The following is a 115343-nucleotide window of genomic DNA, read 5'->3' as shown; positions in this document are numbered from 1 at the left end:
TAACAAACCTGTTGTTGCCAATAGACAAATCGGCAGGGAAATTGCGATTAATAATGTAGAACGGACCTTACGAAAGAAAAGAAAAACACAAATCATTGAGAACAAGCAGCCTAATAAACCCTCTTTAATAAGGCCCTTTAACGAGGAATTAACCTGTTCACCCTGATCAAAAAGAATCGAAAGTTTTACATCTTTATTTTTCACGGCAGGTATTTCCTTCATGACGATTTTTAAACGATTGGAAACATCCGTTATATTGGATGAAGGTGTCTTTAAAATATCTAAGAGAACACTTGGTTTTCCGTCCGTTCTGGAAACCGTCTGCAGGTTGACAATCGAGTTGGAAATATCCGCTACAGATGAAAGCGGGATTGTCTTTCCGTCTTTAGTGCGAACAGGAAGCTTTGACAGGTCCTGATGATTTAATCCCCAGCCGGAAACTTGAACGGGTAAGGAAATCTGGTTGTTTGTCACCTTCCCCTCGATTCCCGTTGTATAGTTTTCTGCTAGCGACTTTTTAACATCTTCCACAGTTACCCCGGCTTTTTTTAAGTCCTCTGTGCGAAGGTTAACAGCATATCCGGCACTCCCGCCACCTGATACTCGTACATCGTTTACTCCAGGAACAGTTTTCAACTGCTTAACAACATCCTCCTGAATGGCCGTACGGAGTGTATTTTCCGTTATATTATCAGTTGCACTCATAAGACTAATTCTCATGATTGGAAGAGAATTTGTACTAAGACGTGTTACGAGAGGTTTATCTACATCAGTTGGAAGTGAAAGTCCTTCGAGGGCTTTTCCTACCTGATCCTCGGCCTTTTTCATGTCATAATTCATCGGAAAATTAAGACTTACCAGCGATCCGCCATTAAAGGAATTCGTCTCCACATCCTGCAAACCATCAACAACCCTTACTGCCTGCTGGATTGGATCGGTTACCAATGATTTGATATCACTCGCTTGATAATTTTCTGCATGTACTGTGATCATCAAGGTCGGATTGTTAATTTCCGGTAAATAGTCGCGTTGAATGTTGAGAGCCGACATTGTTCCCCAAACAAGGATTAGTACAATCAAGGTTACAATCAAAATGGCACGTTTCATTGTTTCATCAATTAATCTCTTCATGTCATTTAATCCAGGCTTTGGAAAACCCGAACTTTCTCCCTCCTCATGAATAAACAATCTAAATACGAGCAGCTACCTCGAGAGGTAGCCGCTTGTTTGATTCTGGCTTTTTTCCATGAATATTAGTTATCAGCAGGATTCGGTGCACTGCTTTCAGGCTGTGCCTGCACTTCATCCGGTGTTAGAGCTTTATTATCACCTGGGTATGGTTTATCAAAGCCTTTTGTTGCATACCAAACGGAGTGATTTAACATGTTGGCATTGACAGCATCCGGTTTAGCGTGCTTTCCGCTAAATTCATCTTTGTGTGCGTTCGACCATTCGGTCCATTTTTTCGCTAAGTCCTTGGCCTCTGGTGTTACATTCGTTGTGTTTGCAAGTGCTGCCGTATTGGATCCAGGCTGGCCGTTTAATGTATCAAGTGGAATTTGGTTTGGTACAAAGTTGTACGGAGTGAAGTCTGGCTTATTTGTAAAGAGTTCACTCATTGGTTCAGCCGCTGAATCGTTTTGGTTCATGGCAGGAAGTCCGAGAATTTGTTCGATACTTCGAACCATGTTGATAACCGTATAGTAATGGCTATCCGTAATTCCTCTCTTCACCCAAGGGCTGATAACATAAGCTGGCTCACGATGTCCGTCCACATGGTCTAAACCGTTTTGTGAGTCATCTTCAGTGACAAAAATAACTGAATCCTTCCAATATTTACTGTGTGAAATCAAGTCAACAATCTTACCTACAGCAAGGTCATTGTCTGCCACCATTGCCTGCGGTGTTGGATTGCTTGTTGAATTTCCTGCAGTGTGGTCATCCATTACCCACATGGTGTTCAATGCTGGTAAATCGTTATTTTTCACGTGTTCTTCAAATCGCTGTTTGAAAATTTCAAAACGGTACTGATCAGGAATATTCGTATCAAATTGCGGGAAAGGCTTGTACGTAATCGGGTTCAGAGATGGAATATCAGATGTTGCTGAATAATTCCCAATCGGTACATGAAGCTGGCCTTGTTGTTGTCCGGAAAGAATTTGGTAATCTTTCCACCAGTCTGTCCAATTACCATATGGCGCTGTTCCAGAGAAGCCAGTCGTATCTTCCCCAAAGTTCTCTACAGTTTGTCCATTTTTAAGTGCCTGATCCCATAAATGTCCTGTAGGTGCATAGGCCATTGCATCTCCTGCTCCACCAGGATAGCTACGAACGTTTGCTGCATCAGTTTCTTTATCCTCATAATCATTATTTGTTGCTTGCATTACCCATTGATGTCCGCTGGCCGACTGAATACCGGAATTATACGTGTTATCCAAAAGCGGGAAGGTGTTTGCCAGTTTATGCAAGTTAGGAGTAACCTGCTGTGGGAACTGTGTTAAAGCAGGTTCACTGTTTCCTTTTCCAATGTCACCGAGTACTTGGTCATACGTTCTGTTTTCTTTAACAATATAGAACACGTGCTTAATCGTTGAAGGCTCACCCACGCGCTCAGGCATAGCAACAGGCTTCTTATTTTCACGTGCTGGTGCATTCAGATCCTTTAAGCCGTACCAGTTATTGTTTTTGTACACTTGGTCTGTTCCCTTTGCTAAATCAGTAGCAGTTGGGATTGGGATTAATGAAAGTGATCCTTCTTGTGCATATGATTGGTGGCCATTTACGGTAATACCTTGGATCGTTAAGTTACGTGATGGTCCGCGTGATCCAATACCATCCGCATTCGCAACTACCAGTTGTTTATTGGCAGAATCTAATGCGATATCGACTGGGAACCATGCAGTTGGTAAAAGTCCTTGCAATTCAGGTGTCTGATCTGGACTCTGCCAGTTGTATACTGCAATGGCGTTGTCACGGCCAAGGCTTACCATTAACTTGCCATCTACAACTTTTACAGCGTTTGGCGCTGCTCCTTTTGGAGAATTAGGATATGGCTTAATGTTGATGGTTTGAACGACTTTATTTGTTTTAGAATCTATAACAGAAACAGAATCGCTGTTTGTGTTGGCTACGAATATGTACTGGCCAGACTGTGTCATGCGCGTTGGCTGTACACCCACTGGAATGTTATTAACGACAGTATTTGTTGAAAGGTCAACTACAGAAACACTTCCTGTTGTCGTAGCACCTGTTTTATCTGTAACAACTGAAGTACCGGAAGAATCAACTGTTGTATCACCAGCTTGGGCTTTGCGGCCACCTTGGTTTGTTACGTATGCATAGTTACCACTTACTAAAACACTTGTTGGAGCATTTTCAACTGCAACCTTCGTTAATGCACCTGTTGCTGGGTCAATTACGCCAAGGCTGTTGTCACGGTTTAAAGAAACTAGAAGTTTTCCGTCTGGTGCAACCGTGATGTCATTCGGGTTGATATTGCCGCCAACTGATGCTAAAGGCAGATTGATAGATTTTAGAACTGAAGGGGTACCATCTTGTCCCACATTCATAACTACAACTTTACCAGTCGAGCCTGATGAACCAGTTGCATAAAGCTGGCTGCCATCTTTTGAATAGGCTAAGCCCCACATATGAGAAAGACTTAAGTTGATATCCTGGGATTTCATTACTCCTGTTGCAAGATCAACTACGTTAATTCCTTTACCGCCGTAATCACTGCGGCCGACGATTGTTACGGCAGTTTTTCCATTTGGATTTACAGCAACAGTAAGTGGGTTGCCGCCAAATTCAATTTGCTTTCCAGCAGGTGTGATCAATTGGTTTACAGGAGTCTGAACAGAACCATCTGCTTGTTCTCCTACAAGATTACTTCCAAAAGGACCGTCTTGTGCAGCGTAGACACCTGCGGAACTAAGAAGTAAAGTACCTATGGCTAACCCAGCGAGAAGCCTTTTCTTTTTTCTAAACTTCTTTAACATCCTTACCACGTCCTATCTATTTTTTAATTACAAAAATAGAATACTCCCTATTTATTAATCTCTTTTGCAGTAATTGTAAATTACAATTAAAGAATTATCAGACCATTAAACTATTTCGAAATACCTATTTGTTAAGTTCCAGTATATAATGTTACAAATAAGTTTCATCTTCAAAACGGATTTCATACAAAAAGAACCGGATTTCATTTTCCGGTCCCTTAATTTTTATGGAAAGACATTGGAACCAGCCAATCATACATACTTGCTAAAGTAAATGTAACTGAATATAATTCTATCAAAGCAATTGATCAATTATAGAAAGGAAGAATCATTTTGAGTATCTATTATGAAGAGATATCGGAAGATGATATTAGTTGTCTTAAGGATTTATGCAACGAATTAATGGCCTTTCAAAAATCTAAAACCACTATTTATCCAGAGTTATTTGATACCATGAATTTTGAAACAAGAATGATTCCCTCTGTTAAAAGTGCGAAAGCTAACTATTTTGTGGTCGCAAAAGATGGCGATGAAATTGTTGCCTACGTATATTGCAATATTTCAGCAAAAGAGACTTACTCAAATGAATTTGCTACTTTTTTTGATCTTGATTCTGTAAAAAATGAGGATGTTGGTTGTCTGTCCCAGTTTTATATCAAAGACGGTTATCGCAGTATGGGAATTGGATCTGTATTATTCAAAAAGTCAATGGATTGGCTGAACTCCTTTCCGTCCATTCATGATTTATTTATTTTCGTCTCGAATGGAAATGAAGATGCATTAAAATTCTATCAGCATAAAGGCTTCAAAATCAGCCACCAGATTCTCGATGGGTTTATTACGGTTTTGAGAAATACATAAGTTTTTGCAAAAAAATCCCTGAATTCATTTCAGTGAATTCAGGGATTTTCGTCAATTAATTTTTACTTTTTTCTTCTATATATTGTCGTTCCCCTGTCTTGGGATTGATATAGACACGTGTGACAGCATTAGAAATCGGGTCAATTGACACTTCATCTGTGGGCTCAAATCCTTCTTTTAGATTCCCGCCATTTGTTTTATAGCGTTTGTCTTTTCGTTTGGAAATCATCCAGAAGACGAGTGCCACAATGAATTGAAATAACAAATATAATAAAAACCATTTCATTCCTATTCAGCCTTTTCGACAACCACTGCCGTTCCGTAAGCAACAATTTCACTCATGTTTTGGCCAATTTCCCCTGAATCAAAACGAAACATGACCACGGCATTAGCACCCATGGCATGCGCATTTTGTATTAAACGGTCCAATGCCTGTTTTCTTGCATCCTCGAGCATTTCAGTATATTCTTTAATTTCCCCGCCAGCCAAAGAGCGGAGACCCGCCATAACCTGACCGGCAAATCCACGGCTTCTCACCACAAGGCCAAAGGCTGCACCCTTTACTTCCTTAATTTCATACCCTGCAATTTGTTCGGTCGTGACAATCAGCATTTTTAACCCCTTCTCCCTTATACAAGATATATAAAATCTGATGTATCTCTGGAAACATGATGTGAATTTTACGTTTAGTATAAAGCTACGAATTAAAAATGTCAGTAAAAATTTTACAAAATATCTTTTATTTTTTCTATGAAAAATTCCTGATAAGTATCAACCCAAGTGCGGCTGTTGAATTTCCTCTTTTTTGTAATAAAACAAAAAGTTGCCCATTTATTATAGGCAGCTTTATTTTGAAATATAGGAAATGATTCGCTCAAAAACATCTAATTGATCGGTCACAATGAAAGCAGGAAGAATCATCAAAGCTAGCAAAACACCTAGATTAGTACCAACCATTATTTTAATAAAACTATAAAAATACTTCATGATATTCCCTTCTTAGTTATAGTAATATTACATACTATGCCAATTTATCGAAGGGGATTGGACAACATGTTAATAAAATAATGATAATGAAGAAAATTTCCCTCCACTAAATCAGACTGGTCTAATTTAATAGAAGAATTCCACCTATTATGCAACAATAAATTAAGGAGTAATATCTAAAGCCTGGCGAAAACTAAAATTGTAACAAGAAGGAGGGATTGACGTGTACCATCGGATTTGGACAGTTGCCAATATTTTTCTTATTGTCGGCTCGATTATTTATATTTGGTTTTTTCGCCCACATGACAGCACCCTGATCGTTATCAGCCAGTTTTTGGCTCAAATATCCATGATATTATTTATCTTCAATGTGAATATGTATTTTATTTTCTTAATCATTCGAAAAACAAAGCAAAGAAAAGTGAAGATTCGGCTTGCAACCTTCTCCAGGTATTTTATGAAGTGGCATATTAAAATAGCCATGACCGCTACCCTCCTCATTATCGGGCACGCTGGGATTAACCTTTTTAAAATTGGGCCTGTCATTGGATATCGTCATATCAAGATGTTAATGGGTTATACATCCTTTGTTTTTCTTTTGGTTACTTTGATTGCCGGATATATGCGCCACAAGAAAGCATCAGGTTTTCGAAAAAAATTTCACCGCATCGCAGCTATGATTTTTACCGTTTCCTTTTTAATACATATGGTTATTCCAATTTAATATTGATGCGATGAGTGAGTTTATTTACTGAGAAGATTGTCATTTAACTATATTAAGAATTACCCGTTTAAGATGATATTCTTCCAGTAATCCCACGCTTTTAGATATTCCTTAAATATCCATAATTCTCCCACCTTCTATTTGTTCAACCTGGCCTATAGAGCTGCGGTCGTAATTCTGTTTCTGGTAATTTAATTCAACTTAAAAGAGCTTTGCTCCTTCATATAACTCAAAAGCGATTCCCAAGTTTATCAGGGTCATTAAATTAAAAAAGCGCCTAGAATGAGGCGTTTCTTGCTTTAAATCATTCTTAATCACTTTAAAATAAGCGGAAATTTTTCGGTTAAATTCTGAATGGAGCTCTTTTCGGGGGAAATAAGGGGAGGATTTCCGGTTATGCAAATAAAAATCCCCCATTTTCATGTTTTTCAAGTCAATAGGCGGAATTTCTCCGTCTATTTATGCTATTTTCAGTGATAATTCCTATTTAAGAGAAATTTCTCCGCTTATTTATCAAACTCGCTTATTCAAAAAAAGACTTAAAGAATTTTGCATCTCTAAGCCTTTTTGACTGTTAAATATACTGTGAAGTTTATGTGATTTGCTATTTGATTTGGTCTGCGATTTACCATTTTGCACATCACACGTAAACCCGTTAGATGTTTTCCGATTAGTTTTTACGATGGAGTTGTTTATACCATTGTGCTGCAGCCTCTACTTCTTCAAGTGTTAATTGATGTCCTCTATTCTCCCAATGAAGTGCCACATTCGCACTCGCGCTTTCTAATAAGGATTGAAGTTCAGCTGATTCCAACGGCGAGCAAATCGGGTCATTTGTGCCAGCAGCAATAAACACTGACTTCCCTGACAAGTCTGGAAGATCCATTCCTTTTCTCGGCACCATTGGATGATGAAGAATTGCGCCTTTTAAAGCATTTTGATAGTGAAATAATAGACTGGCAGCTATATTCGCTCCATTTGAGTATCCAATTGCGATAATATTATTTCGGTCAAAGCCATACTTTTCCGCTGCTTCGTCAAGAAACTCATTTAATTCTTTTGTTCGGAAAATAAGATCCTCTTCATCAAATACTCCCTCAGCCAATCTTCGGAAGAATCGAGGCATTCCATTTTCTAATACATTCCCTCGAACGCTTAAAACAGAAGCCTCATCATCAATTCTTCCCGCAAGAGGCAACAGATCTAATTCATTGCCACCCGTACCATGAAGCAATAATAATGTTGGTTTTGTTGGATCTTGACCTTTATTAAATATATGTTTCATTATTTATCTCCCTTAAAACTATTTTGGCCTTTCTATTTCAAATATCTCACCAATTTTGGCATAATCATTTCCAGCCAAACGACTTACAGCAGCTAAGCCCCTTGGGTCGATTCTTCCATTTTCATATATGTCTCGTTCAATATGAAATTGAACAACTTTTCCTATAATCAGGTCACAACCCGGGGTATCCGCGCCTCCCAATTCTAACGCATGCTCCAATGAACATTCCATACGAATTTTCGCTTCTTTTACACCTGGTACAGATATCTTTACACTGTCTACAGGAGTTAGGTTCGCTAACTCAATCTCGCTTTGATCAGGAGGAAGGCTTGCAGCTGTTTGATTAATCTTTTCAACATTTAGTTCGTCAACGATATGGACCACAAATTGCTTGGACTCGATGATATTTCTCGCTGTATCCTTCTGCCTTCCCGCTGACCGTTGAATCGATAGTGAAATCATCGGGGGATTGGAGGACACGATATTGAAATAACTGAATGGAGCACCGTTCAAAACGCCATCTTTCGAAATCGTAGTGACGAAGGCAATGGGCCTTGGGATAATGCTTCCTATTAAAAATTTATAATTTTCCTTTTCAGACATTGTGGCCGGATCAAGCGAAAGCAAAGAAATCATCCCCTTTTTGTAAAATCAGTCTAGTTCTCTTACCTTAAATGGCAGCAAACCTCGTTACTATTTCAAATAGTATTTCACCATATTCCCTAAAATAACTTGATGCCTTATTTTGTTTCTAATTTCGGAATTAAAGTCTCAGTAAACCTGAATCACATTATCTTGAATTCGAGATAATAGTAATACTTATAAACTTCATTGTCAATATCCTTTTTTATTTTAGGTAAGAGCTATAGCAGGTTTCATTCCTTGTCCACACTCCTTTATTGCTAGTTGAATAAAATGGACTAAGTTCATTAGAAGGAGCTGAAGAAGATTTGCCAATAAGAAAGAAAAATAGTTCCAGCAGTAAATACAGCAATTCACGCAAAGAACAAAGGAGACGTGATAAGAGTTGTATTAGAACTGACCCAGACAATGGATGTTCCGTTGCAGAAGGAAGTAATACTGCTGCGAATGGATTTGCCTCGCATGCCGAGGGAGAAAACACAACGGCAATTGGGAGTGGATCGCATGTCGAAGGAAATGGTACCACTACAACCATCAACGGAGCCTTTTCTCATGCCGAAGGGTCTTCTACCACCGCCGATGGCACAGCAGCACACGCGGAAGGCTTTGAAACCATTGCCAGTGACTTTACCGCCCACGCGGAAGGTTTTCAAACGAAAGCCGGATTTATCTGTCATGCGGAGGGGCGACAGACCAATGCCAGTGGGGATGTTTCTCATGCAGAAGGGTCAAACACAATTGCCAGCGGTTTTTTTTCACATTCTGAAGGGTTTGGTACCACAGCTAGTGGGATATCATCCCATGCTGAAGGGACTGGCACCACAGCTAGCGGTGATTTTTCCCATGCCGAAGGGTCAAATACAACGGCTAGCGGCAATTTTTCTCATGCTGAAGGGGGCACCTCGACGGCTAGCGGACTTTTTTCTCATGCCGAAGGGCGGCTTACTAATGCAATTGCAATATCCTCCCATGCCGAAGGCGCATTTTCTATAGCCAGTGGCATAACTTCACATGCAGAAGGAACAGGGACAAAAGCAACAGGTGTGAGTTCCCACAGCGAAGGTGAAGGCACAACAGCGAACGGCATTGCTTCTCATGCTGAAGGAAGCAATACCATTGCCAGCGGAGTAGCATCACATGCGGAAGGTAACTCCACTAATGCAACTGGACCCGTTACCCATACAGAAGGAAGTGGTACTACAGCCAGTGGGCAATTTTCCCATGTCGAGGGTGTACTAACCTGCGATAACAGTAAAACTGGTGTTCACGTAATGGGTCAATTGGGCAGTCCTGCAAAGAATGACCCTGATTATTCATGGTATTTAGTAAATGGAAAGGTACCGTGCGATCCAACAGGGGTAGTGGCCAAAATTCTCAAAGATGGTTCCGCATGTTTTGATGGAAAGGTTACGACGGCGGGAATCATAACGGCACCGGGCGCATGCGACTATGCAGAAATGTTTGAAACTTCCCAGGATCATCTTATTGATGTGGGGTTTTTTGTCACCTTCTCTGCCGATGGTGAGAAAATACGTAAAGCAAATAGCGATGATAAATATATTTTAGGAATTACTAGTTCAAATCCGGGAATGTTGGCTGATTCTGAGGAGCCAGACTGCAGTAAATACTTGATGGACGAATGGAATCGAACCATTTATGAAGAGGTTACTATACCAGGGGTTAAAGATTCCGAAGGAAATACTGTTGTTGAAGAGCGCACTGAGATTAGAAAGAAAATAAATCCTGCTTGGATTCCTGATCAGATATGCAGCTCACGACTTGAAAAGCCGGAATGGGTTGCGGTGGGGTTAATTGGAAAATTACTTGTACGTGATGATGGAACTTGTAATCCTGGAAACTATTGCTTGCCAAATGACCAGGGAATCGCGACAGCTTCAGAAAATGGATACTGGGTGATGAAACGCACTGGACCGAATCAGATTTTAGTCATGTTCAAATGAGATAAAACTGATAGGATCATAAAAAAAGACTACCAAATCAATTTACAATTTGATAGTCTTTTTCAATACATATCTAATGTTGGGGTGAAAAGGAATGGAACCAGTTATAAAACAGGACCTCCCTTCGTGAAATTGATAAATTAATTACAATAAGAAAAAAGTGCCTAAATCCTGAAGGATCCAAGCACTCGTTATTGGTATAATCTAAGCATTGATGGAATCACCTATAATAGCAAGGCGAACAGTAAATGTACTCCCTTTACCCTTCTCGCTCGTCACTTTAATCGTTCCTTTATGCGTCTCAACGATCCATTTTGCAATGGAAAGTCCTAATCCGTGTCCACCCATTTGCCGCGCCCTCGATTTATCAGCTCGATAGAATCGTTCAAATATATTGGGAAGGTCCTTTGAATCAATTCCGATGCCATTATCCTGGACTTTCATGATCAACGAATTCCCTTCCTGTGAAAGCTGCAGCTTAACGTCCCCTCCATTTGGAGTGTACTTTATTGCATTATCCAAAAGAATGTATAATAGCTGTGATAATCTTTGAGGGTCTCCCACCACAAACAATGCAGCTGGAGCATTAAAATTAAGGGAGATGTCCTTTGATTCGGCAAGAGGACGAATCGACTCCACCGTTTTTTCCCCCATCTCGCAAAAATCAAATCGTTCCGCTTTTAGGTCCATTGAATCGGAATCCGAACGGGCCAGTGTTAATAGATCGCTTACCAGATTGGTCATTCTCTTTACTTCCTGCCTCATATTCGAAATAAGCTTGCCAATAAAATCGTCCTTTTCTGACTCGATGGTCATTTCCATTGCATCAATAGAAGATAATAAAACACTTAATGGTGTTCGCAGCTCGTGCGAGGCGTCACCGACAAATTCACGCTGCCTTCTAAATGCCGCACTGATGGGGACCATCGCTCTTTTTGACATAAAAAAACTAAAAGAGAGAGCGACTCCAAAGAATACAAGACCGATTGCTATTAAAATCACCAACAGCCAATGTAATAACTGGTAGAAGTAGGAGATGTCTTTTCCAATAAAAAGCTGACCAATATATTGATTCTTAACATAAATTGGCTTGCTGGTCATGAGGATACGGATATCGTGAGGTTCCTCCCGAGGATGAAACTCCCCCTTATTCCCCCGCGGATTATGATCTCTTCCAACATGAATGGTTTGTTTACTAATCTGCTGATGGTTGGAAATATTATTCATGATAAGGTTATTTAACTCGGAATGTAATCGGGGATCTGCTTCATTGCCCAACATGATTTGCCCTTGGGAATTCACAACATAATAGAAAAGCTGATTTGCTCCGGTGAAAACTATCTGCTGATCCTGTACATCTTGGATGCTGCTGTTCGCATTTTTCAGTAAATAGTTCTCTATAAATTTTGCTTCCTGATCTGCCAATGATTGAAGTTCACTTTCCTGATTCCGGAGGATGACAACATAAAGAACCGAGTAAACAATGATGATAAAAAGAATAAGAAATAGCATGACAAGACCGCTATAAATACGGGTCAATCGTCCTTGGGTTTTTTTAAAAACATCCTTCTCATCCAAGTTGGTTATCGTGCGAAGGAATAAGAACAGCTTATTATTCAAATCGATATCCCACCCCTCTAACACTTTGAAGTAAATCCTGTTTCCCGAGAGACCCCAGCTTTTTGCGAATCAATTTCACAGTCGCATCAATCGTTTTGGGCGCCACCTCTGAATCCCCGCCCCAAACACGGTCCAGAATAATTTCCCTTGGCAATACCTGTCCTTTATTCTGAATAAATAAATCCAGAAGCTGAAATTCACGAGGACTTAACTGGATGGTTGCCTCTCCACTGCCAACAATATAGCTCGTTCGATTCAAAATCAAATCATGTACTTTGACTTCCTCTTCAATGATTGGTGCATAGTTACGGCGGCCAAGGGCCCGTAATCGTGCCAGTAGCTCGTCTATTTCAAATGGTTTTACTAGATAATCATCTGCTCCGGAATCCAAACCCTCGATCCGATCCTGGACAGCATCTTTAGCTGTTAACATAAGGATCGCTCCCGAGTATCCTTGTTTTCGTAAGCGACTGCAGATTTCCACTCCAGTTCCGTTTGGCATCATCCAATCCATGATAATGACATCATAGTGGGCCGATGTGGCATAATAATAGGCATCTTCCCCCTCCGTCACCCATTCGATGTTATAACTGCCTTTTTTCTTTAGCATATATACAATTAATTCCCCTAGACGGACATCATCTTCGGCTAATAAAATATTCATCTCCATGTGCTCCTTAAAAATTCACGTTTCATTGATTTAACCATTCTTAATCTTAACGAAACAATATGCGAAAAGGAAGCACTACCCACTGGGGTGCTTCCTTTCAATTGCAGCAATTACTTAGATAAGATGACTTCTTTTTCATTCTTAAGCTTTTCAAGCTCGGAATTTATTTCATCATCATTGATAGAATTTGTGTATTCCAGATTATACTGAGCTACTGGAGCTGAAAATTGATTTCCAGCCTGCACCTCAGCTTCCATAAGCAAAATGCGCTCCTCTGCCTTGGCTACTCCTCTAGCAATCGTGTCTGTTTGAAAAGAAACCGTCGCTTTTTGGATCTGTTTAATTGATTGTGCCACATTGGCCCTTGAAGCTAAAAGAATTTTCTTTTGTTGCATTTGGTTATAGGTTTCTTTAAGCTGCTCCAATTTTTCCAATAGTATTTGAGTTTGTCCTTTAACTGCCTCCAGCTGTTCCTGGTAAAGTTTCAACTGCTTTTCGTGGGTGAGTTTTTCCTGGATGGCCATTTTGGCGATGGCTTCTTCACCATGGTCTATCGCAAGCTTTGCCTGGCGTGTTCTCTTTTCCACTAGATCTTTTGTTTCAGCAATAAGTGCCTCTTGCTTTTTTTCTACAAAAATTTGTCTGGCTAATGCATTTTGCCCTTTTACAATTTCCTGCTCCATTTCTCTTGAATATTCATTTAGCATAGCAATTGGATCTTCAATCTTATCCAATAATCCATTAATTTCTGCCATTGTGATCGTTTTTAATCTTTTAAAAATACCCATTTTATTCATTCTCCTTTTTAGTCGTCATATTTTTTTCCCACTGGTCTAAGATTCTTGCATTTTGTGTACTAACCTGTGTATGAGAGCTGAGCAAAGCTGTATCAATAAATTCATTCATAGAAGAAGTTTTTGCTCTATTTCTATACCATCTTACGAAAAGAACTAAAACCGCTAGTCCAATAAGAAGGGCCACCCAATGGAAACCTCCTCCATGGTGAGAAACGTTCATGAACCGGTGATGACCCGCAAAACCTCCTTGTGATCCATAACTGCCGGCTTGTCCCATTTCAGCCTGTCCCCAGCCATGTCCACCACGCTGTCCATCAAATTCACGGTGACCACCCAGAATTTCATGAAGAAAATTGATTACGATAATGATTGAAGAAACGATAACGCCCCAAATGATTACCTTTTTCTTTTTCAATCTGTTTTCCTCCTTTCGTACTTGATAGTTAGTAGTTTAGAAGAGAACGGTGAAAACTTGGTGAAAAGAAATAGTTTTTATCATAGAAACGAAAGTTTACTAGAAAACAAAAAAGAAACCCTCCGTTCCAACCGGAACGAAGGGTCACTAAAGTTTAAAAACTTAACACTTATTCATTTTAATAAACATCACGCTGATAACGCCCTTGCTGCTGCATTTCTTTTAAATATGCTTCTGCTGCCTCACGAGCCATCGCGCCTTCTTTTTCAATTACATTAATAAGCGCCTCATTGACGTCCTTCGCCATACGTTCCTTATCTCCACATACATAGAAATAAGCTCCTTTTTCAAGCCACTCAAACAATTCTTTGCCATGTTCAAGCATTTTATGCTGGACATAGACTTTTTGAGCCGTATCACGAGAGAATGCAGCCTCTAGTTTTGTCAGTATTCCGTCCTGTTGATATTGCTCCAGCTCATTTTGATAAAGAAAATCCGTGGCAGCATGCTGGTCTCCAAAAAATAACCATGAACGTCCAGTAGCTTTATTTACTGCTCGTTCCTGGATAAATGAGCGGAATGGTGCAATGCCTGTCCCAGGACCAACCATAATAATATCCTTATCTTCGGACTCTGGTAAGTGGAAGTGTTTATTTGCCTGAACAAAGACCGGAAGAGTATCTCCATCATGAACACGTTCCGCACATAAAACAGAACAAACGCCTTTTCGTTCGCGTCCGTGAGATGTGTAGCGTACAGCACCGATCGTTAGGTGAACTTCATTCGGATTCGCGGCAATACTACTTGAAATCGAATAAAGGCGCGGCGTCATTTTTCTTAATAAAGAAACGATTTCCTGGGCAGTCGCTTTCCATGGACCGAATTCACGGAACATATCAAGTAAATCGCGGCCATAGCAATATTCTTTTAGTTGAACGGCATTTTCAACCAACACAAGCTTTTGCAGCTCTTGGTTTTCTGTAAAAACGGCAGCTTGCTGAACAATCTTTTTTGTCAACAGGGTAATTTCAAAATAGTTTGTCAGCGCTTCCTTAAGCGGCAGCGTTTCTCCCTGCTTATTAATGGTTACAGCCGTTTCTTCGTCCCAATTCATTTCCTTAAGTAAAGCAGCCACAAGGTCCGGATCATTTGAAGGGACAACGCCAAGGGCATCACCTGGTACATATGATAGGCCTGACCCCTCTAGTGATAACTCAATATGCCTCGTTTCTTTACTAGAGCCTGCCCCATTTAAATTAATATTCTTAAGAACCTTTGCTGGAAACGGATTTGTTCTTGAAAATGGTGTTTGAGCATCCTTAGGGTTTTCCACAGTAAGTTGCATATTTCTTAACCTCCAAAAGTTATATATAGATAGAATAACACTGGGACGGAAATCAAATGTGTATTTTTACTTACAATTTCAATATTTTTAATCCCAACATTACCTATAATACCTAGAAGGCTAATTTTTTTCCACAACTTTGAAGCAAACTGCTTTCCTTTTAATTTGGATGCTTATTACATCTTAACTGGTTGACCTGTTTCTGGGTCTAGAAATAGTTTATTATTATTACTATGTTTAAAATCAAACATATTGTTAATGGAACCTGCAATGGAATCGTAAGAATGGTCGCCAATTCTTCCTAATTGCCAGTTGTCCTCAATAAACTTCAGGATTGAGGTTTGGTCCGTTAATGTATGATCAACAAAGTTTCCTTTTGCATAAGGAGAGATAACCATTAATGGAAGACGTGGACCATACCCTGCCCGATTCAAATAGTTTCCAAGAACAGGCTTTCCAGCATTACCAGGTCCAAATAAGGCGTCATATTCCGGATCATTGGATCCATTAACCGGTGCATGGTATGCATGGTCATACCAGCCGTCCGAATCATCATAGGCCAGAATAATTGCAGTGTCCCGCCATTCTGGTGTTTTTTGTAAACGATTGATTGTATCAACCAGGAAATGCTGTTCATCTACTGGATCTGAATAACCAGCATGTGCATCCTGAAAGTTTGCCGCTTTTAAAAAGCTGACTGCAGGCATATTATGAGCATTTACCGCATCCCAAAAATCTGTTAAATCATATTGGTGATTTGCCTGATCGCCTTTGTGTCCGATTAATTCAACAGAAGAAGGACGCAAGTGATTTTTATTGGATGTTGATTGATAATATTGGAATGGCTCGTGGTGCGGGTTATAATCAATGGATTGAACACCGCCAATATTCTTATGCTGTGCGGTTACATCACGGAATCCTCCTTGGAACCAGCCCCATGTAACTCCTTTCTGATTTAATAAATCCCCTACGTTTTTACCGGACAGAGCAGCCTGTGCGCGTTTTGGATTAGATGCCATATCGAAATACGGATCCGGATCACCAATTACCGTTCCATTTGCAACATTATCTTCGATGTCTCCTACTGCAGCTCCATTTTGATAACCTGTTGCACCATGTGTCTGTCCGGAAATAAGGTTGAGTGCCCCTGGTGTGGAAGGCCCATACACTGTACCAAAGGAGTTATCGCTCATCGCAAAATGCTGTGCATAGTTCCACAATGCTGTAACTGTATTGCCATCAAAATAGTTCATGACTAATGTTTTTTCATTTCCCCCAGCTGTATATTCCACGAACTTATCCATCTTTCCGCCATTAAATGCTTGTTGTTCCGCTTTATATTCATGATCCATGTCAGCTGTCCAGGCTTGGGACCTTGCGAGTCGCTTTGGATTTGCAGAATTGGGATTATGGTTTAACAAGTCCTGTTGGCCATTTCGTGCATTGGGTTCTAACCCGTTTATTTGAGGCGTATTCCGCTTTGCAACAAACTTAGACTCTCCGGGTGAATTTGCTGCATGCGGGTATGTCCCAAAATAATGGTCAAAGGAAACATTTTCACCAAAAATGACAACGACATGCTTAATCGGCGTAGTGGTTCTAGGTGATAGATTATTCCTTTCTTTGGTATTACCATTTCCGGGATTATATTCCATCCTTTTAACATTCACCCTGTCACCAGTGTTACGAACATTTAGGGCATTTTTATCATTGCCGCCATTTAGAGCATTTTGATTATTGTTTGCGGTACAGCCAAACAGTGAAAAGACTACCAGGAAAACAATGAGCAAGATTATTGGCTTTTTCATATGAAACCTCCCTTATATAATTCATTTATAAAATGAACAAAAGGGAATTGATTATTCGATTGTAGAAAAAAAGGGTGCCAAATTTTTATACAAGTATATTCATAACATGCAAAGCAAAAAATACGATTGGTTTATTAGTAAACAAATTGGAGGAATATTATGAAATGGTTTAAAGCTTTTATTTACTTTGCCATTTTTGGTTTAGTAGGTATGGGATTTACAGATGTAGCACCAAACATGGTTTCCGCACAGACCGGGGATGCTCAAGGGTTATCAAAGGGATACCATGGTCATATCTCAAACCGGCCGGAAGCAAAGCAAAAAGGGAAACCACCGGCTGCAGATAATCGATATATCCAGGTTCAGTTATTAGGGATTAATGATTTACACGGACAATTAGATGTGACCCGTAATGTAAACGGAAAGCCCGTTGGTCGGGTAGACTACCTGGCTGCCTATTTAAAACAGCGGGCTGCCCAAAATAAAAACACGATTATGGTACATGCAGGAGATATGGTGGGAGCAAGTCCGCCCATTTCTGCCCTTTTACAGGATGAGCCAACTATTGAGATACTGAACAAATTAAATTATGGGATAGGAACAGTTGGAAACCATGAATTTGATGAAGGAGTAAAGGAACTTCTTCGTCTGATCAATGGCGGATATAACGAAAAAACTGGAAATTTTGCTGGTGCTAATTTTCCCAATATTGTCGCCAATGTTATTGATGTAAAAACAGGCAAACCGATCTTATCCCCTTATAAGGTTTTGAAAGTAAATGGAGTAAATATCGGGTTTATCGGAGTGGTAACAACTGACACACCAAACATCGTCATACCAAGCGGTATTGCCGGAGTGAAATTTATTGATGAAGTAGAAGCGATTAACAAGTATGTACCAGCATTGAAAAAAAGAGGAGTAAAATCGATTGTTGTCTTAGCCCATGATCCGGGTACATCAGGAATTAATGGGGAAAATCCAACCGGTAAGCTGGTAGATATGGCTAATGGAGTGGATGATGAAGTCGATGTGATTTTTGGCGGACATAACCATGCTTATATGAATGCAACCATTAAGAATAAGCTCGTTGTTCAGGCTTATTCCTATGGGACAGCTTTCTCAGATGTATATCTGCAAATTGATCCTAAAACAAAGGATATTGTATCAAAGAAAGCTGAAATTGTGACGACATTTCAGGAGGGGATGACACCTGATCCCGAAATTAAGAAAATGGTTGAGGGTTATGCGGCAAAGGTGGCACCACTTGTAAACCGTATTATCGGCACGACCTCCACTAGTCTAACGGCACTTCAAAATGCTAATGGAGAATCCGTACTGGGTAATTTAATTGCTGATTCCCAAAGAAATGCGATGAATGCGGATATTGCATTAATGAATCCTGGAGGTATAAGGGCAGATATTGATCCGGGAGATATTACCTGGGGACAGGCTTATACTGTCCAGCCATTTAATAATGCTCTAAATAAAATGACCATGACCGGACAGCAGATCATAGACGTTCTTAATCAGCAGTGGGGAGCGTCATCTACCAATATGCTTCAAATTTCCGGTTTCACTTATACTTGGGATGCCAATCATCCTATTGGCCAAAAGGTTACCAGCGTCACGCTTAAAGATGGGACGCCCCTAGATCTAAATAAAACTTATACGGTTGTAGCCAATGCCTTCCTTGCAGGCGGCGGAGACGGATTTACAGTATTTAAGCAAATACAAAATAAAGAAACCGGTCCGATTGATCTCGATGCCTTTGTTGATTATTTAAAAACGCTGCCGAAGCCTTTTACCTATAATATTGATAACAGAATTCAAAAGGTTCAATATTAAAAGGAATGAGAAAAGGGCACCACACATTTGTTAAGTGTGGTGCCCTTCTCTATTTTCACCATGCTATACTAAAGTTTTGTTATCAAGGATCTTTTCCATAATCATTACATCTACAAAGCGCCCATCCAATTTACCTTGGTTTTTGAATACTCCAACTTCTCTATAAGCATTCTTCCTATAAAGCCCCTGACCAAGTGTATTAAAAGGAAATGTAAATAAAACAATCTTATTAAAATCATTCTTTAATGCAATACGTTCAATTTCATTCAGTAATAGGGCACCAACCCCTTTTCCTCGAAAATCCCGTCTAATATAGATTGATAAATCTGCGACGCCGGCATAGGCACTTCGGGTGGAATAGGTGTTTAATGAAGCCCATCCAATTACCTCTTTCTCCTTTTCCACAATGGTGACAGCAAATCGTTCTGAATGATTGTTAAACCAATCTCTCATATATTCAATATCTTTCTGGTCTTCCTCCAATGTGGCAATCCGATCTTCAATCCCTTGGTTATAGATGAATAAAATCGATTCCAAGTCATTCATAGTGGCAAGCCTTGTAGTATACTCCTGTTTCATTGCTAATCCCCCAATTGATATTCCGAATTAAACTTTTGATATTCTAAATATTAAGCTCTACTCTTCCGATTTTAAATACTTCCTAGTACAAAAAAAACAACCCTCATACTTTTTTATTTGTATGGGGTTGCCTATTTTGATAGATATTATTGAATTTCAATCAAAGGAAGCCATTGTTTGTAATTCTTCAGTTATCTTATCCGGATGGCACTCCAAATATGTACAGCCAGCTAAATTTCAAGCTTTTTTAACAGGGACTTGAATTTCAAACATCACTTCATTCGGATTATCCGTTACTGTAATATCTACTATCATGACCTGCAGTGCGTCACCAGTTATCTGATAGCCTTTTTCATTAAGGTACTTAAATAATTTATTTAAGCTTTTACTCCGATTCCTTAATAATTCCCCATTATACCGGATACATGCAAATAACCCTCCAGGAATAATTTTCTGATACGTTTTTTGTATTTTTTCATCGTTTTTCGCTACAACAAATATTACTGAGGGCTCTTCGAACCTTTTATCCCTAAGGTCAGATTCTTCGATGATAATTCCCAAACGATTACTGGCGAGAATGGGGGCCTTCTCCGTTAGCATGGTCTCCAATCTTATAATACTGTAACAAAGTTCCAAATTACTATTGATTTTTTCATTTAACGTAATTAACTTTCTACTTTTTATTTCTCGAAAGATAATTTCATGAAATGCTTCTTTTCTTGAAATATTGTCCAAATAGGCTATTTTTTCTTTGATATTTACTTCTAGGTCAGTTAATTCCTTTAGTCTCGAAACAAGTTCAGCATGTTTGGCTTTAAGAAACTCACTTGATTTCTTAAAATTTCGTTGATTGAAGTACTGTTTAATTTCATCGATGCTCATCCCAATTTGACGAAGCTCTTTGATGGTCCCGAGTATCTCGTACTGAAAAATGGAGTAGTATCGGTATCCTGTTTGGGGATCAACATATTTAGGTTTAAATAAATCAATTCGATCATAATGTCGCAAAGTCTCTGTCGTCATTCCTCTTAACTTAGCCATCTCGCTTATCGTTAACCTTTCTTTCAAAAAACCACCGCCGTTTCAGAGATTCAAAATAGAAGAAAAAATGCTATTATAAATGCTGTTGACATCTGTGTAGCACAAAGCTTTACTATTATTATACACAATATTCAGATTCATCTGAAATAGGAAATGTGGGTGGTGATGAAGTAGAAGGTCTGTTTGTTTAGTAGAGAGCTTCACGAAAATGTAATTTTTACCTCATTGGCTTTTGAAAGATAGTAAAGGAACAATGTTTAAAGCTAAAAGACCCTATAAAATTCGCAAAGGAGAATGCAATTTGACTGAAACCGTAACGCTTAGAAGGTCACTTACATTGTTTCAAGTTGTTTTTTTAGGTTTAGCATGGAATAACCCGATGGTATTTTTTAACACTTATGGAATTGCCGCGAATAGTTCCAAGGGAGTGCTTGCGGGCGCGTATGTTATTGCATTTATGGCGATTCTTTTTACTGCATTAAGCTATGGAAAGATGGCAAAGGCTCACCCGGTTGCAGGCTCAGCTTATACCTATACTCAAAGATCGATGAATTCAGAAACGGGTTTCATGATTGGCTGGACGATTTTATTAGATTATTTACTGACACCTATGATTACCTGTCTCATGTCTGCTGTATTTTTAACCGCACAATTTCCACATGTTCCATTTTGGTTTTGGATTGTCATCTTAAATATTGGCATTACGATCATTAGTTATATTGGGATAAACCTTTCAGCAAATACAAGCAAGATTTTTGTTATCGCCCAAATCCTTTTTATTATCGTATTTGCTTTCTTAACGATAAAAAGCGTCTTAAACGGAATGGGTACAGGTACACTTTTAGCAGTTGAACCTTTCTTTAAATCAAATGTTTCTACTTCTATTCTCCTCGCCGGAGCTTCTATTCTCTGTTTCAGCTTTCTGGGTTTTGATTCTGTTACAACATTGTCTGAGGAAACCATTAATCCTGAAAAAACGATACCAAAAGCAATCTTTATCATGATGTTGATTATGGGTTTGATTTATATCGGTTCCTCCTATCTGGCTCAGATTGTCTTACCGGGATATGCCTTCAAAAATACTGATTCTGCAGCACTAGAGCTCGTCAAAATGGTTGGTGGCAATTTATTTAGCTCTTTATTCATAACTGTTATGATTATTGGTAACTTTACTTCAGGTGTTTCCTCTGTAACAAGCGTATCTCGAGTGTTATATGTAATGGGACGTGATTCTGTTTTACCTAAAAAAATATTTGGATATATCCATCCACGATTTAGAACACCAACAACTAGTATTCTATTTGTTAGTATCATTTCCATGTTAGGTATTGTCCTAAGCCTTGATACAGCGATTACTTTTATCAATTTCGGAGCTCTTATTGCATTTACTTTTGTCAATCTTTCTGTAATCGCACACTATTATATTAGGAATTGTAAGCGCTCTCTTAACGAGACTATTCAGTACTTAATTTTTCCTTTAATTGGGGCAGGATTCATTATGTGGCTATGGTCCTATTTGAATATCAATGCGCTAATTTTAGGGATCAGCTGGATGGCAGTTGGGTTTATATACCTGGCTTTCTTGACAAAATTCTTCCGTCAGCGTCTTCGAAAGCTACATTTTGATGATGTGAATGATGAATTTATGTTAATGGAAAACGAGGAGGAAACTATTTCAGTCCAATCATAATATTATGAAAAGAATATGATATTTTACCATCTAGTAGAAGGTACTTTTCCTCTGATCCTGAGTATGTATTTATTTAGTCAAATAAAAACTGCACCTCCAATTGTTATTGTTGTCTATCAATTGGAGGTGCAGTTCATTTTGTGAATCGACCTTTCTTATTATTCTTGTTCAAGCACCCGTTTAAAATAAAAAGAAATTTGTCGGACCCCTTCTTAGCCGAATGTTAAGACTCTCCTCCCCATAAATTCAAATTCATTACGAAACGGTTTCTCCTCCATCTCTATATAATTACTGAATTCTACAAGAATTTCTAATCGGTAAGGACTGTATGCTGCAGGAACAATTACCGGTTCCTTTTCGCTTAAGTCTACCAACCCGTATAACAAGTAGCTTCGTGGCATCTTTTCGTAAAGACACTTGCGAAAATCGCCTACAAACTTAGTAAATGCCCTTTATTAAACTCAACAGAGACGCTAAAAGACGACATACCATAGACCGTCATCAAAAATAGTTAGATCATTTTATTGTAATCCCATTCCTACTCTCCTGATAACGATTCAAACTATCCCAATATGTGCCATGCTTGGAATCTCTCTCTTAATCACATAGATTCCCATTTCAAAAAAACGATAGAAATACTGCCTATTTTGTACGCAAAAAAGGACTGGGAAGGATAACGCTACTACCCTTCTCTGTCCTTTTATCTGAAAGTTTTGTCCCCTTTATGTAGGAAACCTTCCCCTTTGGCGGCAAAACCAATCCCAGTTAAGAAAGCATTTCTTCTTTTTCTTTTCCGAATTTTTTATTCCCTTTTTTCTCTTTTTCTTTTAAAACATAGCTGAGTAAATCTAGTGCAATACGGGCTGCTACTTGTCCGGTCATGCCCGTTGGATCATATGGCGGGGCAACTTCTACTAAATCAAACCCGATGACTTCTCCTCTTTTGGAAATCCCTTCAAGTAATTCATTAACCTCATCGTAGTGGAGGCCGCCCGGAGAAGGTGTACCTGTTCCAGGGACAATGGACGGATCGATTCCGTCAATATCAATCGTTACATAATATTTTTCGCCCGCAGGAATAAGCTCCAGTACTTCCTTAAGTCCCATTTTTCTCAACTGACGTGGTGATAGGATCACGCTGCCATACGCTCTTGCTGCTTCGACGTCTTCTTTTTTGCTGCTGCTGATCCCGCGAATGCCAAACTGAAATATTTTCTGTACATGATCCAGCTCAGATAAGCGGCGAATGCAATTTCCGTGACCATAGCGCATACCCGAGCGATGATCTGCCCAGTCTAAATGGGCATCAATTTGAATCACATGAAACGGACCAATGTCTTCAAGTCCTTTTCCGACTGCTGCTGTGATGGAATGATCGCCGCCTAAAACAACCGGCATAGCACCTTTGGAAATAATTTTTCGGATGGCTATTTCTGTATTCTCATGGCACTGCATTAGATCACCGTGTACCATGTCTACATCACCACAATCGACGACTTTCCATTCTGGACCAAGGTACATAATATCATTTTCAATATCATAAGCACCCTCCAGACCGAAACTATATAATGTAGAGCCTTCGCGGATTCCTCTAGGACCCATTCTTGCTCCTGATTTCCATTGCGTACCCATGTCGTTAGGCACCCCGATGACCGCCACATCTGCGTCAAGCTGGTTTAGGTCCGCACAGATTGGGTATTTCCCAAACGTACAAATTCCTGTAAATGGTAAATTCAAAAACTGCTTTTCATCACGCTTAGACATTCATGCTGCCTCCTTCTCCTCGCTATTCCTAATGCATTGTTTTCTGCTGGATAGCCATTTCTTAACCGAGGATTTTTTCTTCTATATTTTTACAAAATTATTTTTCAATTAAAGTGTTTGTTGTCACATCATAAGTCTTTTGAAATAAATTCAGATAGTCTTCTCTTGTCAAATCTCTTGAATTCGCCTGAGTACACAAATGTTTAAAGGCTCCTTCCGCTAGAAATGGGAAGTCTTCGGGATTTACATTACCTAAATCACGGAAACTAGGAATGCCGATTTTATTTGCCAACTCTTTTAACAATCCAACACCTTCATAAGCCGTTTCTTCCATTGTTTTTCCTTCAGGATTTACCCCAAGCTTGATTGCTACCCTGGCGTGCTTTTCTGGATTCGAAGGAATATTATATTCAAATACATGTGGAAGAAAAATAGAATTCGCCACTCCATGCGGAGTATCATAGAGTCCTCCAAGTGGTTCAGCCATCGCATGTACAGCCCCAAGATCCGTGTTATCAAAGGCGATACCGGCAACTAAACTGCCCAAAAGCATATTTTTCCTAGCCTCTAAATCGCAACCATTTTCTACTGCTAATGGAAGGTACTTTGCTATTAATTCAATGGCATATAGTCCCAAAGCATCTGAAAGTGGCTGAGCTACTTTGCAGGTATAAGCTTCGATTGCATGTGTGAGTGCATCCATACCTGTAGCTGCCGTAATCGATTTTGGCAATGTTAACGTCAATTCAGGATCGACGATTGCCAGTTTAGGAGAGATTTTCAAATCTAGTATCGCCTCCTTCTGTTTCGTCACGGTATCGGTAATGACAGAACCTCTTGTAACCTCACTACCGGTACCTGAAGTTGTCGGAATACAAATTAGTGGTGGGATTTCCCGTTCCAGTAAATTTACACCGTACCGTTCTCTTAACTCTCCTCCATGTGTAAAAAGTGTCCCAATGGCTTTGGCTGTATCCATTGAACTTCCGCCACCGAGACCAATTAAAAGGTCGATGTTCTCGTTTTTAAACTGTTGATAAGCACTCTCACAATCTACATCTTTTGGATTAGGTGAGATTTTGTCATAAACAATATAATTGATACCTTCTTGATGTAATGACTGGGTGATTTTTTCCAAGATTCCTGTTTGAGCAAGCCCTTTATCAGTAATAATAAGGGCTTTATTTCCACCTAATTCTTTGGCCCTTTTCCCAATATTCTTTACTTTTCCATTCCCAAACTCAATTGAAGTAGGCAAATTAAAATGAAAATCCCATAACATAATGAATTTCCTCCCCTATATTTCGAATATTATGAATTTAAGTTTTATATTTTTAGTTATTTGCTAAACCATTCAGTTGGCTTAACCTCTAAATTAATATTAATTTGTTTTACCTCAGTAAACGTATCTAAACCAAAGGTTCCTAACCCGCGACCAATCCCGCTCTGCTTGTAACCTCCCCATGGTGCTTCATTATAGGCGAGATTATAAGCATTAACATAGGTAATTCCGGCTCTTATTTTTTTAATAACCCTCAAAGCTTTGGCGCCATCTTGTGAAAAAACACCTGCAGCAAGGCCGTATGAAGTATCATTTGCCAACTGGATTGCTTCCGCTTCATCTTTAAACTTTTGAACGACAAGAACTGGACCAAAAATTTCTTCCTGAACAATTCTCATGTTAGGATTGGTGTCAACAAATATGGTTGGCTCAAAGAAATAACCATTTTCAAGCCCATTGCTTTTGATACGGCGGCCACCGCAAGCTAATGTAGCTCCTTCGTCTACCCCAATTTGAATATATTCAAGGATCTTCTTCAGATGGTCTTCACTTACAAGCGGACCCATTTCGGTAGACGAATCTTCCCCAGGGCCTACCTGAATCTTTTTCGCTCTTTCTACCAATCTAGCAATAAACTGATCATGAATGCTCTCTTCTAACAGTAACCGGGACCCCGCATTGCATACTTGGCCGGCATTGGTAAAAATCCCATTCAATGCATAATCGATGGCAGTCTCAAAATCTGCATTAGCGAAAACAATATTTGGCGACTTGCCGCCGAGTTCGAGAGAAATGTTTTTAATATTTCCTGTTGCTGAATTCATGATACTTCTACCCGTTTGTGTACTACCTGTAAAAGAGATCAAATCTACCTTTTGGCTTTCCGCTAATTCACTTCCAACTGTTGAACCACCTCCCAAAACCAGGTTTGCAACACCAGCCGGTATCCCCACTTCTTCCATGATCTCAAATAATTTGTAAGTGGTGACCGGAGTGATTTCAGCTGGTTTAAATACAAGTGTATTTCCCGCAGCAAGCGCAGGGGCTATTTTCCAAGCTCCAGTCAACAATGGAAAATTCCATGGAGCAATAAGTCCGCATACACCGACAGGTTCCCGAATAGCCATGGCTTGCACAGGGTCGGCAACCGAATACGTTTGACCATTTGGCTTTGTCACTAGCCCAGCATAGTATCGAAAGCAATTCACAGTATCAGCTATATCAAACTCTGATTCTTTAAGAGGCTTTCCCATATTCTCTGTTTCAAATTTGCTTAGCTCTTCTGCCTTTTCTTCAATCTTATCCGCTATTTTAAATAAGTAGGCTGCACGTTCAGATGCCGGTAAGTCAGACCAAATTCCCGAGTCAAAAGCTGTACGTGCTGCATTAATCGCCATTTTGGCTTCTTCCCTGCTTCCCTTTGGAACCTCAGCCATGATTTTACCGTTTGCAGGATTCACAGCATGACTCTTTTCTCCGCTTAATGAATCCATCCATTCACCATTAATAAACATTTTCAACTTTAACATTATGACAGACCTCCAATATGATATTTTTACTTTACCTGTTGCGGGAAAACCTATTGATCGATGACTATTTGTGTGATTAATAGATTTTTGCTTTAACCCCTAAAAAAAACCTATGTGTTTTTGCAAGCGCTTTCTATTTTGGATTTAGCTCCCTCCTTGATTTTAAATTCAATTCTTAAATCATTTAGAAGATTTAGTACTTTTAGTGTAAACCTTGTCGTTACACAAAGGTCAATAAGTGTTTTATATATTTTTAAGGGGTGATTCTACTGAAAATAAAGGGAAAATTAACCATTAGTGAATTGTCGAGGTTACGAGGGTTAACATGGGAGTCCTAACATCTCTATAATCGGATTAAAGAGACTTCGGGGTTTACCCGAAGCCTCAATTTTTTAACTGTCTATTCTCATAGTTGCCTATTCAAAATTACTCAGCAAGGTTTAATACCGTTACTTTTTCACGCGTCATTGATTCAATACTTTTGCGGATACCCTGTGCTCCCATTCCGGATCCTTTTACACCGATAAACGGAAAATGATCAGGACCACGTTCCGTTCGTCCGTTAATTTGAACAGAGCCTGTTTCGATTTTATTAGCAATCGCAAATGCTTTATTAATATCTTTTGTAAAGACACTTGCCTGTAGGCCGAATTCAGACTTATTGGCAATATTCACCGCTTCATCATCAGATGATACGCGGATTATTGGCAGCACTGGCCCAAAAGGTTCTTCCCAAGCTACAGCCATATCCTCTGTCACATGATCAAGAAGAGTAGGATAAATTAAATTACCTTCACGCTTATTTCCTGTTAAAAGGGTTGCACCCTTTTCGATTGCATCCTCAATTAGCCCTTGAACAAAGTCAGCTGATTGTTCATCAATTAACGGAACAACTGTGCTGCCATCTTCTGGGGAACCTACAACCAATTTTTCAATTTCTTCTTTCAAGATCACGGCGAGCTCGTCAGCAACATTTTCATGCACTAATACGCGTTTAATCGCAGTACAGCGCTGACCGGAATAGGAAAACGCACCGCTGATAATATGCTTGGCAGCTTCGTGTAAATCCGCATCTTCTCTCACAATGCCAGGGTCTTTACCTCCAAGCTCAAGTACAAGAGGAATCATCCCTGCCTTTTTTGCTAAGCGCATACCAGTGGTTGTCCCGCCTGTAAAGGAAATCATATTAATTCCTTTATGCTCAACTAAGTAATCCCCAATCACAGAGCCACGGCCTGTCACAATATTAACAAGCCCTTTCGGTAAATTTGCTTTATTTAGTGCCTCAATCATTTTAATTCCGGAAATAGCTCCTTGAGTGGCCGGTTTAAAGATGACAGCATTCCCTGAAATAAGTGCCGGCGCTAATTTTGCGGCAGCTAAATTTACCGGATAGTTAAAAGGAGGAATGGCAAGGACTACTCCCAGTGGGACACGATTAACGATGGCAATCTTTGATTTAGATCCGCCCGGGAAACTGTCTCCCTTTAAACTCTCGCCATTCATATGCATTGCTTCTTCGATTGTGTAACGAATGAAATCTGCGGTACGCACCACTTCATTCCTCGCATCTTTCAAACTTTTTCCTACTTCTTTCATAATAACTTCAGCAATTTCAGCTTGCATGTTAACTAATTCATCTGCCCATTTATATAAAAACTTTGCACGTTCTTGAAGGGAAGTTTCAGCCCATCTCTTTTGTGCCTTACTAGCAAAATCAATTGCCTGGTCAACCTCTTCAGTGGTAACTGCCTGCACTTCTCCTATTACTTCATTTAGATATGGTGAAGAAATTTTAATCGTTTCTCCAGACTTACTTTTTCTCCACTCTCCGTTGATATAAAAAGGATATGCTTTCAAATCTAGTACAGTTGTTGACATCTCCATTCTCCCTCCAATTGTTAAAATATTAAACTTATTTTAAATAAGTAAAATTTTCCGATTTTTTATTTTAAAAAAATTTCAAAATCAGATATGTTTCTTGAAGACGGTTCTTCAAAATATAAGAACCGTCTCAGTTAAAAATTATTTACAAAAGTCGTCCCTATTTAACAACTTCCTTTACGGCTTCGATTACTTCATTTGTGGTTGTCATTTGCAGGGCTTTTTCAGCTAAGTTCTTCATTTCTGTTTTAGAAAGACGAAGAATTTGGGAACGTGCTTTTAGGATGGATGTTGCACTCATTGAGAACTCATCAAGCCCCAGGCCTAAGAGAAGTGGAATGGCGGTTTCGTCTCCTGCCATTTCACCACACATTCCTGCCCATTTGCCTTCAGCATGCGCAGCATCAATGACCATTTTAACCAATCTTAAAATCGACGGGCTGTATGGCTGATATAAATAAGAAACACGTTGGTTCATACGATCTGCAGCCATTGTATATTGAATTAAATCATTGGTACCAATACTGAAAAAATCCACTTCTTTAGCAAATTGATCCGCTAAAACAGCCGTTGAAGGAATTTCCACCATGATCCCCAACTCGATTTTTTCTGCTACCTGTTGGCCTTCAGACAAAAGCTTTCTCTTTTCTTCTTCAAGAAGTGCTTTTGCCGACCGGAACTCATCAAGTGTGGCAATCATCGGAAACATAATTTTCAAATTACCATAAACGCTGGCACGAAGCAGGGCACGAAGCTGGACCCGGAACATATCCTGCATTTCTAAGCATAATCGAATCGCCCGAAATCCAAGGAACGGATTCATTTCCTTTGGCAGGTCTAAATACGGGAGTTCTTTATCTCCGCCGATATCAAGGGTCCGTATGACTACAGGCTTTCCTTCCATCCCCTCTAATACCGTTTTAAATGCAGCAAATTGCTCCTCTTCTGTTGGAAGCTGGGTGCGCCCCATATATAAAAACTCTGTGCGGTATAAACCAACGCCTTCGCCGCCATTTTCGAGCACTCCCTTGAGGTCCTCCGGTTTACCGATATTTGCCGCAAGTTCAACATGCTCCCCATCTTTTGTTACGGTCTTCTCATTGATCAGCTTGGCCCACTCCGCTTTTTGCCCTTCGTAAGCAGCCTTTTTCTCGTTATACTCTTTGATTTCTTCTTCTGTTGGATTGACAATTACCCTTCCATCTAAACCATCAAGAATAACAACATCACCATTTTCAATGTCAGCCATGACGGTTTTTGTTCCGACAACTGCTGGAATTTCCATGGAACGAGCCATGATCGCCGAATGGGAGGTGCGGCCGCCGATATTTGTTGTAAAGCCTTTAACAAACTGGCGGTTTAATTGAGCAGTATCAGAAGGTGTTAAATCCTCTGCAATCATAATAACCTCTTCAGAAATCAAACTTGGGTTTGGGATTGTCACCCCTAAAAGATGCGATAAGATTCGCTTGGCCACATCACGAATGTCGGCAGCACGTTCTTTCATATATTCATTATCTAATGCTTCAAACATAGACACGAACATATCTACCACTTCTTGTAACGCAAACTCTGCATTGAAGTGTTGGGCTTGTATTTTATCTTTAATTTGATTAATTAGTTCAGGATCATTTAGAACAAGCAGATGGGCTTCAAAAATTTCAGCTTTGTCGTCGCCAATTGTCTTAGAAGCATGTTCCTTGATTTTCTCAAGCTCTCCCTTAGACGACTCTAGCGCTTGTTCAAAGCGTTTCACTTCGTGTTCAACATCTGTTACCGTGTTTTTTTCTACTTTTAACTCTGGATTTTCTAAGCGGAAGGCTTTTGCGATCGCAATCCCGCTTGATGCAGCAATTCCTGAAATTCTTTTTGTTAAAACTTCTTTTGTAATCATTCTGCAAGACCTGCACTTATTAGAGTATTTTCTAATACACTTAATGCTTCTTTTTCATCAGCGCCTTCAGCCGATACTTTGATTACTGCATCTTTTGGAATCCCTAAAGACATAACACCCATAATGGATTGTAAGTTTACTGATTTGCCGTTGTATTCTAATGTGAGATGAGAATTAAATTTGCTTGCTGCTGATACAAGAATTGTTGCTGGGCGGGCATGGATCCCTGTTTCATCTATAATTGTGAATGTTTTGTTTACCATATTAAAATAAGCTCCTTTATTTTTAATTTATGAATTATTTATTTTAGCAATCTGCTTCTTGCACAGGAACGATAGTTCAGTCAATTGTGGAGTTTTGCTTAAAGAAGGATCTGATTTCGTCAATCGACTCTAATTCCTTTAAAATTTCAAGGTTGTTTTTTTCACTGAGTAGTTCTGTCAACTGCGAAAGTGCCTTAAGATGGGTTGTATTATCTGTCGCCGCAATACAAAACATCAATCGAACGGGATAATCATTGTTATTTAAAAAGTAAACCGGTTTTTTTAGATTTAAAAAGCTCATCCCTATCCGATTAACTCCCTGTTCAGGACGGGCATGCGGGATGGCTACTTCCGGACCAATGACGACATATGGACCTAATGTGTCAATATTTTCAATCATCGCCTCAATATAGGATGCTTCAATCGTCCCGTTTATCAAAAGGGGATTTGCAGCTGCTTTTATCGCCTCTTTCCAATCAAAAACCTCATCCATCACCTGAATGGTTTCTGCTTGTAATAGATCCTCTAATAATGGCTGTTTCCCCTTATTTACATTTCCTTTTCTATAAAATGAAAAATGACCTAATTCCTGTTTTAATCCTTCTTCATCATCAATCGTAGTGAACTTCCCAATGATATGAATCAATTCTTTCAGCGAAATATCGTGATATTGAATCCCAAAAAGCAGTTGATAAACTTCGTTGACTAAAATATGCTTTTCATTTGGTGTCATAATTGGCTTCACGTAAAAACAAGGAAGTTTTGTCTCCAGCCTTACGGTCGAAAACACAAGATCATAATGGTCAAATTCTCTCTCCTGAAATTCCCGTAATGATAAGGTTTTTTCAACCATAATCTCAGAGAAAAGGGATTCCAGCTGGTGTTTAACCATTAAGGACGAACTAATGCCGCTTGGACAAACCACGATTGCTTTCTTTTTTTCCGGCATTTCCTGCTTTGGTCTTTCCAACAAAGCTCCAAAGTGGATTGTGATAAAACCTATTTCCTCTTCAGGGATGGTGATTTTCAACAATGTTCCGATCGGATGAAGCATTTCCTTCACAATCATGTATAACTCTTTATGCTCAGTCTTAATTTGATTAAGAAGGGGATTTTCCACAGGAATCCGATATTTCATACGATAATAGGCGGGCTTAAAATGCTGGTACAACGTATGGACAACGTCGTCCTTTTTTTCAAAAACAATGCATGCCTTTGTCTCAAAATCAAAGACAAGCTGTTCGCAAAGCTTAAATAGTAGATCCTGATCACTACCCAATACAGAACTTTTTCCAAAAGACAAACCAAGAAATTGGATTGTTAAGTAACATAACTCTGATTCCTCAACCTCAATTCGGAGAAGTTGACTTAACATAATAGACACTTTATGCATCGGATCTTTTTTTAATAAAGTCATTTCATCTGAATGAAATTGGACAAGCCTTTTTCCCTGCTGCCGGTAATAATAAAAAATCAAAAAAATGGCTAATTGATTTAAACGTTCTTCTACAAAATTAAGAGAAAACTGCATTTCAATTTGTTTAAGAATGTTCAGGTTTTCTTGAAAATCAATTTTTTCAGTTTCTTCTTTTAATAGATAATCCAACAGCTTTTCAAAGTAAGGAACCTGAATCAGACGGGATATGTAGTGCATGGCAAGAGCTCTTTTATCAAACTCTGTTCCGATTAGATGGTAACCAGATTTGCGTGAATACCGAATTTCCACCAAGAAAGGTTGAATAATCTTATTTGCCTTTTTCAAATCGGAAATAACCGTGTTCTTACTAACTTGTAAAAGTTGCGTTAGATGAAAGGATGAAATTGTATCATTTCGCTTAAATAAATAAAGGTAGATAACCGCCAGGCGTTCTTCTTCGGTAAAAACGAAATCCTGCTCATGCTGATTTGTCTCCTTATTGCGAAAGTATTCCACTACAGCATCAGGCACTACAATATAATGGGTACCTTTGTATGGGATTGTGGGAAGTTCTCTCTCTTTTAGCCATTGATTCACTTTATCAAAGTCATAGGATACTTGACGTTTGGTTAATTGAGTTGCTTCCATAATCTGATTCATTTTGACACTCTTCACCTTTAAAAGATAATCCAATAAAAGAGAAGGGCGTTTATCAATCATCATTGGTTTGTCCTCCTATTACCATCATAATATCAACCGCTTACATATAGTTTATCGATTGGGAACAAATGATGTATGGATAAACGTACAAAATTGCGCTGAACTCCCAATAAGACAAATCTTTATTTTAATATAGACAATTCAAATAATAATATGAACTACAAGAAACGTAAAAAGGCAACGCCCGAGCTTGGGTTAGTTGCCTTTAAAATGAGTTGCGATACACGCTCAACTTGCGCTTTTGCTTACTTTAATATTCTCCTTTAATTACAAAAAACGAGCCTCGAATGGTTCCAGCTAGTTTAGACCTCTGCTTAGCAAACTTAAACTTCCCTTCTAACTCCTTTGGTACCTCCATCCCCTCAGAGAGCTTAAGACCAACGGCCCGTTTCGGCTTAGGGCCATCAACTGTATACATGACGTTGACCTCAAGACCATCCTCATAAAAGACGTAGGCCATTTTGATATTTTCCACTTGAAAACGCGACGTTTCTAAAGGTTTGGCCGCAAACTCAATATCACGTTCTTTCAAAATCCGGTTCACATAATCAAGGGTCTCTTGGCTTTCGCTAGCTGGTACTACCGTAAATTCATGCTTGTATTTGTTCATAAAGTAACGGGCTTCATTTGCACGTAAACCAGCAAGGGCTTCTGCTACAGGCGAAGACTCCAAACCGGCCGTAGACACATTTTTAAAATCAACGATATTGGACATTTCCAACTCTCCTTTTATCTCTTTATTTCCTAACTACAGGAATCCACATTTCACCATAAACTAAGCCGTCCCGCTGCCCCATCTCAACCGATGTATTTGGCCCACCGACATAGGCAAAATTCTTTACTTCTGGCAAGACTTGACCGAAGGCAACCCCAGCTAGTTTGTTATGCAATTCATCAGCCGTCTCCCCTTCCCCTTTAACAACCAGGTATTCCCCCTTAGGAAATTGGATTACTCTGTCTACTTCTAGTGCCGATGCCTTTGACATGACGCCGGCATAATGCATCATCTTGTTATTCACCGCTTCGTTCACAGCAAAAACGTAGTCATTTGTGGCTTTTGTCTTTAAGGTGTCTAGCCTTCCATCTTGCTTGACGTCCTGCCAAAAGTTTGACTTTTCCTTGTTTATGCCAGCAAAGTCAGTGTAATGGCTCTTAAGCTCAGTTCCAAAACCTAAAACGGTAAAGCTGTCTTTTTCTTCTATAGTATAATCTGCCATATTCAAAACCTTCCTTTTTGTTAAATTAATCAAATGATTTGTCTTCTTCACTTGATAATTATATGATAAGGTTAAATCATGTCAAAAAATGATACTGTTTGGGAGCCACGATGAAAAAAGTTGAACGGATTAATATCATCATGCGGTATATTAACAATCGCGCCTACTTTACAATTTCTGAAATCATGCAAGAATTTAACATCTCTCGTTCGACAGCTATTAGAGATATCAGAGAAATTGAGAGCATGGGAATGCCGCTTGTTTCTGAAGTTGGAAGGGACGGGGGTTATTTTGTCATGAACAACTCTGTCCTGCCCGATGTTCACTTTACCGATAATGAGGTCAAAGCGCTTTTTATTGCCTTTATGGCCACAAGAAATCAACAACTCCCTTATCTAAAGAGCCGTAATTCTTTAGCTGAAAAATTACTTGGCCTTATCTCAGAAAACCAGCAAGATGACCTTGTTCTTTTAAATCAAATCCTACTTTTTGAAGGGACAAACCCCAACAATCCCGACCTGCTTGATCTTTCAGACCTACCCCATCCCATGGTAGAAAACCTTATCCAGATCCTGCTTTTGGATCGCTATTTATTGATTACCATCAAAGAGTCGACTCATCCAATATATCTCTTGCACCTTTATCATGAAAAAAGCCTTTGGCTCATTGAAGGCTTTGATTTAAAGGAAGAAAAGAAGCAGATTTTTCCTGTCGATCATCTCACCGATGTCAAACCCTTCCCGACGAACAAAAGATTAAGCAAGAAAAAGATTTTAGAAATAATAAGTAAGCAGGAAGAAGTAAGCAACCTTGTCCTGGAACTTGGTCCAAAAGCGATTGCCCAGTTCAAAAAATACCATCCTTTAAATATTTCAATTTCCTATACGAATCCTTTCCAAACCACAGCCATTCTAAAAGCTTTTATCAATGTTAATAAGCCCGAAGAATTGACCGAAATAACTAATTGGCTGCTTTTTCTAGGTGAGGATATCAAGGTTAGGGAAGTGCCAGAAGAAGTCTTAAAAGGTTTACAAGGGAGGTTAAGCTTATTCTGCCCATAAGCAGTTCAAGTTAAAACACACAATTGTCAGTCCCCCCTTATTTCCGCACACAAGGGGGAACCTTTTTACTTGCTGCCGCTGCTTTAATTGTTACTGCATCTTGATCAAGAGTATCCGCACTTATCGGTTTGGGGGATCAAGCTAAGCATCCAAGCTGATAAATAGACGGAAAAATTTCGCTTAATTCGCAATTATTATTAAAAATGGCTTAAATAGACGGAGAGATTCCGCCTATTAACTCGAAAAACGTGAAAATGGGGCTATTTTGCTTTGCATAATCGGAAAACCTTCCCTTATTTACCCCGAAACGTGCTCCATTCGGCATCTAACCGGAAAATTTCCGCTTATTTTACTTTTGCTAGTCACGCGATTAAGGACAAGACATCTTATTTAAAGGGAGTGAGTTTTATATAAATAAGGTTTTCTATTCCTAATAAAGAAACTCGCCAATTACTATGGCGAGTTTTACTTTTTATTATAAGAACAAGTTGCTGGCATATGTAGTTAATTAATCTTTATGAAAAAATAAGCATAGAAATGATGTCTAATAGATTGAAAAAAATGAACGCCTGTGGTAAATTTATATAGATAGACATTGTATAATTAATTTGGAATATATTATCCCTATTTTAATTATACATCATAAATTTTCGGTAGTCAACCCCTTATCATTATTTTTTTTAAAAGGAGTGTTTGCTATGAATTTAGAATTTCAGCAGGAGCAAAAACGTGTGGACGGTGTTATGGAGACAATTAAGGAGCAAATCAGCAGATTGGAGAATGAAACTTCCCAGCGTCGAAACGAAGTGATCCAAATCCGCAAACACTTTTGGGACGAAATCAAGGTGAATATTGATACTTTCGATGATTTTCTCGAGACCATTATCGGCTTGAGACAAGAAGCTCAGGCTCTTTCTGTAAGCCAAAGCACCCATAGACATACATCAAAGAGATTGACCGCGCTGCGCCGGATGGAGGAGAACCCCTATTTCGGCCGAATCTCTTTTCTTGAAGAAGGAACATCGACTCAGGAACAGATCTATATTGGAATCTCCACACTTACCGATACAAGTGGCGATAATTTCCTTATCTACGACTGGAGGGCGCCGGTCTCGAGTGTCTACTACGATTATCAGCCTGGTCCGGCGAAGTATGTAACGCCTGGAGGGAAAATCAAAGGTGTATTGGAGAAAAAGTGGCAATTTCTTATCCGCGGCGGCGTTCTCCAATCCATGTTCGATACGAGTCTCACCATCGGAGACGAGATTTTACAGAAGGTGCTGGGCAAAGGTACTGACAAACATATGCACAATATAGTCGCTACCATTCAACAGGAGCAAAACAGGATCATCCGACATGACCGGAAGCGGCTGCTCATTGTACACGGCGCGGCTGGGAGCGGAAAGACATCAGCCGCCCTGCAACGAATTGCTTATTTGCTCTACAAGTATCGAGATAGTCTGAATGCTGATCAAATTATTCTTTTTTCGCCTAATTCGATGTTTAACAGTTATGTGTCCAATGTGCTGCCGGAACTTGGCGAAGAGAATATGCAGCAGGTTACATTCCAGGAATACTTGGACCATCGTTTGGGCAAAGAGTTTCAAGTTGAAAATCCCTACGAGCAATTGGAATATGTTTTAACTGCAGGAAATACTCCCTCATACAGATCAAGGATAGCTGGTATCCAATTCAAGGCATCAACACGTTTTTTTGAGGCAATCAAATCATACAGGCAATCACTAGAATTGTCCGGAATGCTCTTCAAAGATATTACCTTCAGAGGAATGCCACTTGTTACCGTGGGGAAAATTGCAGAAAGGTTTTATAGCAGCGACACCTCCCTTCGCTTCCATAACAGACTTGAGAAGTTGAAGGATTGGTTAATGAAGCAAATAGATGATGCCGAAAAGGTCGAACGGACTAAGCCATGGGTACAGGAGGAAATCGAGCTGCTCAGCAACGAGGATTACCATAAGGCCTACACCTACTTGGCGGAAAAACAGGGCCTTAAAGGTGAAGCGATTGCCGATTATGAAATCGAACCAAAAGCACTGGCTCGATTGATTGTTCGCCGTAAGTTGAAACCGTTGCGGAATCGGATCAGGGCGTTTCGTTTCGTAGACATTAAGGGGATGTACAAACAGCTTTATACCGCCACCCTGCAAATCAATCAGTGGATGGAGGGGGAAACACCCGTGGAGTGGGCGGATATTTGCCGAATAACACTAGAAACGCTGGACGAAGATAAATTATTTTATGAAGATGCTACTCCTTTTTTACTTTTGAAAGAGCTTATTCAAGGCTTTCAGACGAACAGTTCAATTAAACACATTGTTATTGATGAGGCACAGGATTATTCACCTTTTCAATTTGAGTTTTTAAAGCGTTTGTTTCCTTCAGCAAGGATGACCGTGCTCGGAGACTTTAATCAGGCGATATTTGCCCATGCACGCGAAATGGTTGATTTCCACACACTTACTTGTCTTTATGGACCGGAAGAAACGGAAGTGATCAACATGGCAAGGAGTTACCGCTCCACAAAACCGATCATCGAATTTACACGCAGCCTCATACCTAACGGCGACCGGATCATCCCTTTCGATCGTGATGGCGAGTTACCTGTGCTGACACAATTGTCCGATCGCGCTGAACACCACCGCTGCATTGCATCCAAAGTCGCTGATTTGCGAAGTCTAGGGCTTAATAGTATTGCGATAATATGCAAATCAGCTGAGGAAAGTACAAAGGCATATAAAGCTCTATCCAGCATTGATGAAATTAAGCTCTTGAAGACCAGCTCCATTGAATATGAACAAGGAGTGGTTGTCATACCGTCGTATTTGGCAAAAGGCATCGAATTTGATGCCGTCATCATTTATGATGCATCGAAACAAGTATACGGTGATGAGAGCCTGCGTAGAGTTTTCTACACAGCCTGCACCAGGGCTATGCATTATTTACAGGTTTATAGTGTAGGCGAACCAAGCCCATTTTTGGAAAACGTCTTCCAGGAAGGTTTGATCCGAGCTTGACTTAGTAGTAGCTGATAGTGGCTGGACCTGTACTTTTAAATAAAGAAAGAAAAAGCTGACTTTACGGATGAGTCAGCTTTTTTTCTAAACCTTAAATTATAACGAAGAAGGAGCTTGAAACCCCTTTTTCTTATTACTTTCCACTTTTTACATTATGTTCTGTATGCAATGTTGCAATCATGCCATAAAAAGCATAGTAGAAGGATTCTGGCGCTTTCAAACGGAAATGTCCCACTTCATCTGCGCTGAAATTAAAGGTCTTTTCTAACAACCGATAAGTAGAATAGGCATAAAAGCAAAAATACGTAAAATCAAACCCTGGCATTTTTTGATAAATAACGGCAATTTCCTCTTTATATAAATCAATATTAGCTGTTGCTTCATCAATAATGGTTTTTAAATCATCTAAGCCAACTTCAAGAAATAATTCATTTTTTTCTATTTTAATATTAGCCATTTACCTAACCTCCAATTTATTGCCTCTAAAACCATTAGACCACCTTTTTAAATCCTTTGGTATGTTTTACATCACATATATAGTGGTAATTAAATCAATACAATAGAATACCATCCATTCAATGGCCAAAGTTAGGAATTTCAAAAAAAAATCTCTTCCAAAATAATCTGGAGAGATTTTTGAAATGAAAAACTATTAAACATGCAAACTTGCTTTTTGGTATGAAATCGACTTGCTCTTTGCTTCGGCCCAATTATAGGCTAAATACCGCCAAGCATTTGCCATTGCCTGAAGAATGATCAAACTGATGAAAGCACCCCAAGCACCCGTCTGCCCAAAATGAAATACTTGAGTTAACAAAATCGTACAAGGGATAAATAAAAGCCAGTTGAGCAATAAGGCAGCCCGCGACAAAAAGGTAGTGTCCCCCGCGCCTCTAAGCCCCCCGGCAAAAATAATGCTTGCTCCACTAAACAATTGAATGAAAGAAGCCAAATGAATCAGCCCGATTGCAGTCATGAAAACGGCAGAGTCAGAAGTATACATTTTCGCAACTGGCAGGGCAAATAGAAACAAATAAATCGAAAACAAACCCATAAATCCTAAGCCTAGATAGGCTGTTACCAGACCAAATCTCCTTGCTTGCAGCGGCTGACGCTTTCCAATTTCCTGGCCGATCCCAATCGTAGCTGCAGAACCAAATCCATTTGCAGGCATAAATCCGAACGAAAGAATATTGAGAGCAATTTCATTTGCAGCAATGGCCACTGTTCCAAGTCTTGTAATACAGCTTGTAAACACTAACATTCCTATACTATTGGAAAGTTCAGTAATTCCAAGCTTCAAACTTTCAAATAAAAGAAGACGTACTTGCTGGATTTCAATCGGTACCCAGGAACGGGTGGAATATTTCTTATGAAGGTGATGGAAGTACACAATAAAATTTAATAGAAAGGCAATCCCTTCTGCACCTACCATACTCCAAGCTGCACCCTGTAATCCCAAATCAGGAAAACCCATCTTCCCATAAGCAAGAGCATAAGTTAGAAAGACCACCAATGCACTGTTGATAATCGAAATAATCATCGGCGTTCTTGTATCACCCGTTGCTCGTAAATAAGCATAAAAGACAATGTTAAAAACGGTAAACATCATGGCATACATCCGGATTTGAACGTAAGGTGTTCCAAGCGTTAAGATGGTCGCATTGGATCCCATCAATTTCAAAATAAAATGCGGGAAAACAAAGGTTCCAACCAATAGCAACAACGCTTGCAATCCTGAACCGATTAACGCAATTTGCATGCGTTGATTCCCCTGTACCATATCTTTTGACCCGAAGTTTTGTGCTACCAAATAGTTAATGGCCCCTTGGTTTCCTGAAAACAACGCCCATAGATTGTACATGAGAATATTTGAGATACCTACCACAGCAATCGACGCTGCCCCCAATTTCCCCACGATCATCAAAATAAGCAGCCCCGTAACTGTCATCGATGAGAAGGTTGCGATCGATGGAATAGCCAATCGAAGAATTTCCTTAATTAATTTCATGTCGAATACCACCGGTCTCTTTAAAATATAAAATGATAAATAATATGTGCATCATTTAAAACGTATGTATGTGAATATTCAAGATGATACTTTACCTCTTACAATGACATCTTTGATATTTTAGTTTAATTTAAATTTTAGGTAAATAGACGGTTTGCACAAAAAACTGAGAATTTTTTATGCACATTTGCAATTGGTGCCTGGCACGCACCGATTTTTCTTGTTTCACAATTGTTCCACAAAGCCTATCCTTTCATCCTTATTAGGTTAGAGCTCTAAAAAGCAGTCTTCAATTAAACCTTCTTTTTGTTTTAAAAAAAGGGTAAATTAGACATTAATAAAGAAAGGCAAAAAATCCGCCTTTCTTCGCATTTCATATTTTTTACTATCACGCTCTCCGATAGGGAGTTAAAAAAAGGAACACCTAAGGGTTGGTTGCCTTTCGTTAAAATGAGTTGCCAAATACACTCCACGTGTGTGGTGTGTATTTGGCAACTCAACACATGGGATGTTGGTGAATTTTACTCTTTCCTCCCTCTAAGGTTTTTTTGTTAGGATAATTCGAACTGATGACCTTGTTACAGCAGATAGTTTGTTCCTTGTTGGAACACTTACTTTTAAACTTGCTTTTCTAAAAGCTGATCAGGCTTATATTCACAAAATTCAGGATTTTCTCCGGAGATCATGATGCCTTGTCCCCAATTGACATGAACTTTTTTAATTGGTGGATCTGAAGGGTCACGATATTGGAAAAGAACATTTCTCCTCGTTCTTTCACTAAGGTTTGGACCCGAGCCATGAATGGTTAAATAGTTAAAAAATAATACATCACCAGCTTGTGCCGGACAAGGAGTCCCAAATTTAATAGGATATTCTTTTTGATTCAAGTAGTGTTGTCCAATATGCGGTAATGGCCCAAGCTTATGGGATTTTGGGATCACATACAGGCAGCCATTTTCCTCATCCGCATCATCCATGTGGACACTTGCCGCAAGCATTGTATGGTTTTCATGTGGAAAATAAGGATAATCTTGATGCATTGGAAATGCAGCTCCATTTTCAGGGGGCTTTACTAACATTTTTGAATGATGCAGCTGAACATTTGGGCCAATCAGTTTCTTTAGAATAGAAACCATATTTGGATGGGCCATTGCTCTTGTAAAAGTGGCATCATGGTATTGAACATCATGAAATCCTTTTAAAACAAGGCGCTTTAATTCCTCTTTAGGGAGATATTCTCCTTGCCAAGTATGGTTTCTATCAAACCTCGAGTCTGCAGCACGGCGAATAATCCGATCAATAGCTTCACGCATCTCCGCAACTTCAATTGCATCAAAGACGCCTTTTACAAGTATATAACCATTTTCTTTATAAAACTCTGCTTCTTTTATTGAAATCATGCCTGTTCCTCCTTTGTGTTTAGGTCTGCCTCTTGCTAATTCTCTTTATAACCTACCTGTAATCTTTCATTTTCGAGAAATTTAACTTCCCCTGTCAATGATGGCGGCCACCAGTTAATTGCTTTTTTCGGCGGCGGAGTTAATCCGTCTCCAGGCTGTGGCAGGTCCTTCCAAAGGGGACACCAAAAGGTAATTCCCTCTAAAACTATTTATGCTGCCAAGATTTTTTGAATTAAAACCATACCTTAAATGTCTTAATTTCATATGGAGAAACAGAGAATGAGAGGGTTTGGCCCTGATAGTCGGCTGCCTTTTCTTCCTCTTCCAGCAGATTGCACTCAACGGCTTTTTTGATTGGTTTCGCAAATGTTACATTTGTTTTATTTCTGAATTGTTTATATTCATAGAAACGGACAACAATGGCTTCATCTGCTTCAGCTTTCTTCACGGTCTCCAGCAAAACATGATCCTGATCAATTTTTGCAAATTGATAGGATGCCGGTAAATTTCCCATTGGATTGGCATTTAGTTCAGCCGCCAATAAAGAAACATTCAAATCATAGGCCTCTTTGACAACATTCCCCTCACGCCAATCTCCCTTATGCGGAACCAGGCTATAGGTAAATTCATGCAGGCCGCGGTCCGCTGTTTCATCCGGCTCGATCGCTGATTTAATTAATGTCAAACGAATCACATTTTCTTTGACATCATGGCCATATTTGCAGTCATTTAACAAACTGACACCAAAATTTCCTTCCGAAAGGTCAACCCACTTATGTCCGACCACCTCAAACTTGGCATAATCCCAGCTTGTATTCCAATGCGTCGGTCGTTCAATATTTCCAAACTGAATATCATAAGTTGCCTTGGTAGACCGGACATTTACAGGGAAAGCAACCTTTAATAATGTTTGTTTTTCCTGCCAGTTGACTTGAGTGCGGAAATCAATTCTTGGTGAATGTTTATAAATCGTTACATATTGTGTAATGGTAGAATCATAGAAATCCCAAGTCAGTTTAAGGCTCGCCCGGACCGGCCCTCCCTCATGAACCTCGATTTCCCTTAAACAGTCAACCTCTCGCATTTTTTCCTGGTAATACAGGTCAATGTCCCAGGCGTCAAAACGAATTGGCTTGTCTTCGAATACCTGCAGAACATTCCCTTTTGCCCCCTCGGCGAGAACCTCTCGTTCTGATCGCTTGTCAAACAAAGAAACAATCTGTCCTTTTTCATTCAGGCGAATTTGGTAAAAATCATTTTCCAAATAATTGTGTTTCACGATTAGTTCAGTTTTTGCAGTTTTGCCCTGTTTAGCCAGTTTAAATGTTTTATATCCTAATGCCGGTACATTTTTTGTTTGCAGTAACACCTTTTTACCAACCTCATTTTCAATCAACTGGGCTGGCAGCGGGTATCCCTGTTCATCCACAATGGTTGCTGTCTCCGTTACCACATGGGATACAGGCAGCTCAATTACAGCATCCCGGTCATAAGAAAGAGAATTATAGACTACGATGCTGTCTTCTTCCACTTTAATATTGTGTTCAATCGTGCCTTGTGCTTCTCTTAAAACATTATCTCCAATCGCCTGTACTGTCTGAAAATCTTTTCGTGCATCTTCATTTACCTGCCGGATTGATGAACCTGGCAAAATATCATGGAATTGATTCGTTAGCAGCATTTCCCAGCCTTCATTTAAGGCACCATGAGGGTAATTTTTCTGATTGGTCAAATCATCAGAAAGTGCGCTTAACCATTCCGCATTATGATAGATTATTTCCGCTTTGCGGTTTGCTCTTTTAATTGCTCCCTGTGATGTATAAGTTCCCCGGTGATATTCTAAATACAATTCGCCATCCCATACCGGCAATGTTGTATCTTTTACGCGATCCCTTAACCGTTCAAAATAGGCTTCAGCTGTATCCATTTGAACTTTGGGCAGCCCCGGAAGATTTTTCATCACTTTTGCGGATTCAATCATTTCTTTTGTCGGACCGCCTCCGCCATCGCCCCAGCCGAACGCAAGCAGCAGCTCATCATTTACTTCCTTCTGCTGATAGGCATCCCAAATTCCTTTCACCGTCGCTGGTTCCACCATGCCATTATAGGTATAGAACCATGTGCCGTTTTCAGGTGTTGTGATAAAATGGGTCAGCAATTCGGTGCCGTCAATGCCCCTCCAGAAAAATGTATCAAACGGGAAGCGGTTATATTGACTCCAGCTGATTTTTGTGGTCATGAAAGTTTCAATCCCGCACTTTTTCATGATTTGCGGCAATGCCCATGAATAGCCAAACACGTCCGGGAGCCACACGATTTTTGAATCAACGCCAAACTCTTCCTTCATAAATCGTTTCCCGAACTGGATTTGCCGGATCAAGGACTCGCCACTGGGAAGATTGGTGTCAGGTTCCACCCACATTCCGCCTGTGATTTCCCATTCACCAGAAGCAATCTTTTCCTTCACTTGTGCAAAAATTTCCGGATAGTCTTCTTTTAGATATTTATATAATTGCGGCGATGTATGGATATAGCGATAGTCAGGATATTGACGCATTAAATGCAATACGGTTGAAAAGGTCCGTGATGCTTTTTCGCGTGAATGAACAAGGCGCCATAGCCAGGCCATATCGATATGGGAATGCCCGAGTGCTGTCACTAACGGCTTCAATTCTTCCATTTCACTTAATTGATCCGCTTTTAATTTTAAAAACTCATAAGCTTCTTTGATAGATTGATAGAAGAATTCTGAACCCGGTTTTAGGAAATCAACCTTTAACATGGATTCATTGATCAATTGAAGCATTTTCGTCCGTCTTAAATCCCCTTCATCTAGAACCTTGACGGTATTGATTAGGGTATGCAGCAGGTAGAAATATCTTTCTGTCGGAACATCGACACAGGCAAGTCTCGCCATTTTAAATCTTCGGCGTTCAGGCGGGTTTAAAACACCGCTCCATGCTTTTAACGCAATGTGAATCACATCATTTTGCACAAACTCCAGCGGCAGCCAGGCCTCTTCATGCCATACATCAATTCCTTGCAATGGGGTGCCGTTTACGTACAACAATGTTTCAGCCGTTGATCCCCCGCCATCACGCGGTCCGACTAAGAAGTGCAGCACCAGCCGTTCATTTTTCCATCCTTCCGGGATTGGAACTGTCGTGCGGAACCATGCATTTTTGTCATATCCTCCCCAATATTCACCCACTTGGAAGCTTTGCCAGTCATGGTCATTAAAATCGGGCCGGAATGCTTCTCGGTCTTCTTCGCCAAATTCCCACTCTTTATAACGGAATACCGGAATATCCATGGTTTTCTTATAAATGTAATTCTTCAGCTCTCCTAGATGCTTCTCAATTTTTTCAACTGTAAAATACATGGTATTCTCTCCTTCTATCCTTTCTTTGAAGCAAACGTCAATGGTTTTCCCTGATTAATGTCATGAATAAGAGTAATGTCTACCTTTGGCTTTCTGTCATATGTCAAGAGACCATTGATTTCCTGTTCTACATCTGTAAGCTGGGTATAACAAAATCCCTGAACAAGCGGTGATTCCAATAGACTTGAAACAACATGGTAATATCGCTCAATAAAATCATTTTCGTTTGATGCGGACGTATAGCCCCAGCCATGCCAATCACTTTTTTGATAGGCGATACCGCCAAACTCCGATACAAAAATTGGCTCCCCGCCATAATGAAACCCCGGAACATATAAAAAGCGGTCTGCAGGAGTGTATTGCAAGGCATTTTCAAGCATGGAATACCGTTCCTTTAAAGTTTCTTTTTCCCCCGTATAGTCATGAATCGATAAGACATCGGAAACAGTGTGCTCCCATCCATCATTTGAAATAACTAAACGGGAGGAATCCAGTGATTTGGTTAAATAGTACATACTCAGTAAATGATTGGATTGACGAGGATCTCTCTTTAACCTCGGTACACCCCAGCTTTCATTAATAGGGACCCATGCTACAATGGCAGGGTGATTATAATCGCGTGCTACAGCTTCCTGCCACTCTGATGAAATCCGTTTAACAGCCTGATCAGTAAATGTATGGCTATTTGCCATTTCACCCCAGACAAGAATGCCTAAATGGTCCGCCCAGTATAAATAACGTGATTCCTCCACTTTTTGGTGTTTTCTAACCCCGTTAAAGCCCATTTCTTTTGTTAAGATAATATCATTCTTCAAATCTTCATCCGTTGGAGCTGTCAATAGACTTTCAGGATAATAGCCTTGGTCGAGAACCAACTTCATATAATAAGGGGTATTATTCAGTTCAATTCTTCCATCTCTAATAGCTATTTTTCTCATCCCAAAATAGCTATCCACTTGATCCAAAATTTCATTTCCTTCTTTTAAACAAAACTTTATGGTATAGAGGTACGGATGTTCCGGGCTCCAGAGCTTTCCTTGACCCTTTTTGAAATCCTCTAACGCTATCGACTGTTTATTCTTGCGTTGAATCAGATCGACTTTTACACATTCCTTAGCCACAGCCTGATTGAGATTATAGACTTCTATTTCAATTTCTTGGTTTTCCGATCGATTATGAACAAAGTATTCAACAGTGACTTCACCTAAATCAATATCGGGTGTCAATTTCACTCTTTCAATGTAAGAAGTGTTTACCGGCTCAAGCCAGACCGTTTGCCAAATACCAGTTGTTCTTGTATAGAAAATCCCCTTGGATTCGACTTCCCAGAATTGTTTCCCACGCGGCTGCTCCAAGTCGACCGATAGATCTTCAACTCTCACAGCCAATTTATTTATGCCGCTTATTAAAGCATCCGAGATATCAGCATGAAAAGGGGTGTGCCCTCCTTCATGGGAAATGACAAACCTCCCATTTACCCATACGGACGCCCGGTAATCGACTGCACCGAAATGGAGATGAACTCGCTTCCCTTGCCATCTTGCCGGAACCTCAAAGGTTCTTTCATACCAGACAATGTCATGAAACTCTCTTGATTCGATGCCGCTTAGTTTTGTTTGGAAGGCAAATGGAACATTAATTTCTTGGGAATAATCATAATTGACATACCATTCTTCTTTTAATCCTTTGTTATCATCATCAAAATCAAATTTCCATTGTCCATTCAGGTTTAACCAGTCAAAGCGAACGAAGTCAGGTCTGGGATATTCCAGCCTGGGGATGATGTTTTTCATCGAACAGCTGCCTCCTGAATCAAATGTTTAAGATTCCTAACGTTAATTCCAAGACTTTCATATGGGTCGCGTTCAAATTCTTCCTGCTCTACCGTAAACCATTCCACACCAAATTCTTGGCCAGTCTTAATAAGGGACTTAAACTCAAGCAGACCATTGCCCACCTCTGTTCCAGTTTTTTCGCCATTCACAATTTTCATATCTTTAATATGCAGCGATACGACTCGGTTTTTGTGTTTTCGAATCAATTCTAATGGATCATGACCTGCAAAACTGGCCCAGTAGCAGTCCAGCTCCATTTTCACCAATGACGGATCCGTGTTATCAAACAACAGCTCAAGCCCGGTCTTTTCTCCAAATCTTTCAAATTCAAAATCATGGTTGTGATAGCCAAAAACAAAATCGGCTTTTTGGCATATTTCGCCGATTCGATTTAACAGTTCCGCTGTTTTTTTATAATCATCAGCAGTTTGCCGCATTTCCTTCGGTAGAGAAGGGCAAATGATGAGTTTGTTTTGAATCGTACGATGATATTCAAGCGTTTTTTCCAATTCGTCTGTTAAAAGCTGCTGGATGCCAACGTGTGCACCGGCTGCTAATGTTTGATTCTCTTCCAGTAAATTCTTAACCTCATTGGCAGGGGTACCGAAAAAGCCGGCGAATTGTATTCCCTGATAACCAAGATCAATCACCTTTTGGAGCGTCCCCAAAAAATCCTTTTGGGCATCCTTCCAAACAGAAAACAACTGCAATCCAACTTTACTCATTAACACTCACTCCTTTGTTATCAAAGTTAAGGGGGTGCTAAAAAAATCAAGCAACCCCTCTATTTTCAATTCACTGGAACGTTCTCACTAATTTTAATGGCCTCACCTTTTAACGCGGATTCATATAGTCCATTGATAATTCGCTGAAGGTAAACGCCTTGTTTCGCAGTACTTAATAGCGCGGTCCCATCTAAACATGCTTCTACAAATTTCTTAAGTTCCAATTCATGATAATTTCTTTTTGGTAAAAATGTTGGAGTGATATCGATTAACGATTCATGCTTTTCCTGATAAATTTTAAGCGGGAAGACATCCGCTCCGCCCTTGTCGCCCATTAAGGCAACGTTCATTTCATCTGCCTTTTCAACATTGGCAGCAAATGCTGCTTCCAATAGAATCGAAGCCCCATTTTTAAACGTAATCATTCCGCGTGACATATCTTCAACCGAGAAGTTTTCCCAGTCCCATGCACCCATGAGACCTACTCCTTTTCGACTGCCAAGCTTTTGGTAGGTTACCCCCAGGACTGTGTCGGGTTCAGGGTAATCCATTAAATAAAGGGCAGTATCCAACATGTGAACCCCAATATCAATAAGCGGCCCCCCGCCTTGAAGTTCCTTGTTTGTAAACACGCCCCATCCCGGAATTCCCCGTCTTCTCATAGCAGTTACGCGTGCGGCATAGATTTCGCCAAGTTCCCCGCCATCAATAAAGCGTTTCAGAACTTCTACTTGCGGGGCATGCCGATAATGAAAACCATATGTCAGGATTTTTCCGGCCATATCGGCTGCTTCTGCCATTTCTTCTGCTTCCTTAGCCGTCATCGCAGGCGGCTTTTCACATAACACATGACAACCAGCGTTTAAAGCTGCGATTGCTGCGGGGTGATGAAGTTTATTGGGTGTACAAACACTTACTGCATCAATTTGAACCTTTTCAAACATTTCCTCATAGCTTGAAAAAACATGAGGAATATTAAATTCCAGCGCAAGTTTTTCAGCCTTTTCTTTTTCTATATCGCAAATGGCCACAATCTCGACCATATCTCCGCATTTTAAATAATTGGGAATATGAGCGCCTTTTGCTATACCGCCAGCACCGATAATACCTACTTTTAATGTTTTTTCCATCTTTCTCCTCCATCCTTCCTATTTACTTAAGAATTTCAGTTAATTCTACTCTTCGTTGTTTTTCATGAGATAATAGGGCAGCCTGGTTGATCATCGTTAATCCAAGAACGTCATTTTCTGTAATCGTTGGTGCTGTACCCTGCAATATCGATTCAACCCATTGTTCCATTGGCATAGGCAATGGTTCCGGCATAGTCTCAGGCGCATTCCAGCTGTTATCTGTTCGTCTGCATTTCAAGCGAAACTTATTATCTTCTATTAATAGAGTTCCCTCTGTTCCATAAAGCTCAAGCTGGAAAGGACTTCCGTCTGACAGAAATCCCGTTTCAATCGTTCCTAAAGCCCCACCTTCATACTCAATAATAACAACTGAATTTACATCCACTTCGTCGCCGGGACGCTGCTGTAATCTCGCTGTCACCGCTTTTGCGGGACCAGCCAGGCGATTGGTCAAATAAATCGGGTGTGCCCCAAGGTCGATGAGGGCCCCGCCGCCGCATTCCTCTTTGTTGAAAAAGTGTTTAGGAAGCCATCCATTGGGATTTCCTTCTAATGGGACAGCACCATTATGTGCTAGGCGGCACCGAATAAAAGTAAGATCGCCCAATAACCCTTCATCTATGACGTGTTGGGCATTTAAATAGGAGATTTCCGTTAATCTTGGTAATGAAACCATTAACTGGACATTATTCATTTTTACAGCTTCATAAATCTCTTGGCTATCTTTTACTGTAAAAGCAAGGACTTTTTCCGTGAATATATGCTTTTTATGTTTGGCTGCAAGGGTAATAATCTCCTTATGAAGATTTGTCGGGGTATCGACAATGACAGCATCAATTTTGGGATTAGTTAAAATATTCTGTAAATTACATTCAAAAGGAACCCCTAGTTCCCTTGCCCAAGATTTACCGCGTTCCTGATTTTCATCCCAGACCATTTTGATCTCCATATAGTTATTTTTCTTCGCTTGACGTGCATAATCGTCCGCATGGACATGCCATTTGCTTAACATAGCGACATTTAACATTGAATCACCCTTCCTCAGATATTGGTGCGACAATCACTTCAACACCCCTTTTTTCAATTTCTTTAAGAATTTGTTTATCGGCCAGATCACTTGTAATAAAAATATCTGTTTCTTCAAAACTGCAAAATGATGTAAGTCCGGCTTTTTCCAGTTTGCTATGGTCAGCCACAACTACTATTTTTTTCCCAGACAAAACCATTTCCCGCTTTATCTCTGCTTCGTATAAATCAGAACTTGTAAAGCCTTGTCTTAACGAAATACCTGATGACCCGAGAAAAACAAAATCGGCACTGTATTTTTTTAGTTCTTCTTCTGCCTGAGGTCCTACAAGACTCATTGAATTTCTGGATAGTTTTCCTCCTAGTAAATAAATAGACGCTGTTTCATCTTTACTGCATTCTTCAGCAACATTCATAGCATTTGTTATGACTGTAAGGCTTCTATTGGCAGGCATGTTCTTTGCAACATACCAAGTGGTAGAACCTGCATCTAAAATAATAATCTGCCCCTTATCGACTAATTGGGCAGCCGCCTTGCCAATTAAATCTTTTTCAAGCGAGTATTGCAGCTTCCTTTCATCTACAGGAAGAATCTCAGGCTGATAAAGGGAATCTTCGAGCAAAATGGCGCCTCCATAGTTCTTTTCAGCTATTCCTTCCTTTTCTAGCTGGAATAAATCCCGCCGGATGGTCTCCTCCGAAACATGGAGCAGTTCTACGAGATCAGAAACTTTTACACTTTTATTTTTTATTAGCAAATCTTTGATTATCTTACGTCGTTCGGCAACGATCATATATCATTTCCTCCACAGACAAGCATTGTTCCTTAGATGAAGTAAGCTTGCTCAATATAATTGCTATTAATTATACCATGCCTTTATGCCCAGGCTTTTGTTTAACTGACAATCTCTTCATCATTGGATGTATGCGCCAACTGCATTTTTTCCTTAATCTACTAGCCTGGGAGGAGTTGAGAGAAGTTGAGACTCTAAACCTGATTCTTAATCTTCCCATTCAAGTAAATTCGTTTCCACAATTGGTTCGAGGTAATCCTTAGGAATACGGAATGTTTTAATTTCTGATGATTTAAACTCTGCCTTAATAGTTCGATTCCATATTGGCAGATCAATTACCGCTGTTGTTCCGGTATTTGATGATTCATATGCCCGGATAATCAGATCATCATTATCCTCCGCTTTCTTAACCACACTAACAATGACATTATCCACATCTACCGACAGGAACGAATTCGTTTGCGGCAGTGAACCTTTATGGTACGTTTCAATGATGCTGATTGGTTTTTGATTTAATTCTGCTGCACGTTTTACTGTGCCAGCTGTTTCCCAATTACCTTTGTGCGGCAGCATGGAGTATGTGAACTTTTGAATTCCCTGGTCAATGAAAGCATAGTGTCTATCTTCTGCAGGAACGGCCGGGTCATGATGTGCGTAAATTGGACTGCGCAATACGGTCATGCTCATTTCTTTATTATGGATATCGAAGCTGTATTTTCCATCATTTAATAAGCTTAAACCGTACATTTCTCCTGCTGCGGGGTGTGTGCCGGAGATATCAATCCAGCTTTGGCCAGGTTCTTCCTCCCCGTTACACTCGCGGACAATATGTCCATATGGAATTTCATATGTTGCTTTCCTAAAGATTAGGTTGACCGGAAATTTAAGTTTTAATAGTTTAAATTGCTCTTGCCAATTCAGCGTACAATGAACATCAATTTGGTCCAGCTCTTTGTACATTGTAAAATCCTGAACAAGTGTGGAATGGCCATAAGCGCTTACAACACGAATAACCGATTTTACCAAACCGTGTTCGACCAGTTTCACACTTTTCGCTTTAAATGTTCCCACTTCGTTTTTGTATTGAAGAACATTATGGGACCACGTATCACTGTGATCATCAATTACTACCGGTCTGGCTGCAGGTGCATCAAGTAATTCCAGATTCTTGGATTTATCAAATAAACTTGTGAAAAAACCAGTTACTGGATCAATCTCAACCCGGAATGTTTCATTTTCTAAAACATTGTCACTGGCTTTAATTGTTGAAAATTCTATAGGAGTTTCGGGCCGGGTAATTTTATAAACGCGGTATCCCATGGAAGGAAGGTCGGCAATAAAGCTGATCCTGAAACGTCCGCCAGCGGTTGCATGGGATTGCACCCTCTGCATCGGAACCTGAATTCCGTTTTGGTCAACCAGGATGTCCCCCGCTTTTAATCCTCCCACTTCCAGTTCAATATTTACTTTACTGTTCCATGAATGGGGGTTAAAGACAACAATTGGTTTCATTCCTGCTACTTCTTCAATATCTATCCTCCAAGATAGGGATTGGATAGCATAATTCATTCCTCTGCTTGCGATGGACATTGCTTCTCCATGCATATTACGCGCATCTTCATAGGCAGCTTCCAAACTGGTTCCGGCTAAAATATCATGGAATTGATTAAACAACACATTTTTCCATGCCCTGTCGAATTCTGCAATTGGATATTTTTGCCCCGTTGTCCAATTTGCAAGAGCTGAAAATTTTTCTGCTTTCATTATTGTATTTTCCACCTCGCGATTCCATCTTTTAATTCCTGAATGAACGGCATAGCAACCGCTGGCATGATGCTGCAGATCATCATGTACAACCGGGAACGGAAGATTTTTTTTCATCAGATCCTCAAAAAATTTATTTGGAGTACTGAATATTAATGAAGGGAATTCCGGATGATCATTCAACCGTTCAATGCTTTCAATATTTTCTTTTGTTGGGCCTCCGCCATGATTCCCAACGCCGTAAAAGCACATTAAATCATTAAAAGGTGCTTTTATTTCACCGGAGTTACGGCGGACATGTTTCTCTACATCTTTTCCCCATGTGCAGTATTCAAACGGTATACGGAAAGCCAATACCCTTGAACTGTCATCAGACTCCCACCAAAACAATCTCCCGGGAAGACCTTTTTCTTGTGGACTGGGGCGCATAAAAATGTAATAGTCCATACCGCTTTTCTTTAAAATTTGCGGCAGCATGCCATGATGTCCAAAGCTATCCACATTGTAACCAACATTGGCCGTTACCCCAAACTTCTCATTAAAATATCTCTGCCCGTAAAGCCCCTGGCGCACAAATGATTCCCCGCCTGGAATATTGCAATCAGGCTGAATCCACCAACCACCAACAATTTCCCAACGCCCTTCTTTAATGCGCTGTTTAATTTCTTCAAACATTTCGGGTTCGTTATTTTCAATCCATTCATAGTTTGCAGCAGAACTGTTTGTAAAGACAAAGTCCGGGAATTCCTTCATACGGTCCAGTGCCGAACGGAAGGTTGCTTTTGTTTCTTGAAATCCTTCCTGCCATTGCCACAGCCAAACCGGATCCAAGTGGGCATTCCCAATCATATGTAATGTCTTTTCTTTGATTTTGGATTTTTGTTTTTCTTTTACTGCCATTGGTTTTTCACTCAACATCTTCCCCTCCAATTGTCCCCACATCTATAATCGAAACAAGTGCCTCCCCATGTTGTCCAAAACGATGGTTTCCAACCGTCAAATCAACGGCGATACGTTCTCTGTAACCCTTGTATCCTTTCGGAACTGTAATTTCGGCTGTAAATTGTACGGATTCTTTTTCTTTCAGGATCTTTCGAAACTCATTGCTATCTACATGCCAGCTTGCAGGGGTAATTATTTTTGCAGAAGCCTCTTTTTCTTCATTAAAAGGGTTTTTAATTTCGACTGTAACCACGAAGGTCTCTCCATCACGAATGCTAGTCTGATAGGGGTGGATTGCCGCCCCAAAACCTTCAGCACCCAGATCAGGAATATCCGGCAATAACTCACGATGAAGTTGTTCCAACCTTTTACCTTTTTCTTCAATTTGTTGGAGATACTCATTTGTAACATATACAGGGTCCCAATGGCCTGAAATGAGAAAATCAGGCTTCAAATCCTTGTAAAGTGTTGCGCTATCCATATAATCTCTTATGCGGAATTTATTATGATAAACATAGTTGTAATCGTCTTTTTCCTGATATTGATCACCTATGGCCAAGACCTTTTTATCATCTACTGAAAAATAGATTGCTGAAGCATATAATGTATGGCCCGGTTGCTCATATATAGTAAATTCATACTCTTCCCAGCTGATTTTTTTCTTTAATGGCAAAACACGGTCTACTTTAATTGGGTCATACCAGAGACAAGGCAAATTGTATTTTTTTGGTTCCTCTAAAACATCTGAAAAATTCTCCGGGCACCATATTTCAGTCCCTTCAATTTCTCTTAATAAATTAAGCCCGACGACATGGTCGTCGTGAAAATGGGTTGGAATGGCCACATCAATTTTCTCAACATTAAATTGTTTTTTTAATGCCGGAATCGTATATAACCAGGGCCTCCTGGAAGCACGGTCGCTTCCGGCTGCAATGCCACCAATAAAATCGTAGCCAAAATCAATGAATAACGCCTTTCCGCTTTCAGAAAGGAGGATATATGAATTTGCCATACTTGTACGGTTCTTTAATAGATGCGGTGTAATGGCTTCATATGGCTGTTCGCGAAGCTGATGAAGTCTTGGATTCTGTCTCCGTTGTTCCATAAGACTTGTCAAACGTCCTGCCAACAGATTGATCGCTTTTATTGGCTTATCCATGATCCGTCCGTGTGAAGGAAGCAGTATGTCTGGATTTCTTTCTTTTATATCCAATAGAGAGAGGACACTTAATGCCAGACCTTCCCCACCGTTATAGGACCATTGGGTTGCGGCAAGGGACCAAACTTTTCCCGGGGCGTAAATCAAATCCCCCGAAAAGGCTAATTTCTTTCCATCTACTTCAGCCAAAATCGAAATAGATCCGGTTGTATGCCCTGGTGACGGAACAATCGTAAAATTTAATCCATTTAGGTTGATCGTTGTGTAATCTTTCAATGTTTTATAGATTGGAACAGATTGCAGCATGGAAAAGCGGTCCTGCCTCATGTTATAGTTATTATCCAGTTCTCTCGCCTTCCAATGTTCATCTACTTTACTAAATAAATCCTGTTCCGTGTGAGGAACCCAAATCCGAATTCCCTTTTGTTTAGCAATGGCTAACCCTTGAGCTTGATCGCGATGGTGATGGGTCATAAGAATATCCGTTACACTTTCAATCCCAATCGAGAGTAATTTATCCAGGATTTCCCCGTTCCCAAAGTCAATTAAAACGGCCTTCTTTCCGGTTTTTATCACATAAACATTACAAGTATTTTTAAATAGGAAGAGATTTGTAGAAATCGTCCTCATAATAACGCTCCGCTTCCCCAATTGTTATTCCGATTAAAGATAGGTAACTGCCCTATTTCCACGGCATTTTCCGCAAAAATATACATGGCCATTGACCAGGATTGGCCGCCATATCCCATTGGCCGCCCTGACGTACCATGGAACCATTCATTGAATTCCCATGCACCGTTTTTACCGATTTGATTCATTTTTGCCAGATTTCCGAGCTGGGTTCTTGCTTCATCCAAGCGGCCAGCTTGGACCAGCGCCGCGACATAAAACCCGCCAATAAAAGGCCAGGCACCGCCATTATGGTAATGATGAGGCTGATTCAAGTTGCGCACCCGATAGTACTCCTGCCAATCTTTTTCCCCCGGGCGAATCACCGGATATAAGGATTTCACAGGGAATGGCTCGTTTAAACCGCAACCGTGAATATAATTTAAAATCCTATCCGCTTTTTTCTGGTCAGCTACACCAAAAACAATCGCTAAAAGATTTGCTAAAGTATCAAACCGATCCGCAAAGTCGCGAAACCCCATATAGGGTAAATAGAAAGGGCGTTCGACAAGTTCCGTCTCTACCCTTTTCATCGGGTAGAGCCATTCCTTCCGTTCATTTGCGACCCAATCATAATCATTTGGTTCCTCGGGTCCCACCCATAGCAGCGCATTTATTTTTTGATGTACATCCTTCGCGTTCCTTTCGTAAAACTTATACTCATGCCCCAGTTCTCTCACCATTGCTGCCATGCATTTCCAGGCCGCATAGTACAGAACATTATCAAACAAAACATTGTAGCGATTTCCAAATAAATCTGCCCAGTCCATCGCTTCATGCACTTCGAGCAGCCCGCATTCATTCGAGTCCTGATACCTTAACCATAGCAACGCCCTTTCCAAACTGCCCCAGGCATTTTTTAAAAAATCACGATCCTTCGTCATAGAAAAATTGTAATAATGGCCAATAATATACCAGAGATTCCCATCAACACATCCGGCATGGATAGTGTCCTCAATGGCAGTCCCATCTTTCCCGGAAACATTAAGCTTTCCTCCATGGGCAATTAATGCCGGGTCGTCAACATTTGTAAATCCGACATTATGCGGGATTTTTCCAAGCTCGCTTTGAAATTTTTGCAGCGTTTCCAAAGATCTCCGATGAATTTCTTTGCCTTCCGAATTTCGGCAGAGCAATAGCCCCAGCCCGCAAATCATACTGTCTCTTGCCCATACCTGCTGATAGGCCTGTTTTGACCCCAGCAATCCCAAATCCCCGCCGTTTGCGATTAAAAGCTCTTCCGCTTTATCCCGGCCCTCTTTAATTAAACTGTGTTTTAGCTCCTGGTTTGTCATACCATTGACTCCTTATACGCTTTCACTTTCAATTTGGTGTATTCTATTAACGGTGATAGAATCTTTCCGGCAAAACGCTTTGGATGCCTATCCACTTCTTCCATTGATTCGTGCAGCCAGTTAAGCTGGCCTTCTGCTTCATCATTATTTTCCAATGCTATTAATATGGCAATCGCTCTTCTGCCGGCCCAGGCCCAGCTTTCCATTAATTGAATCCATGGTAATAGGCTGTTTCTTAATGCGTAATTGGTCATTCTGAATTTCAAATGATAACCGGATTCATCGAGCAGATCCAAATAGCTGTACAGGTCTTGAATGGCCTGGCTCGAAGCTGCTTTTTCCCCGGATTTAAGAGAATGTAAAGCGTTCGCAGTAAGAATTTCCAGCTTTTCTGCTTCCGGTAAACCCAGGCAGGAGTATAACGAATTTTCGGCAAACGTTTTTAATGCCGGATAGTTTTCCTCACCTCCGACCGTTTTTAATGCCTTCTCCCACGATTTCCAAGGATCGTAGCTTTGCGGACTTACAAAGTAATCGGCAAAAGTGAGTAACGGAATCTTTGATGCCTCTGCCTGAATCATTGTATTGACAATAAATCCTTTGCTCACATTTGAAAGAGAAGCATCCCGTCCACAGATTGGACCAATATGCATTTCGCCGGTCATCGCCAAATCATTGACAGGATAGTTATCCCAAATAATCGGCATGCGATGGATAGCTTCTTTGAATTCAGCAATATCCTGCTCCGTAATCGTTTTTGAACAAATTTCATGTCCTGAATAACAGATATCGATGTCTGGATGAAGCCCCTTGCCGATTTCGCAAATATAGTCGCTGAACGGTGCTTTACCATGGTAATCCGTGGGACAAAGGAGCAATTTACACGCTGTGTCCAACGATTTTAGCCAATGGTAGAGCTTGTTCGTTATAAAAATATGTGCTTCACCATAACTATTATAAAGTTCCCGTTCTTCCGTAAATTGGAATTCGGCCTTGATATCATCCAGCATGATCATAAATGTCCTTACACCGATATCATAAAAGGCTTTGAATTTAGATGTAATATGCTGAAAATCAGCTTCTGATGCATAATTAATAGAAACACCTGGTCCAATGGAATAGCAAAAATCGACTTCCTCCCTTTTGGAATGCGCTACGGTTACAGCGAAATGCTCCATGATAAAATCAGGATATGGCTCTCTCCATCGTGCCCGATGCTGCCTGTCATTCTTTGGTCCGTAAATATATAAGTTATAACCACATTTGGAAAGAAACGATATCAAATCATTTCGTTCAGGAGCCGTATAAAATGCCCCATAAAACCCTTCCACAACTCCCCTGACAGGAAAAGGTGAATTTTCCATAGTCCAGCCTCTCCTTTATTGCTCGAATGTTCTTGCTTGATCGGCACTGCCCAAATGGTCATGAATTTTTTCAATGACAACAGCCTCAACCGCATTTTGAGCAAGCTCCAGCTGTTCGGGTGACAAGGTCTTACATTCTTGATTTGTCATTCGTTCTTCCCGGGATAATGCCTGAAGTAATGAAAGTTCCAAATCAGTTGCAATATTTACTTTACTGATTCCGCCTCTTGGAAGTTTGATTGCTTCTTCAATCATTTTTGAAGGGACACCCGATCCGCCGTGAAGGACTAAATGGACAGGAGTAAGCTCACGTATGGCGATTAGCCGCTTTACATCCACTTTTGGCTGTCTAACATTATAAACACCATGTGCAGTACCGACAGAAACAGCTAAAGCATCACATTTTGTTTCATTCACAAACTGTAATGCTTCTTCCGGGTCGGTATAAAGTTCCTCATCTTTATCTGTTTCCACAAAATCAGTCGTACCGATTTTCCCTAACTCCGCTTCCACAGATACTCCTTTTGCATGGGCATATTCGGCAATTTCCTTACTGATCGTGATATTTTCCTTCAGTTCTTTTTCTGATGCGTCAATCATGACAGAAGTAAATCCGGCTTCTATGGCCTGTTGAATGACCGAAAATTGTTTTGTATGGTCAAGGTGAAGAACGACTGGTACTGTTATGTTCTCTTCATCCATCACGGTGTAAAACTCTGATGCGAATTCCGCAGGAGTAATCCCATATCGCTCCAGTTCCTTTTGGGAAATTTGCACAATTAACGGGGACTGTGTTTTTTGCCCTGCCCGTAAAACAGGACGAATCATTGGAGTATACCGCGGTGAAAAGGACCCTATCGCATATCCATTTTCTTCAGCCCTCACTAATGCTTCCTTCAATGTAAATACATTTTTCGACTTTATTTGTTTTGACATTATTTCATCTTCCCCTTCATTAGATTTCCCTTACTGTTTTTGAATGACTTCTGAACGATTTAATTGATTAATATATTGAGAGACTACATGATTTACATACATATGCACATCTTCAACAACACCATAATTGTCTGAGGGGATCACAAGGGAGAAATCCGAATAAGCTTTCATCGTTCCCTGGCGATTGCCGATTAAAGATATGACTGTGCCTCCATTTTCTTTTGCGTATTGAAAAGCGCGGACAATATTTTCAGAACTGCCTGAAACGGATAAACCAATGACTACATCCTCGGGATTCAAAAAGCTTTTTAACTGTTCAACAAAAATATCATCAAAATCAATATCGTTCCCATATGCGGTGATTAATGGATTATTATCGGTTAAGGCAATGAACCGGTAGCGGATGCTTTCTCCAACATTGATTCCTTTGACAAAATCGCATGCCCAATGTGATGCGCTGGCCGCACTGCCTCCATTGCCAATAACAAATACTTGTTTACCCTTCTCCCGTGCCTCTTCGAGCGCTTCGTAGATTTTGTGAATCATTTCAAAATCCAAAGAATCAATCGTTTCCATAAACTCTCTTTTATAGTTACTGTAAAAAGCATAAAACATGACTGCTCCCCCCTAACTATTAGTAATGACAGATGGTTCTTTCCAGAAAACTAAGCTCGCCGCTCCAATTAACCCGGCATCATAACCAAGTCCCGATGTCACAATCGGGATTTGTTTATTACTTTCATTGATCACGGATGCCTTAACAACATGACGAATGGACGGTTCCAGTAAATCAAAGGAAAGACTGACCCCTCCGCCAACAATAATCGCCCCGGGATTTAATAAATTAATCGCATACGAAAATGCTCTTCCAAGGTAAATTCCTGCTTGGTGATAAATTTCGGCTGCGAATCTCACACCCTCATATGCTGCGATGGCCAACTGTTCGGCAGAAACGCTCAAGCTTCTTCTATTAAAATAAGCAGAGATTTCTCCCCTTCGATCACTCTCAATAATTCTTTTTGCCTGTTCTGCCATGGCAGTACCAGAGCTATGTGCCTCTAGACATCCTATATTTCCACAGGAACATCGATAACCGTTTTCCCATTCGACGACCATGTGTCCTATCTCGCCGGCAATTGATGTATGACCCTCGGCCAGCTGCCGGTTGACGATCACTCCGCCCCCAATTCCTGTGCTAACGGTGACCCAAAGAAAATCATTTAAATTTTTCCCTTTGCCGAACAATAGCTCGCCAATGGCACATGCATTCACATCATTGGCGAGCTGAACCGGTTTATTGGGCCAACGCCGCCGGATGAATTCCCGTACCTTTACATCTCTCCACTTAGCATATGGGGCATGAATCAGAATGCCTTCCTTGGAATCTGCTAACCCTGGAACATTAACACCGATGCCTAAAAGGGAATGTTCGGATACACCGTTTTCTGTTAAAAGCTGTTCGGCAGCTTTGACGCATTTCAATAAATGTTCCTCAGGCTGACAATAAATATTTGTAGGGAATCGATATTTGGCGATAACGGTTCCTTGGGGATTCACGAGGCCAATCAGTGTTTTCGTACCGCCAATATCCATTCCAATACTTACTAGTTCCATTCCGAGCATCCCCTGCCATTCGTATATATGAATCTACTTTTCTATTATGGTACTGTTATCCCTTTGTCCCAGAGGAGATATTCATTCCTTCAATAAAGTACCTTTGGAAGATAAAGAAAAGAATGATGACCGGAAGCAAGATTAGCAATGAGCCTGCCATTAAATAGTTCCATTGGGTTTCAAGCTGGCCTTTAAACACCTGAAGACCCAACTGTAACGTATAAAGAGAATCATCATTGATATAGAGCAATGGCCCTAAAAAGTCGTTCCATGCCCCATTGAATGAGAAAATGGCGACAGTCGCAATTGCCGGTTTTGAAAGGGGCATCATGATCCTTGCCCATATATAAAAATGACTGGCGCCATCAATTTTCGCGGCTTCGATTAAATCATTCGGTATCCCCAAATAAAATTGACGGATTAAAAAGATAAAAAAGGCGCTTCCGAAAAATGAAGGTATAATTAATGGAAGATAAGTATTGAGCCAGCCTAATTTTGAATACATGACATAATGCGGAATCATGGTAACAAAGCCTGGAATCATCATCGTGGCCAATACAACAGCGAAAAACAGATTACGTCCTTTAAAACGGATTTTTGCAAACCCATAGGCAATAAAAGAGTTTGATAACACACTTCCAATGACAACACAAACTGTTATAAGTAATGTATTGAATAAATAGCGAGTAAATGGAGCGGCTTTCCACGTTTCAATATAATTCTCAAAATGCCATTGCTTTGGGATAAAGGTAGGAGGGAACTGCATTATTTCTTGCATGCTTTTCACCGATGTGGCAAACATCCACCACACTGGGGACAGGATTAATACACTTCCCAGTACAAGAACAAACGAGATAATCGTTTTTGACATTTTTTTTCGCACTTTAACACTTTGAAAGTATGAGCTTTTATTATTTGATGCTGCACTCATTTTGGAACATCCCCTTCATAGTGAACCCACCGCGGAGCCAGTTTTAAATTGATAATGGTAAATATCATGACAATGATAAAGAGAATCCAGGACATAGCCATCGCATATCCCATATCAAACGCCTTAAAGGCCTTATTAAACATTTGAAAGTTAAAGAAAAGAAGGGAATTAGCCGGTCCGCCAGGAGAGCTCCCAGGATTGCTGGTCATAACGTAAGCTTCCTGGAAAACCTGGAAACCGCCAATTATGCCTGTAACTAATTCAAAGAAAATAACGGGTGTAATCATCGGCAATGTAATATGTCTAAATCGTTGGAATGCATTTGCGCCATCAATTTCGGCAGCTTCATAAAGCGGCTTAGGAACTCCCTGTAAACTTGCAAGATACAAAAGCATGCCGCCGCCAACGCTCCATAGCTTCATAAAGATCAATGCCGGCTTCGTCCAATTCGGATCCATTAACCAAGCAGGGCCCTCAATTCCAAACCACGACAGGACAGTATTGATAAGACCGGAATCGGGGTTTAATAATTGCATCCAAAGCAGGTACACGCCTACGCCTGACAATACGGCGGGAAGATAAAAAATGGTCCGATATATCCTCATCCCAGGTACTCCTTGATTTAACAACAGTGCGAGCAGCACTGCTCCCAATACCGTCAAAGGAACGGAAATCGCTACATAATAAAGGGTGTTCCACATTGACACCCAGAATAAGTCATCTTGGGTGAACATCCGAATATAGTTTTTTAGACCAATAAAATCCATCCTTGAAGTAATGTCATAATTCGTAAAGCTGGCATAAAGGGAGAACAACAATGGGCCGAGCGTTAAGAGGAGGAATCCAATTAACCAGGGTGATAAGAAAATATACCCGTATAACCCTTCCCTTTGCTCAAGAGTTATTTTTTTACGGGTCTTCTTTATTTTTACTTCTACATCTACTTTATCTTTGCTGCTTGATTTGGCAGTAATCTCAGTTTCCATGTATCGATCCTCCTTTTTTTTCGAATAAATTATGTATACAGGGAGCGAAATTCACTTCACTCCCTGATGGAAAAAATCAATTATTTCGTACTTTTAACCAGACTTTCAACCGCTTTTTGGGCATTATCCAATGCCTGTTGAGGAGATTGTTTTCCTAACATTACCTTGTCAATCTCAGGGTTAATCAAATTAAGATAATCAGGCGCCTGAACTGGGATTGGAGTCAAAATGGTATTCTTCATATTATCAACCGCTGCGTTGTATACGCGTTTATCGTTGGCAGATAGATCAGGACTTTCCCCAGCATCTTTTGCGCCTTGAACATTGGCAACATTATCAAAGTTTTTAACTGCCCAGTATGCTTGTTCTTTTGCACTTGTAAGGAATTTAATAAACTCATAGGAAGCTTCCGGATGTTTTGCTCCTTTCGGGATCTCCGCTACGAATCCGCCGCCCCATGAAGTATGGCCATTTCCAGGTGTAAGTTCAGGGATTGGCGCAACACCAAAATTCATTCCTTTTCCGTAATCACGGATTTTCGTGTAATCGGTTGCTGTTTGAATAATCATTCCCAATTTGCCAGAAACAAATGGATCTGCCTGGTTATCGCCAAATTGGCCCATAAATCTATTGATTGCTTTACTTCCATATTGCTTCTCATAATCAGCTACCCATTGAAGGGCCTGTACAGCCTTAGGGTCGTTAATATTGGGCTGATTTTTTTGATAATCCCAATATCCGTGGCCTGAAGCGTTATCCATCCAAATATCTGGAGCAATGCTTTGTCTTGGCAGGAACCCCATGCGTACATAACGGTCACCATTTTTCTGGTCGATTTTTTTGGCATCCTGCTCTAATTCAGCCCAAGTTTGCGGCGGTTGGTCAGGATTTAAACCGGCTTGTTTGAAAAGATCCTTGTTCCAGAACAACAGGCGAGTATCCGTGTTGAATGGCAATGCATACGGAACGCCATCCTTTGTAACTGCATTCCAAAGTTCTGGAAAATATTGATCCTTAAGACTAGCATCGTTTTTGATATATGGTGCTAAACTTTGAACTTGGTTCTTGTCTGCACGCTGTCGAACAGTGTTAATATCATTGATGATGACATCCGGCGGATTACCGGCCGCAACCGCTGCCAACTCTTTCGTCCAAACATCCCCAAATGGAAGATATGTATATTTTACGTGGATTTTATTTTGAGATTTATTGAAGTCATCAACAATTTTTTCAATAACCGGTTTACGAATCGCAGATCCCCAGAAGGACCAAAAATCCAGTTCAATTACTTTTGAATTGCCGTTTTTAGCAGAAGCAGCTGTGTTTTGGCTTGAACCCGAACAACCCGTTAAAAATGTGACTGTACTCATGACTAAAACTAATACCAGTGCTGCAAACTTTTTAAAGCTTCTCATACATTTTCCCCCTTTAAATTTAAAATAGCTAAGCCTCTTAATCTCACAGACACTTTAGCATTTTCCAGAAATAAAGTTACACAGGTTAAATCAGTGTGGTTTTTTGAAGAAACTTTACTTCAGGGAACGTTCCCGTTTTTTGGGATAATGACGTTTTCTGCGGGATTTTGTTGACTTGTTTTCATTATCTATGAACACGCTTTCAATGTCAATAATATTTTGTAAATTTAAAAAATTCATAAAAAAATAGATTGGGAATGTTCCCAACCTATTTTTCACCCTTCACTTCTTATAACGGATAATGCACCTTTCGTAGCAAATAACGCACACAAACTCCCAAAAAGCAAAATTCCTATTCCTGTTAAAAATAAAAATAAACACAAAACCCCCAAAATCCCACAAATGACAAAAAGGATGTAATGAGGCTTTTTCATCGCCAAAACAAATGCCATTAGCATTGCTTTATACCAAGGAACCTCAAATTCTATAAAAACGGGAATGCTATAGCAAATAATCGGAATGAACAAAAGCGCAAGAAAGAGAATGGCATAACGTAAAATGAGCAAGGTACTGCCAGTTTGTTCTTTCAAAATCATCAAGTCCGTATATAAAAATAAGCTGATTAGGACTAATGCAATGCCAAGAGGGAAACTCTTAATCAAATATTTTTTGAATGCGTTGATAAAAATAGGGAAAATGCTGCTATCATCATCTTCTTTTGCGAGTTTATTAATAACCGTATACATTGCAAATGTTGATGGAATGATCGTAATTAGCGGGATTGAAAATAGAATCCATAAAAGATTTATCCACAAAAGCCGCCAAAGCCATTCCATAATAAAAATGACTGTCTTTTTAGCCACAAAGATCCTCTCCTACAGAATGATAGTTACTGGTATTCTATTAAATTGAATACCCAATTGTCCCTCTTCTATTAATTTGAGGTTTCTTAACTCTTTAGTTCTGTTTTCCGAAAATCGCGTGGGGACTGGCCGGTATATTTCTTGAACTGTTTATTAAAAGTACTTAATGACTGAAATCCGCTTGAATAGGCTAAATCGAGCATGCTTTGGTTAGACGAGCGAAGCAAATCCATGGCATATTGCACCCTTAATCTGGTGACGAACTCATTTGGCGTAACGCCTGTAAGGTTGTGGAATTGTATAAAAAAATTCGTTCTTCCCATTCCTGAGCGCCTTAATAATGTCTCTAGATTCAAAGGGTCCTGAAAGTGATCAAGCAAGTATCCTACTACTTCAGCTATTTCAGAGGACGGTATTTTCATATTGGGTGCTTGCACGAACTCCCTCACATACTGATTGACCTGCAGCAAAATATCAATCAGGTGCATGTACTGACAGGTCACCCAGGAAGCAGCGTTTTGCTCCTGTGCTTCCACCGCTTTAATGGCGGCCTTCCTAATAGCTTCTGCAAAAATAGAACCCGCCGGAATGATGGGCGGTAACCCTTCTTGCGTATAAAAAGGAGCCAGCAGCTGTTTACCGTCCGGTATTTTACTTACAGATGAGGGGTTAAACAGGACAAGAATGCATTCAAAAGGCATGCCCGGTTTTGAAAAGCTCCAGTGCGGCTCAAACGGGCGGCATAGAAACACGTCTCCCGGCCTGCCAACATAAGTTTGATTTTGAAACCTGTATTCCAACTCATTTTCGAGTACAATTCCAATTTCCAGGCAATCATGAACATGGAGATCATGGTCCTCATGTGAGCCCCATACCCGGCAAAAAGCAAACGAACGACGTAAATGCAAATGTTCTACATACATGTTTCTTCCCCCGAACAATTTTCTTCTTTGTACAAAATGATTAGTTTTCAATCAGATTTTAGGAGAATTAAATTTTTTAAATGTGATAGAGTGTAATCACAGTTTTAGAACAGAGGTGAACGAAATGAGACTTTATATAATAGGTGCAGGCGTCATAGGCCGTACGCACGCGGAAGCGGCGAATAAGCTGAATGAACCGATAAAACTGCGGGTGGCTGACACCAACCCTTTGGCCATTACTGCGTTTTGTCAACAGTTTCCAGATGCCATTGGGTTTACCAATGTTCAAGAAATGCTTTATTCCGAGCCTGCTGAAGATGATGATATCGTTATTATCTGTACTCCCCCATTGGCCCATTTTGATCCTGCAAAATCGGCACTTGAATCCGGCCGTCACGTCCTTTGTGAGAAGCCTCTTGCAATGAATGATGATCAGGCACAGGAGATGATCCAGACTGCAGAAAACCATAACCGGTTTATAGGATGCTGCAGTGTACGCTTTAAAGGCATGCCTCACATGGAGACTGTCAAAAAAATCATCGATTCCGGTACTCTTGGAGAGATCTATCATGTGACGTTTGTAAACAAATGGGCACGAAGCCGTTCAGGAATCGAATATCAGCCTGAAAGCCACTGGTTTCTAGATTCTACAAGAAGCGGCGGCGGTGTTGTCATGGATTGGGGACCGTACGACTTTGCCACATTAAACGACATACTCAATCCTGACAGGATTGAAATAAATGCCGCATGGCTGGCTAAACCATTAACAGAAATAGATCCTTCCGATACTCCATTTGACGTGGAAACACATGCTGGTGCCCATATGACTTACAGCCGGGATAAGCGCAACATTCATGTCCATTACGAGCGGGCCTCATGTGCCCATGGCGAAGAGTATGTAAGGGCTGAAATCGAAGGCACCCTGGGCTCTCTTGGCTGGACTCCTTTTGATTCACGACAGCCTGTGTTCCGACGTTATGATAATCAAGGACAGATTGTTGAAGAACAAGTCGAAACCGGCCCCAGAAGCATGTACACCATTTTTGATAATCCTCTCCTTCACTTTTATCGGAAAGTCAAAGGACTGGAGTCACACGCTAACGTAAATCAACAAGCGCTAAAAAACTTTCAATGCTTAACATCCCTCTATACTGTTGCGAAAACAAGACAGAATAGAACAATTGAAATGGCTCGGAAAGGAGTATCGATTTGAATATAAAAGGATTTTCATCTAATATGTACGGCTGGACTGAACGCTGGAAACGGGACGGAAAAAAAACCGTTTGGGAAGAGTTATTCCAGGCTTGTGCAGAAGCGGGCCTGAATGCCATAGAGATTGATGCCGATACTGAAAAACTTAAATTTGCCCATTCCTTTGGATTGGCAGTCTCCGCCTCTTATATCGGCCTTCCTTTACATGTTCCTTACAGTCAACTGGAAGTGGAGCGTACGATATTGCCATATGCGGATCGCCTGGCAACAGCAAGAGGCTCTGATTTGCTCCTAAATTCAGATCCGATAAACTGGAAAAAACCAGTCGTCAAGTCAGAAGATGAGTTAATGCTGCAAGGCGAAAACTTGTCACGCATATCTGAGCTTGTAGCCCCAATTGGATTAAAGGTTTGCTTACATAATCACGCTGCTGACAACTTAAATGCAACAGGGGATTTAAGGTCTGTCATCCACTATGCAGATAAAAGTGTAGGGCTATGTGTAGATACAGGCTGGGCCCATGTTGCCGGCTGCAATCCTATTGAGTGGGTTAATACGTACCCTGATCGCATTTTCGCCTTTCATTTGCGCAACCAAAATGGGAGCGTACCGGCAGAAGACGTACTTGAGGGCGATATCAATTTCGCAGCCTTACTGGAATCTGCAGCAACTGCAAGATATAACGGCTGGCTGGCACTTGAACTTTGGCATCCTGAAAGCATACATCCTGTTCGTACAATGACGGAGGATGTACAACGTTCAATTGATTATTTAAAAAACCAGCTCGTCCATGTATGATTGCAATACTTTTATAGTAGGGCATGAACCCATCGATTAGGTTCATGCCTTTTTAGCCCCTTCTAAAACCAACCAAAAACTAAGGATGGCTATAAACGATTCTACCGTTTACAATGGTCTGCATAATCTCGAAGCGGTCGTTCATAAGCACTAGGTCAGCATCAGCTCCAGGCTCCACTCTTCCTTTATTGGTGAGACCCAGTACATCGGCTGGTGTCTTTGTAGCCATTCTAACAGCATCCGCTAAAGAAATTCCCGATTTTACCGTCTTCTCAAGCGCCTCATTCATGGTCACAGTACTCGATGCCAGTGTCCCGTCCCTTAACCTTGCCACCCTATCAACGACCTTTACCTCGTGCCCTCCGAATAAATAAGTCCCATCGCCCATCCCCATCGCTTGTAGAGCATCTGTAATCAGGACCATTTTGTCCGGTCCTTTTTCACGATAAATCAACCGGACAATGGCGGGGTGAAGATGAATATGATCGACAATAGCCTGTACACTCACGCTGCTTTCTTCAAACGCAGCAATAACCACCCCCGGGTCGCGATGATGAATCGGCCGCATCTGATTAAAACAATGAGTCACATGGCTTGCACCACATTGAAATGCCTGTTTCGCTTCTTCGTATGTTGCATCGGAATGGGCAATGGCGGCAATGATTCCCTGATCCTTTAGAAAACGAATCATTTCCAGACCACCGGGCAGCTCTGGTGCCAATGTGACCATTCGCAACAAAGAGCCAGTGTGCTCGATAATCATTTTCATTTCCTGCAAATCAGGATGCCGCAAGTAACGCTCATTTTGCATCCCTTTACGTTTAACATTCAGATAAGGTCCTTCAATGTGCATCCCGGCAATTTGTGCCCCCGGTTCTCTGCCTGCCACTTCTTTTACATTGGTAATCATGTTTAGCAGGTCCTCCAAGGAAGACGATACGGAAGTTGCCAGAAAGGAGGTACAGCCTGTTCGGGCACATGCTTTCGAAACCTCCTCCACACTCCGGGTGGTACCGTCCATCATGTCAAACCCTTCTGCTCCATGAATATGCACATCAATCATTCCGGGGATAAGGAAGCAGCCTTTTCCATCGATTTCAGTATCTGCCGTCAGTCTTGAATATGTGTAATCCGAATCGATGGAGGCTATTTGGCCGTTTCGAATAAGGACACGTGACGGCTTTGGCTCATTTCCACCTATTAAACGTACGTTATTAATTAAGGTAGTGCTCATATTTTAACGTCCTCCACATTTTGGCCAGGATTATTCAAAGTTTCAAAAATTCCTGATTAAACCCTTACTTTTTCACCGGTTTCAAGAGCCTCCACCGCTTTTAATGCGACTGATAGCGATTGAATGCTATCTTTATAGGTTGAAAGAACGAGTTTTTGATCATTTTCTGCTATCGCCTTAGCGAATGCCTCCAATTCAAGCCGGTATAGTGCATCATTCTTTGATTCAAAAAAGATTTCCTGATCATCCACCTTCCCGCTGACACTGCCTTTTGCAAGATCAAGGACTAAGTGAAGTTCATCAGATATTAGCTCAATTTGGGTGAAAACTCCTGGATATGACCAGGTATGTGTATGATTTTGCAAGATACCGTTGGTATATTTCATGGTTAGACTAAAGCTGTCCTCTACAGTGAAGTCATCCCCCTTAGATACAACGAGGTTATCCTGATAACCAGCAACTTGCCCCACTTCACCAAGGAGGTAACGTGAGAGGTCAAACATATGGATAGCCTGATCAAAGGCTGGGCCTCCGGAACGCTCTTTATTAAAAAACCACCGCGGCCAGTTCTCTCTAAGCGCAAGACCATCGAGCATGGCACTTCGTACTAATGCCACTCTTTTACCAGCGATTAACTCCTTGGTTTTCTTTACGGCACGGCTATATCGGTACATGAAGCCAACACTATTAATCACACCTGTACGATCTAAAATTTCTTCTACCTGTTTGGCCATCTCCAGATTTTTAGCCGGCGGTTTTTCAATAAAGCAATGGATTCCACGTTCCGCGGCTTCACGTACGAGAAATTCCCGAACCTCTGGCGGGGTGCAGATGATGACTCCATCTGGCTTGGCTTCCTCTAACATTTCAACATAATCAGTAAAACCTTTTACACCAAATTTGTTAGAGGCCTTATTTAGCATTACCTCATTTAAATCAGAAACACCAACTGTCTGAATCTCTTTAATATCTCTCATTGTTGTTAAATGACCTTGCCCCTGCCAGCCTGTACCTACTACCGCTAAAGGTACCATTTTATCTTCTCCTTATCATAACGATTAAGTTTTGTTAATTTTTTATAGATAAGTTGTCTTTAATTCTGGTCCAAGCATTCCTTTAATCCATATAAGAGCTTCAGCGCAGTCATTTGTCGGATCATGGTCTCCCGACTCTTGCTCAATTGACGCTGTCTTATTGTAATTCATTTCTTTTAATGCCTGTACACATTCTCCAATATTCACAATACCTGTACCCAGTGAAACAGGATGATGTTCTCCTGCCTCTCTAACATCCTTTAAATGAACATTGAAAAGATAATCTTTTAATTGCCAAAGGGCTTCGGGTGCAGAAAATCCTTGTGTGCCAAACCAGCCAGTATCAACAGCAGCACCAATTAAATCGCCATAATCCCCGATTACCTCTTTAATTTCATCAGGGTGCTTTTCCGGATGGTTTTCAACTGCCACTTTTAATCCATATTCATTACACAGTCCATATATATTGGGGGCTGCCTCTTTCGAAATACCACTGGTAATCATGTCTATCCCCAGCATTTTGGCTGTTTCAAAACAAAGGCGGGTCCACCTTGGATACCGTACTGGATCGCCAAGGGAGCATGAATAAGAATAAACACTCAATTCATGCTGCCGCCAAATCTCCTTTAGTTCATCGGCAAAGTATGGAGTCATAAACTTTGGAAAAGCATGGCCCATCCAAAGCTCGATATGTTGAAACCCGGCATTTTTAATATCACGGCAAATTCGATCAAATTCAGCAATGCTAAAATTTTCAATAACTTTCCGTTCGGCAGCTCCCCATTCATCCATACTAGTTTGATAGTTCATCGAACGGGCAAAATAGTTTGCTGTTTGAAATCCAATTATCATATATGGCACCTCTTATTTCATTTAATTAGGTCTCGCGCGCATCGATTCTGCCGCTTTATAAACAACTATACATAGTTAAACCCTTCCGGAAATGGCAGCGGGATTGGAAAAATATCATTTAAATACGAATCTATATTTGAATTGCCCAAAAGCAGCAATTCTTCTAAAGAAGCATTTTCAAGAATCACTGCGTTATTTTTATATAGCAATCTTTTATGATTTTTATCAACGTTTATAATTTCTATTTTTCCCTGCAAAAATGGCTCCAATTGTTCCAATAACAAGTCCAAGTCTATAATTTTTGCCGTACCTGGGAATGGCGAATCTCCCATTTTTAATGGTGCCAGCAGATGATTCAGTCCACTTTCATATGCGGGTATGGAAAATTTAATCGTTTTGATCCCATCCTGAAAAGATTTTGCCAGAATGTCATGAATGGCGTGCGGGTCCCCTCCCCATTCGATTATCCGGGCAGTTGCAACGCTCGCAGAAGATTCAGGAATCCCCAAAACTAAAAACGCTTCTATCTCATTTTCCTTCTCCGCAACAAGGATTTTATGCTTCATTTTGAGAATGCTGGCAAATCCTCTGGCATGATTAAGAATCGAAAGGTCCAAAATGCTTTGTTCAAAATGCACAAATCGTGAACGGGCCAATTTTCTTAAATGGAACCAGTCAATCGGGAGAAATTCCCTGACAAGATAGTTTCCATTTTTTAATAGACTTCCATCCTGAATTTCGTATTTTTTAAGTTTTCCATAGAATGAACAACCTGCTTTTAAATACATCAGCAAATTTCCGGAAACAAATAAAATGGATGCATTCGCCAGACGAATGTGTTCAAATATTTTCTTTAATAAAGTAATGGCATAACCCTTTCTTCTATGCTCAGGATGTGTACAAACGGCACCGATGGAGTAAGCTTGAATTTCCGCCTGCCCTACATGAACAACGGAAGGTACCAAGCCAATAAATGAAACTAACTCACCATTGTCAAACGCTCCATATGATTGATTGAGAGCAGGGGAAAATACTAGTGGAAATGCCTCTCCCATTGAGACATGCCCGACATCTCGAAAGGACCTGTCTGCTAATGCAATGGCCAGTTTGTACTCATCATATTTGAGTAAACGAAACTCTATCATTTTTGTCTCCTTTTCTCCAAGCAAGAAAATCATACATGGTAAAAGTATTTTTCACCGTCAATTTCACCATACTCGATGACCGTTTTAAATTGATTTAAATCAATCCATAATTTACAAAAGTTTTGATCGTTTTTCCAAACCAGGCGGACCTCTTTATTTGAAGATGACTCCACTTCAAATTCACCATTAAAAGCAGGATTTTCGTTTCTGAATTTAATTAGCTTGACTAATCGTTTTACCACATCTTTTTTTACATTTTTTTCAATCTCTTCAAAGGAATAATTATGTCTGTTAATTGCGCGGCCATCCCCGATCATTTCTACGGCATCTAAATCATTTACTCCTGCGAGTAAGCCTTCATAATATACTTGAGGAATACCTGGTGCAAAAAATTGAATCGCTCTTGAAGCCAGGTACGCATCGTCATCTTCCCCCAGCATGGAATAAAATGTTCCGTTAATTTGATGAACATTAAATTCTTTACCGGAATCAGCATCATTTTTAATAATCCTGCTAATATTTGCACCTCTTTCAATACAAATATTAGTGACCATTTCTGCCTCTTCCAGATCCAAAAGCCCTTCCATATCAGGCAAAACCGGAATCCCATCATGACAATCAAGCATGGTAAATTGATTGATTGGTCTATTCTTTAAATAATTTTTGAGATTTGTACTCGATTTACTTAACAAACAGCTTAGAACGGTATAAGGCAATATAAAGTCATATATCCAAAAATTCTTCTCACAAAGCGCAAATTGGGTTTCCCTGTCAGCGTGAACTTCTGGTAATAATTCGATATTAAGATTATTAGCCATTTGTTTAAATTCATCTAAAAAGTTGTAGATTTCAGGTTCTACAAAAAAGCAGCTTGTTCCCCGCTTCTTAATGACATAGCCTACTGCATCTAAACGAACCTGTTTGATATTATTTTCCTTAAAGTTCTGGAAAATCGTTTTTAATAGTTCCATTGTTTTAGGAGAGTTTATATCCAAGTCAATCTGTTCCGATGGATCCGTTTTTCCAAAAGTCGTCCAAACTGTTATTTCTTCATTGGTCTTAAGTTTAAAAGTCGAAAATGGCTTTTTTCTTCTAAGAAAAATTTGATCGAGATCAGCTTTAAGAGGGGTACCATTTTCCCAAATTTTATCGATCGTAATAAAGATATCCGCATACTCCGACTCATTTCCTTTTTCCAAGAAATCTTTAAAGTATAGTGACTGTCTTGATATGTGATTGACCATTAAATCAACCATAATATTGTATTTTTGCCCCAGCACTTTTATATCTTCCCACGATCCGAATGCCGGTTCTATTTCCAAGTATGTTATAGGTGCGAAACCTCGGTCACCTGATGAAGGAAAAGGAGGCAATATATGTAATCCTCCTTTAAACGTATCTGGAAAATACATCTCTAATGTTTTGCAGAGTCCCTTTAAGTCTCCACCCAGTGAATCAGGATATGTTATTAGTTGTACCTGGTTTTTAATTTTCATGACAAGCTATAATCCCTTCAAAAAATAATTTCCATCTTTAAAATTTTTCAATAATCTCTCTTAGCGGTTTAAATTGCTTTTCGTAGATTGTGCGATAAATTTCATATATTTCTTTATTCGGTTGGACCACTATTTGCGACTTCATGAATGTACTACCCACCGCCGCTTCCAAAGAAGGAAAAATACCTTCGCCAGCCGATGCGATTAAGGCAGCACCACATAGTGCTGCTTCTGCAATCTCGGGAAGAACAAGCTCAATTCCAGAAATGTTTGCCTTAATCCTGATCCAATGAGGATTGCGGACCCCTCCTCCAAGGACTCTTATTCTATTAATCTTCATTCCGGTCGTTTTTTCTGCTTCCTCTCTAATCCATTCCATCTGATAGGAATTTCCTTCCAACACTGCTTTCAGTATGTCAGGTTTACCGTGATTTTTGGTTAATCCAAGAAAAGAAGCCCTCGCATTCGGATTGGATCTTGGTGCACCACTGCCTGTCAGATATGGGTAAAAAACAATGCCGCTAGGATTTCCTCCTGCCATTTCTAAATAATCATTTATTTGGGCATACGTCAGCCGGCCATCTCCGAGAATGTCCCTCATCCATTCAACTGATCCGCCTGATGAGGAATGTCCCCCCATCCAAATATACAAGTCATTGCAGGGATGCAAGCCAAATGATAATCCAGATTCGTAATCTTCCTTCGTCAGCCCGCGCTTTGCAAAAGTACCCACTAATGTCTCGGCAGTTCCCATCGAATTATAAACATTGCCAGCAGAAACAACCCCTGCCGCTAAGGAGGAACTCACGTGATCGTGCCCGGCAATATAAACATGTGTATTCGAAGATAATCCCAGCTCCGTTAATTCTTGCTTTACTGTACCTGCCGGTTCCAAACCATGCGTCACGTCCGGAAATAAATCGGTTCGAAAACCAAAGTGGCGAATCAAGGCCTCATTCCATTCATTCCGATCGATTCGATATACAAATGTCCGGGCCGCAAGCGATTGTTCCTCTGCCATTTTTCCTGTTAAGCAATAGGCAATATAGGAAGAAACAGACAACCAAACAACCTGATCCTGAAAAACAGAAGGCTCCCTGTCACGAAGCCACAGTAACTTCGATAACCCATGTTTGAATGATAGGCGGAGGCCGGTATGACGAAACTGCTCAAAGGAATCAATTTCTTTTTCAACTAATTCTGTTTGTTTAATCGAGCAAGATTCAAACCATGGAATAATCTCCGATGCCTGCTTACCTGTATAACGGTTTACCAGCAGGCCGCTTTCAGCCATGCTGGTTATACTTACGGCTCTTATTCTTTTTCCGCTTGTCTTTCCAACAAGATCTTTTATTAGGTGTGCTACCGTCTTCCAAAGGCATTGCGCACAAATATACGTAAAGCCTTCGGAATGAATCTCATATTGTGTTTGACAGCCGCTTGTGGTGATACATGTCCCGTCTTCTTCAAATAAACCGGCTTTTAGATTTGTGGTCCCGATATCAATCGAAATAATCATCTTTGCACACTCCCTAACTAGAAAAGGCCCCGGCTGTTACAATCCGATGGTATGAATTTCGCCCTAAAGCACCTTCAGGCATTTTCCATGGTGCGTCAAAATAAAGTCTTTCTTCTTGTAATTCATCTATACAGGTATTACTTCCGTCCAGCCATTGTTTGAGACGATACTCCGCCGTTTCTAGTCTCGACAATACTCCTCCGTAGCGAATATCAATGATCTCCCAGCCAAATGGTTTCATCGTCGACAACCATAAAGAACGATGCAGTTTACGAAGCTCGTCTACCATGGTTCTTAATAAGGGGAGTTCCGCTTTTAATTGTGTTAACTCCTCTTTATCCATACGATCATAAGCAGCCTTTAATTTGTTCCCAAAGTCTGCTTTAACACTCAGAACTTGAGCAAGCTGTGTATAAAAATCAAATATCCCTGCCCAGCTTTTATTGCGCTCTTTTGCTTTTTCCAAGCGGGAAGCCAGGGAATTATAATGTTCATTTAATGGTAAGGATTGAATATTTGCATCATACAAGCCAATTAAAACGTCCTGCCATAACAAAAATTTGGACGGATTTGATTCATGCAAATTATCCTTTGAAACACCCGGTGTCTCATCAAATTCATTTAAGGAAAGAAAGTCATCCCAATTTCCGCCTGTGCAGAAGAAAAACCGTTTTGCTAATCGTTCTGGACTTACATCATTTCCATACCCATGTTCAGCAAACAGCTGCAGCCCGGCTAATCCTGCGAATGGATTTGTTTCAGCCCCATTATCTCCCCACATAGTCGCGAAAACTTCAGAGATTCCTTCTTTTTTACAAGCCTCTAAAGCAGCATTCGTGGTAGCCATTGTTTTTCCATAGTTCGGAGAGATTCCATTCCAAGTCCAGACACCGCCTGCAAAAATTGGATCAGAGCCAAACTGCTTATGTTTTTGCAAGAATTTCCGATAAAATTGTATATCCGTATGGTAATAATCCCAATAAACGAATTGAACATCCTTCGGCATTGATTCAATAACATCATCAGGTATATGTGCGTCCAGATCATAGTAGTTTCCTGTTTTGGAACCAAGCCGAAAATACATATCGCTCCATATCATCGGCGTTAATGACAGCTTTTCAGCAAGTGAAACAACCTTATGCAAATGCCGGTTCATAATCTCAAATCGTTTTTCATACCCATTCTGTTCGAGGTATTTACCTAAGCCGAGCTGATGTGCCTCATCCATTCCAATATGAATTCGATTAGAGCGAAACGGCTTTGATGCTGCTTTCAATAACTCTTCAATGAATTCATAAGTCTCATCATGGCCGGCTAGTAAAATATCAGCTGTATCTTTCATGTTGGCAGCATAATTCCATTTCAGCGCTTCCGTTAAATGGGCAAGTGTTTGAATACAAGGAATCATTTCTATTCCAAACTGACTGGCATAATCATCACATGCTTGCAATTCCTTTTCACTATATCTTCCGCGCATATAGCCAAAGTAAGGGTACTTCTCGACAGTAAATGTATCCTCTGTATACATCATCACGAGATTTAATCCCATTAAAGCCATTTTCCGTAAAAGAGTTTGAATCCCTTCAACAGTCAGAACAGCATTACGGGATACATCAACCATGACTCCATTCGTTTTAAATTGCGGCTCTTCACTTACTTCAAATACTTTATTTTCTTCATATTCTTGTAACCACAATCCCAGCGCCCTGAAGAAATGGATTTTCTTCTGATAGTGTATTTTACCGCCATTTTCCTGGCTGCTTACTGTTAATGGACCTTCCATTTGTTTCACATAAACCGGAAATCCATCCTCGGCGAATTCAATATTCAGATCATTGCAGATGATTTCTAAACCCTGCTCCAGGCCTTTGATATCTCCTAAAAAGTGAATTTTCATAGGAATTTACACCTCAAACCAATAATTTTGATTCAATTTGCTATACCAAAAATAGCTGTCTTTTTTCGTTCTTTTTAATGTTTGATAGTCAACATGAACAAGACCGAACCGCATGCTATAGCCATATGCCCATTCATAATTATCCATCAATGACCAAATACAATAGCCTTTAAGATTAACTCCTGACTCAAGTGCACGGCTAATCTGTGTCAAGTGCTGTTTCAGGTACTTAATTCGCTTGTCATCGCGGACACGCCCATCTACCGGGCCCTGATTATAAGTCGCTCCATTTTCAGTAATGTAGATTGGAATATCGCCGTATTTATTTTTAATATCCATTAGGACTTTATAGAACCCCTCCGGGTAAATGGTGAAACCAATGTCCGTGTGATCAAAGCCGATATCAACATGTTCACAATCAAACGTTCCCTGCCCCTCTTTATATCGGGAAACCGTACCGGTATAATAGTTGATTCCGAGAATATCAATCGGGTGTGAAATGATTTCCATATCGCCTTCTTCGATGTTTACTTTTGCCCCTTTTTGCGCAAACCAATCCACTAATATTTCTGGGTATTTCCCCTTGAATACTGGGTCAAAGAACCATTCCATGAACCATGCAGACAAACGCCTGCAAGCTTCAATATCCTCCTGACGGTTGCTATATGGTTCATACCATGTAACATTCGGCGCAAATCCTATTTCACCCGGTAACCCAAGTTCTTTAAAACGTTTCACTGTTCGTCCATGGGCAAGTAATAAGTGGTGTGCAACATCAAGGGATGTTTGAAGATCTTGTTCTCCCGGGGCCTGTTCTCCGACAAAGTATCCTAAAAAGGATACACACCATGGCTCATTTATCGTTAACCAAGATTTGATTTTCCCTGAAAATTCGCGGAACAATAAATCCGCGTACTCCACAAATGCCTCAATGGTTTGACGATTCTTCCAGCCTCCTTCATCTTGAAGCGCTTGCGGAAGATCCCAGTGATAGATGGTGCAAAGCGGCTCAATACCGTTTTCCAGCAGCTTATCCACAAATTGATGATAGTGATCCAGACCTTTTTGATTGACCTCGCCTCTTCCATTTGGAAAAATTCTTGGCCAGGCAATCGAGAAACGATAGGTGTTTACGCCCAATTCTTTTAATAACGCAATATCTTCCTCCATGCGGTGATAGCTGTCACAAGCAATATCGCCATTGTCCCCGTTACTGACCTTTCCGGGAATCCGGCTAAAAGTATCCCAGACCGACATGCCTCTGCCATCCTCATTATAGGCACCCTCAATTTGATATGAAGCCGTCGATACACCAAAGCGAAAATCTTTAGGAAAAGATATAATTGCCATAATGTTTAACCCCTTTAGATTAATTACTATTCAGATTTTTGCAGCACGGACTCAATCTTCCAATAAGGAAAACAAGCAGGCTGACCTATCAAACTATAAAGTTATTTTTCTTGAAATGGTTTCATTTCCCTCAACATGATCTGTTTGTTCGATATATGGCTGCGGTTTAAAATGTGCTTTTTCTTTCTCCAGCCAATCTCGCCAGGATTTTGGCTCCTTGCTAATGTTCTGTGAACTTAAGCGCTTTAATTCTGAATGGGCTTGCTTGCTAAGCAGGGAGCGCACATCCGTAAGATAACGAATTAATATCTCATACCCTTTTGTGCTTCCGCAGCGCGCCAATGCCCGGCCAATGGCTAATTCCAATAATGCACGTCTTTCAAGGAAAAAATCTGGCTGATAGCCGTAATAGCAATACTGATTTTGAACAGAAGAAATGGTCCATAATTTCTCAAGTACTGATACTGCGCCTGAATCTCCTAATTTTTCAGCGCCTACACAAATGGCATGGATATAATAAAAAATCCCCCACATTTTATCTTTAAAATCCTCATCTGTTGGATTCAATAAATCCGCCACTTTCTGCCAAACCTCAATACTTCGTTTGTCCCTTGTCAAGCCTAAGGAATAAAGTAAATAGCAGGCATCTGGCATGGCACCATGATCCGGCGGCATTGTTACATACAAAATATCCGCAGTCCGTTTTGGCAATTGGTTCGCTTGAAGCATTGTCATTATTTCCGAAATTAATGTCGGCACACCAGCTTTCGATTCATACATTGCCAATGCCTGTGCGATTCGGACCTTCCGAATCCCTTCTGCTTGGTCATGGGCTTTTTCAAGGTAGGGAAGGATCCGTTTCCCAACTGTACAAATTTCCACGAATGGTATTCGATTTTGATAGATTTCATTCATCCGCATATTGGAGTATTCATATAGCGGCTCATTCACTTCAATAGAATCGATCAAATGCTCCAAATCTTCATCGGTGTAATGAATAGCCTCTATATTCCTTGTCAAAATACTTTCAGGCATTAATTCTTCTTTAACGATTCTCTCCTGCAAAAGCCGGCAGTCTATTTGTCTGGGATATTTGTTTTCTTTTACAGCCATCGCTGCAGCCAGGGCTGCAATACCTCCGAGATTTTCCAAATCCGATTGCATGCGGATGGCAGGAAGAGCATCGTGCGTTGCTGAAATCGCTTTTCCAACCACCAGTATTCCTTCAAGTCCTTTTGGTAAAAGCATCCGGTATGGGATTTCTATTTCCAGATTGGGCGGGATTAAACCGGCATGCAGCCAATTCGCCTCGCTGATTCCTTTCATATCGTGGTTGCTAAAATGGATATTGATACAATCAGGCCAGCTTCGCTGCAGCAATTGGTCACTCATTGTCATGAGTATGTCCCCAAAAATGTGGCGGCTCTCACGGGGAGCCACATAGATACCGTGATCATGGCAACCATCCACATCAATACTCCATCTTCTTCTCCCTGCCAAAATCGCCCTGGTGTAGTCCTGCACATCCGAAACGTTTACCATGCTTGTAAAATTATTCTGCAATTTACCGGGTGCATTATATTGGGCAAGAGAATACCACATCACAACATGGTCGCGAACGGAACCATATACAAATTCAGCCCCCGCAAAAGCAGCAACGTCCCCATCACCTGTGGCATCTATCACACAGTCCGCGAATATCGAGTACACTCCCCATCTTGTTGCCACAAGACTGCCGCATACTCTGGTCTGTTTCATGATGGCCCCAAAGGTGATGGTGTTGAACAACAGATCAATTCCTAATCGATCAGCCATTTCTAAAAGGGCAAATTTTTTGGCTTCAATATTCCATTTATGCCCCTTATACTTAATTCGCTTTTGAACATTATGAACAAGCTTTGTAATCTTTTCAGCATATCCGTGGCGTTTCCCAAACCAATAGCTGTCAACACCGCCAAACGTTCCTGTTCCACCAAGACCAGGATTTAGGTCAACCAAAATAGTTGACATTCCTTCTTGTGCAGAAACAATGGCTGCTGAACCTCCGCTGGAACCGCCGCCAGAAACGAGTATATTCGCTGTTTTAGAATGGCCTATTTCCCGAACGGGAACGTTCCCAAAATTGAGTTCTCGTTCTAAATAATCAACAGGAATCTTTACCTCGTATAAAGAATTCATATTTACAGAGGTTTTTTTAATCTGCATATCATTATGACTTTCAAAGGTGAAATCTTTTACTAATTTTGCAAACTGTTCACCGTACATTGCTGCTTTTACAGGATCAAGCCAATCGGCATTATGATTCTCGTAAAAATCTTTATAAAAACACCAGGTATTTGGATGGTTTAGTCTGGTTTTTTCAAAATGCACACTGTAGCGGGATGTTAGTTCGTCCATTGGGTATGGCCCTTTTAATTCATTGGAACTGGCGCATAGCAATGCTTTTTGAAATGATGGCATCTCATGAACCAAAAACTCTGCGAGGGCAATCCCCGACTTTTGTGCCGCTGTTTCACGAAGCTGATTCCCTTCCAGGCAGTTTTCCGATTGCAATATCATTTGATATTCAACATAGAAATGGCCATTTTGATGGAAGCCCGGATAGAGACGGACTTTATTATCTTTTAATTTTAATTCTGACGGTACGGCTATTTCTTGTTGATCCATTTCCAGCACATTCGTAAACTCTAATATTCGTTTATAACATGCCTTACCCTCCTGAATAGGAGCTTTCAATGGTTCACTTGTTAAAAATGCGGCTATGGCTGTTTCGGATGTATCGACAATGATGTGACAATGGATTAATTGTCTGCCAGATTTATTGGCAATAACCAACCCATTCAAATTGCTATCAATTTGGCAAATTGCAATTGGTAAAGAGGCATATAATAATTGCACACCTGCTGCGATTAACTCCTCTTCCAGCTTTATTTTCAATTGATCGACATGGAAGACGACTACCTCTGAGCCTGCACCAGGCAATATTTTTCCACATGTCTCTTTACATCTTTCAATCAGTTTTGAACTTGATGGATCAGATGAATCTATCCAAGGACTGAGTGTTGCTGTCATTTCACTGCCTAAATAGGTCCGTGATTCCACCACTATCACTCGTTTACCTTGACTGGCGAATTGTAATGTACTGGCTAAACCGGCGAAGGATCCTCCAATGATGGCTACATCCACCTCTGCCAAAATAGGAATATCTTGAGCAGGCAATTGCAGATTATTCACTCATCCTGCCCCCCTTATTAGTTGGCTTTCTCAATCTCAACAAGAACTTCACCATGAATATCACTACAGTCAATCGTAAAGAGATGTTTATTTGCCGAATCTTTTTTCACTGCTGCCTCTACGCCATTGACTTTCGCTCTTACAGGCTGTCCTTCAGACACCAAAGCAAAAATGCCGCCTTCTTTTAATGCTATCTTCATATCCTTTTCAGTGTTCCAAACCTTTTCGATCGCATCATTGCATACGAGCTTATTTAGAAGCCCAAGCGGCGTAATCTGATTTTCATAGGGAACTATGACAAATAGAGAAGCGCCATTTTCAGCTAATTCAATGTTAATTCGCTCTTCTTTGTTTACATTCCAAAGTTTCCTCGTTATTACATCGAAAACGATGAACTTATCGCCGGTGATAGTAGGAATATCACACGGACTGATGCTGCCATAAATCGATTCATTTCCTTCTGCTATATTAAATGCAGCAATAACTCCTGCACCGTTACAGGTATTCCAAATTTTGAGCGGTGTTTTCGTTTTAATTGGATCAATAAACAGACAATCCTCCGTTGGAACTCCTGGCCGCTCGCAACGAATAATTCTTCCATTCTTATATATTAATGGCCAAATTTTATCGGGATCTGTATTATCAACTGCATCACTAAAATAGATTGGCCCGCCGCTGACAACACGAAGAATCATATTTTGCAAATCATCGTGGTTCTGCGTCCAATACATGTCCCAATCGCCCCAATAAAAGGCGCCATGATATAGGGAGTTGTACGCATTTTGCAGAGCATGCTCTTTAAAGCTGTTTGTTTCTTGTGGAACAAAATCATCACTATTACGTGAGACAGCAGAATATGGCCGGTGCCAAATATTTTCTAGTGCCATTCCCATACAATTGATTACAACATTTTTAAAATGTAAGGAACACGAAGCTTCAAGTGCTGTATGGGCGCCGCTTGCTGCTTCCCCAATGGGTTGGTTATTCTCCGAAAAGTTGGCGATAGCACTTTGACTGTCTACCTTTACAAAATCAATACCATCTTTTTTCAATTTTGAATGCCATGCATGCCAAAAGCCAAACCCCTCTTCTGCTTTTGGGGAAGGAATGAGACTCCCATTCTTCGTTTTATATAAATGCCCATCTAATGAATTTGCTAACGCACTGTCTGGTGAAATTCCTTCCCAATAGCCGACAATGGTATGCCAAACGCCAACCCAGTTCACACCAAATTTCTTCTTCAGTATTGAAACGGTATTGGATAATCCTTTTGGGAATTTTGCCCTGTCGGCATTAAATGATTGAAGTTTTTTTCCCTCGACCTCGGACCAGCCATCATCAATCATCATCCATTTAACAGGGATATTTTTTTGCTTCAATTCCTCTGCCTTTGTGAGGATTCCTTCCTCATTTACGGTGTGATAGAAGGCGTCCCAGCTGCACCAGCCTATGTAATCCAAAATTTCGGGATATCTTTTTTCCTCTCTTGGAAGGGTGCTTTGGCCTCCAACCAATAAGGCCGTTTTTACATTTTCATTCACTAAATCAAATGGATTTTTTGCCGTTCCTAAAATGAAGGCAAATGAAGATAGCTGATCAAAGCCACCATGATAAGGAGAAATGGAAATTTGTAAGCCCTTCTCGGTACCCGACAAATCTGTCCGTGAAATTTCACCGCAAACAGGCAGTATATGATAATAATTTTGAGCATTTTTTAAGAGCAATGATTGTGTGCGCTCAGGTACATCATGAATATTTGTCGTAAAAAACGGACGTGTCCACCAGTCTTTATGCTGGTAGTTCGCCATTATCTCATAGTTTCCCATCATATCATTAATGGTTATATTGATGGCATGATTTGCTGAAAAAAAGTTTTGCTTCTTGAACAATTCCTCATTTTTGATTGCGGCATCAACAAAGGTGACGAAAAAGGAATCATAACAACGAAATCGCAGCGCTGTATGAATGGATTCTAAACCATTCTGAAATTGATAAATGTATTCTTTAAATTTACCTAACTTGTCTTCTCCAGTACTTTCTTGACCAGATTTAGACGGTAAAAATTCTGTTGATTGAGTAGTCAGATTTATAGAGACTTGAATACCTGAGAAAATTGTCTCATTCTTGAAAAGACATTGGAGCCCGTCTTGTTTTTGTTGGATTTCAAACATATTACTACTCCTTTGTTTTTTTGGCTTTTAGTCCAAAGCGTACTTCGCTACAGAAAGTGAAGCAAGATCTCCCACACTTTCTTTTAATCCGGATGGAACAACAGTGCAAACCTCCAGGGAGTAAGGGAGTGCTTCTTTTCGAAGTTCTTCCATAACGATAGGCTTAAGTAAAGATTCTTGACGCAAATAGATGCTGCCGATGACAATCATTTCAGGATTTAGCATATCCACTAATAGAGCCAGGCCGCGTCCCAATTTTTGTCCGACTTCCTTATAGATTTCTTTGGCAAGCTCATCACCTGTTTGTGCAGCTTCACCAACCGTTTTAGCTGTAATTATCCCAGCCTCTCCTTTACTGGAACAAATGGATGTCATTTTTCCTTGATCCAACCACTCTATTGCCCTTTTCTGGGCTAAGCGGGCGATACCGCCGCCACTGCAAAAGCCTTCAAATGAACCTGCTTTTCCATAGCCGATTGGCCCGTTATGTTCTAATCGAACATGGCCGACTTCTCCAGCCATATCATTTGTTCCTGTATATAAACGGCCATCGAAAATGAAACCGGCACCCATTCCTGTACCAAATGTCAGGAAAATCATGTTGCTCGTGCCTTTTCCAGCTCCCCATTTCCACTCAGCAAGTGCACAGGCATTGGCATCATTTTGAATGGAAACAGGAACATGAAACCGATCCTGCAATGGTGTCAAAACATCAATCCGATCCCAATTGGGCAAATTGGGCGGGGATAAAATCAGCCCATTTTTACTATCTAGCGGTCCTCCGCAGCTGATTCCAATTGCTTTTAATTCATACCCGAAATGCTCAGACATTAATTTTTCTAATTCAATAATTATTTGGTTGAGTGCATTTTCCGGTGTATCCGGCGTTGGAAAACTTTGTTTTGCAATTAACTGAATGCCTTCCTCAGCTTCCACGCCTAATACAACGGCGCATTTAGTACCACCGATATCTAATCCTGCAAGAACTGGAATCATTCAAAAAATGCCTCCTCTAGCAATAGGCAAAGAGTGTGATAAATCGGAAGATGCCTTTCCTGGATATCCGGTGTTGAGTCAAATGGAACCGAAATTGTTACATCACATAAGGTTTTTAAAGTTCCACCACTTTTACCAGTGAATCCGATCGTCCCTAATCCCAGTGCCCTGGCAACTTTTAATGCATGATTGATATTTTTGGAATTGCCTGATGTGCTAAACCCAATAACCACATCACCCGCTTTTCCATAGCCATATACTTGTTGGGCAAAAACCATATCTGGGGCAACATCATTGGCAAATGCAGTCATAAGTGCTGAATGACTGACAAGTGAGATTGCCGGCAATGCCCCCTGCAAATTTTCACCAAGGTAGTCATCCCCGCCCGAAACTTCTTTTAATTTATCTTTCATTTCCTGTGGCAACGGACGTTTTGACATAAACCCTTTCATTAATTCGCCCACTACATGCTCGCAGTCGGATGCACTGCCGCCGTTTCCGGCCAGTAGTACCTTTCTGCCTGATTCATAGGCTTTTTTAATCATCTTAAAGGATTCCTCAATACTTGTTCGGCATTCTGCTAATTCAGGATATTTTTCAAAAAGTTTTTCCAATGTAGCATTCATGAGTATCCCTCCTTTTAATCAATAGATTTATTTTCTTTCAGGTGATCGATAGCTTTGGCAAAGAAATCGGTACTTCCAAAGCTGCCAGACTTCAAAACAAGCATTCTCTCTGGTGAATTCAAACAAATGCAAGATGGAAGACCTGGTTCGATTTCTCTCCATACAGCCAGACCCTCGATGCCAAGCATGCTGCAAACAGAAGCCGATGTTTCGCCGCCGGCTAATAACAATCGGTTCACGTTGGTTCTTTTTAACGTCTCAGCCACTACACTAGCCAGTGACTCTGATACCATCCTGGAAACCATCGTATTCGTAAAACCTAAACGATCTCCAATTTGCTTTGTATTTCTAACTGACTCAGTGGTGTTTGATGTGTGTACAAGGACGTCCTTGCCCTCATTTAAAAATGTGACAAGATTATCGACTAGTTCCTCTAAATGCGCTTCTTTTTGTTCAGAAAACAAGACGAACGATTTTAATTCAAAAACAGGCATCCCTCGCCGTTTCATTTCTTCAACCTGATCGTATGTCTGCGGCATTAAACTGCCTGCTGCACATAATACTCCTTGCTGCATCAATGGGACGCTAATCGATTGGATGTGACTTTGTCCTTTATTCATGACAATAGCTAGTTCTTCGGCAATGCCTGAAGCACCGCAGATAATTTTTTCATCCTTAATTGCTTCTGCGATTATCTGTAAAGATGTTTGATCTTTGACATCCACAATAAGGTATTGGCATTTTGAACGCATTTGATTAATTTCCCGTTTTAGCTTATCACTGCCCTGTTCGACGACCCCATGGTCAACAAGGGCAACTTTTCTGTTCGTTTGCGCTTGAAGAATTTCAACCAAATCCGACTGAAGCATGGGATGTACGGGATCATTTCGAAACTCGGAATCTGCCAATTTTCTGCCATGTACATAGTGCTGTCCATGCAATGTTGTTCTTCCGTTTTTAGGAAAGCCGAGTACAACGACCGCAAAGTCACTTTCAAGTGCATCGAGCATTGCATCAAATTCAGCACCTATATTTCCTCTAAAGACCGAACATGTTTTATTGAAGAACTGTTTACAGCCTAATGATTGCAAACTTTTTGTACTTGCGAAAACCTTCTTATAGGCTTGTTCTTTAGAATCGAGCCGGGAGTTGGTATCAATGATCAATATTTCTGGGAACGTTCCCAATTTTTCATACAAAAATGGATAGGGATATACAAATGACTGCCAATCAGCCTTTGCAAACATGATGCCGATATCATTTGCACCCGTTATGTCATCAGCGATAATCCCGATCAATCCTCCCACCTCCTCCGCGGTTTATATCCAGATTCATGAAGAAAACTTTGTATCACATCACCAGAAAGCCCTTGAAGACTTACATTTGACATTCGCGAGATAAATAGCATTTTACAAGCCATCTCCAATGTTTGAAGTGCCATTTTCACTTCCTTTAAGGATGTATCATAAACAAGAACGCCATGATTTTCTAATAATAGGATATTTGCTTTTTTTGCCTTTTCTCTAACAAGTTCTCCCAGTTTCATTGAACCGGGATGTGCATAAGCAATTTTTTCAATTCTTTCCAAATAATACACACCTTCAACAAACCAGGCTGATGGAATATCTATTTTCGAAGAGGCAACAAGCGTACTATATAATGGTGATGAATGTAATACAGCCCCAATTTCAGGACGGGTTTCATAGATTGCTTGATGCATCGGGATTTCTTTTGACGGTTTTCTTCCATTATTTAAACTCGTTTTTGTGTCAAAAGGGAATTCAGCAAAATCCTCTATATCCAAATTTCCTAAATACGTTCCACTCGCTGTAATTAGAAAAGAATGATCATTTTTCCTCGCACTGATATTTCCAGAGTTTCCCCAAGCAAGATTGTTTTGCATCATATATTTTCCTGTATCTTGTAATTCCCTTTTTAATTGTAGATTCATATCCAGGCTAACCATTTTATTCATCCCATTCAATCAAATTTGTTTCCCTAATCTGCTTGGCAGGATCTTTAGGGATACGGAAGGTTTTAATTTCTGATGGCTTAAAGGATGCCTTGAAAGAACGATTAAATTTCGGTAATGTAATTTCAACTTCTGTTGCCAATTTATTCGTTTCAAACAGGCGAATAATTATATCCTCATTACCCTCCGCTTTTTTGATTGCACTAACGAGCACATTGTTTTCACTTACCCCCACATAAGAGTCCGTTTGGGGCAATATCCCTTTATGGAAAGTTTCAATGATTGAAATCGGTTTACAGTTTAATTCTGCTGCTCTTTTAGGTATTTCCGCAGCTTCCCAGCTTCCTTCATGTGGAAACAAAGAGTACTCAAAGCGCTGCAAACCTTGGTCAATAAATGTATATTCCTTATCCTCCTCTGGAACAAGCGGGTCATGATGTGCATAAATAGGGCTCCGTAAAACGGTTATGCTCAGCTCCTTATTGTGTATGCTGTAGCTATATTTCGCGTCATTCAGCAGGCTTAATCCATATACACCTTCATGGTTTGGCCTGACTCCTGTCACATCCACCCAGGTTTGACCTGGTTCTTCCTCACCATTATGCTCACGCTCAATGGTTCCATATGGAATCTCATACGTTTGTTTTCTATAAATGGCATTTATCGGGAAAACAAGTTTGAGCATCTTAAACTTTTCACGCCAATCAACCGTAACCTTCACATCTATTTGGTCCTTTTCCTGATACATCGTGAAGTCTTGAATCAAAATGGAACGACCGTATTCACTCTTCACCCGAATAACGGATTTTACTGGTCCGTGTTCAGCAAGATAGATTTTTGTTGCTTTGAAATCCCCTGCTATTTCATTAAAATGAAGTGTGTCATGGCTCCAGGTATCTGTTTTGTCATTTATAACTATCGGTTTTGCTGCTGGTCCTGAAAAGACTTCATGCCCGACACGCAGATCGTAAAGGCTTGTGATCCAGCCAGTTTCCGCGTCAAACTCCAGCCTATACCGGCCATTTTCCATGGTAAGCTGATTCGCTTTCAATGGTTCGAAAGCCGATTCAACACAATTTAATTCGGTGTAAAGCTTATAAACCCGGTACCCCATTGCAGGCAAATCCGCCAAAAAGTTTAACCGATATCGTCCACCTGCTGTTGCTTGGGATTGGACCGTTTGAAATGGCACAGCATTTCCCTGATCATCAACCAATTCAGAGCCAGGCTTTAATCCGCCAATCTCAATTTCGACATTCACCTTACTCTCCCATGCATGCGGATTAAAGACAACAATCGGTTTCATTCGTTCATCCTGTTCAATATCTATTTTCCATGAAATCGACTGAATGGCATTATTCAAGGCCCGATCAGCAATTGAGAGTGTCTCTCCGTATAAATTCCGTGCGTCTTCATAGGCGGATTCTATACTCGTTCCCGCTAAAATATCATGAAACTGATTAAATAAAACATTCTTCCAGGCACGATTCAATTCAACTGGATAAGGTTGTCCTGTCAGCCAATAAGCAAGAGCTGAATATTTTTCGGCTGTAATTAGCATATTCTCTGACTTGCGATTGTATTGCTTTACACCGGAATGCGCTGCATAACAGCCGCTGGCATGGTGCTGCAAATCATCGTGAACCACGGGTAAATCCTTGGTATCTATCATTTTCTCAAAATACATATCTGGTGTTGAAAAAACAAGATGTGGAAGATTTTCATCCTGATTTAATCTCTGAATACTTTCGATATTTTCCTTCGTTGGTCCACCGCCATGGTTCCCTACTCCATAAAAAATCATCAGGTCTTGGATGTTTCCTTTAAACTCGTTTTTACATCTTTTTATATATCTTTCGAGGTCTTTACCCCAGGAATTATATTCATACATAATTCTGAAGGCCAAAACACGCGATCCATCATCAGATTCCCACCAGAAAAGTTTACTTGGCAGCCCTTTTTCATTTGGTGCCGGCCGCATAAAAACATAAGAGTCCATTCCGCTTTTCTTTAATATTTGCGGAAGCATCCCATTATGCCCGAAGCTATCGACATTGTAGCCGACCTTTGCTGTTACTCCAAACTTTTCTTGAAAATAACGCTGGCCGTAAAGACCCTGCCTTACAAATGATTCACCGCTTGGGATATTGCAATCAGGCTGGATCCACCATCCGCCAACAATCCTCCATTTGCCCTCTTCTACCCTTTTTTGAATTTCTGCAAACATCTCCGGATCATTCTCTTCTACCCACTCATACATAGCGGCAGAACTTGAGGTAAAAATAAAATCGTCATATTCTTTCATCCGGTCCAATGCTGATCGGAAAGTTGCTTTTGTTTCTTGAAACCCCTCTTGCCATTGCCAAAGCCAAACCGGATCTAAATGAGCATTACCGATCATATGGAAAGTTTTATCCTTCATTTCCTAAAGCCCTCCGTCTCATCTCGTTGATTATTTATTGAATTGACCCGCTTTATTTTCACTTAATAAAAATTTGGAGATTTTTCCTTTTACTGTTTCTTCCACTGCGTTTTGACCAGCTATTAATCTGTCTTCAGGTAATTGGTTACATTCCATATTTGTCATTCTTTCTTCACGACCGATTGCATTTAAAAAAGAAAGTTCCAAGTCTGTAGCGATATTCACTTTACTTACGCCGCCATTTGGCAATTGAAATGCCTTTTGAACCATTTCGCTCGGTACACCAGACCCACCGTGAAGGACTAAATGAACAGGAGTTAATTCACGAATTGCAGCTAAACGCTCATAATCAACCTTTGGTTCACGAACCATGTACACACCATGAGCTGTACCGCAGGATACTGCTAGTGCATCGACACCCGTCTGCTTTACAAATTCTGCTGCTTCAATAGGGTCTGTATATAATTCTTCATCGTTATCTGTCTCAATAAAATCAGTCGTACCGATCATTCCGAGTTCCGCTTCAACAGAAACCCCTTTTGCATGTGCATATTCCACAACATCTTTTGTGATTTTCACATTTTCTGAGAATGGTTTTTCAGAGGCATCAATCATAACGGAAGTGAAACCAGCCTCAATGGCATCCTCTATGATTTTTAAATCCTTCGTATGATCGAGGTGTAAAACAACCGGCACCGTAATAGCCAATTTTTCAAGCTGTGCATAAAACTCATTGGCGAATTCAAATGGAGTAATCCCATAGCGCTCCAATTCCTTTTGTGAAATTTGAACAATAAGCGGGGAAGCAGTCTTTTGGCCAGCCTTCAATACTGGGGCAATCATGGCTGTATATCTTGGTGAAAATGATCCTGTTGCATATTGAAATTTTTCCGCAACCGCCAGTGCTTCTGTTAATGAAATGACATTAGTCGGTTTTAATTGATTCATTCTAATCATCCTTTTTATTTTATTGTTGCAGTGTGCGTTTTACTGTCTCCATTCCCAATTCCGGACTCGTTACAAAGTGTCTTTGCTCTTCTTGTGTAAACGTTGAAACGACTCGCGCCATTGAAGCCTGAGCAAGAACAACGATGTCAACCCTTTTAGCCAATTCTTTTAAGGCAGCCGACAAATCAGCATCATGACCTTCTTTATCATTTACAAGTAATTTTTTGTATGCAGAAGCGATCAAAATGGGTTCAAACTCCACATTTTTCATTTTTCTCTCAGCTTTTTGCTTAAGGAGTTCCAGAGTAGGCTTTAAAGTTGTCTCTAATGTCGCAGCAACTCCAATTTTCTCCGCCATGTCAACTGCAAATTCAGCCATAGCCTCATCAATGCGGACGATTGGAGTTGATACTTTTGACTGAGTATTTTTAACAAGTTCACCTATAGAAGAGCAAGCATTTAAAATACAATCGGCACCAAGTTGTTCCGCAACCTTGGCGTAGCTTTCCCACCGTTCAGCTATTTCTTGAACGTTTCCACCATTGCGGCCTAATTGAGGCAGAATGGAATCATCTACTAAATTGATAATTTCGCAATCTCCAATCATTCTTGCAGCTAATTCCTTTAAAGGCTCAATTGTAACCGGTGTCGTATGAATGATTGCCAGTTTCTTTTTCATCCTTAAATTCCTCCAGATCTAAACTCATTTGCCAACGGTCAGTCCATTCCGCTGTTATGGCAGCTGTAATTTGCTGCTAAAAGACAAGGCTTCTTGTGTTGCATATAGAACAAGCCCTACACACCAAGAATGAGAGAGAGTTAGCATCATTCCCTTTGGCTGAAAGCAATTTGTATTATAAAAGCGCTCGGTAACCATACCCTTATAGGCATTGAAATCACCATCATTCCTGGCAATAAATTGCAGGAAGCACGCAATATGATCCCGCGTCCGATCCAGGTAATAGGAATCTTCAGTATATTGCCATAGGCGAAGCATCTCTGGAACACAAAACAATCCATAATTATGTAAATGCTGATTTGAAGGAGAAGCTTGATCTGCACCGCGGGAACGGAAATCATATTGTTTCAGGAAGGTATGCTCCGGGAAAGATAGATTATATGTCCAGCGGAAGGTCATTAACCAATCAGCTGCATGCTTGGCAAGGTTTAACCATTTTTCATTTTTATCATTTTCATAGAGTAATACATAGGCAACAACGGCATTGTAAGCATCTTCAGATGTCGGTGTTAAATGGACATCCTCCGGAGCACCGTAAATATATTCATCTAAAACAAATTGCTCGTAGAAATCCCCTGCTTTTTTGGCAGCCATTAGAAATGTTTCATTATTGAAATATTTACTTCCTTCCAATAATGAAGCAATCCATAAAATACCGCCTGCACCATCCCATTCTTCGACTTCGCCTGTTTCACAATGATAATAGGATCCGAAATTACCATCAGCACGTTGATGTTCAATAGCAAAGTTTAAATTTGAAAGGACTGCTTTTTCCCATTCAGGATGACTAAAACCGGATTGCTTTTCAAAGCTTAGGGCGCGGACCAAAAAAAGGGTTGCTTCAGAGATTGTTCTGGCTTGTAACCACGTATTCTTTGGATTCCAGCCTGTTCCCCAGCCTTTCCCGAGAACCCAGGATGCCCAGAACGTTCCACTTGGAGCAAGCGCTGAAGCAACATTATTGATTACATCAATTGCTGCATCAACATAATGACCAATTGCTTTGTTTCTTCCGAATGTCAGCAGCGCATAGGCATAAGGTACACCGCTGACCCAGCCAACATGCATATGAGGACGGTCACCCATTCCTTTAACATTATTATTAAACTCCCTGTCGAAGGCAGCAGTTTCTGATAGAATGCTATGTTCAGGCATATAATGCCAACGATATAATCCGTGTGCAGTAAGGTCAGAAGCTTCTTCCAGTCCCATCCATGGGTTTAATGGGTACTCCTGTTGATGAAGCTTGTACATTTCACGAACAAACGGATTATAAGAGTGTAAATCAGGTGATGCTGTATAGATTTTCAATTGCAAATGGATGGTTTCACCTGGCTTAAAAGTGTATAAAGCTATATCCTTTGGCGCTGGAATGGGTTCGCCTATAAATGTGACAGGCTCCTCTTTATAAGGAAAGTTCACCCAAATGGAAGATTCTGATTCATTTCCGCGGAAGCCCAATCCTGTTAACCCGATTTCACTCATTTCTTCCACACAGAGTGCCCCGCACATTTCATCATTCCAGGCAAAGATGGCAGGAAGAGCAGCGCGATCTGTACGGAAAGACCAATAGTCTGATACCATCTCGTCATGGTTTCCGCCGCGGTAATCATATCTTGGATATTTTCTGGCATTATGTTCGAAGCGATTTTCTTTATAAAAAGCCCCTGGAATCATCCAGGTCGGCATTCCACTTCCAAGCAGCTCACAGTTAAATTGTAAGCCAAAAGACGCTGGAATATTTTTATGATACCTTACATCAAGATCTACTTGGATAAAGCCGCATCCGTCTTGTATATGCTTCCAATCAGAATGGACAGTAAAGAAATTTCCACTCCCCGAAATGCGATAACCGCTATCAACTTCTTTTACCTCATCGATCCTTATTTTTTCTACATCCTTATCTTCATTATAGATATCGAGCAGTGTATCGAGTTGAAGGAACGCGTTTCCACTCTTTCGTTCCGATGAAAAGACTTGAATTTCGTATTTTTTATTACTATCATTTTTTATGTTTATAAGTGTTCCCAAGCAAATCACACCTTTAGTTTGTAAAGTTCTATCAGATTATCTCTAAAAATCCGCTGTGCCAACTCTACAGCTTCTTTTTCTGATAACATTTGGTCCTGTACTTTTTCCACTAATACATCTCCCACGATTTTACGTGCAAGCTTTTGATGTGCATATGTTCCTTCAATCACATTGTAATCCCCGCCAAATCCGAAAATCTTATTTTGCGGAACCATTTCAATCATTTGATGCATAATTTGTTTACCTATTGATGGGGAAATCACATATACCCAAGTAAAATCTGCGTACACATTCGGATAATTTTTAGCGATACTCATATATTCCTGGTGGTATGGGACACCACAATGTAATAAAACAAATTTTGCATCAGGGTAAGCGGCTATTAGAGGAATTAAATCCGTTACATTCGAGTTGGTAATGATATTTCCATTCCCGGAAACGCTTGGTTCCTGGTGCCCTGTATGAATTTGAATCGGCAAATCATATTTGATGGAACATTGGATAATATGATGAATCAGATAATCTTGCAAAAGAATCGATTCTTGTTGCGATATAGGCTGGTCCAAAAAAGATGAAAGCAGGCGATTAAAACATTGTTCCGCTTCATAAAAGGTAGGCTTCGTCGACTTTAGCGACCTCCAATAGGCATGGCCCAGCTTAGTGGCGATCATTCCTTCCGTAACAAACCTATTTAATAAGGCATCTACAGCTTGAAGATAATCTTGGAAGGTATGAATCCTCTCACCGGAGTCCCGTTCAATAGCCTGAACATCCTTTAGAGTCCTCAACTTATAGGCATAGTCTAAAAACATGACTGGCCGAAAAAGTGAAAAATCGACTTTCGTTGTAAAAGCTAATGTTAAAGCTAAATCAATTCCCGACTTTTCCTGCAGCACTTTTGCATACCATTGATCATCATTTGTAGCTGACAATACTTTTTCATTTAGGGATAAAATCCCTTGAACTGACCAATCATCCATCCCATATAAATCATTTACCGCAGTTTTTAATGTTCGTGCATAGGCCGTATTTTTCGTTCTATTAAAAAAAGTTAGAAATTGCTCTGCCTTCTCTTCATCACTTAATTTTGTATTTCGGCTTAAAATACCACGTGGCATCCCTGCGGTAATCAAGTCTGAATCTAAATAATGAAGAAGACCAAAAAAATCCACTTTATTTTTTTTTCGTATTTCTACTGGGTCAATGTGTTCATGACCATCGATGATGCGAATTTTGTTAATTTCTTCATGTATGCTGCTCATTTTATTGCCCCTTCCAAAGATAAAGGATGACCTAAAAGATGACATCCCCTTAGCTGCTCCAAATCGAAATAGATCGGTATGGAGCAGCAAGAAAGTGCCCTTTGACTTAAGTCATCCTTTTTTCAAAGACAAACAAGTTAATTGACTTGAATATCTGGGAATGTGTTTTGCACTTCTGCTTTAAAGTCTTTCACTACTTGAGTGTAATCCTCATTATCCTTAACACCTTCACCAGCAATTTTCACCCATTGTGCTCGTACGTCTTCACCATATTTATCTGCTTTTTCCGCAGGAATATTTTTCACCATATCAAAGTAAGGCTTTAACACATTCTCATCACCGAACATTGGGAATTTAAATGTAGTCAGGTTATCATTAAAAACTGATTCTAATCCTGGCATATTACCAGTGGTTTTAAGGTTATATTGCTGCCAGTCTTTACTTGCAACATACTGCATGAATTTATAAGCTAAATCTTTGTTTGGAGAATTTTTATAGATTGCATGGTACGTACCGCCCATGTACCATCCTTTTGGTGTATTCGCAATACCAAATTTACTATTTGCCTTATTATTTTTGTTATCTACCATGAAGCCTCCCCATGCAGGCATTGCCGTTAAAATAACACTTCCATCATTAAGGGCATTTCCCCAGCCAGCAGAGAAGAAATCAAGCTTGGCTTCAACATTGTTATTAAACATTTCTTTTTGGGTATTATAAATTTTCTCCCAGGCAGGATCGATATTTAATTTTCCGCTTTTTACGAATGGCTGTGTATTATAAGCTTCAATGTTAAACAAATCACCGCTTGAAGAAACTAAATGAACCTTTCCATTACTTTCCTTATTAATTTTCTCGCCTAATGCAATAATTTTGTCGTAAGAATTAACCATTTGACTAATTTGGTTTGAATCATCTGTACCTAACCATTTTTTTGCATTTGTTTTGATATACCAGAACGCGCCTGGTGATGAGGTATCTGCAACAGCCTTTAACTTACCTTGTGAATCTCTTCCCAGTTCCTGTACATATGGAACATAGCCTTTTACTAAATTATCTCCACCCATACTTGAAAGGTCTTGGATAAATGGAGAATCAATAAATTTACCAATATAGCCTCTTTCCAGGTCAAACACATCTGGAACGTCTGTGCCTGATTGAAGTGCAGATAATAGTTTTGTTTGATATTGATCGCCAGGGAAAACCTTTACGTCAACTTTAATATTCGGATATTTTTTTTCAAACTGTGCAGCTAAATCTTTCACTTGACCAAAGTATGTCCAAATGACAATTTTACCACTAGACTTATTGCTTGCATTGGTTGCAGCCGAAGAAGAACTAGAAGAATTAGAACTTGAGCATCCTGAAAATAGTGCTAAAACTAAAGCGAGCGCAAATACGATAGAAAGCCATTTTTTCATAGTAGATGTACAACCCCTTTTTTGATATAATGAAGGTCTAATATTTTTTCTTATCCATTTTTTAGGTGACTAAAGACCGTCAATTCTATAACACCTTTAAAAAGATAAGTAATGCTTGCCTCAGTGAAGGATTTCCACTCCTTCACTGAATGTTTTTTATCATCCTATATGTATTTCCGGCACCACCCCCGTCAAGTCATGGTCCAAATCATCCTTTTAGTGCTCCTGCAGTAACACCACTGATGATCTTCTTGGAAACAATGGAGAAGAAAATCAAGATTGGGATAACAGAAATCATAATCCCCACATACATCGCTCCGAAGTCAGTAGAGAATTGAGACTTAACACTCGCAATCATAACCGGCAGCGGCTGCATATCATTATTAAAGATCACAATCATAGGTGTCAGGAATTCATTCCACTTACCGATAAAAGACATAATCCCTAATGTTGATAGGGCCGGCACTAGTAATGGAAGAACTAAACTATGAAAAATTCTGAGCTCACGGCACCCATCAATCCTTCCAGATTCAAGGATCTCTGTTGGAACAGTTGAATCACACATTTGTTTCATAAAAAAGATCCCAAATGCATTTGATATCGATGGAAGGATGATTGGCCAGTAGGTATTTAACATGTGCAATGCATTTACGAGCTTGAAAAAGCCGATTATTCCCAGTTGTCCAGGAATCATCATTGTTCCAAGGACGGCGAGAAAAAGAATGTTTTTCCCCTTAAAGTTATATTTCGAGAAACCATAACCTGCTAAAGCAGAGAAGTACAAATTCAAGGCAGTTGAAGTAATCGTAATAAACAAACTATTAACAAACCCCCGCCAAATTGGGACAGTGTGAATTAAACGTTCATAGTTATTGATAAATTCAGATCCTGGAATTAATAACAGTTTCCTTGCAATCTCTGAATTTGTGTGAGAGGAAGTAACTAACATGCTATAAAAGGGCATTATACATGTAAACGCAATCAAAGAAAGAAATAAATATAGGAAGGACTTCCCCGCTATTTCTATTAAGCTTTTCTTTTTTCCAGTTTTGTAATTGGTTATTGGAACAGTTTTTTCTACAATACTATGATTTACACTCATTATTAAAGGATCTCCTTTCATCCGAATCAAAGAGCCCTGATTCAATAGTAAAAGCTTGTCTATTGTTCAACTTTGTTCATACCTGAGAACTTTATGGAAATTAACGAGAATACTAAAATGATAACAAAGATTGCATAGGCGATTGCAGCTCCATAACTATAATCATAGTTTTTGAATGCTGTTTGATATAAATACATTACCATTGTCAAGGTTGAATTTTTTGGACCACTGCCAAGCATTAAAGGTGCATCGAATAATTGCAGGCCGCCAATGATAGAGGTAATGAAGGTAAACAACAATACCGGTTTTAATAACGGCAATGTAATTTTCGTTGCAATATTCCATCGTGAAGCACCATCCACTTCAGCTGCCTCAAAAAGTTCACCTGGAATGGCTTGGAGCCCGGCAATAAAAACAAGCATATTAAATCCAAAATATTGCCATATAATAACCAGCGCTACAATAATTCTCAAAAGCCACGGGCTATTAAACCAGTAAATTGGATCATGAATAAGGCCCATCCCCATCAAAAGCTTATTGACACTGCCTGTTTGCCAGTCAAACATTAAACTGAATAAAACCCCTAGCGTTACAGGTGTTACGATATTAGGAAAGTAGTAAACAGCCCGAAAGAAATTTTTTCCTTTGATAAACTTTTCATTTAGAATTAGAGCCAATGCCAATGCCAACGCCAATTGAGGGATAATCGATAATATCCAAATAATTAATGTGTTCCCTATCGACTGATAGAAAAGTGGATCATGAAGTAATCTGGTATAATTCTTTAGCCCAATAAATGCTGGGGCCGTGAAACCATCCCATTTCGTAAAACTTAAATAGAGTGAATAGATGATTGGAGTTAGCCCAAAAATTAGGAATATAATAAAAAACGGAAGTACAAAATATAGCCCATATCGGGATTTGTTGATTGAATTTTTCATAACTTCACAGCCTTTTAATCTTTTTAATGAAATCCTTAGCATCGTAACCTTCTGACTTATATTTCTATTTTCTTTCGATAGATTTTACATCAAATTTCTGCATGAATTTCGGATTATTAAATGCGGCTTTAATAGATGACGTTCATATACGAATTCTTCATTATTCTCTATCCTTTTAAACAGTTCTACCGCAGCCCGTGCTCCCATAGCTCGAAATGGCTGCTTTACGGTTGTCAATGATGGATAAACCCAAGCAGATATCGTAATATCATCAAACCCGGTTAAGGAAAGGTCTCTAGGCACACTGTACCCCTGTTCTTGGAGCGCTCTTAAAGCTCCAATGGCTGTTTCGTCATTAGAAGCAACAACCGCAGTGAAATCTCCGACAGATAATAAATGATTCATTGCTTTATAGCCATCTTCATTTGACCAATTAGTTGGAACAATCCATTCAGGGTCGACCCTAAGCTTTAATTGTTCCATCGTCTCCAAATATCCTGCCAGCCTGCATTTTGTGGCCGCAGCGTGATCTGGACCCGATATATAAGCAATTTTTTGATGACCAATCCTGTTTAAATATTTAACAAGCTCAGCAATTCCATAATAGTTATCAACATCTACTGAAATTAATTCCTCGACACCTGCCGTATCCCCAAAGATAACAACGGGAAAATCTGCATTTGCTATCTCCTGTAAATCTCGTAAATCTCTTTTCTTGAAACTGACCATGATGACTCCATCAACTTGTCCTTCAAAATAAAGGTTTTGAAAATATGATTCCAATTGGTAATTAGAAGTCATACTGTAAAACACACAATTATACCCGTTCTCTTTTGCTGTTTCTTCAATTCCTCTGAAAATCTCAGAATAAAAAAGATTCGACATAGTATCAACAACAATTCCAATTGTCCGCGTTTTACTTACTACTAATCGCCTTGCATTTTCATTACGATGATAGTTTAATTCTTTAATTGCTTTTTTAAGTGCCTCTTCTGTTTCTTTTTTTATTGGCTGTCCATTTAAATATCGAGAAACTGTACTTTTGGAGGTATTAGCCAATCTTGCGACATCTTTAATTGTAGGACTCATTTATATCCCTCCTTTCTGATTTACTATTTTTAATTTATTAGTTGGAACGTTCCCAAAACCAACTAAAATTTTTTAGGATGACCAGAGCAACTTCCAACACAAAACCGTCAAATATGCACCACTGTGATAAAGCATTAAGTGGCTTCATTCAAGGCTGTTCATGTATTGAACTGCCAAATCCCTACGGCCCCTCCATCATATGGAAGGATCGCAGGTCAATAATAATAACATAACTATTTCTGTCAAATAAATGCGGGAAATCGTTTTCATTTCCATAAAAAAAACATCTTGCTCTTTAACTGTTCCTATCATATGACTTTAAAAATAAGTTTAAGGAATGATTTTTCAAATTCCTTTTCTTCATTTGGGAACGTTCCCGTTTAAGAGCAAGCAAATCTTATCTACTTAAAATTTTAGAGGCTTATAACCATTTTGTCAACAATAATAGTAATTTTCTGATTTCAATAAAACTTTGGAATCATACCAATTATTACCTTGCCTTTTTATCCCCCGCAAGTTTATTAATTTTCACGATTGTATTGTATACATACCACATCCAAATATAACTAATGACACTCCCGCTAAAAAACAGAAATAGGGCAGGTACTTTGATTAACAGCCAATAGTCTATATAGGAGATGATAAAGATCCCAGCTGTCTTTAAAGGTGAAGCTACACTGTATAAAAAGCTATATTTTAAGTAGTCAAAAAAACGATATTGAAAATGTACAAAGACGGGAAAAAAATAGATACATGTCGTAATAAAGAAATACGCAATCAATATTATTCCTACTTTTACTACCGAACCGATAATCGATTTCCCTAAACTAAAGTAGTGAAAATCAATATATATAATCCAGCCAACTACTACCAAGATTAAACCCAAACCATTAACTTTAACAAATTCGGTTTTATATGTTTGCCAGAACGTTTTAAAAACAGGAGCATCTTCTTCTCCCAATAACCACTTGCGAATGACAGAAAACATGGCAGCTGTTGAAGGGAAGAACCCAAAAATACCTAAGCCAACGATTATAAAGACAATCCATAATAATTGAAGATAGGCAAAATGCATAACCAGTTCCGTTATCCGATAGATGAAACCACTTAATCCCTTTGACTTCATTCTTAATCATCCTTTGAACAGATAGGAAATTTTAATCTTTTATCCTTTGGTCCAGCTCTTCATCCAATATGCAAACTATGAAATACCTCTTTTAATGAATAATACAATCTTGCATAAACCCGATAAAGTTTTTCATATTTTTCATGTAACGGTTGATTTGGCAGTTCAATTTTTTCATATTGATGCAACCCCCATTGATTTGACACTTCTTCTAAATTAATAAAATCACCTATACCTGCCGCAGCCAACATCGCAGCTCCATAAGCGCCTCCGCCACGGCTTTTGCTTCCAACTACGGGCACATTAAAAATATTGGCCGCAGTCGTAACCCATAAGCTATGTTGTGCAGCTCCACCTGTTAATAGAAGGTGCTCACATTTTTGACCAGTAGTTGTTTCGACGATTTTATATGATTGATACAAGGAAAAGAGAACACCCTCTACTACTGCTCGGGCCATTTCAGACTTAGTGTGCTCATGAGTTAAACCAATAAACGCTCCCTTAGCTTTTTCATCCATAAAAGGTGACCGCTCACCAAATAGATATGGCAGAAAAAGCAAATTTTTTGCTCCTGGGCTTGCCTCACTCGCCAGGTCCAGTAATTCTTTGATACCGATACTGGCATTAAAAATAGATTCATTCAACCATTTAAATGACATTCCTGCAGATAATGTGGCACCCATCAATACCCATTTGCCAGGGTCAGCATGCGCCAATGTATGAAGTGTCCCATTCTTTTCAACTGAAAGTTGTTCCGAACTCACAAATAATTGTCCACTTGTTCCAATCGTACAAAGCCAGTTTTTTGAATCAATAATTCCATTACCAAGAGCCTGCGCCTGGGCATCTCCACACCCGCATATCACCGGAATTCCTTCTAAAAAACCAAAAGTTTCGGACGCTTTTTTGGTAACAGAGCCAATCAATGCTTTAGACGGTTTAATCGCTGGCAGCTTTGATGGGTCCAAATGAAATTTGTTGATTATTTTTTCAGACCATTCTAAGGTCTCCAATTCCATTAGCAAAGTAGCCGAGGCGTCGCTAAAATCCGTTTCAAACGAATCTGTCAACTTCATCCGGATAAAGTCCTTTGGTAGCAGAAATTTGTCCGTTAATTTATAAAGCTCAGGTTGATGTTTCTTAAACCACATAATTTTCCCAAGTGTAAAACTAATATTCGGCCGATTCCCCGTAATGGAAACCCATTCCTCATTGGTTAATCCGGATTGGATAGCCGCTAATTCCTCTTCATTCCTGCGATCGGACCAAATAATTGCCGGATACAATGCGTTTCCATTTTTATCGACAGGAACAATGCCATGCATTTGTCCGGTTACAGAAATAGCGTTTATTTCTTGGTGAATTTGTGAATTCGCTTTTTTCAAATCTGCTATCGCTTCGACTAAAGCGGTCTGCCAATGATCCGGATTCTGTTCAACCCATCCATTATAAGGGGATTGTATACTATAGGACTTTGTTGAGCTGGCGATAATATCTCCCCATTGACCCACTACTGCCACTTTTAGTGAAGAAGTACCTAAATCAATTCCCAAGTAATGCTTCATACCGTCACCTTACTATTTTCCAAATCTTCAATTAAATTGGTTTCATAAATTTGCTTTTCAGGATTTTTTGGAATGCATAATGTTTTGATTTCAGAAGGACCAAAGTGTAATTCCATTGATCTTCCCCAGTTTTCCAATACCACATTCACAGTCGTTTCTTCATTATTTACTTCATATAGACGAATTATTAAATCCTCATGATTCTCAGCCTTTTTTAATGCAGAAAGGATTATGTTAGACCGGTCAATTGAAATAAATGAATCCTCTTGCGGTAAAGAACCTTTATGATATGTTTCCACGATCCACTGAGGCTTTTGATTCAGTTCCATGGCATGCTTAACTGTTTCAGCTTCTTCCAAACTATTTTCATGGGGCAGCAATTGATAGATAAAGCTTTGAATGCCATGGTCAATAATCGGGTAATCTTCCTCCATATCAGGAATAAACGGTGCATGGTGTGCATAAATCGGACTTCTTAAAACCGTTAAATTGATTGTATGTCCATTTACATCGACACCATATTTTCCATCATTAAGTATGCTTAGGCCGTAAATTTCTTTCTTTTCTTTGTTAATTGTTCCCGTTACATCAATCCAATTCTGCATCGGCTCCTCATCACCATTCGCTTCTCGGGAAATATGCCCAAATGGAATTTCATAAGTTGTGTGCCGCTGATTAAAGGCTACTGGGAACTTTATCTTTAATGTTTGATAGCTTTCCTGCCAGTTGACTTTCACTTTTACTTCAATCTTATTCAGTTGTTTATACATGATAAAGTCCTGAACAATTGTGGAGGCTCGGAACCTGGAAATCACTCGAATAACTCCTCGGACTGGTCCCTCCTCCAATTTCTTTATACGAATCGGCTTAAATTCACCTGCAATTTCATTAAATCGATGCTTCCCATGTCCCCATGTATCTGAAAGATCATTCATGACATAAGGGATCGCTGCACTGTCCTTAAACACTTCAATTTGCTTATCTTTGTCAAATAAGCTGCCAATTCCGCCTGTATCTTTATCAATCACAAGCTTGAATCGATCGTTTTCCATTTCATAATCTTTAACCTTCACTGTTTCAAACTCTTTTTCAGATTTGACGGCACGAAGCTTATACGTGCTATATCCTAGGGGCGGAAGATCTGCCAAAAACGCCACTCTTTTCCGATTCGGAATTTTGGCAATTGAATCAACAATTTGATATGGTACTTCATTCCCATTCACATCTTCAATAATGAACGTTTCCGGCAATAAATAATTAACAAACAATCCATATTCAAATTCTACTACCACCTTCGTCCGCCATGAATGTGGATTAAAAATGACGATTGGCTTCATGTCCTTTTCTTCTGCAATATCGATATTCCAGCTTATCGATTGCAAGGCGTAATTCAAGTTACGGGAGCCAATACTAATCGATTCCCCAAATAAATCCCTGGCATCAACATAAGCCGCTTCAATACTTGTACCTGCTAAAATGTCATGAAACTGGTTAAATAAAATATCCTTCCATGCCTGATTCATATCCTCAGGATATGGTTGTCCTGTTGTCCGATTCGCAATAGAAGAAAACTTTTCAGCCATTAACAGGAGATTTTCAGAATATCTATTTAACTTTTTCACCTCTGAAAGAACAGAATAACAGCCAACCGCATGATGCTGAAGGTCATCATGGACAACCGGAAGCTGATCCTTAAAACTCTCTACATGTTCGAAAAAGTCATTCGGGGAACTAAAAACAAGATTAGTATCTTCCAATGTATTCTTCAATGTTTCTATAATTTTAATATTTTCTTTTGTCGGTCCGCCGCCATGGTTACCGACGCCGTAAAAGCACATTAAGTTGTTAAATGAATGTTTAAGCTCTGATTTGCAATGCAAAATATGATTTTCCAAATGGTCGAATGTACAATATTCAAATGGAATGCGGAAGGCCTTTACTCGTGAACCATCATTGGATTCCCATAGAAATAACCGGCTGGGCATACCTTTCTCCTCAGGACCCGGACGCATAAATACATAGGAATCCATTCCGGATTTTTTCAATATTTGCGGCAGCATTCCATGATGTCCGAAGCTATCGACATTGTAGCCAACCTTTGCCGTAACCCCAAATTTCTCCATAAAGTATTTTTGCCCAAGCAGCCCTTGACGGACAAATGATTCACCGCTTGGAATATTGCAATCAGGCTGAATCCACCAGCCGCCACAAATCACCCATCGACCTTCTTGAATTCTTTCTTTGATTTCTTGAAACATTTTCGGATCATTCATTTCAATCCACTCATAATAAGCTGCCGAGCTGGATGTGAAAATAAAGCTCTCGTATTCCCTTAACCGATCAAGTGCTGAGCGAAATGTTGCCTTCACCTCTTGAAAACCTTCCTGCCACTGCCAGAGCCACACTGGATCAAGATGGGCATTTCCAATCATGAACATGTTTTTCATTAACAATTTCCCCCTGAATATTAGGAACTTTTCAAGTTTAAAAATCTTTTACCTTCTGAATTCTTTAGTCATACATCTTTTTTGCTTTACCTTTTAGTTAATGATGCATTATTTTTCTTTCCAATAAACAAAAATAATTCTATTATTAAAAAAATTCCTCCTCTCATTACAATTCTATCAGAATTTTTATAAAAGTGGGAACGTTCCCATCAAATCTTTTATAAATTTGAGCAGTTGTAAGCTGGTAATGTGGCGTGATGTAATTCATGATGCTCGAATTGAATGATTATGGTGAGAATGCGAAAACCTAATCTCGATTGACGATGAATTAAAAGCGAATTAAAACACAATAAATCGAAGCAAAATCAATTTAAGAGCTAGCGTTAGGCCATGAATCCACAATTTGGATTTAATTTGCTGCCGAGAAGATGGCAGGACGATTTTAACAAGTTTAATTTAGAACTCAACCAATTCTTTCATTTTTTCTACAATTATTCCCACATGGAAATAACTCATATCATACCTCTAGGTTTGGTTGTATAATAGACTCTTACCCCATTGTTATTTTATTAAGATGGGGCAGACTTCAATTTTCACAAAAAATAATTTCAATATAGAAAAAGCAGTCAAAACCTAGTAAGATATCCTCATGTGACATTAGATAAAGGGGTTAAAAAAATGAGCGTATTAAACGTACAAAATTTAAGCCACGGTTTCGGTGATCGTGCGATTTTTAATAATGTATCTTTTCGCCTTTTAAAGGGAGAGCACGTTGGACTAGTTGGAGCAAATGGTGAGGGTAAGTCTACTTTCATGAATATTGTTACTGGGAAGTTGCAACCCGACGAGGGGAAAGTGGAGTGGTCACGAAAAGTTCGTGTTGGTTATTTAGATCAGCATGCTGTACTTCAAAAAGGTTCTACGATGCGGGAAGCTTTGAGTACTGCTTTTCAATATCTTTTTGATACTGAATCAGAGATCAATGAGCTTTATGCAAAAATGGGTGATGAAGGCGCTGATATCGATGCATTACTTGCAGAAGTTGGAGAACTACAAGAAACTTTAGATAGTAATGACTTCTATCGAATTAATTCAAAAGTTGAGGAAGTTGCTCGTGGTCTAGGATTAGACGATGTCGGGCTCGATCGAGATGTAGATGATCTTAGCGGTGGACAGCGTACGAAAGTTTTGCTAGCTAAGCTTTTGCTAGAAAAGCCTGAAATCCTATTACTAGACGAACCTACGAACTATCTGGATGAACAGCATATCGAATGGTTGAAGCGCTATTTACAGGAATATGAGAATGCATTTATCTTGATTTCACATGATATTCCATTCTTGAACAATGTTGTTAACTTGATCTATCACATGGAAAACCAAGAGTTGAATCGCTATGTTGGTGACTATGATAACTTCTTAAAAATATATGAAATGAAGAAGCAGCAGCTAGAGTCTGCTTACAAGCGTCAACAACAAGAAATTGCTGATTTGAAAGATTTCGTTGCTCGTAACAAGGCAAGTGTTGCGACACGTAATATGGCGATGTCTCGTCAGAAGAAGCTTGACAAAATGGAAATTATTGAATTGGGGAAAGAGAAGCCAAAACCAGAGTTTAATTTCAAAGAAGCTCGTGCAGCTAGTCGTTGGATTTTCACGACTGAAGATCTTGTTATTGGTTACAATGAACCACTTTCTCGCCCTCTGAATTTGAAAATGGAACGCGGACAAAAAATTGCATTTGTGGGTGCAAACGGTATTGGTAAGTCTACTCTTTTAAAAAGTATTCTTGGGTTGATTAATCCCATTTCAGGTAAAGTGGAACGTGGTGAGTATCAACACATCGGTTACTTCGAGCAGGAAGTTAAACAGTCCAACTACAACACTTGTATTGAAGAGATTTGGAGCGAATTCCCAAGTATGAATCAAGCTGAAGTCCGTGCTGCTCTTGCAAAATGCGGATTAACGACGAAACATATTGAAAGTAAAATCGAAGTCCTCTCTGGTGGCGAAAAAGCCAAAGTTCGATTGTGTAAAATATTAAACACAGAAACGAATTTATTAATTCTAGACGAACCTACCAATCACTTGGATGTGGATGCAAAAGAAGAATTGAAGCGTGCTTTAAAGGCATATCGCGGAAGTATTTTGATGGTATCCCACGAACCTGATTTCTATCGTGAAATTGCGACCGATATTTGGAATTGTGAGGATTGGACTACGAAAGTGTTTTAAATAAAGATTAAGGGGTACCCAATGAAATTAAATTTCACTTGGGTACTCCTTTTTTTAATCCATCCAAAATTTTAATAAAAATATCCTTAAAGGTAGAATGAGCTTTTATTTATTTCAATATTAGTTTGGCAACAGCTTCTACATGACCAGAGTGTATGTGGCAACACATGTGGTGCTGGTAGTTTTCATACATAATTCACCATCACGAGTGTTAATTTCTTCTCCTTTACAAGACTTTGTTTTTCTTTTAAACTAAGGAAGGAAAAACTTTATTCAACGAGAAGAGGTGTTCCTTATAAATTCGGATTTGAAAAAGCTGTTCCTTCTTCAATCGGTTTTTTTAAGCATAACCGGGTACAGTACAATTTTTATCAGTTATTATTTCTGGAAAAACAGCACTACACTGGGGCCACTGATTGCCTTTAATGGCTTAAGCTATTTTTTATCATGTTTTGCCTATACAATTGGAACATATTATCTGTTCAAAAATAAATTAAAAACAAGTTATTACTTAAGTGCTGTTTCAGCCATCATACTTTTTATTATTCTTCTTCTAAGTTCACACTTTAGTCATATTGTTCTTCTTATTCTTTCAGCAACTTGTTTTGGCTGCGTTTTTGGTTTCTTTTATTCTTCTTCCAATTACGCGTTAAGTGTTCTATCAACTCGATCTGAACTCAATACATTTAATTCGCGTATTGGCTATGTAAAAAATATTTTAATGATTGTACTACCACTCATTAATTCTTTTTTAATCTATTATTTTAGTTTTATGGTGTCATTTTGTTTAATGCTTTTGATATCGATTTTGTATTTTGTTGCGGTCACCAGGCTTCCCTCCATTGAAGCTGAGTTTAAATCAAACTTCCTCCGGGATTATAGGACTGTAAAAGTATCAAACCAAATGGTCCCATTTGGGATCATTACAGCAGGTGTTTTGGAGTGTATGGCGTGTCTTCAAGTCATTTTAATGGTGGTTTTATCCAAAAATGCGCTTTATGTATCGTATTTAAACGTGCTAAATATTGTGGGTTTAACCATTGGCATTGTGTATATATCAAGATTAAAAAAATTGAAAATGGAAACACAGTTTGTGATTTATACCTTAATCAGTATGGCATTCATTTTACTAACCTGTTTGGGACAGTTAAAGCCACTTTATTTTGTAGCAATGGTCGGACTTGTTATTTCAGTCTACGTGTACGGTTACACAATGGACAATACCTTTTTTAGATATTTAAATGGCATGAAAAAAGAAGATCAAATCGTGATTCTTTTGAAACGTGAATACTTAATCACACTTGGTCGTTCGCTAATATATCTAGTATTGTACCTGTTTGTTCAGTCGATTCATTCGCCTTACCTTCCTTATTTGGCGCTTGGAATGATGCTTGTTATGGTTTATTCACTTATTAGATTCCGAAGATTTGATCATGAAAATGAACGGCAACAGCAACGCGTTGCGTAAGAATTCGGATTGGGAAGATAAAATCACTATTCGAAATGAGAAGTATCCTAATTACATTGACCATAAAAAAAGCAGGAACCAAAACTGGATCCTGCTTTTTTTAACACTCAGCTCACAGGAGCAACTATGATGTAAATATCTTTTACACACTATTTTAAAATTAGCTCCGACATACACTCCACATGTGCCGTCTGCGGAAACATATCCACCGGCTGGATATACTTCACTTCATATTTAGAACTCAAAGTTTGAAGATCCTTCGAAAGTGTGGAGGGATTACATGAGACATAGATAAGTTTTTTTGCCTCTACCTGCAAAATGGTTTGGATCAGCTGGCTGTCGAGACCTGTTCTTGGTGGGTCAACGACAATGATGTCCGGCTTCCAGCCTTTTTTGACCCATTTTGGAAGCACCTCTTCGGCTTTGCCAGGGACATATTTTGTATTGGTAAACCCATGTCGTTTTGCATTTTTCTTTGCATCCTCGATGGATTCAGGAATGATATCCATCCCGCGGATTTCTGCTGCTTGGTCAGCCAACCATAATCCAATTGTCCCGACACCACAATAGGCATCGACCACTTTTTCTGTACCAGTAAGGCCAGCTGCTTTCTTCACTTCATTATAAAGCTTTACCGTTTGAGTCGGATTCAGTTGGAAAAAGGTTCTTGCCGATAATTCAAACTGAAGATCCCCTAATGTTTCTTGGATAAATTCTTCACCCGCTAATGCTTGTGTTTCCTCCCCAAATATAAGCGAGGTTTTTTGCCCGTTTATATTTTGAACGATGGATTTGATGGCAGGCAGCCTTTTTTGAATTTCATTTATGATTAGGTCTTGTTTCGGCAGCTCTTTTTGGGCTGTAACCAATACGACCTGCAATTCTCCTGTTTGCACGCCGACACGGGTGACAATGGTGCGGACGATTCCTTTTCTTGATTTTTCATTATAAACCGGTATTTTTAACTCTTCTAAGATTCGTTTAACTAGTGAGGTTGCTTCATTTGTTTGCGAGTGTTGAACGGCACATTGATCAATGTCAATTAACTGATGGGAATCTAATCCATATAATCCAGCCAGGACCTTACCATCTTTTTGCCCGACTTGAAAGCTGCTTTTATTGCGGTAGCCCCAAGGGTCTTCCATTCCGATCGTTTCGCGGATATCAAGCTTGTCGAGAGAAAGCTTTGTGTGGCGTTCAAGGGATTGAATCACAATATCGCGTTTTTCCTTCAGCTGCTGGTCATACTGCAGATGCTGGAGCTGGCAGCCACCGCATTGGTCATACACCGGGCAAAGCGGCAGAACTCGGTGAGGAGACTTGATGCGAATCTTTTTAATCCTGGCTTCGGCAAATTTGGGGTGGACTTTAGTCGTTTCGACCACCACTTCCTCTCCTGGAAGAGCGCCGGGAACAAAGACTACTTGTTTTTTAAAATAGCCGACTCCCTCGCCATTGATGCCAAGTCTTTTAATTGTTAGCGGAAAGGTTTGATTCAATTGTATTTTCACGGTTTGTTCTGTTTTCATAGGTTTCACTCCAAATATGCTCAGCGCCTGGCCGGTTTTCTTCATCCCCGTATTATAGCATGTTTTTCATTCCCTTACCGCCCAGTGGTATGATGTTTATCGCTTCGATCGCTGCAATGAGCGGTTTTGCCAGTGCAATTATTTCTTTTGAGCTTTCTAAAGCAAGCGACTTTTGTTGTGCTTCCGCATTGCTCCAAACCTCAGTTACCCAAATGATTTCCGGCTCACTCTCTGAAACATTCACCACGTATATCTCACAGCCTTCTGTGTTCTCCATCGCAGCAGCCGCATTCAAGAGAATATCCACTAAAGCATCACGTTTGCCTGTTTGAGCAGTAAATTTTACATACAACCCGAATTTACTCATATTCATCCCCCTCATTTTTATAAGTGTTGACAAAATTCACAGTAGAAAACCGAATTCCTAATGAAATTCGGCTTTTTCGGAAGATTACTTTTTCAAAGGGAACTCATCAAGGCTTTTGAAATGATATCCTCTCTTCTTCAAGTCTTGAATAACTTCATCAAGGGCGTCGGCATTATCCTTTGATACCGAATGTAAGAGCATAATTGCCCCAGGATGGATCCGCTCCATAATTCTGTCATATGCATATTGTGCGCCTCTTTGCTGGTCTGTCTTCCAATCTACATAAGCATGAGACCAGAATACGCTGATATAGCCTGCTTCTTTTGCTACCTGTAACGTTCTTTCACTAAAAATGCCTCTGGGCGGGCGTAAGTATTTCATTTCTTTTTGGCCTGTTAATTCTTGCGTTTTGACTTTTACCTTTTCAAGCTCTTCGCGGATCCTTGCATCGCTTATCGTCGTCATGTCCGGATGATCCCAGGAGTGGTTTCCTATGATATGGCCTTCTTCCACCATGCGCTTGACTAGCTCGGACTGATCAACCAGGTAATGACCTGTAACAAAGAAAGTGGCTGGCACTTTTTCTTTTTTGAGGACATCCAGTATTTTTGGTGTGTAGCCATTTTCATAGCCATTATCGAATGTAAGGTATAAGGTCTTAGTCTTTGTATCACTTTTATAAAAAGCTCCATATTTTGCAAGAAGTTGATCCATATATTCGCCTGCTTGAGCGGGCTTTTCATTTGAGCCCTTTTGAATTCCCCAATGATAAGGCCGATTGGATACCGCTCCAAAGGATATAGAAGGAGCCAAAAGGAGCAATATACTTAGGATGGACAGTATTCTTTTCAAACCATGTTCCTCCTAGTTCATTTTTTATATTGTTTGCTTTATTTTGGGAAAACATGTTTGGAAGAAAAAGGGATGTTTGGTTGGTGGTAGATGCGACCTTTATTGGTACCGGTATAAGGCAGATTTAGGAAAGATAGTATATAGGCTGCTGCTCTAGGCGAAGGCAAATGGAGGAACCACCTTAATTCAGCATTTGTGATTGTGGGTTTAATAAGAAGAAAATAATCAGATATAGCTTGTATAAAGGGGTCTTTAGAAATGGTGAAGCAAGCTGGACACTCCCAATTTCTCCCCTTATATTGTATGGGAATAAATAAACATTTCGGGCATTGAACACCTGTTAAAATTTCGTTAATCTTTAATTTGTATAATTGCAATATATCACTCTGAGGCGGCGTATGTTGTTTTAATATTTGTTTTTTTATTTTTCCACATGTTTTTGGATCAATTAAGGCTTTTTTTAAAAATTTATCCTGCTCCTCAATTTTCATTAACAAATTTTCTGCTTTACATACTTTCTTTTCAGCCTCTGTATATCCGGGGATAATATGTAAGGTAGAGGAGGGATTAGTAAAACAAACAAAATAATTCAATGGAATAATAGGTAATTGGTTTTTCTCCATCCAGTATTGCAATTGCATTTTATGACGAGTGACTTGAAAGAGTGGGTTTGGATACACCTTTTTATTTCCATTAAATTCTTGAGTTAATTGATGTTTTTCTAAATATAGGTCTCCTGCATAATTTTTACTATCAATGATTTGCCCTGATTTTTCAGAATGGAGAAATGCATCAATTTGAAAATAGGATTCTTCATGGGGGAGTCTAATGTCGTGGAAAATGTGGTATTTTTTTGGGGGAAGCAAGCTTAAAAAATAATGAAGATTCTTTTCTCCACGATATCCTGACCTTAAGCTTATTAGCTTTTCTTCAACAGCTGGCAAAATGGGATGATTTTCTGATAATCTTCTTGTCAGCGCCTCATGTTTTGCCAAAATAATTGGTTTTAGTAGATCTTTTTCAAACAAGTATATCCCTCCTTTTTCTTTTAGTAATCATTTCAACGAAATTTATCGGAATTCCTGCACCTATTTTTATAAAATGAGGCAAATATTTAACAATATAAATTTTTATCAACATATTTTCTTCAGATATCAACACAGATTTGGTTTATATCAACACAGATTTTGAATATATCAACATAAATTCAGCGGATATCAACACATTTTTAAAGGATATCAACACGAATCATGCAAATATCAACAAATTTACAATTCAACATAAAAAGAGGAAACACCCATACCGGTGTCCCCCCTCAAAAAACTTATTTAAAAACCGGCTCCTTAAACTGCGCCAATTTTTCCAATGAAGATTTGTCGACATCAGCATGTAAGCTGTTACCATGTGCATCCATAGTAACAACTGCTGTGAAGCCTTCTACACGCAGGTGCCACATCGCTTCTGGAATACCAAATTGCATGAGGTCAACGCCCTCAACACCTTTAATGCAGTCCGCATAGTACTGGGCGGCACCGCCAATGGCGTTCAAGTATACGCCGCCGTGCTCTTCCAAAGCAGCTAAAGTCTTGGGACCCATTCCGCCTTTACCGATAACAGCGCGGATACCGAACTTTTTCATGATATCGCCTTGGTAAGGCTCCTCGCGGATACTGGTGGTAGGGCCGGCAGCCTTCACATGCCACTCGCCTGCTTCATCTTTAAGCATGACTGGTCCGCAGTGGTAGATTACCTGTCCATTTAGATCAACCGGAGCGTCGTGGTCGCTTAAATATTTGTGAATCGCATCGCGGCCGGTATAGATCATGCCATTGATTTGAACAACATCGCCGACCTTCAATTCGCGGATCTGCTCCTCGGTAATTGGAGCTTGTAATGTAATTACATCCGACGAACGAGTAGCAGCCGTTTCCTCTAATGCCTTTGACTCAGCAAAATCAATGAATTCTCCTTCTTGGTACATCCACTCATTAATTTCTCCGCTCACAGGGTCCACACTTACGCCTAAACGGCGGAATGCCCAGCAATTGTACGCTACGGAAACATAGAAGCTGGCAGGAATTCGGTTCATCACGCCGATTTTGCAGCCTAATAAGGTTGCTTCTCCGCCGAAGCCCATCGTTCCAATCCCCAATTTATTCGCATTTTCCAACACATATTCTTCAAGCTTGCGAAGGTCTTCATTCGGATTGACATCTTCAACAGAACGGAACAGCTGCTCTTTTGCTAAATCATAGCCTGAAGAACGATCGCCGCCGATGCCAACGCCGATGAAACCAGCGCTGCAGCCTTGACCCTGTGCTTGGTAAACGGAATGCATGATACATTTGCGAATTCCGTCTAAGTCGCGGCCGGCACGGCCAAGTCCTTCTAACTCACATGGAAGGCTGTATTGAATGTTCTTATTTTCACAACCGCCGCCCTTAAGAATGAGGCGGACATCGATGTAATCTTTTTCCCACTGATCAAATTTAATAACGGGCACGCCTGAGCCAAGATTATCTCCGCTGTTTTCACCGGTTAAGGAATCAACAGAGTTAGGACGCAATTTCCCTTCTTTGGTTGCCAAAACAACCGCATTTCGAATGGCAGCCTTAATTTCCAATTGGTTGACCCCGACTGGAGTTTTGATTTTGAATGTTGGCAGACCTGTATCCTGGCAGATTGGTGAAACTTGGTCATCTGCCATTTTGATATTGTTGGTGATTGTAGCTAAGCTCATCGCTGCACTAGTGCCGGCGTTTTCTTTTTCTTTTGCTGCCTTCACGGCGCGGCGAACATCTTTTGGAAGCTTTGTTGAAGTCTCAACAACAAGCTTGTACATGCTTTCCTCAAATTTAGCAATATTCAATTCGATTTCCCCTTTCCCTTTGCTCCCCAATAATTCATTATATATGACGGAATTAATTATACTCCTATAATCCTTAGATTTAAAGGATTTGGTTGCAATCGGTTACATGGTAGTATGCGGTAAAATAAAAAAAGAGCCTGCTTTTTACACAGGCTCGCGCTGTTCAAATTCCTTGCATTTTGATTCCATGTCATCAAGCATGGAAATTAGCCGATCGATATCCTCAAGATCCGCATCCTCGGGATCGATAGCATCGAGTACATCAAGAAACATGTTTAATCGATGTTTTAAAAAATCCACTTGTGAATTCTTGTCCAATGTCGGGCTTCCCAAATTATTCTCCCCTTTCCATTCTCGATTTTCATCCTATCGAACTATGTTCCGTTTGGCAAATAATTTGAGGATGTCAAGGGCCTGCCTCCCCTTGCCCAACAGAGAAGTTCAGCTATCTATTAAAGTTGTGGGGTCTGACCCAACGTTACGATTCTTCCGTATTAACGAGGTCGTTCAGGTGAGACAAAACCAAAGGATACATAATCCTGCACGGGAATCCATGCCCCGATCCCTTGGGATGTGACATTTTTAATGACGATAAACTTTTTACTGCCTTTAAGCATTAAATAGACTTCCCCATAGGTTACCTTGCCTTTTTCACTTACAGCAGGAGCATAGGCAAATAAATAGCCCAATCGGTTAGGTGCAATATTGTAAATATGATCATTTTTTGTGCCGCCGCCGATGACGGTTTCAAAAGCGAGCGGCAGCCGGGTTTTTTCCATTGCCGTAAGGAGCATCATTTTCTTTACTTCTTCTGCATTTGGAATCTTGGCTGTCAGCCCGCCTCTAACAATTTTCTGTGCTTCTTGAACATAATGAATTTTATAAGGAGCGTTGCCGCCGCGATTATCAAAGAAATTGGTATTAATTTTTTGATATTCCCAGTTTGGTGACGTTTCCGTTGATTCATAATTCAAAGGCCATTGTCCAAGATAAATAATCGCCCGATAGCCAATCGCAAACGGGGTGCTGTTAATACTTGTTTCATTTAACATCCGAATGAGATCCGGATTTTGAATCTTCACCTTAGAAGTTTTAATTAACTTTTTTGTTAAGTCGCTCGGCTGTAATAACGGTAAATCTTGAGTTGAATTGGGATAAGTATTTTCTTTTGAAATATTTCGGACGGATGACGGCACCTGATATTTAAATGGGGCCTTATTTACCGGGGCTTTTTCAGCGAAAGCAGATGGTAAGAAAGTCATCAATAATAGGAGCATCATTAGGACAGAAATCAATTTTTTCACTGAGTAAAACTCCTTTCAGTCTATTTCATTTTTTGTCTGCTCATAGTTTTTTCGGAGTTCTTCATTATTATCCATAGTGAAGATAATTAATGGTAAAATCGTAACAAAAAAGTAATAATCAGAACATTTACAAAATTCCATCATTGTTTTATAATAATCTTAACCTTTTAATAAAGGAGGGCAGTAATCAATCTGCTAACCAATTATCACTAAGGAGGTTGGGATTCCCGTCTTATATGAAATTCAACACTCGTGTTTCGTTACTTAATTAACATGAAGGTTGGTGATTGATGGTCCCATAAAAAAAGCGATTGATTGAACCCTAATTTACTTAATGAATTAAAATGATAACGTTTTAACATGAAAAAAGAGACTCTGGACCACCCGGTTCAGAGTCTTTCCATTTAACGGATTATAAGAGAAAAAAACCGATTCCCAAAATGACATACGCGGCGATTAGAGTCAGCCCTTCAAACCAATTCGATTCACCGTCATTCGCGATAACCACCATCAGTAAAACGGATGATACCATAGCAATCAGTTCCTGCCAGCTGAAAAGAAGCGGCATGGAGGTGGTAAAGAAAAGCGATACAAT

The 115343-nt window shown here is 39.9% G+C and carries 90 protein-coding genes (2 of these 90 running past the window's edge); 11 read left to right on the top strand and 79 right to left on the bottom strand.

The window, feature by feature from the left end; all coding sequences use genetic code 11:
- Positions 1-1131 carry the beginning of an efflux RND transporter permease subunit gene (locus tag ACZ5XR_RS03155; RefSeq protein ID WP_464500259.1) on the bottom strand. 1986 nt of this gene lie to the left of the window's left edge, so the window shows 1131 of its 3117 coding nt (coding positions 1-1131); it begins with the start codon at positions 1129-1131; its stop codon lies off the left edge, out of view.
- Positions 1132-1253: 122 nt separating this feature from the next.
- Complete coding sequence (locus tag ACZ5XR_RS03150; protein WP_464500258.1) at positions 1254-3998, bottom strand: alkaline phosphatase family protein; 2745 nt, start codon at positions 3996-3998, stop codon at positions 1254-1256.
- A 333-nt stretch (positions 3999-4331) separates the two neighbouring features.
- Between ACZ5XR_RS03150 and ACZ5XR_RS03145 the strand changes: the two genes are divergently transcribed.
- The gene (locus ACZ5XR_RS03145) at positions 4332-4859 is read left to right on the top strand and encodes a GNAT family N-acetyltransferase (RefSeq protein WP_464500257.1); all 528 of its coding nucleotides are present in this window, start codon (positions 4332-4334) and stop codon (positions 4857-4859) included.
- Between the two features lie 55 nt (positions 4860-4914).
- On the opposite strand, the gene ACZ5XR_RS03140 is transcribed toward ACZ5XR_RS03145, so the two are convergent.
- The 3 genes from ACZ5XR_RS03140 to ACZ5XR_RS03130 all read right to left on the bottom strand — a co-directional run bounded on the left by ACZ5XR_RS03140 (position 4915) and on the right by ACZ5XR_RS03130 (position 5846).
- Positions 4915-5145 carry a hypothetical protein gene (locus ACZ5XR_RS03140; RefSeq protein WP_464500256.1) on the bottom strand — a complete coding sequence of 77 codons (231 nt, stop codon included), beginning with the start codon at positions 5143-5145 and terminating at the stop codon, positions 4915-4917.
- A gap of 2 nt (positions 5146-5147) precedes the next feature.
- The gene (locus ACZ5XR_RS03135; RefSeq protein WP_464500255.1) at positions 5148-5471 is read right to left on the bottom strand and encodes a heavy metal-binding domain-containing protein; all 324 of its coding nucleotides are present in this window, start codon (positions 5469-5471) and stop codon (positions 5148-5150) included.
- Between the two features lie 234 nt (positions 5472-5705).
- Positions 5706-5846, bottom strand: coding sequence for a hypothetical protein (locus ACZ5XR_RS03130; protein ID WP_464500254.1), 141 nt, complete (start codon positions 5844-5846; stop codon positions 5706-5708).
- Positions 5847-6069: 223 nt separating this feature from the next.
- On the opposite strand from ACZ5XR_RS03130, the gene ACZ5XR_RS03125 reads away from it, so the two are divergent.
- Complete coding sequence (locus ACZ5XR_RS03125; RefSeq protein WP_464500253.1) at positions 6070-6570, top strand: hypothetical protein; 501 nt, start codon at positions 6070-6072, stop codon at positions 6568-6570.
- A 670-nt stretch (positions 6571-7240) separates the two neighbouring features.
- Here the strand turns inward: ACZ5XR_RS03125 and ACZ5XR_RS03120 are convergent.
- Positions 7241-7858, bottom strand: coding sequence for an alpha/beta hydrolase (locus tag ACZ5XR_RS03120; protein ID WP_464502205.1), 618 nt, complete (start codon positions 7856-7858; stop codon positions 7241-7243).
- 15 nt (positions 7859-7873) lie between these two features.
- A complete protein-coding gene (locus ACZ5XR_RS03115; RefSeq protein WP_464500252.1) occupies positions 7874-8482 on the bottom strand; it encodes a flavin reductase family protein in 609 nt (202 codons plus the stop codon).
- A 323-nt stretch (positions 8483-8805) separates the two neighbouring features.
- Between ACZ5XR_RS03115 and ACZ5XR_RS03110 the strand changes: the two genes are divergently transcribed.
- Positions 8806-10458 carry a peptidase G2 autoproteolytic cleavage domain-containing protein gene (locus ACZ5XR_RS03110; RefSeq protein ID WP_464500251.1) on the top strand — a complete coding sequence of 551 codons (1653 nt, stop codon included), beginning with the start codon at positions 8806-8808 and terminating at the stop codon, positions 10456-10458.
- Positions 10459-10662: 204 nt separating this feature from the next.
- On the opposite strand, the gene ACZ5XR_RS03105 is transcribed toward ACZ5XR_RS03110, so the two are convergent.
- From ACZ5XR_RS03105 to ACZ5XR_RS03080, 6 genes are all read right to left on the bottom strand, one after another.
- Complete coding sequence (locus ACZ5XR_RS03105; protein ID WP_464500250.1) at positions 10663-12078, bottom strand: sensor histidine kinase; 1416 nt, start codon at positions 12076-12078, stop codon at positions 10663-10665.
- A complete protein-coding gene (locus ACZ5XR_RS03100) occupies positions 12071-12742 on the bottom strand; it encodes a response regulator transcription factor (protein WP_464500249.1) in 672 nt (223 codons plus the stop codon). The genes ACZ5XR_RS03105 and ACZ5XR_RS03100 overlap by 8 nt, the downstream gene beginning before the upstream one ends.
- Before the next feature lie 116 nt (positions 12743-12858).
- Positions 12859-13536 (bottom strand): PspA/IM30 family protein, encoded by a 678-nt coding sequence (locus ACZ5XR_RS03095; protein WP_464500248.1) that lies wholly within the window; start codon positions 13534-13536, stop codon positions 12859-12861.
- Between the two features lies 1 nt (position 13537).
- Positions 13538-13960: a hypothetical protein gene (locus ACZ5XR_RS03090; protein ID WP_464500247.1), complete on the bottom strand. Its 423-nt coding sequence runs from the start codon at positions 13958-13960 to the stop codon at positions 13538-13540.
- Positions 13961-14138: 178 nt separating this feature from the next.
- Positions 14139-15305 carry a sulfite reductase subunit alpha gene (locus tag ACZ5XR_RS03085; protein ID WP_464500246.1) on the bottom strand — a complete coding sequence of 389 codons (1167 nt, stop codon included), beginning with the start codon at positions 15303-15305 and terminating at the stop codon, positions 14139-14141.
- A 176-nt stretch (positions 15306-15481) separates the two neighbouring features.
- Positions 15482-17113: an alkaline phosphatase family protein gene (locus tag ACZ5XR_RS03080; protein WP_464500245.1), complete on the bottom strand. Its 1632-nt coding sequence runs from the start codon at positions 17111-17113 to the stop codon at positions 15482-15484.
- A gap of 159 nt (positions 17114-17272) precedes the next feature.
- On the opposite strand from ACZ5XR_RS03080, the gene ACZ5XR_RS03075 reads away from it, so the two are divergent.
- Positions 17273-18958: a bifunctional metallophosphatase/5'-nucleotidase gene (locus ACZ5XR_RS03075; protein ID WP_464500244.1), complete on the top strand. Its 1686-nt coding sequence runs from the start codon at positions 17273-17275 to the stop codon at positions 18956-18958.
- Between the two features lie 63 nt (positions 18959-19021).
- Here ACZ5XR_RS03075 and ACZ5XR_RS03070 read toward each other — a convergent pair whose 3' ends face one another.
- Both ACZ5XR_RS03070 and ACZ5XR_RS03065 read right to left on the bottom strand, forming a co-directional pair.
- The gene (locus tag ACZ5XR_RS03070) at positions 19022-19537 is read right to left on the bottom strand and encodes an arsinothricin resistance N-acetyltransferase ArsN1 family A (protein ID WP_464500243.1); all 516 of its coding nucleotides are present in this window, start codon (positions 19535-19537) and stop codon (positions 19022-19024) included.
- A gap of 237 nt (positions 19538-19774) precedes the next feature.
- Positions 19775-20605: a MerR family transcriptional regulator gene (locus ACZ5XR_RS03065; protein ID WP_464500242.1), complete on the bottom strand. Its 831-nt coding sequence runs from the start codon at positions 20603-20605 to the stop codon at positions 19775-19777.
- Between the two features lie 274 nt (positions 20606-20879).
- Here ACZ5XR_RS03065 and ACZ5XR_RS03060 point away from each other — a divergent pair, with 274 nt between their 5' ends.
- A complete protein-coding gene (locus ACZ5XR_RS03060; RefSeq protein ID WP_464500241.1) occupies positions 20880-22268 on the top strand; it encodes an APC family permease in 1389 nt (462 codons plus the stop codon).
- Between the two features lie 765 nt (positions 22269-23033).
- Here ACZ5XR_RS03060 and speB read toward each other — a convergent pair.
- From speB to ACZ5XR_RS03015, 9 genes are all read right to left on the bottom strand, one after another.
- A complete protein-coding gene (speB, locus tag ACZ5XR_RS03055; RefSeq protein ID WP_464500240.1) occupies positions 23034-24032 on the bottom strand; it encodes an agmatinase in 999 nt (332 codons plus the stop codon).
- Positions 24033-24129: 97 nt separating this feature from the next.
- On the bottom strand, positions 24130-25314 hold the full coding sequence (locus tag ACZ5XR_RS03050; protein WP_464500239.1) for an iron-containing alcohol dehydrogenase: 1185 nt from the start codon (positions 25312-25314) through the stop codon (positions 24130-24132).
- Between the two features lie 56 nt (positions 25315-25370).
- On the bottom strand, positions 25371-26843 hold the full coding sequence (locus ACZ5XR_RS03045; RefSeq protein WP_464500238.1) for an aldehyde dehydrogenase family protein: 1473 nt from the start codon (positions 26841-26843) through the stop codon (positions 25371-25373).
- A 426-nt stretch (positions 26844-27269) separates the two neighbouring features.
- A complete protein-coding gene (locus ACZ5XR_RS03040) occupies positions 27270-28724 on the bottom strand; it encodes an NADP-dependent glyceraldehyde-3-phosphate dehydrogenase (protein ID WP_464502204.1) in 1455 nt (484 codons plus the stop codon).
- A 163-nt stretch (positions 28725-28887) separates the two neighbouring features.
- Positions 28888-30621 (bottom strand): phosphoenolpyruvate--protein phosphotransferase, encoded by a 1734-nt coding sequence (ptsP, locus tag ACZ5XR_RS03035; RefSeq protein ID WP_464500237.1) that lies wholly within the window; start codon positions 30619-30621, stop codon positions 28888-28890.
- A complete protein-coding gene (locus tag ACZ5XR_RS03030; protein ID WP_464500236.1) occupies positions 30618-30884 on the bottom strand; it encodes a phosphocarrier protein HPr in 267 nt (88 codons plus the stop codon). Before ACZ5XR_RS03030 ends, ptsP begins: the two co-directional genes overlap by 4 nt.
- Positions 30885-30960: 76 nt before the next feature.
- Positions 30961-33024: a BglG family transcription antiterminator gene (locus tag ACZ5XR_RS03025; RefSeq protein WP_464500235.1), complete on the bottom strand. Its 2064-nt coding sequence runs from the start codon at positions 33022-33024 to the stop codon at positions 30961-30963.
- Positions 33025-33271: 247 nt separating this feature from the next.
- Positions 33272-33736 (bottom strand): phage tail protein, encoded by a 465-nt coding sequence (locus tag ACZ5XR_RS03020; RefSeq protein WP_464500234.1) that lies wholly within the window; start codon positions 33734-33736, stop codon positions 33272-33274.
- 22 nt (positions 33737-33758) lie between these two features.
- Complete coding sequence (locus ACZ5XR_RS03015; protein ID WP_464500233.1) at positions 33759-34238, bottom strand: GyrI-like domain-containing protein; 480 nt, start codon at positions 34236-34238, stop codon at positions 33759-33761.
- A 110-nt stretch (positions 34239-34348) separates the two neighbouring features.
- On the opposite strand from ACZ5XR_RS03015, the gene ACZ5XR_RS03010 reads away from it, so the two are divergent.
- Together ACZ5XR_RS03010 and helD are read left to right on the top strand one after the other, a co-directional pair.
- Positions 34349-35299: a helix-turn-helix transcriptional regulator gene (locus ACZ5XR_RS03010; protein ID WP_464500232.1), complete on the top strand. Its 951-nt coding sequence runs from the start codon at positions 34349-34351 to the stop codon at positions 35297-35299.
- Between the two features lie 698 nt (positions 35300-35997).
- Positions 35998-38334, top strand: a complete 2337-nt coding sequence (helD, locus tag ACZ5XR_RS03005) for an RNA polymerase recycling motor HelD (RefSeq protein ID WP_464500231.1) — start codon at positions 35998-36000, stop codon at positions 38332-38334.
- Between the two features lie 133 nt (positions 38335-38467).
- On the opposite strand, the gene ACZ5XR_RS03000 is transcribed toward helD, so the two are convergent.
- From ACZ5XR_RS03000 to ACZ5XR_RS02900, 21 genes are all read right to left on the bottom strand, one after another.
- Entirely contained in the window at positions 38468-38791 is a 324-nt protein-coding gene (locus tag ACZ5XR_RS03000) for a hypothetical protein (protein ID WP_464500230.1), read from the bottom strand.
- A gap of 195 nt (positions 38792-38986) precedes the next feature.
- Positions 38987-40345 (bottom strand): MATE family efflux transporter, encoded by a 1359-nt coding sequence (locus tag ACZ5XR_RS02995; RefSeq protein ID WP_464500229.1) that lies wholly within the window; start codon positions 40343-40345, stop codon positions 38987-38989.
- A gap of 617 nt (positions 40346-40962) precedes the next feature.
- Positions 40963-41745, bottom strand: coding sequence for a phytanoyl-CoA dioxygenase family protein (locus ACZ5XR_RS02990; RefSeq protein WP_464500228.1), 783 nt, complete (start codon positions 41743-41745; stop codon positions 40963-40965).
- Between the two features lie 232 nt (positions 41746-41977).
- Complete coding sequence (locus tag ACZ5XR_RS02985) at positions 41978-45127, bottom strand: alpha-mannosidase (RefSeq protein WP_464500227.1); 3150 nt, start codon at positions 45125-45127, stop codon at positions 41978-41980.
- Positions 45128-45141: 14 nt separating this feature from the next.
- Entirely contained in the window at positions 45142-46920 is a 1779-nt protein-coding gene (locus tag ACZ5XR_RS02980; protein WP_464500226.1) for a glycoside hydrolase family 2 protein, read from the bottom strand.
- A complete protein-coding gene (locus ACZ5XR_RS02975) occupies positions 46917-47687 on the bottom strand; it encodes a sugar phosphate isomerase/epimerase family protein (RefSeq protein ID WP_464500225.1) in 771 nt (256 codons plus the stop codon). The genes ACZ5XR_RS02980 and ACZ5XR_RS02975 overlap by 4 nt, the downstream gene beginning before the upstream one ends.
- Before the next feature lie 65 nt (positions 47688-47752).
- Entirely contained in the window at positions 47753-48817 is a 1065-nt protein-coding gene (locus ACZ5XR_RS02970; RefSeq protein ID WP_464500224.1) for a Gfo/Idh/MocA family protein, read from the bottom strand.
- A 22-nt stretch (positions 48818-48839) separates the two neighbouring features.
- Positions 48840-49844, bottom strand: a complete 1005-nt coding sequence (locus ACZ5XR_RS02965) for a Gfo/Idh/MocA family protein (protein WP_464500223.1) — start codon at positions 49842-49844, stop codon at positions 48840-48842.
- A gap of 4 nt (positions 49845-49848) precedes the next feature.
- Positions 49849-50637, bottom strand: a complete 789-nt coding sequence (locus ACZ5XR_RS02960; protein ID WP_464500222.1) for a DeoR/GlpR family DNA-binding transcription regulator — start codon at positions 50635-50637, stop codon at positions 49849-49851.
- 207 nt (positions 50638-50844) lie between these two features.
- Positions 50845-53319, bottom strand: a complete 2475-nt coding sequence (locus ACZ5XR_RS02955) for an alpha-mannosidase (RefSeq protein WP_464500221.1) — start codon at positions 53317-53319, stop codon at positions 50845-50847.
- The gene (locus ACZ5XR_RS02950) at positions 53309-55132 is read right to left on the bottom strand and encodes an MBL fold metallo-hydrolase (RefSeq protein ID WP_464500220.1); all 1824 of its coding nucleotides are present in this window, start codon (positions 55130-55132) and stop codon (positions 53309-53311) included. Before ACZ5XR_RS02950 ends, ACZ5XR_RS02955 begins: the two co-directional genes overlap by 11 nt.
- Complete coding sequence (locus ACZ5XR_RS02945) at positions 55129-56466, bottom strand: amylo-alpha-1,6-glucosidase (RefSeq protein WP_464500219.1); 1338 nt, start codon at positions 56464-56466, stop codon at positions 55129-55131. The genes ACZ5XR_RS02950 and ACZ5XR_RS02945 overlap by 4 nt, the downstream gene beginning before the upstream one ends.
- Positions 56463-57830, bottom strand: coding sequence for a protein O-GlcNAcase (locus ACZ5XR_RS02940; RefSeq protein ID WP_464500218.1), 1368 nt, complete (start codon positions 57828-57830; stop codon positions 56463-56465). Before ACZ5XR_RS02940 ends, ACZ5XR_RS02945 begins: the two co-directional genes overlap by 4 nt.
- A 15-nt stretch (positions 57831-57845) precedes the next feature.
- Entirely contained in the window at positions 57846-58766 is a 921-nt protein-coding gene (locus ACZ5XR_RS02935) for a class II fructose-bisphosphate aldolase (protein WP_464500217.1), read from the bottom strand.
- A 30-nt stretch (positions 58767-58796) separates the two neighbouring features.
- On the bottom strand, positions 58797-59381 hold the full coding sequence (locus tag ACZ5XR_RS02930; protein WP_464500216.1) for an SIS domain-containing protein: 585 nt from the start codon (positions 59379-59381) through the stop codon (positions 58797-58799).
- Between the two features lie 12 nt (positions 59382-59393).
- Positions 59394-60380, bottom strand: coding sequence for an ROK family protein (locus ACZ5XR_RS02925; protein WP_464500215.1), 987 nt, complete (start codon positions 60378-60380; stop codon positions 59394-59396).
- A 55-nt stretch (positions 60381-60435) separates the two neighbouring features.
- Positions 60436-61251, bottom strand: coding sequence for a carbohydrate ABC transporter permease (locus ACZ5XR_RS02920; RefSeq protein ID WP_464502203.1), 816 nt, complete (start codon positions 61249-61251; stop codon positions 60436-60438).
- Between the two features lie 56 nt (positions 61252-61307).
- Positions 61308-62297 (bottom strand): carbohydrate ABC transporter permease, encoded by a 990-nt coding sequence (locus tag ACZ5XR_RS02915; protein WP_464500214.1) that lies wholly within the window; start codon positions 62295-62297, stop codon positions 61308-61310.
- A gap of 80 nt (positions 62298-62377) precedes the next feature.
- Positions 62378-63712 (bottom strand): ABC transporter substrate-binding protein, encoded by a 1335-nt coding sequence (locus ACZ5XR_RS02910; RefSeq protein ID WP_464500213.1) that lies wholly within the window; start codon positions 63710-63712, stop codon positions 62378-62380.
- A gap of 275 nt (positions 63713-63987) precedes the next feature.
- A complete protein-coding gene (locus tag ACZ5XR_RS02905; RefSeq protein ID WP_464500212.1) occupies positions 63988-64575 on the bottom strand; it encodes a YesL family protein in 588 nt (195 codons plus the stop codon).
- A gap of 86 nt (positions 64576-64661) precedes the next feature.
- The gene (locus ACZ5XR_RS02900) at positions 64662-65498 is read right to left on the bottom strand and encodes a cupin domain-containing protein (protein ID WP_464500211.1); all 837 of its coding nucleotides are present in this window, start codon (positions 65496-65498) and stop codon (positions 64662-64664) included.
- Positions 65499-65622: 124 nt separating this feature from the next.
- On the opposite strand from ACZ5XR_RS02900, the gene ACZ5XR_RS02895 reads away from it, so the two are divergent.
- Together ACZ5XR_RS02895 and ACZ5XR_RS02890 are read left to right on the top strand one after the other, a co-directional pair.
- The gene (locus ACZ5XR_RS02895) at positions 65623-66711 is read left to right on the top strand and encodes a Gfo/Idh/MocA family protein (RefSeq protein WP_464500210.1); all 1089 of its coding nucleotides are present in this window, start codon (positions 65623-65625) and stop codon (positions 66709-66711) included.
- Positions 66708-67508: a sugar phosphate isomerase/epimerase family protein gene (locus ACZ5XR_RS02890; protein WP_464500209.1), complete on the top strand. Its 801-nt coding sequence runs from the start codon at positions 66708-66710 to the stop codon at positions 67506-67508. The genes ACZ5XR_RS02895 and ACZ5XR_RS02890 overlap by 4 nt, the downstream gene beginning before the upstream one ends.
- A 79-nt stretch (positions 67509-67587) precedes the next feature.
- Here ACZ5XR_RS02890 and nagA read toward each other — a convergent pair whose 3' ends face one another.
- The 26 genes from nagA to ACZ5XR_RS02760 all read right to left on the bottom strand — a co-directional run bounded on the left by nagA (position 67588) and on the right by ACZ5XR_RS02760 (position 104127).
- Positions 67588-68742: an N-acetylglucosamine-6-phosphate deacetylase gene (gene nagA, locus ACZ5XR_RS02885; protein WP_464500208.1), complete on the bottom strand. Its 1155-nt coding sequence runs from the start codon at positions 68740-68742 to the stop codon at positions 67588-67590.
- A gap of 56 nt (positions 68743-68798) precedes the next feature.
- Positions 68799-69776, bottom strand: coding sequence for a Gfo/Idh/MocA family protein (locus ACZ5XR_RS02880; RefSeq protein ID WP_464500207.1), 978 nt, complete (start codon positions 69774-69776; stop codon positions 68799-68801).
- A gap of 42 nt (positions 69777-69818) precedes the next feature.
- Entirely contained in the window at positions 69819-70628 is an 810-nt protein-coding gene (locus tag ACZ5XR_RS02875; protein WP_464500206.1) for a sugar phosphate isomerase/epimerase family protein, read from the bottom strand.
- Positions 70629-70693: 65 nt separating this feature from the next.
- A complete protein-coding gene (locus ACZ5XR_RS02870) occupies positions 70694-71773 on the bottom strand; it encodes a GNAT family N-acetyltransferase (RefSeq protein WP_464500205.1) in 1080 nt (359 codons plus the stop codon).
- A 29-nt stretch (positions 71774-71802) separates the two neighbouring features.
- Positions 71803-73269 (bottom strand): sucrose phosphorylase, encoded by a 1467-nt coding sequence (gene gtfA, locus ACZ5XR_RS02865; protein WP_464500204.1) that lies wholly within the window; start codon positions 73267-73269, stop codon positions 71803-71805.
- A gap of 37 nt (positions 73270-73306) precedes the next feature.
- The gene (locus ACZ5XR_RS02860) at positions 73307-74788 is read right to left on the bottom strand and encodes an FGGY-family carbohydrate kinase (RefSeq protein WP_464500203.1); all 1482 of its coding nucleotides are present in this window, start codon (positions 74786-74788) and stop codon (positions 73307-73309) included.
- A 13-nt stretch (positions 74789-74801) separates the two neighbouring features.
- The gene (locus tag ACZ5XR_RS02855) at positions 74802-76685 is read right to left on the bottom strand and encodes a family 20 glycosylhydrolase (protein WP_464500202.1); all 1884 of its coding nucleotides are present in this window, start codon (positions 76683-76685) and stop codon (positions 74802-74804) included.
- Between the two features lie 6 nt (positions 76686-76691).
- Positions 76692-78035 carry a GH1 family beta-glucosidase gene (locus tag ACZ5XR_RS02850; protein ID WP_464500201.1) on the bottom strand — a complete coding sequence of 448 codons (1344 nt, stop codon included), beginning with the start codon at positions 78033-78035 and terminating at the stop codon, positions 76692-76694.
- Between the two features lie 93 nt (positions 78036-78128).
- On the bottom strand, positions 78129-81269 hold the full coding sequence (locus ACZ5XR_RS02845) for an FAD-dependent oxidoreductase (RefSeq protein ID WP_464500200.1): 3141 nt from the start codon (positions 81267-81269) through the stop codon (positions 78129-78131).
- Between the two features lie 17 nt (positions 81270-81286).
- A complete protein-coding gene (locus ACZ5XR_RS02840; RefSeq protein WP_464500199.1) occupies positions 81287-83440 on the bottom strand; it encodes a Sip1-related alpha-galactosidase in 2154 nt (717 codons plus the stop codon).
- A 27-nt stretch (positions 83441-83467) separates the two neighbouring features.
- Entirely contained in the window at positions 83468-84436 is a 969-nt protein-coding gene (locus ACZ5XR_RS02835) for an ROK family protein (RefSeq protein ID WP_464500198.1), read from the bottom strand.
- Positions 84433-85062, bottom strand: coding sequence for a D-sedoheptulose-7-phosphate isomerase (locus ACZ5XR_RS02830; protein ID WP_464500197.1), 630 nt, complete (start codon positions 85060-85062; stop codon positions 84433-84435). Before ACZ5XR_RS02830 ends, ACZ5XR_RS02835 begins: the two co-directional genes overlap by 4 nt.
- A gap of 14 nt (positions 85063-85076) precedes the next feature.
- Positions 85077-86360, bottom strand: coding sequence for a four-carbon acid sugar kinase family protein (locus ACZ5XR_RS02825; protein ID WP_464500196.1), 1284 nt, complete (start codon positions 86358-86360; stop codon positions 85077-85079).
- The gene (locus ACZ5XR_RS02820) at positions 86357-87028 is read right to left on the bottom strand and encodes a class II aldolase/adducin family protein (RefSeq protein ID WP_464500195.1); all 672 of its coding nucleotides are present in this window, start codon (positions 87026-87028) and stop codon (positions 86357-86359) included. The genes ACZ5XR_RS02825 and ACZ5XR_RS02820 overlap by 4 nt, the downstream gene beginning before the upstream one ends.
- A 1-nt stretch (position 87029) precedes the next feature.
- Positions 87030-89456, bottom strand: coding sequence for an alpha-mannosidase (locus ACZ5XR_RS02815; protein WP_464500194.1), 2427 nt, complete (start codon positions 89454-89456; stop codon positions 87030-87032).
- A 30-nt stretch (positions 89457-89486) separates the two neighbouring features.
- A complete protein-coding gene (locus ACZ5XR_RS02810; RefSeq protein WP_464500193.1) occupies positions 89487-90404 on the bottom strand; it encodes a class II fructose-bisphosphate aldolase in 918 nt (305 codons plus the stop codon).
- Positions 90405-90423: 19 nt separating this feature from the next.
- On the bottom strand, positions 90424-91083 hold the full coding sequence (locus tag ACZ5XR_RS02805; protein ID WP_464500192.1) for an aspartate/glutamate racemase family protein: 660 nt from the start codon (positions 91081-91083) through the stop codon (positions 90424-90426).
- 54 nt (positions 91084-91137) lie between these two features.
- Complete coding sequence (locus ACZ5XR_RS02800; protein WP_464500191.1) at positions 91138-93174, bottom strand: hypothetical protein; 2037 nt, start codon at positions 93172-93174, stop codon at positions 91138-91140.
- Positions 93175-93179: 5 nt separating this feature from the next.
- Positions 93180-94436 carry an amidohydrolase family protein gene (locus tag ACZ5XR_RS02795; RefSeq protein WP_464500190.1) on the bottom strand — a complete coding sequence of 419 codons (1257 nt, stop codon included), beginning with the start codon at positions 94434-94436 and terminating at the stop codon, positions 93180-93182.
- A gap of 137 nt (positions 94437-94573) precedes the next feature.
- A complete protein-coding gene (locus ACZ5XR_RS02790) occupies positions 94574-95857 on the bottom strand; it encodes an ABC transporter substrate-binding protein (RefSeq protein ID WP_464500189.1) in 1284 nt (427 codons plus the stop codon).
- Between the two features lie 208 nt (positions 95858-96065).
- Positions 96066-96959: a carbohydrate ABC transporter permease gene (locus ACZ5XR_RS02785; protein ID WP_464500188.1), complete on the bottom strand. Its 894-nt coding sequence runs from the start codon at positions 96957-96959 to the stop codon at positions 96066-96068.
- A 59-nt stretch (positions 96960-97018) separates the two neighbouring features.
- Positions 97019-97942 carry a carbohydrate ABC transporter permease gene (locus ACZ5XR_RS02780; protein ID WP_464500187.1) on the bottom strand — a complete coding sequence of 308 codons (924 nt, stop codon included), beginning with the start codon at positions 97940-97942 and terminating at the stop codon, positions 97019-97021.
- 42 nt (positions 97943-97984) lie between these two features.
- Positions 97985-98989 (bottom strand): LacI family DNA-binding transcriptional regulator, encoded by a 1005-nt coding sequence (locus ACZ5XR_RS02775; RefSeq protein ID WP_464500186.1) that lies wholly within the window; start codon positions 98987-98989, stop codon positions 97985-97987.
- Positions 98990-99479: 490 nt separating this feature from the next.
- Positions 99480-100115, bottom strand: a complete 636-nt coding sequence (locus tag ACZ5XR_RS02770) for a YesL family protein (RefSeq protein ID WP_464500185.1) — start codon at positions 100113-100115, stop codon at positions 99480-99482.
- Between the two features lie 59 nt (positions 100116-100174).
- Entirely contained in the window at positions 100175-101680 is a 1506-nt protein-coding gene (gene xylB, locus ACZ5XR_RS02765; RefSeq protein ID WP_464500184.1) for a xylulokinase, read from the bottom strand.
- Positions 101677-104127 carry an alpha-mannosidase gene (locus tag ACZ5XR_RS02760; RefSeq protein ID WP_464500183.1) on the bottom strand — a complete coding sequence of 817 codons (2451 nt, stop codon included), beginning with the start codon at positions 104125-104127 and terminating at the stop codon, positions 101677-101679. Before ACZ5XR_RS02760 ends, xylB begins: the two co-directional genes overlap by 4 nt.
- 678 nt (positions 104128-104805) lie before the next feature.
- On the opposite strand from ACZ5XR_RS02760, the gene ACZ5XR_RS02755 reads away from it, so the two are divergent.
- Together ACZ5XR_RS02755 and ACZ5XR_RS02750 are read left to right on the top strand one after the other, a co-directional pair.
- Positions 104806-106359: an ABC-F family ATP-binding cassette domain-containing protein gene (locus ACZ5XR_RS02755; protein WP_464500182.1), complete on the top strand. Its 1554-nt coding sequence runs from the start codon at positions 104806-104808 to the stop codon at positions 106357-106359.
- A gap of 286 nt (positions 106360-106645) precedes the next feature.
- Positions 106646-107827 carry an MFS transporter gene (locus ACZ5XR_RS02750; RefSeq protein WP_464500181.1) on the top strand — a complete coding sequence of 394 codons (1182 nt, stop codon included), beginning with the start codon at positions 106646-106648 and terminating at the stop codon, positions 107825-107827.
- A 149-nt stretch (positions 107828-107976) separates the two neighbouring features.
- Here the strand turns inward: ACZ5XR_RS02750 and rlmD are convergent, their stop codons facing one another.
- The 8 genes from rlmD to cax all read right to left on the bottom strand — a co-directional run.
- Positions 107977-109356, bottom strand: coding sequence for a 23S rRNA (uracil(1939)-C(5))-methyltransferase RlmD (gene rlmD / locus ACZ5XR_RS02745; RefSeq protein WP_464500180.1), 1380 nt, complete (start codon positions 109354-109356; stop codon positions 107977-107979).
- Between the two features lie 52 nt (positions 109357-109408).
- Positions 109409-109723: a putative quinol monooxygenase gene (locus tag ACZ5XR_RS02740; protein ID WP_464500179.1), complete on the bottom strand. Its 315-nt coding sequence runs from the start codon at positions 109721-109723 to the stop codon at positions 109409-109411.
- Between the two features lie 84 nt (positions 109724-109807).
- Positions 109808-110575 (bottom strand): delta-lactam-biosynthetic de-N-acetylase, encoded by a 768-nt coding sequence (gene pdaA, locus ACZ5XR_RS02735; protein ID WP_464500178.1) that lies wholly within the window; start codon positions 110573-110575, stop codon positions 109808-109810.
- A gap of 38 nt (positions 110576-110613) precedes the next feature.
- Positions 110614-111603, bottom strand: coding sequence for a nuclease-related domain-containing protein (locus ACZ5XR_RS02730; RefSeq protein WP_464500177.1), 990 nt, complete (start codon positions 111601-111603; stop codon positions 110614-110616).
- A gap of 296 nt (positions 111604-111899) precedes the next feature.
- Positions 111900-113444, bottom strand: coding sequence for a fumarate hydratase (locus ACZ5XR_RS02725; RefSeq protein WP_464500176.1), 1545 nt, complete (start codon positions 113442-113444; stop codon positions 111900-111902).
- A gap of 144 nt (positions 113445-113588) precedes the next feature.
- Entirely contained in the window at positions 113589-113777 is a 189-nt protein-coding gene (locus ACZ5XR_RS02720; RefSeq protein WP_464500175.1) for an SE1561 family protein, read from the bottom strand.
- A gap of 161 nt (positions 113778-113938) precedes the next feature.
- Positions 113939-114748 (bottom strand): YfkD family protein, encoded by an 810-nt coding sequence (locus ACZ5XR_RS02715; RefSeq protein WP_464500174.1) that lies wholly within the window; start codon positions 114746-114748, stop codon positions 113939-113941.
- A gap of 412 nt (positions 114749-115160) precedes the next feature.
- On the bottom strand, positions 115161-115343 hold the 3' end of the coding sequence (gene cax, locus ACZ5XR_RS02710; RefSeq protein ID WP_464502202.1) for a calcium/proton exchanger. The gene runs 897 nt beyond the window's last position; only the last 183 of its 1080 coding nucleotides appear in the window; its start codon lies off the right edge, out of view — the gene reads right to left on this strand; its stop codon occupies positions 115161-115163.

The organism is Neobacillus sp. Fa239 (assembly GCF_055395235.1).
This window is presented reverse-complemented; position numbering and strand designations above follow the sequence as displayed.

What these genes read in the sequence shown, in the direction of transcription:
- ACZ5XR_RS02915 (WP_464500214.1), bottom strand. Translation starts at nt 62,297, where the DNA reads ATGGAAACTGAGATTACTGCCAAATCAAGCAGCAAAGATAAAGTAGAT.
- ACZ5XR_RS02940 (WP_464500218.1), bottom strand. Translation starts at nt 57,830, where the DNA reads ATGGAAAATTCACCTTTTCCTGTCAGGGGAGTTGTGGAAGGGTTTTAT.
- ACZ5XR_RS03015 (WP_464500233.1), bottom strand. Translation starts at nt 34,238, where the DNA reads ATGGCAGATTATACTATAGAAGAAAAAGACAGCTTTACCGTTTTAGGT.
- ACZ5XR_RS02990 (WP_464500228.1), bottom strand. Translation starts at nt 41,745, where the DNA reads ATGATTTCAATAAAAGAAGCAGAGTTTTATAAAGAAAATGGTTATATA.
- ACZ5XR_RS03025 (WP_464500235.1), bottom strand. Translation starts at nt 33,024, where the DNA reads ATGATGATTGATAAACGCCCTTCTCTTTTATTGGATTATCTTTTAAAG.
- ACZ5XR_RS03010 (WP_464500232.1), top strand. Translation starts at nt 34,349, where the DNA reads ATGAAAAAAGTTGAACGGATTAATATCATCATGCGGTATATTAACAAT.
- ACZ5XR_RS02945 (WP_464500219.1), bottom strand. Translation starts at nt 56,466, where the DNA reads ATGACAAACCAGGAGCTAAAACACAGTTTAATTAAAGAGGGCCGGGAT.
- ACZ5XR_RS02760 (WP_464500183.1), bottom strand. Translation starts at nt 104,127, where the DNA reads ATGAAAAACATGTTCATGATTGGAAATGCCCATCTTGATCCAGTGTGG.
- ACZ5XR_RS02910 (WP_464500213.1), bottom strand. Translation starts at nt 63,712, where the DNA reads ATGAGAAGCTTTAAAAAGTTTGCAGCACTGGTATTAGTTTTAGTCATG.
- ACZ5XR_RS02900 (WP_464500211.1), bottom strand. Translation starts at nt 65,498, where the DNA reads ATGTATGTAGAACATTTGCATTTACGTCGTTCGTTTGCTTTTTGCCGG.
- ACZ5XR_RS02880 (WP_464500207.1), bottom strand. Translation starts at nt 69,776, where the DNA reads ATGGTACCTTTAGCGGTAGTAGGTACAGGCTGGCAGGGGCAAGGTCAT.
- ACZ5XR_RS03085 (WP_464500246.1), bottom strand. Translation starts at nt 15,305, where the DNA reads ATGCAACTTACTGTGGAAAACCCTAAGGATGCTCAAACACCATTTTCA.
- ACZ5XR_RS02780 (WP_464500187.1), bottom strand. Translation starts at nt 97,942, where the DNA reads ATGCTAAGGATTTCATTAAAAAGATTAAAAGGCTGTGAAGTTATGAAA.
- ACZ5XR_RS03045 (WP_464500238.1), bottom strand. Translation starts at nt 26,843, where the DNA reads ATGTTAAAGTTGAAAATGTTTATTAATGGTGAATGGATGGATTCATTA.
- ACZ5XR_RS03075 (WP_464500244.1), top strand. Translation starts at nt 17,273, where the DNA reads ATGAAATGGTTTAAAGCTTTTATTTACTTTGCCATTTTTGGTTTAGTA.
- ACZ5XR_RS02795 (WP_464500190.1), bottom strand. Translation starts at nt 94,436, where the DNA reads ATGAGCAGCATACATGAAGAAATTAACAAAATTCGCATCATCGATGGT.
- ptsP (WP_464500237.1), bottom strand. Translation starts at nt 30,621, where the DNA reads ATGATTACAAAAGAAGTTTTAACAAAAAGAATTTCAGGAATTGCTGCA.
- ACZ5XR_RS03040 (WP_464502204.1), bottom strand. Translation starts at nt 28,724, where the DNA reads ATGTCAACAACTGTACTAGATTTGAAAGCATATCCTTTTTATATCAAC.
- ACZ5XR_RS02965 (WP_464500223.1), bottom strand. Translation starts at nt 49,844, where the DNA reads ATGTTAAATGTCGCTATGTTAAGCAAATGGCATGTCCATGCGGACGAT.
- ACZ5XR_RS02875 (WP_464500206.1), bottom strand. Translation starts at nt 70,628, where the DNA reads ATGATAATTGGATTTCAAACAGCAAACTATTTTGCCCGTTCGATGAAC.
- ACZ5XR_RS02755 (WP_464500182.1), top strand. Translation starts at nt 104,806, where the DNA reads ATGAGCGTATTAAACGTACAAAATTTAAGCCACGGTTTCGGTGATCGT.
- ACZ5XR_RS03135 (WP_464500255.1), bottom strand. Translation starts at nt 5,471, where the DNA reads ATGCTGATTGTCACGACCGAACAAATTGCAGGGTATGAAATTAAGGAA.
- ACZ5XR_RS03095 (WP_464500248.1), bottom strand. Translation starts at nt 13,536, where the DNA reads ATGGGTATTTTTAAAAGATTAAAAACGATCACAATGGCAGAAATTAAT.
- rlmD (WP_464500180.1), bottom strand. Translation starts at nt 109,356, where the DNA reads ATGAAAACAGAACAAACCGTGAAAATACAATTGAATCAAACCTTTCCG.
- ACZ5XR_RS03000 (WP_464500230.1), bottom strand. Translation starts at nt 38,791, where the DNA reads ATGGCTAATATTAAAATAGAAAAAAATGAATTATTTCTTGAAGTTGGC.
- ACZ5XR_RS02935 (WP_464500217.1), bottom strand. Translation starts at nt 58,766, where the DNA reads ATGTCAAAACAAATAAAGTCGAAAAATGTATTTACATTGAAGGAAGCA.
- ACZ5XR_RS02820 (WP_464500195.1), bottom strand. Translation starts at nt 87,028, where the DNA reads ATGGTTAGCCTGGATATGAATCTACAATTAAAAAGGGAATTACAAGAT.
- ACZ5XR_RS02980 (WP_464500226.1), bottom strand. Translation starts at nt 46,920, where the DNA reads ATGAAAAACATCATCCCCAGGCTGGAATATCCCAGACCTGACTTCGTT.
- ACZ5XR_RS03020 (WP_464500234.1), bottom strand. Translation starts at nt 33,736, where the DNA reads ATGTCCAATATCGTTGATTTTAAAAATGTGTCTACGGCCGGTTTGGAG.
- ACZ5XR_RS03050 (WP_464500239.1), bottom strand. Translation starts at nt 25,314, where the DNA reads ATGTTATGGGATTTTCATTTTAATTTGCCTACTTCAATTGAGTTTGGG.
- ACZ5XR_RS02895 (WP_464500210.1), top strand. Translation starts at nt 65,623, where the DNA reads ATGAGACTTTATATAATAGGTGCAGGCGTCATAGGCCGTACGCACGCG.
- ACZ5XR_RS03140 (WP_464500256.1), bottom strand. Translation starts at nt 5,145, where the DNA reads ATGAAATGGTTTTTATTATATTTGTTATTTCAATTCATTGTGGCACTC.
- ACZ5XR_RS02810 (WP_464500193.1), bottom strand. Translation starts at nt 90,404, where the DNA reads ATGAATCAATTAAAACCGACTAATGTCATTTCATTAACAGAAGCACTG.
- ACZ5XR_RS02960 (WP_464500222.1), bottom strand. Translation starts at nt 50,637, where the DNA reads ATGATCGTTGCCGAACGACGTAAGATAATCAAAGATTTGCTAATAAAA.
- ACZ5XR_RS02955 (WP_464500221.1), bottom strand. Translation starts at nt 53,319, where the DNA reads ATGTTGAGTGAAAAACCAATGGCAGTAAAAGAAAAACAAAAATCCAAA.
- ACZ5XR_RS02920 (WP_464502203.1), bottom strand. Translation starts at nt 61,251, where the DNA reads ATGTCAAAAACGATTATCTCGTTTGTTCTTGTACTGGGAAGTGTATTA.
- ACZ5XR_RS02850 (WP_464500201.1), bottom strand. Translation starts at nt 78,035, where the DNA reads ATGGCAATTATATCTTTTCCTAAAGATTTTCGCTTTGGTGTATCGACG.
- ACZ5XR_RS02970 (WP_464500224.1), bottom strand. Translation starts at nt 48,817, where the DNA reads ATGGAAAAAACATTAAAAGTAGGTATTATCGGTGCTGGCGGTATAGCA.
- ACZ5XR_RS02925 (WP_464500215.1), bottom strand. Translation starts at nt 60,380, where the DNA reads ATGGAACTAGTAAGTATTGGAATGGATATTGGCGGTACGAAAACACTG.
- ACZ5XR_RS02985 (WP_464500227.1), bottom strand. Translation starts at nt 45,127, where the DNA reads ATGTATTTTACAGTTGAAAAAATTGAGAAGCATCTAGGAGAGCTGAAG.
- gtfA (WP_464500204.1), bottom strand. Translation starts at nt 73,269, where the DNA reads ATGAAAATTAAAAACCAGGTACAACTAATAACATATCCTGATTCACTG.
- ACZ5XR_RS02995 (WP_464500229.1), bottom strand. Translation starts at nt 40,345, where the DNA reads ATGAAATTAATTAAGGAAATTCTTCGATTGGCTATTCCATCGATCGCA.
- ACZ5XR_RS02835 (WP_464500198.1), bottom strand. Translation starts at nt 84,436, where the DNA reads ATGATTCCAGTTCTTGCAGGATTAGATATCGGTGGTACTAAATGCGCC.
- ACZ5XR_RS02770 (WP_464500185.1), bottom strand. Translation starts at nt 100,115, where the DNA reads ATGAAGTCAAAGGGATTAAGTGGTTTCATCTATCGGATAACGGAACTG.
- ACZ5XR_RS02855 (WP_464500202.1), bottom strand. Translation starts at nt 76,685, where the DNA reads ATGAAAATTCACTTTTTAGGAGATATCAAAGGCCTGGAGCAGGGTTTA.
- speB (WP_464500240.1), bottom strand. Translation starts at nt 24,032, where the DNA reads ATGTCTAAGCGTGATGAAAAGCAGTTTTTGAATTTACCATTTACAGGA.
- ACZ5XR_RS02775 (WP_464500186.1), bottom strand. Translation starts at nt 98,989, where the DNA reads ATGAGTCCTACAATTAAAGATGTCGCAAGATTGGCTAATACCTCCAAA.
- ACZ5XR_RS02815 (WP_464500194.1), bottom strand. Translation starts at nt 89,456, where the DNA reads ATGAAGGATAAAACTTTCCATATGATCGGTAATGCTCATTTAGATCCG.
- ACZ5XR_RS02785 (WP_464500188.1), bottom strand. Translation starts at nt 96,959, where the DNA reads ATGAGTGTAAATCATAGTATTGTAGAAAAAACTGTTCCAATAACCAAT.
- helD (WP_464500231.1), top strand. Translation starts at nt 35,998, where the DNA reads ATGAATTTAGAATTTCAGCAGGAGCAAAAACGTGTGGACGGTGTTATG.
- ACZ5XR_RS02790 (WP_464500189.1), bottom strand. Translation starts at nt 95,857, where the DNA reads ATGAAAAAATGGCTTTCTATCGTATTTGCGCTCGCTTTAGTTTTAGCA.
- xylB (WP_464500184.1), bottom strand. Translation starts at nt 101,680, where the DNA reads ATGAAGCATTACTTGGGAATTGATTTAGGTACTTCTTCACTAAAAGTG.
- ACZ5XR_RS02830 (WP_464500197.1), bottom strand. Translation starts at nt 85,062, where the DNA reads ATGAATGCTACATTGGAAAAACTTTTTGAAAAATATCCTGAATTAGCA.
- ACZ5XR_RS03100 (WP_464500249.1), bottom strand. Translation starts at nt 12,742, where the DNA reads ATGAATATTTTATTAGCCGAAGATGATGTCCGTCTAGGGGAATTAATT.
- ACZ5XR_RS02840 (WP_464500199.1), bottom strand. Translation starts at nt 83,440, where the DNA reads ATGTTTGAAATCCAACAAAAACAAGACGGGCTCCAATGTCTTTTCAAG.
- ACZ5XR_RS03030 (WP_464500236.1), bottom strand. Translation starts at nt 30,884, where the DNA reads ATGGTAAACAAAACATTCACAATTATAGATGAAACAGGGATCCATGCC.
- ACZ5XR_RS03070 (WP_464500243.1), bottom strand. Translation starts at nt 19,537, where the DNA reads ATGAAACAGGAGTATACTACAAGGCTTGCCACTATGAATGACTTGGAA.
- ACZ5XR_RS03130 (WP_464500254.1), bottom strand. Translation starts at nt 5,846, where the DNA reads ATGAAGTATTTTTATAGTTTTATTAAAATAATGGTTGGTACTAATCTA.
- ACZ5XR_RS02805 (WP_464500192.1), bottom strand. Translation starts at nt 91,083, where the DNA reads ATGAAAAAGAAACTGGCAATCATTCATACGACACCGGTTACAATTGAG.
- nagA (WP_464500208.1), bottom strand. Translation starts at nt 68,742, where the DNA reads ATGAGCACTACCTTAATTAATAACGTACGTTTAATAGGTGGAAATGAG.
- ACZ5XR_RS03150 (WP_464500258.1), bottom strand. Translation starts at nt 3,998, where the DNA reads ATGTTAAAGAAGTTTAGAAAAAAGAAAAGGCTTCTCGCTGGGTTAGCC.
- ACZ5XR_RS02930 (WP_464500216.1), bottom strand. Translation starts at nt 59,381, where the DNA reads ATGTTTTATGCTTTTTACAGTAACTATAAAAGAGAGTTTATGGAAACG.
- ACZ5XR_RS02950 (WP_464500220.1), bottom strand. Translation starts at nt 55,132, where the DNA reads ATGAGGACGATTTCTACAAATCTCTTCCTATTTAAAAATACTTGTAAT.
- ACZ5XR_RS02975 (WP_464500225.1), bottom strand. Translation starts at nt 47,687, where the DNA reads ATGAGTAAAGTTGGATTGCAGTTGTTTTCTGTTTGGAAGGATGCCCAA.
- ACZ5XR_RS02860 (WP_464500203.1), bottom strand. Translation starts at nt 74,788, where the DNA reads ATGATTATTTCGATTGATATCGGGACCACAAATCTAAAAGCCGGTTTA.
- ACZ5XR_RS02740 (WP_464500179.1), bottom strand. Translation starts at nt 109,723, where the DNA reads ATGAGTAAATTCGGGTTGTATGTAAAATTTACTGCTCAAACAGGCAAA.
- ACZ5XR_RS02870 (WP_464500205.1), bottom strand. Translation starts at nt 71,773, where the DNA reads ATGATAGAGTTTCGTTTACTCAAATATGATGAGTACAAACTGGCCATT.
- ACZ5XR_RS03080 (WP_464500245.1), bottom strand. Translation starts at nt 17,113, where the DNA reads ATGAAAAAGCCAATAATCTTGCTCATTGTTTTCCTGGTAGTCTTTTCA.